General features: G+C 45.5%; 87 protein-coding genes and 1 tRNA gene (2 of these 88 only partly in view). 27 read left to right on the plus strand and 61 right to left on the minus strand.

Going from position 1 to position 115,343, the window contains the following annotated elements; translation table 11 throughout:
- From A8O23_RS03145 to A8O23_RS03160, 4 genes are all read left to right on the plus strand, one after another.
- Positions 1-1,541: the 3' portion of an ATP-dependent helicase gene (locus A8O23_RS03145; RefSeq protein ID WP_066616413.1), read on the plus strand. 697 nt of this gene lie to the left of the window's left edge; only the last 1,541 of its 2,238 coding nucleotides appear in the window; the start codon falls outside the window, past its left edge; it ends in the stop codon at positions 1,539-1,541.
- 186 nt (positions 1,542-1,727) lie between these two features.
- The gene (locus tag A8O23_RS03150; RefSeq protein WP_066616416.1) at positions 1,728-2,381 is read left to right on the plus strand and encodes a DUF4290 domain-containing protein; all 654 of its coding nucleotides are present in this window, start codon (positions 1,728-1,730) and stop codon (positions 2,379-2,381) included.
- Between the two features lie 6 nt (positions 2,382-2,387).
- Entirely contained in the window at positions 2,388-3,692 is a 1,305-nt protein-coding gene (gene murA / locus A8O23_RS03155; RefSeq protein WP_066616420.1) for a UDP-N-acetylglucosamine 1-carboxyvinyltransferase, read from the plus strand.
- Between the two features lie 187 nt (positions 3,693-3,879).
- Positions 3,880-4,704 carry a DUF4349 domain-containing protein gene (locus A8O23_RS03160; RefSeq protein ID WP_082882879.1) on the plus strand — a complete coding sequence of 275 codons (825 nt, stop codon included), beginning with the start codon at positions 3,880-3,882 and terminating at the stop codon, positions 4,702-4,704.
- 60 nt (positions 4,705-4,764) lie between these two features.
- Here A8O23_RS03160 and A8O23_RS03165 read toward each other — a convergent pair whose 3' ends face one another.
- The 3 genes from A8O23_RS03165 to A8O23_RS03175 form a co-directional block, all read right to left on the minus strand.
- Complete coding sequence (locus A8O23_RS03165) at positions 4,765-5,724, minus strand: alpha/beta hydrolase (RefSeq protein WP_204377669.1); 960 nt, start codon at positions 5,722-5,724, stop codon at positions 4,765-4,767.
- A 79-nt stretch (positions 5,725-5,803) separates the two neighbouring features.
- Positions 5,804-6,226 carry a DoxX family protein gene (locus A8O23_RS03170; protein ID WP_066616434.1) on the minus strand — a complete coding sequence of 141 codons (423 nt, stop codon included), beginning with the start codon at positions 6,224-6,226 and terminating at the stop codon, positions 5,804-5,806.
- 73 nt (positions 6,227-6,299) lie between these two features.
- On the minus strand, positions 6,300-7,484 hold the full coding sequence (locus A8O23_RS03175; protein WP_066616436.1) for a THUMP domain-containing class I SAM-dependent RNA methyltransferase: 1,185 nt from the start codon (positions 7,482-7,484) through the stop codon (positions 6,300-6,302).
- Positions 7,485-7,744: 260 nt separating this feature from the next.
- Here A8O23_RS03175 and murB point away from each other — a divergent pair, with 260 nt between their 5' ends.
- Positions 7,745-8,764 carry a UDP-N-acetylmuramate dehydrogenase gene (gene murB / locus A8O23_RS03180; RefSeq protein WP_066616438.1) on the plus strand — a complete coding sequence of 340 codons (1,020 nt, stop codon included), beginning with the start codon at positions 7,745-7,747 and terminating at the stop codon, positions 8,762-8,764.
- A gap of 114 nt (positions 8,765-8,878) precedes the next feature.
- On the opposite strand, the gene A8O23_RS03185 is transcribed toward murB, so the two are convergent.
- The 3 genes from A8O23_RS03185 to A8O23_RS03195 all read right to left on the minus strand — a co-directional run bounded on the left by A8O23_RS03185 (position 8,879) and on the right by A8O23_RS03195 (position 14,162).
- The gene (locus tag A8O23_RS03185; protein ID WP_066616440.1) at positions 8,879-11,284 is read right to left on the minus strand and encodes an endonuclease MutS2; all 2,406 of its coding nucleotides are present in this window, start codon (positions 11,282-11,284) and stop codon (positions 8,879-8,881) included.
- A 358-nt stretch (positions 11,285-11,642) separates the two neighbouring features.
- Positions 11,643-12,329, minus strand: a complete 687-nt coding sequence (locus tag A8O23_RS03190) for a potassium channel family protein (RefSeq protein ID WP_066616444.1) — start codon at positions 12,327-12,329, stop codon at positions 11,643-11,645.
- A gap of 9 nt (positions 12,330-12,338) precedes the next feature.
- Positions 12,339-14,162, minus strand: a complete 1,824-nt coding sequence (locus tag A8O23_RS03195) for a TrkH family potassium uptake protein (RefSeq protein ID WP_082882880.1) — start codon at positions 14,160-14,162, stop codon at positions 12,339-12,341.
- 153 nt (positions 14,163-14,315) lie between these two features.
- Between A8O23_RS03195 and A8O23_RS03200 the strand changes: the two genes are divergently transcribed.
- Positions 14,316-14,597: a sll1863 family stress response protein gene (locus A8O23_RS03200; RefSeq protein ID WP_239693319.1), complete on the plus strand. Its 282-nt coding sequence runs from the start codon at positions 14,316-14,318 to the stop codon at positions 14,595-14,597.
- Between the two features lie 164 nt (positions 14,598-14,761).
- Here the strand turns inward: A8O23_RS03200 and A8O23_RS03205 are convergent, their stop codons facing one another.
- From A8O23_RS03205 to paaN, 3 genes are all read right to left on the minus strand, one after another.
- Positions 14,762-15,172, minus strand: a complete 411-nt coding sequence (locus A8O23_RS03205) for a response regulator (protein ID WP_066616452.1) — start codon at positions 15,170-15,172, stop codon at positions 14,762-14,764.
- Entirely contained in the window at positions 15,169-17,043 is a 1,875-nt protein-coding gene (locus tag A8O23_RS03210) for a PAS domain-containing sensor histidine kinase (protein WP_082882881.1), read from the minus strand. The genes A8O23_RS03205 and A8O23_RS03210 overlap by 4 nt, the downstream gene beginning before the upstream one ends.
- A 287-nt stretch (positions 17,044-17,330) precedes the next feature.
- Positions 17,331-19,034 carry a phenylacetic acid degradation protein PaaN gene (paaN, locus tag A8O23_RS03215; protein WP_066616457.1) on the minus strand — a complete coding sequence of 568 codons (1,704 nt, stop codon included), beginning with the start codon at positions 19,032-19,034 and terminating at the stop codon, positions 17,331-17,333.
- A 161-nt stretch (positions 19,035-19,195) separates the two neighbouring features.
- Between paaN and A8O23_RS22040 the strand changes: the two genes are divergently transcribed.
- A complete protein-coding gene (locus tag A8O23_RS22040; RefSeq protein WP_066616459.1) occupies positions 19,196-22,003 on the plus strand; it encodes a S8/S53 family peptidase in 2,808 nt (935 codons plus the stop codon).
- A 124-nt stretch (positions 22,004-22,127) separates the two neighbouring features.
- Here A8O23_RS22040 and A8O23_RS03225 read toward each other — a convergent pair whose 3' ends face one another.
- Positions 22,128-24,404: an aconitate hydratase gene (locus A8O23_RS03225; protein WP_066616462.1), complete on the minus strand. Its 2,277-nt coding sequence runs from the start codon at positions 24,402-24,404 to the stop codon at positions 22,128-22,130.
- A 156-nt stretch (positions 24,405-24,560) separates the two neighbouring features.
- Between A8O23_RS03225 and A8O23_RS03230 the strand changes: the two genes are divergently transcribed.
- Positions 24,561-25,805 (plus strand): peroxiredoxin family protein, encoded by a 1,245-nt coding sequence (locus A8O23_RS03230; protein WP_239693320.1) that lies wholly within the window; start codon positions 24,561-24,563, stop codon positions 25,803-25,805.
- A 71-nt stretch (positions 25,806-25,876) separates the two neighbouring features.
- On the opposite strand, the gene A8O23_RS03235 is transcribed toward A8O23_RS03230, so the two are convergent.
- The 3 genes from A8O23_RS03235 to A8O23_RS03245 form a co-directional block, all read right to left on the minus strand.
- Positions 25,877-26,326 carry a DinB family protein gene (locus tag A8O23_RS03235; RefSeq protein WP_262506424.1) on the minus strand — a complete coding sequence of 150 codons (450 nt, stop codon included), beginning with the start codon at positions 26,324-26,326 and terminating at the stop codon, positions 25,877-25,879.
- A gap of 356 nt (positions 26,327-26,682) precedes the next feature.
- On the minus strand, positions 26,683-27,969 hold the full coding sequence (locus tag A8O23_RS03240) for an MBL fold metallo-hydrolase (RefSeq protein ID WP_066616465.1): 1,287 nt from the start codon (positions 27,967-27,969) through the stop codon (positions 26,683-26,685).
- A 228-nt stretch (positions 27,970-28,197) separates the two neighbouring features.
- Positions 28,198-29,175, minus strand: coding sequence for a polyprenyl synthetase family protein (locus tag A8O23_RS03245; protein WP_066616467.1), 978 nt, complete (start codon positions 29,173-29,175; stop codon positions 28,198-28,200).
- 106 nt (positions 29,176-29,281) lie between these two features.
- Here A8O23_RS03245 and A8O23_RS03250 point away from each other — a divergent pair, with 106 nt between their 5' ends.
- Positions 29,282-30,142, plus strand: coding sequence for an alpha/beta hydrolase family protein (locus A8O23_RS03250; protein ID WP_066616468.1), 861 nt, complete (start codon positions 29,282-29,284; stop codon positions 30,140-30,142).
- Positions 30,139-30,621, plus strand: coding sequence for a 2-amino-4-hydroxy-6-hydroxymethyldihydropteridine diphosphokinase (gene folK, locus A8O23_RS03255; protein WP_066616469.1), 483 nt, complete (start codon positions 30,139-30,141; stop codon positions 30,619-30,621). The genes A8O23_RS03250 and folK overlap by 4 nt, the downstream gene beginning before the upstream one ends.
- 404 nt (positions 30,622-31,025) lie before the next feature.
- Here the strand turns inward: folK and A8O23_RS03260 are convergent, their stop codons facing one another.
- The 3 genes from A8O23_RS03260 to A8O23_RS03270 form a co-directional block, all read right to left on the minus strand.
- Positions 31,026-32,894 (minus strand): polysaccharide biosynthesis protein, encoded by a 1,869-nt coding sequence (locus tag A8O23_RS03260; protein WP_161486686.1) that lies wholly within the window; start codon positions 32,892-32,894, stop codon positions 31,026-31,028.
- A 59-nt stretch (positions 32,895-32,953) separates the two neighbouring features.
- Entirely contained in the window at positions 32,954-33,829 is an 876-nt protein-coding gene (gene fabD / locus A8O23_RS03265; RefSeq protein ID WP_066616474.1) for an ACP S-malonyltransferase, read from the minus strand.
- A gap of 148 nt (positions 33,830-33,977) precedes the next feature.
- Entirely contained in the window at positions 33,978-36,692 is a 2,715-nt protein-coding gene (locus tag A8O23_RS03270; RefSeq protein WP_066616476.1) for a T9SS type B sorting domain-containing protein, read from the minus strand.
- 346 nt (positions 36,693-37,038) lie between these two features.
- On the opposite strand from A8O23_RS03270, the gene A8O23_RS03275 reads away from it, so the two are divergent.
- The 4 genes from A8O23_RS03275 to A8O23_RS03290 all read left to right on the plus strand — a co-directional run bounded on the left by A8O23_RS03275 (position 37,039) and on the right by A8O23_RS03290 (position 41,415).
- Positions 37,039-37,725 carry a succinate dehydrogenase cytochrome b subunit gene (locus A8O23_RS03275; protein WP_066616477.1) on the plus strand — a complete coding sequence of 229 codons (687 nt, stop codon included), beginning with the start codon at positions 37,039-37,041 and terminating at the stop codon, positions 37,723-37,725.
- A 12-nt stretch (positions 37,726-37,737) separates the two neighbouring features.
- Positions 37,738-39,651 (plus strand): fumarate reductase/succinate dehydrogenase flavoprotein subunit, encoded by a 1,914-nt coding sequence (locus tag A8O23_RS03280; protein ID WP_066616480.1) that lies wholly within the window; start codon positions 37,738-37,740, stop codon positions 39,649-39,651.
- A gap of 140 nt (positions 39,652-39,791) precedes the next feature.
- The gene (locus A8O23_RS03285) at positions 39,792-40,544 is read left to right on the plus strand and encodes a succinate dehydrogenase/fumarate reductase iron-sulfur subunit (RefSeq protein ID WP_066616986.1); all 753 of its coding nucleotides are present in this window, start codon (positions 39,792-39,794) and stop codon (positions 40,542-40,544) included.
- A gap of 346 nt (positions 40,545-40,890) precedes the next feature.
- Positions 40,891-41,415, plus strand: coding sequence for an NADPH-dependent FMN reductase (locus tag A8O23_RS03290; RefSeq protein WP_066616482.1), 525 nt, complete (start codon positions 40,891-40,893; stop codon positions 41,413-41,415).
- Between the two features lie 104 nt (positions 41,416-41,519).
- Here the strand turns inward: A8O23_RS03290 and ftsZ are convergent, their stop codons facing one another.
- The 13 genes from ftsZ to mraZ form a co-directional block, all read right to left on the minus strand.
- Positions 41,520-43,028 (minus strand): cell division protein FtsZ, encoded by a 1,509-nt coding sequence (gene ftsZ / locus A8O23_RS03295; protein WP_066616485.1) that lies wholly within the window; start codon positions 43,026-43,028, stop codon positions 41,520-41,522.
- Between the two features lie 19 nt (positions 43,029-43,047).
- Positions 43,048-44,373 carry a cell division protein FtsA gene (gene ftsA, locus A8O23_RS03300; protein WP_066616488.1) on the minus strand — a complete coding sequence of 442 codons (1,326 nt, stop codon included), beginning with the start codon at positions 44,371-44,373 and terminating at the stop codon, positions 43,048-43,050.
- An 8-nt stretch (positions 44,374-44,381) separates the two neighbouring features.
- Complete coding sequence (locus A8O23_RS03305) at positions 44,382-44,966, minus strand: cell division protein FtsQ/DivIB (RefSeq protein ID WP_239693322.1); 585 nt, start codon at positions 44,964-44,966, stop codon at positions 44,382-44,384.
- Between the two features lie 166 nt (positions 44,967-45,132).
- A complete protein-coding gene (murC, locus tag A8O23_RS03310; protein WP_066616494.1) occupies positions 45,133-46,542 on the minus strand; it encodes a UDP-N-acetylmuramate--L-alanine ligase in 1,410 nt (469 codons plus the stop codon).
- A complete protein-coding gene (gene murG, locus A8O23_RS03315; protein WP_066616497.1) occupies positions 46,539-47,645 on the minus strand; it encodes an undecaprenyldiphospho-muramoylpentapeptide beta-N-acetylglucosaminyltransferase in 1,107 nt (368 codons plus the stop codon). The genes murC and murG overlap by 4 nt, the downstream gene beginning before the upstream one ends.
- Positions 47,638-48,804: an FtsW/RodA/SpoVE family cell cycle protein gene (locus tag A8O23_RS03320; RefSeq protein ID WP_066616499.1), complete on the minus strand. Its 1,167-nt coding sequence runs from the start codon at positions 48,802-48,804 to the stop codon at positions 47,638-47,640. Before A8O23_RS03320 ends, murG begins: the two co-directional genes overlap by 8 nt.
- Entirely contained in the window at positions 48,804-50,150 is a 1,347-nt protein-coding gene (gene murD / locus A8O23_RS03325) for a UDP-N-acetylmuramoyl-L-alanine--D-glutamate ligase (protein WP_066616500.1), read from the minus strand. Before murD ends, A8O23_RS03320 begins: the two co-directional genes overlap by 1 nt.
- Positions 50,151-50,207: 57 nt before the next feature.
- Entirely contained in the window at positions 50,208-51,425 is a 1,218-nt protein-coding gene (mraY, locus tag A8O23_RS03330; protein WP_066616501.1) for a phospho-N-acetylmuramoyl-pentapeptide-transferase, read from the minus strand.
- Between the two features lie 62 nt (positions 51,426-51,487).
- Positions 51,488-52,951, minus strand: a complete 1,464-nt coding sequence (locus tag A8O23_RS03335) for a UDP-N-acetylmuramoyl-L-alanyl-D-glutamate--2,6-diaminopimelate ligase (protein WP_066616504.1) — start codon at positions 52,949-52,951, stop codon at positions 51,488-51,490.
- The gene (locus tag A8O23_RS03340; protein ID WP_066616506.1) at positions 52,890-55,043 is read right to left on the minus strand and encodes a penicillin-binding protein; all 2,154 of its coding nucleotides are present in this window, start codon (positions 55,041-55,043) and stop codon (positions 52,890-52,892) included. The genes A8O23_RS03335 and A8O23_RS03340 overlap by 62 nt, the downstream gene beginning before the upstream one ends.
- Entirely contained in the window at positions 55,033-55,464 is a 432-nt protein-coding gene (locus A8O23_RS03345) for an FtsL-like putative cell division protein (protein WP_066616508.1), read from the minus strand. Before A8O23_RS03345 ends, A8O23_RS03340 begins: the two co-directional genes overlap by 11 nt.
- A gap of 38 nt (positions 55,465-55,502) precedes the next feature.
- Complete coding sequence (gene rsmH, locus A8O23_RS03350; protein WP_066616510.1) at positions 55,503-56,432, minus strand: 16S rRNA (cytosine(1402)-N(4))-methyltransferase RsmH; 930 nt, start codon at positions 56,430-56,432, stop codon at positions 55,503-55,505.
- 5 nt (positions 56,433-56,437) lie between these two features.
- Positions 56,438-56,908 carry a division/cell wall cluster transcriptional repressor MraZ gene (gene mraZ, locus A8O23_RS03355; RefSeq protein WP_066616513.1) on the minus strand — a complete coding sequence of 157 codons (471 nt, stop codon included), beginning with the start codon at positions 56,906-56,908 and terminating at the stop codon, positions 56,438-56,440.
- 330 nt (positions 56,909-57,238) lie between these two features.
- Here mraZ and A8O23_RS03360 point away from each other — a divergent pair, with 330 nt between their 5' ends.
- The 3 genes from A8O23_RS03360 (at position 57,239) to A8O23_RS03370 (ending at position 60,515) form a co-directional block, all read left to right on the plus strand.
- Positions 57,239-57,670 carry an HYC_CC_PP family protein gene (locus A8O23_RS03360; protein ID WP_066616515.1) on the plus strand — a complete coding sequence of 144 codons (432 nt, stop codon included), beginning with the start codon at positions 57,239-57,241 and terminating at the stop codon, positions 57,668-57,670.
- A 126-nt stretch (positions 57,671-57,796) separates the two neighbouring features.
- Entirely contained in the window at positions 57,797-59,971 is a 2,175-nt protein-coding gene (locus A8O23_RS03365) for a TonB-dependent receptor (RefSeq protein ID WP_239693323.1), read from the plus strand.
- A gap of 190 nt (positions 59,972-60,161) precedes the next feature.
- On the plus strand, positions 60,162-60,515 hold the full coding sequence (locus tag A8O23_RS03370) for a heavy-metal-associated domain-containing protein (RefSeq protein ID WP_066616520.1): 354 nt from the start codon (positions 60,162-60,164) through the stop codon (positions 60,513-60,515).
- 96 nt (positions 60,516-60,611) lie between these two features.
- Here the strand turns inward: A8O23_RS03370 and A8O23_RS03375 are convergent, their stop codons facing one another.
- From A8O23_RS03375 to A8O23_RS03430, 12 genes are all read right to left on the minus strand, one after another.
- The gene (locus A8O23_RS03375) at positions 60,612-61,316 is read right to left on the minus strand and encodes a fatty acid desaturase (RefSeq protein ID WP_066616522.1); all 705 of its coding nucleotides are present in this window, start codon (positions 61,314-61,316) and stop codon (positions 60,612-60,614) included.
- Between the two features lie 511 nt (positions 61,317-61,827).
- Positions 61,828-62,673 (minus strand): 4-hydroxy-3-methylbut-2-enyl diphosphate reductase, encoded by an 846-nt coding sequence (locus tag A8O23_RS03380; RefSeq protein WP_066616528.1) that lies wholly within the window; start codon positions 62,671-62,673, stop codon positions 61,828-61,830.
- Between the two features lie 5 nt (positions 62,674-62,678).
- On the minus strand, positions 62,679-63,386 hold the full coding sequence (locus tag A8O23_RS03385; RefSeq protein WP_066616533.1) for a lycopene cyclase domain-containing protein: 708 nt from the start codon (positions 63,384-63,386) through the stop codon (positions 62,679-62,681).
- The gene (locus tag A8O23_RS03390; RefSeq protein ID WP_066616535.1) at positions 63,383-63,913 is read right to left on the minus strand and encodes a hypothetical protein; all 531 of its coding nucleotides are present in this window, start codon (positions 63,911-63,913) and stop codon (positions 63,383-63,385) included. The genes A8O23_RS03385 and A8O23_RS03390 overlap by 4 nt, the downstream gene beginning before the upstream one ends.
- Positions 63,913-64,767, minus strand: a complete 855-nt coding sequence (locus tag A8O23_RS03395; protein ID WP_239693324.1) for a phytoene/squalene synthase family protein — start codon at positions 64,765-64,767, stop codon at positions 63,913-63,915. The genes A8O23_RS03390 and A8O23_RS03395 overlap by 1 nt, the downstream gene beginning before the upstream one ends.
- A complete protein-coding gene (locus tag A8O23_RS03400; protein ID WP_066616537.1) occupies positions 64,768-66,276 on the minus strand; it encodes a phytoene desaturase family protein in 1,509 nt (502 codons plus the stop codon).
- Between the two features lie 142 nt (positions 66,277-66,418).
- On the minus strand, positions 66,419-66,934 hold the full coding sequence (locus A8O23_RS03405) for an RNA polymerase sigma factor (RefSeq protein WP_066616538.1): 516 nt from the start codon (positions 66,932-66,934) through the stop codon (positions 66,419-66,421).
- Between the two features lie 539 nt (positions 66,935-67,473).
- On the minus strand, positions 67,474-68,367 hold the full coding sequence (locus tag A8O23_RS03410) for a MerR family transcriptional regulator (RefSeq protein WP_066616540.1): 894 nt from the start codon (positions 68,365-68,367) through the stop codon (positions 67,474-67,476).
- Between the two features lie 26 nt (positions 68,368-68,393).
- Positions 68,394-68,846: a sterol desaturase family protein gene (locus A8O23_RS03415; RefSeq protein ID WP_066616542.1), complete on the minus strand. Its 453-nt coding sequence runs from the start codon at positions 68,844-68,846 to the stop codon at positions 68,394-68,396.
- Between the two features lie 286 nt (positions 68,847-69,132).
- Entirely contained in the window at positions 69,133-69,945 is an 813-nt protein-coding gene (locus A8O23_RS03420) for an enoyl-CoA hydratase/isomerase family protein (RefSeq protein ID WP_239693325.1), read from the minus strand.
- Positions 69,946-70,088: 143 nt separating this feature from the next.
- The gene (locus A8O23_RS03425; RefSeq protein ID WP_066616545.1) at positions 70,089-72,230 is read right to left on the minus strand and encodes a ComEC/Rec2 family competence protein; all 2,142 of its coding nucleotides are present in this window, start codon (positions 72,228-72,230) and stop codon (positions 70,089-70,091) included.
- A gap of 244 nt (positions 72,231-72,474) precedes the next feature.
- Positions 72,475-73,515 carry a PhoH family protein gene (locus A8O23_RS03430; RefSeq protein WP_066616548.1) on the minus strand — a complete coding sequence of 347 codons (1,041 nt, stop codon included), beginning with the start codon at positions 73,513-73,515 and terminating at the stop codon, positions 72,475-72,477.
- 109 nt (positions 73,516-73,624) lie between these two features.
- Between A8O23_RS03430 and A8O23_RS03435 the strand changes: the two genes are divergently transcribed.
- From A8O23_RS03435 to A8O23_RS03455, 5 genes are all read left to right on the plus strand, one after another.
- Positions 73,625-74,404: an SAM hydrolase/SAM-dependent halogenase family protein gene (locus A8O23_RS03435; RefSeq protein ID WP_066616561.1), complete on the plus strand. Its 780-nt coding sequence runs from the start codon at positions 73,625-73,627 to the stop codon at positions 74,402-74,404.
- 224 nt (positions 74,405-74,628) lie between these two features.
- On the plus strand, positions 74,629-74,922 hold the full coding sequence (locus A8O23_RS03440; protein ID WP_377131481.1) for a putative quinol monooxygenase: 294 nt from the start codon (positions 74,629-74,631) through the stop codon (positions 74,920-74,922).
- A gap of 151 nt (positions 74,923-75,073) precedes the next feature.
- Positions 75,074-76,384 carry a TolC family protein gene (locus tag A8O23_RS03445; protein WP_082882882.1) on the plus strand — a complete coding sequence of 437 codons (1,311 nt, stop codon included), beginning with the start codon at positions 75,074-75,076 and terminating at the stop codon, positions 76,382-76,384.
- Positions 76,385-76,404: 20 nt separating this feature from the next.
- Positions 76,405-77,517 carry an efflux RND transporter periplasmic adaptor subunit gene (locus A8O23_RS03450; protein ID WP_066616568.1) on the plus strand — a complete coding sequence of 371 codons (1,113 nt, stop codon included), beginning with the start codon at positions 76,405-76,407 and terminating at the stop codon, positions 77,515-77,517.
- A gap of 141 nt (positions 77,518-77,658) precedes the next feature.
- On the plus strand, positions 77,659-80,802 hold the full coding sequence (locus A8O23_RS03455) for an efflux RND transporter permease subunit (RefSeq protein ID WP_066616570.1): 3,144 nt from the start codon (positions 77,659-77,661) through the stop codon (positions 80,800-80,802).
- A gap of 224 nt (positions 80,803-81,026) precedes the next feature.
- On the opposite strand, the gene A8O23_RS03460 is transcribed toward A8O23_RS03455, so the two are convergent.
- Both A8O23_RS03460 and A8O23_RS03465 read right to left on the minus strand, forming a co-directional pair.
- Positions 81,027-82,391 (minus strand): HAMP domain-containing sensor histidine kinase, encoded by a 1,365-nt coding sequence (locus A8O23_RS03460; protein WP_066616571.1) that lies wholly within the window; start codon positions 82,389-82,391, stop codon positions 81,027-81,029.
- Positions 82,388-83,071, minus strand: coding sequence for a response regulator transcription factor (locus tag A8O23_RS03465; protein WP_066616574.1), 684 nt, complete (start codon positions 83,069-83,071; stop codon positions 82,388-82,390). Before A8O23_RS03465 ends, A8O23_RS03460 begins: the two co-directional genes overlap by 4 nt.
- A gap of 307 nt (positions 83,072-83,378) precedes the next feature.
- Here A8O23_RS03465 and A8O23_RS03470 point away from each other — a divergent pair, with 307 nt between their 5' ends.
- Together A8O23_RS03470 and A8O23_RS03475 are read left to right on the plus strand one after the other, a co-directional pair.
- Positions 83,379-83,918, plus strand: coding sequence for an iron-sulfur cluster co-chaperone HscB C-terminal domain-containing protein (locus A8O23_RS03470; RefSeq protein WP_066616578.1), 540 nt, complete (start codon positions 83,379-83,381; stop codon positions 83,916-83,918).
- 46 nt (positions 83,919-83,964) lie between these two features.
- A tRNA-Leu gene (locus A8O23_RS03475) sits at positions 83,965-84,048 on the plus strand.
- Between the two features lie 425 nt (positions 84,049-84,473).
- On the opposite strand, the gene A8O23_RS03480 is transcribed toward A8O23_RS03475, so the two are convergent.
- The 7 genes from A8O23_RS03480 to A8O23_RS03515 all read right to left on the minus strand — a co-directional run bounded on the left by A8O23_RS03480 (position 84,474) and on the right by A8O23_RS03515 (position 90,291).
- Positions 84,474-84,962: a GNAT family N-acetyltransferase gene (locus A8O23_RS03480; RefSeq protein ID WP_082882883.1), complete on the minus strand. Its 489-nt coding sequence runs from the start codon at positions 84,960-84,962 to the stop codon at positions 84,474-84,476.
- 31 nt (positions 84,963-84,993) lie between these two features.
- Positions 84,994-85,911: an EamA family transporter gene (locus A8O23_RS03485; protein ID WP_204377670.1), complete on the minus strand. Its 918-nt coding sequence runs from the start codon at positions 85,909-85,911 to the stop codon at positions 84,994-84,996.
- A gap of 422 nt (positions 85,912-86,333) precedes the next feature.
- Entirely contained in the window at positions 86,334-86,612 is a 279-nt protein-coding gene (locus tag A8O23_RS03490; RefSeq protein WP_066616582.1) for a hypothetical protein, read from the minus strand.
- A gap of 4 nt (positions 86,613-86,616) precedes the next feature.
- Entirely contained in the window at positions 86,617-87,459 is an 843-nt protein-coding gene (locus A8O23_RS03495) for a rolling circle replication-associated protein (protein WP_066616585.1), read from the minus strand.
- 282 nt (positions 87,460-87,741) lie between these two features.
- Positions 87,742-88,053: a helix-turn-helix domain-containing protein gene (locus A8O23_RS22080; protein ID WP_082882884.1), complete on the minus strand. Its 312-nt coding sequence runs from the start codon at positions 88,051-88,053 to the stop codon at positions 87,742-87,744.
- A gap of 76 nt (positions 88,054-88,129) precedes the next feature.
- Positions 88,130-89,068: a hypothetical protein gene (locus tag A8O23_RS03510; RefSeq protein WP_066616592.1), complete on the minus strand. Its 939-nt coding sequence runs from the start codon at positions 89,066-89,068 to the stop codon at positions 88,130-88,132.
- On the minus strand, positions 89,068-90,291 hold the full coding sequence (locus tag A8O23_RS03515) for a site-specific integrase (protein WP_066616598.1): 1,224 nt from the start codon (positions 90,289-90,291) through the stop codon (positions 89,068-89,070). Before A8O23_RS03515 ends, A8O23_RS03510 begins: the two co-directional genes overlap by 1 nt.
- Positions 90,292-90,840: 549 nt before the next feature.
- On the opposite strand from A8O23_RS03515, the gene A8O23_RS03520 reads away from it, so the two are divergent.
- Complete coding sequence (locus A8O23_RS03520) at positions 90,841-92,079, plus strand: PQQ-dependent sugar dehydrogenase (protein WP_066616601.1); 1,239 nt, start codon at positions 90,841-90,843, stop codon at positions 92,077-92,079.
- A gap of 376 nt (positions 92,080-92,455) precedes the next feature.
- On the opposite strand, the gene A8O23_RS21545 is transcribed toward A8O23_RS03520, so the two are convergent.
- Complete coding sequence (locus tag A8O23_RS21545) at positions 92,456-92,614, minus strand: hypothetical protein (RefSeq protein ID WP_161486687.1); 159 nt, start codon at positions 92,612-92,614, stop codon at positions 92,456-92,458.
- A gap of 336 nt (positions 92,615-92,950) precedes the next feature.
- Here A8O23_RS21545 and A8O23_RS03525 point away from each other — a divergent pair, with 336 nt between their 5' ends.
- Entirely contained in the window at positions 92,951-94,396 is a 1,446-nt protein-coding gene (locus A8O23_RS03525) for a Gfo/Idh/MocA family protein (protein WP_066616608.1), read from the plus strand.
- 353 nt (positions 94,397-94,749) lie between these two features.
- Positions 94,750-95,664, plus strand: coding sequence for an alpha/beta hydrolase family protein (locus tag A8O23_RS03530; RefSeq protein ID WP_066616611.1), 915 nt, complete (start codon positions 94,750-94,752; stop codon positions 95,662-95,664).
- Positions 95,665-95,880: 216 nt separating this feature from the next.
- Here A8O23_RS03530 and A8O23_RS03535 read toward each other — a convergent pair whose 3' ends face one another.
- From A8O23_RS03535 to A8O23_RS03585, 10 genes are all read right to left on the minus strand, one after another.
- Positions 95,881-96,930, minus strand: a complete 1,050-nt coding sequence (locus A8O23_RS03535) for a substrate-binding domain-containing protein (RefSeq protein WP_066616614.1) — start codon at positions 96,928-96,930, stop codon at positions 95,881-95,883.
- A 228-nt stretch (positions 96,931-97,158) separates the two neighbouring features.
- Positions 97,159-100,620, minus strand: a complete 3,462-nt coding sequence (locus A8O23_RS03540; protein WP_082882885.1) for a ThuA domain-containing protein — start codon at positions 100,618-100,620, stop codon at positions 97,159-97,161.
- A 74-nt stretch (positions 100,621-100,694) separates the two neighbouring features.
- Complete coding sequence (locus A8O23_RS03545; RefSeq protein WP_066616620.1) at positions 100,695-102,413, minus strand: sugar-binding protein; 1,719 nt, start codon at positions 102,411-102,413, stop codon at positions 100,695-100,697.
- Positions 102,414-102,498: 85 nt separating this feature from the next.
- On the minus strand, positions 102,499-104,265 hold the full coding sequence (locus A8O23_RS03550; RefSeq protein WP_066616623.1) for a sugar-binding protein: 1,767 nt from the start codon (positions 104,263-104,265) through the stop codon (positions 102,499-102,501).
- 433 nt (positions 104,266-104,698) lie between these two features.
- Positions 104,699-105,874: a glycoside hydrolase 5 family protein gene (locus A8O23_RS03555; RefSeq protein ID WP_066617005.1), complete on the minus strand. Its 1,176-nt coding sequence runs from the start codon at positions 105,872-105,874 to the stop codon at positions 104,699-104,701.
- Positions 105,875-105,941: 67 nt separating this feature from the next.
- Positions 105,942-107,255 (minus strand): alpha/beta hydrolase, encoded by a 1,314-nt coding sequence (locus A8O23_RS03560; RefSeq protein ID WP_066616626.1) that lies wholly within the window; start codon positions 107,253-107,255, stop codon positions 105,942-105,944.
- A gap of 87 nt (positions 107,256-107,342) precedes the next feature.
- Entirely contained in the window at positions 107,343-109,229 is a 1,887-nt protein-coding gene (locus tag A8O23_RS03565; RefSeq protein ID WP_066616628.1) for a beta-N-acetylhexosaminidase, read from the minus strand.
- Positions 109,230-109,928: 699 nt separating this feature from the next.
- Positions 109,929-111,110 carry a DUF4861 domain-containing protein gene (locus A8O23_RS03575; protein WP_066617007.1) on the minus strand — a complete coding sequence of 394 codons (1,182 nt, stop codon included), beginning with the start codon at positions 111,108-111,110 and terminating at the stop codon, positions 109,929-109,931.
- A gap of 16 nt (positions 111,111-111,126) precedes the next feature.
- Positions 111,127-114,093: a beta-galactosidase gene (locus A8O23_RS03580; RefSeq protein WP_066616632.1), complete on the minus strand. Its 2,967-nt coding sequence runs from the start codon at positions 114,091-114,093 to the stop codon at positions 111,127-111,129.
- Between the two features lie 242 nt (positions 114,094-114,335).
- On the minus strand, positions 114,336-115,343 hold the 3' portion of the coding sequence (locus tag A8O23_RS03585) for a RagB/SusD family nutrient uptake outer membrane protein (RefSeq protein WP_066617009.1). The gene runs 849 nt beyond the window's last position; only the last 1,008 of its 1,857 coding nucleotides appear in the window; the start codon falls outside the window, past its right edge — the gene reads right to left on this strand; its stop codon occupies positions 114,336-114,338.

Consider the following 115,343-nt stretch of genomic DNA (forward strand, 5'->3'; position numbering starts at 1 on the left):
ACCTGATTACCCGCAAACTGGCCGCCAAAGACCGGAACATTTGCGTGGTAGGTGATGACGCCCAAAGTATCTACGCCTTCCGCGGAGCCGATATTCAGAATATCCTCAACTTTGAGCGTGACTACCCTGAGCTGGCGGTTTTCAAACTGGAGCAGAACTATCGCTCCACCCAACACATTGTAGAGGCGGCCAACTCTGTTATAAAAAACAACAAAGCTCAGCTGCGCAAAAACGTTTTCTCTGAAAACGAAGAAGGCCAGCTAATTGACGTGATCAAAGCCAGCTCAGACAATGAGGAAGGCAAGCTGGTGGCACACGCAATCTTTGAGGAGAAGATGAACCAACACCTCTCTTATGAGGACTTTGCGATATTGTACCGCACCAACGCCCAAAGCCGTGCTATGGAAGAGGCGCTGCGTAAAATGAACATTAAGTACCGCATTGTGGGCGGGCTATCGTTCTACCAACGCAAGGAGATAAAGGATCTGATTTCATACCTGCGCCTGGCCATTAACCACAACGATGAGCAGGCGCTGCGCCGTGTCATCAATTACCCCAAGCGCGGTATTGGTGACACCACCGTAGAAAAGCTGATTGTCACGGCCAATGAGTACGATCATTCGCTTTGGGAAATTGTAAGCAACGCCACTCAGGTGGTAGGAGGAAGAGCCGGTGCCGCCATCAATGACTTCGCCACCAAGATCAAGAGTTTTGCTGTGATGGCCGAGCAGAAAGATGCCTTTGAAGCCGCCACGTATATTGCCAAACACTCTGGTCTGGTTGATGACTTGTATGCCGATAAATCAGTGGAGGGGCTAGCGCGTTACGAGAACATTCAGGAGCTATTGAACGCTATCAAAGAATTTGTGGATGACCCGGAAAAAGAAGACCAATCTTTGGCTTCTTTCCTGCAAGACATAGCCCTGCTCACTGATGCTGATACCAAAAAAGAAGAAGAAGGTGAGTTTGTAACCATGATGACCATTCACTCGGCCAAGGGTCTTGAGTTTCGCAACGTATTTATTGTAGGTATGGAGGAAAACCTGTTCCCGAGCCAGATGATGCTGCAAAGCCGTGCCGATCTGGAGGAAGAACGCCGTCTATTCTACGTTGCCATTACCCGTGCAGAGAAGAAGCTGACCCTCTCCTACGCCACCAGCCGTTACCAGTGGGGAAACCTCCGCGCCTGCGAGAAGAGCCGGTTTATTGATGAGATAGATCCTAAATACCTGAACTTCAAATTTGGCGAAGAGCGTCCGGTTTTTGAGAAAGTGTTGCAGCGGAAAACACCAGCGGCGCAGCTCATAACTCCAGCTAAAAAGCCTGCCGCAGCCCCCAATTACACCCCTCCGGCAGACTTCACCCCCAGTGATACTTCTAACCTACAGGCCGGTATGCGCGTAGAGCATCCTAAGTTCGGGTTTGGCAAAGTTACTAAAATGGACACCCAAGGTAACTCAACCAAGGCCATTATAGAGTTTGAAGGTGTTGGTGAGAAAACCCTGCTCCTGAGCTTTGCTAAGCTACGTATACACGTTTAGAAGACACAAGACGTAAGACACAAGATGAAAGAGCACATATTTATGTTTATAGCCTGTTTTTCTGAAATCAGGCTATAAACATAAATATGTGCTTGGGAGTTGGAAAAATCTTGTGTCTTACGTCTTGTGTCTTACGTCTATCCAATATAAATTTCTAATTTTGACACAGCAACACATATCCATAGCATGGTAGCTAGTTCCACTTTCAAACAAGAGCTTTTACTGCGGGAGTACGGCCGTAATGTGCAGAACATTGTACAGTACATTTTAACAGTTGAAGACCGCAACAAGCGCACCCAACTGGCACAGCTGCTGGTGAACCTCATGGGTAGGCTCAACCCAAATGTGAAAGACGTTCAAGATGCCCAGCAAACCCTCTGGAATCACTTATATGTGATGTCAGATAACCAACTGGACGTTGATACTCCGTTTCAACTTAGTGCCATGGAGTACCTGAACGATAAGCCCCAAACGGTGGAGTATCCAAGTCAGAACCCTAAGTATAAACACTACGGCACAAATCTGGAGCGTCTCATAGACAAGGCAAAAGGTATAACTGACCCACAAGAGCGAGAAGCTGCCATTATCTCCATTGGCAAGCTTATGAAGGTTTTGTACCGCACCTACAACAAAGACAGCGTTACTGACAATGTCATTCTGGAAAACATCCGTGATTTGTCTAAAGGTGAACTTGACCTTGATGCAGCTTTGCTAGAGAAAGGGAATTTGTTTGAAAGTGCTGTTAAAACTTCGCAGGGTCCTGGCAACAGCCATGGTTCTAACCAGAAGTACAAAAACAACCAGAACAACAAGAATCAAAACAGAGGTAAGAATAAATAAAAGCAAATGGCTTCTTTTGAAGTAATTGGTGGCCAACCATTAAAAGGCGAAATTATCCCGCAGGGAGCAAAAAACGAGGCGCTGCAAATTCTTTGTGCGGTACTCCTGACCGCTGAGCCGGTTATAATCTCCAACATACCCAACATACGGGACGTGAATAAGCTCATTGAGCTGCTGCGTGACATGGGCGTTGAAATAGAGCAAACTGCTCCGGATACCTACATCTTCAAGGCTGAGAACGTAAACCTTGATTATCTTACCTCTCCAAAATTTGTAGAGCAGGCGCGTGCTATTCGTGGTTCCGTTATGATTCTGGGGCCGTTATTGGCTCGTTTCGGAACGGCTAAACTACCAAAGCCAGGGGGCGATAAAATAGGCCGCCGCCGGTTAGATACCCACTTTGAGGCTTTCGTGAAGTTGGGTGCTACGTTTACTTATGACTCTAACGACAGCTTCTTTCACCTGGAGGGCAAGAACCTGAAAGGAACGTACATGTTGTTAGATGAGGCATCAGTAACCGGTACGGCAAATATTGTCATGGCCGCCGTAATGGCTGAAGGCATCACCACCATCTACAATGCTGCCTGTGAGCCTTACTTACAGCAGCTTTGCAAAATGCTGAACCGCATGGGGGCCAAAATCACCGGTATAGGTTCTAACCTGCTGCGCATTGAAGGCGTGGAGCAGTTAGGAGGCACGGAGCACCGCATGCTACCTGATATGATTGAGATTGGCTCTTTCATTGGTTTGGCGGGTATGACAGGATCAGAGATCACCATCAAAGACGCCCAAATAAGAGAATTGGGGCTGATACCAGACACATTCCGCCGTTTAGGTATAAAGATGGAGTTCCATGGTGACGATATCTTTATTCCGGCACACGACCGCTACGAGGTAGATACCTACATTGACGGCAGTATCTTAACGGTGTCTGACCATACCTGGCCAGGCTTTACCCCAGATTTGCTAAGCATTGCGTTAGTGGTAGCTACACAGGCAAAGGGAACAGTGCTAATACACCAGAAAATGTTTGAGAGCCGCCTGTTCTTCGTAGATAAACTGATTGACATGGGAGCACAGATTATCCTTTGTGATCCTCACCGCGCCACAGTGATTGGTTTGAACAAACAAATGCCACTACGCGGAATTTCCATGACCTCACCGGATATTCGTGCCGGTGTAGCCTTGCTCATGGCAGCTCTCTCTGCCGAAGGCCGCAGCGTGATTCATAACATTGAGCAGATTGACCGTGGCTACCAGAACATTGATGGCCGCTTAAATGCCCTAGGCGCACAGATCAATCGTATATAATCACTAGCATCGTACAAGATTTAAAAGAAGGGCCTCCGTTGGAGGCCCTTCTTTTTTTGCCATTACAGCCTGTTTTTGACCTCTTTTCATGAAAATAGCCCTAAAACAGGAACCGACGCTCACGCATTGATTGGGTTACCTTCTTGTGTTGCAACGCATTAATAAGTACACCAAACTATGAGAGCCTATGAAAACGCCCCTTTCTCTTCGTGTTATATTATCTGTTTTTGTGCTTATCAATTTACTAAGCGCATGCTCGGCCAAGGAGTCTTCTCACACCGTAGAGTCAACCGCACATGCACCTGTTTCTGAAGATATGGTCGCAAAAGCAGCCACTAAAAACAAAGCCACAACTGATCCTCTTCCCCAAGATCATGTCATCAGGCAGGCGAATGTAAAGTTTCAGGTAAAGGATCTTGAAACCAGCACGCAACGGATTGAGGGCATGGTAGAAAAATTAGGGGCTATGCTCACCAGCTCCACACAAACCCAGAATGATTATGCTCAGGAAACAGACTTTGTGATAAGGGTAAAACCTGCTCAGTTCTTGCCCCTACTCCGTCAGCTACAGAAAGAAAGTGTGCAGCTAGATGAGCGGTCTGTCTCTACAGAAGATGTTGGACTGGAGTATGTTGATTTGCAGGCCCGCCTTCAGGCGAAACGTGCGGTGGAACAGCGATATATGGGTTTGCTCAGAGAAGCCAAAAACATGGAGGAAATTATGAAAGTGGAAGAACAGATTCAGGCAATACGAGAGGACATTGAAAGAACCGATGCCCGCCTGCGTTACCTCCAGAACCAAACCGCCTACAGCACTATTCATTTGCACATTTACCAGCCTTTGCCCATCAGTGTGCCTACCGCTCCCAGCTTTTTTTACCGTGTTTTAGATGCTATGAACACAGGTTGGCAATTGATGCTCTCATTAATCGTAGGTTTGTTCTATGTATGGCCAATTTTGATTATTGGGGCAGGGGCGTACTTTCTTATGCGACGAAGGAAGCTTGTTTGATTTTTCTCTGCCCTCTGTTTAGGCCTGCTTTTAGAAAATCAGGCCTAAAACAGAGGGCTTTTAATATTGACTTAAAAACCCTTTGACGTCTGCAGTCCACTCTCCTTCGTACCTGAGTAGATAGTTCTCATGTCCTGCGTCCGGATAGGTCCTTAGGTTTTTGGGGCCTCTTAAATTTCTAAATATTTCCTCGGTCTCCTGGTAAGTTACTTTAGAATCTTTTTCACCATACAGCAATAAGGTAGGCACTTGAATAGACGCGGCATACTCTGATGGCACATGGGAAAAAGCATTGAAGCCGTTCAAGGCACCTCCCCAAAATGTAAGCAAGTAAGCCATAGGAAACATAGGTACCCCCATCATCTTGAACCTGTTCTGCACAGTCTGTAGCACAGACCCGTACGGGCACTCCAGAATAATTCCGTCCACACGTACTGATGGATCTTGTAAAGCGTGCATAATGGCTACCGCTCCCATAGAAGTCCCGAACAGAATCAGCCGTTCTTCTCCCCTGTTCCGGCAATACTCCAAAGCCAACTTCACTTCCTGTGCTTCTTTGTAACCTATGGTGGTTTGGTTTCCGCCAGAATTGCCTGCCCCTCTAAAGTCCATCAGAAAAGTGTTGTATCCCAAACTCCTGAAGATATTGGCTTTGTCAAGCATGGATGACTTCTCACCGCCATAGCCGTGGCAAAGAATGACCGTCCCCCTAGCATTTTCAGTTGGAATAAACCACGCCTCAATGGGCACAGCAGCAGGCAAAGAAACAAGCTCAAAAGGAGCTTCTGGTAAGGTTGAATTCTCAGGTCTAGGATTGCTGACCCCAAATAGAAGAATACCTGCTTTCTGGGCAAGGGTAAAATCTTGGTTGCTGTTCGTTTTAGCGGTTGCTGAAGAAGAGAAATGAGTAAAGGTATAGGCATGAAACGCAGCCAATACATTCATCACCAAAAAAAGGCACACCAGAGCAACGGAAACTAGTTTAATGGGTTTTCGTGGGCGTAAATGAAAGGCAGGCACTTACAGGGCTTTTGCACAAGATAACTTTTTTGACCTGTTTTTAAATCAGCCTTAAAACGTTTTAAGAAATATAAAAAAATCACTTCACCAAGAGTCTATCAGTTGACCAGCGACCGCCGCCTTTAATAAGCAGGAAGATAGAACCTAACAACATAGCCCAGTCTGTTCGGCTGGCATGCAGCATCTCCCAAACTCCTTGGTCAGCCAGAATTTCTACTTTAGTGGCTAAAAAAGCGGATAGCATGATAATTATTAGTGGAGCAGCGGCCAAACGGGTCACCAGCCCCACCAGAATGAGAAAGCCGCAGTTGATCTCTATAAACCCAACCAGATTACCCAGCATTTCGGGTTCAGGCAAACCCAGCTTCTCAAAGCGCCCCACTCCCCTGTCGTCTGGGAACAAAAACTTCTGAACTCCCTCAGACAGAAACACTACCCCTACCATTAATCTGATTAAAATAGTGGCACTGTCGCGGTCTGTGGAGAGTAGTTTTCGGAACATATAATTAGAAAAGGCTATATATAGCTTACTCTAATTAACAGGGCAAAGGTTACAGGAATTTTGATGAACTGTTCTACTGTGAAGATTCCTTCTCTCTACGGCTTCCTCTATACAATTCATACTTAAACAGGCGGCACTCAATAGGACCGTTATAAAGCGGAATCCGGCGCGATGGTTTCAGTCCTATTCTCTTGGCAGCCTCTAAGTTTCCTGTGAAAACATATGCCTCCCAGTTCTGGAAATTAGTTTTGAGCGAGTCACCAATCATTTGGTAAAGCGCCTCCATTTCGGTTTCACGGCCAATTCTCTCCCCGTAAGGCGGATTCATAATCAAAAGGCCTTCTTCCTCAGGCTTGGTGGCGGTTTTAAAATCTTGCACCTGCGGAGGCTGCACATATTGTTCAATCTCAGCATACTCAAGGTTCAGCTGAGTTGCCTCCACAAAGTCTGGGTCTACATCAGAACCGTAAATCTTAACTTCTGAGTCTGTGTTTTCCTGATCTAAGGCATCTTGATATACCCGCTTGTATAGATCAGCATCATAATCGGGCCAACGCATGAAGCCGTAATCACGGCGGTACATGCCGGGGGCAATGTTATGGGCCATGAGGGCCGCTTCAATCAGAAGGGTACCTGAACCGCACATGGGGTCGTAGAGCGGAGTCTTTTTATCCCAACCGCTCAGGTATAATATTCCGGCAGCAAGCACCTCATTTAAAGGCGCCACGTTGGTTTGCTGACGGTACCCCCGGCGGTGCAAAGAATCTCCCGACGCATCTAGCGCCAATGTCACAATATTCTCGTGCATGTGCAGGTTAATACGCACATCAGGAGTGGTGACGTCAACGCTGGGGCGTTGGCCAGTTTTGTCGCGGAACTGATCAACAATGGCATCTTTGGCCAACTGCGAAACAAACAGCGAGTGCTCAAAAGTAGAACGTGACACTACCGCATTTATGGCGAAGGTCATGCTGTTGGTCAGGTACTTGCTCCAGTCCTGCTCGCGCACCTTCAGGTACAGCTCCTTCTCATCACGAGCTTTAAACTGCGCGAAAGGTTTTAAAATACGGATGGCGGTGCGGCACCACAAGTTGGCTTGGTACAACAGATACTGGTTTCCGCTAAAGGTCACCGCCCGCGTGCCCACCTTCACATACTTCGCTCCTAAGTCTTCCAGCTCCTGGGCCAGTACCTCCTCCAGTCCTGCTAAAGTGGTGGCGGTCATGTTAAAGTTGGCAGATGATTTTGGTGCGGCCATGGCAAAATAAGTAAGGTGATAAAAAGCACAAACGGCTCCCGTTTGTTTGAAGCTGCAATTTGGCGAAAAATATGGGCAAGTGCAGTAATCAGTTTAATTCTGCCTCTGCTGATTAGCGTTTTGGAGCTGTTTTATGAAAAATGAGCCCAAAACACCTTCGTCTAGTTTTTCGCATTTATGTAGTACACTCAGTGGCTTCATGCAGACTTAGCTTTCTTTCGTACTTTTACCAAATAAAATTCACGCCCTCAGACCCGCGCATGGAATTACATAAAAATGCCTCTTTAAAAGCCTATAACACCTTCGGGATTGATGCCAAAGCAGCCGTTCTGGCTCAGTTTACATCGGTGGAAGAACTACGGGAACTGCTGCAGCACCCTGAAGTAAAGTTGCTCCCCCTGCTTATTTTAGGCGGCGGTAGCAACGTGTTGTTTACCCAAGATGTAGAGGCTGCTGTTTTACTTAACCGCATAAAGGGCATTGACATAGCACCGGCTACTGATGGCCACGTGTTTGTAAGGGCCGGCAGCGGAGAAACCTGGCACGATTTAGTACTTTTCACCATTGAGCAGAATTTAGGTGGAATTGAAAACCTCTCGTTGATTCCGGGCACCGTTGGCGCCGCTCCCTTACAAAACATTGGAGCATACGGAGTTGAGTTGAAAGACACGTTTCATTCACTAGAAGCATTAGAAATTGCCACTGGAAACCTTGTGACTTTCAACCGGGAGCAATGCGGCTTTGGCTACCGCGAAAGTGTATTTAAACGCGAGGCAAAAGGGAAATACATTGTCACCTCGGTCACACTACAGCTTACCAAAGAGCTGCATCAGTACAACACTTCCTATGGTGCTATTAAAGACACCTTGGCCGAACAGCAGGTAAAAGAACTGAGTTTAAAGTCAATTAGTGAGGCCGTGTGTCATATCCGGAGAAGCAAACTACCTGATCCGTCCAAAATAGGCAACGCTGGCTCTTTTTTCAAGAACCCAGAAATTCCTGTTCATCAGTTTGAGCAACTGAAACAGCAGTATCCGGCCATGCCGGGTTACCCAGTAAGTGAGCAAGCGGTGAAAGTACCGGCTGGCTGGTTAATAGAGCAGTGTGGCTGGAAGGGCAAAGTTTTAGGCCAGCATGGAGTACACAAAGATCAGGCCTTGGTACTGGTGAATTATGGCGGCGCCACCGGAAACGAAGTGAAAGAGCTTGCTTTTGAAGTGATAAGATCTGTGCAGGAGAAGTTTGGTATTGCGCTCACCCCCGAGGTGAATATCATTTAACCTAATTTAAAACTAAGACTTTTTATAAAACAAAAGCACCAGCCCTGGGGCTGGTGCTTTTGTTTTACATCGTGTTTTAGGGCTCTTTTAAAGAAAATAACCCTAAAACAAGTACTACTTTAGCACAATGACTGATGCTCCGTCGCCGCCACGCTCAATGTGCTCATCACTCACGCTGGCTACTTCCCGTAGGGTCCGCACGTAATCTCTAATCATTTGTTTTAAAACACCGCTGCCACGGCCATGGATGATCTTCACCTCCGGTATACCCAGCATTATGGCATCATCCATAAAGTTCATGACTGTAGTTAGTGCATCTTCGGCATATTTCCCGCGCACGTCCAAAGAATGCACAAAATCAGCCATACGCTGGGTAACATCAAGTCCTCTGGAAGGTGCAGCATTAGCAGTTTCTTTGTCTTTCTTCGCTTTCTCTCGCACCATGTTTGGATCTGGACGTTCCAGTTTCTCCAGCTTCACAATGGTTTTCAAGCCTCCAAAACTTACCTCAGCGGTTTTGCCTTTGATAGCCAGCAACTCCCCTACCGAGTCTTGGCCTTCCACCGTTACTTTCTCGCCTACTTGCAGAGGTCCGGTTGGTACCGTTCCGTTGCGCCTGATGACTGGTTTTGGCTCAGGAGTCAATTTTTCTTTGAACTCATCTAACTGCTGGCGAGCCGCCTTGGTTTGTTCCTTATCCGCCTGGCTCCGCTTGATCTGCTCAATGGTGCTCTCAATCTGCTGGTTCGCATCTTTCAACAAAAGCTTAGCCTGACCTTTGGCCGTCCGGATAATGTCTTGCTTGCTGTCTTCCAGGTGCTGCTTCAGGGCGGTGTATTCTTCTACTGCTTTCTGTAGCTTCCGTTCCTGTTTGGCAACGGTGGCATTTCGTCTCTCAAAGTCGGTTTTTTCCTGCTCCAGCTGTTCCAGCAACTTGTCATACCTGATTTTTTCTTTCCCCACCAACGTACCTGCTTTCTCAATGATGTTTTTTGGGAGGCCAATTTTACGGGCAATCTCCAAGGCAAACGAAGAACCCGGTTTGCCTATTTCCAACTGGTACAGCGGCTGCAGTTCTGCAGGATTGTACCGCATGGCCCCGTTCACAATGCCCGAGGTGTGTTCAGCAAAGTTTTTAAGGTTAGTGTAGTGAGTGGTGATCACGCCATACACTCGCTGCTGGTGCAGCTGCCCTAAAACAGATTCTGCTATAGCCCCACCTAGCACAGGCTCCGTTCCGGTTCCAAACTCATCTATCAGCACCAGAGACTTCTTGCCGGAAAACAGCAGAAACTGCTTCATGTTCTGCAAGTGAGAACTATAGGTGCTCAAGTCGTTTTCAATAGATTGCTCATCGCCCATGTCCAGGAAAACGTCTTCGAACAAACCAGCTTCAGAGCCCTCGGCCACCGGAATCAACAGACCGCACTGCAGCATGTACTGCAACAGCCCTACCGTTTTCATAGCCACCGATTTACCTCCGGCGTTAGGCCCAGAAATAAGAAGAATGCGCTGCTCAGGGTTTAGATCTAAGTTCAGAGGAACCGCCTTTTTCCCCTGAGCCTGCAGCGTTAGGTGCAAAATTGGGTGTCTGGCTCCTTTCCATTTGATTAGGGGCTGCTTGTGCAGCGTAGGCATTACTGCTCCCAGTCTGTTCGCTAATACTGCTTTGGCCCTGATAAAATCTAACAAAGCAAGGAACTGGTAGGCTCTTTTCAGTTCGGGCAAGTGGTGCCGCACCTGATTTGTTACCGCCGTCAGTAACCGTATTAGCTCACGGTGGTAAGCGTTTTCCAGATCCTTAATGTCATTGTTCAGTTCAAATACACTTTCCGGCTCCAGATAAACGGTTTGTCCAGTTGCAGATTCGTCGTGAATAAGACCTTTTATGCGGCGCTTGTACTCTGCAATAACGGGTATAACCAAGCGGCCTCCCCGTACGGTTGGTTCCGCATCAGAAGGTGTCCAGCCTTCGTTTTTGGCGTGGCGCATGATACTGCTGATCTGCTTCCGCAATTGGGTTTGCTGCCCAATCAGGTCACGCCTAACCCGCTGTAGCTCAGGCGAGGCATCATCTTTCACATTGCCGCTGTCGTCAACCAATTTCTCCAAAGCAGCCACCAGCTGGCGGTCTACTTCCACGTCTTTCGTCAAGGCTTTTAGTGCCGGGAAGGCTCCTTCCTCAGACTCTACAAAAAAGCCCAGCGCCTGCCGGATAGCCCGCAGCGACATTTTAATTTCATACACGCCCCGCACCTCCAGAAATGCTCCTTCAAGGGCAGCTCGGTTTAGGTGTTCGGTTACATCAAAGTAATAGCTGGAAGGGAAATCTTCGCCGGAGCGCAAAATTTGTGCAAATTCATCGGCTTGTTGCAACAGGCGCTGCACCAGATCAAACCGATCCAGAAACTGTACCCGCTGCACAAACTTCCGCCCCAACGGACTTAAACAGGCATCGGCCAGCATTTCTCTTATCTGACCAAAACCTATTTTCTGTTCAAAATTTACTGGATATATCAATCTTACTTTTTCTTTTCTAGTTGATAAACTACAAGCCACCCCTAAGCTTAATAAAATACTTGTAGAGGATTGTGTAGCATTTTAGAACATCGTGATTCTACTTGTTGTTCCTTCTCTGGAGGATATTTCTACACGGATTTACTATTGCTTAACATAATTTTTAAAATAAAGAAACTCCTTCTTTGATCTTACTTTACCATCAATTAAGATTCACAAATTGCTCACCTTCTGAACACCTCTTTAAGAAAAGACTCATCAAAAATCTTTCAGCAAAAAAAAGAAAAACCCTGATCAAGAGAAGTTAGGCTGGACAATGCAAAAGCACCTTCCTACCCCATAACAGTATCTGCCACCACTTTTATCTTTCGTGCAACAGGCGGTCAATGTCTTGTATTTTCCCGAACACTACTAAAATGTCGCCTTCTTCAAAGATGGTATCGCCACTTACCACCCCAAGTACAGATGGTTTCAGCTGTTTATTCCCGAATATATTGCGGCTTTCTTTGTGACGGAGAATGGTAAGCACGTTCACTTGATATTTTTCCCTGAAGTTAGATTGGGCAATGGTTTTCCCCACATACCGCGCAGGCACGGTGGCTTCAATGATGTTGTAATCTTCAGCCAGGTCAAATGAATCGATTACTCCACGCATTTCCAGCTTTTTGGCCAATCGCTCAGCACTTTCCTGCTCAGGTCTGATAATTTCATGCACCCCAATGGCTTCCAGTACCGTCTGGTGAAGGGGTGAGATGGCCCGGCTCATAAGTCGCTTCGCTCCTAGCTGCTTGAATATTGCCGTAGCCATAACCGAAGCCCCGAAGTCTTCCCCAATCCCCACAATCACAATGTCTGTTTCGGCAATGGGTAATGTAGAAAGGGACTGAATATCGCTAGCGTCGAGACTTACCGTGTGGGTAACCCTGTTTTTGTACTGTTCTACCTTGTGCATATTAAGGTCCACGGCTATTACTTCGTGTCCCATTTCAGTTAATCTAATAGACAGAGATGATCCAAAATACCCCAGACCTACAACTATATAGCGCATAATTTGATGTTAAGTAATGATAATGGTTTCTTTAGGATACCTGTAGCGCAATGAAGCTACCTGCCGGAAAAGCCCAATAATCAAAGTAAGTGTACCAACTCTACCTAAAAACATGGTTATAACCATGACAAACTTACTTGGTGTGCTTAAAGAAGGCGTTATGCCTAATGAAAGGCCTACAGTACTAAACCCAGAGAAACTTTCAAACGCAACAGCCGACAAGTCAAGCTCTGGGTCAAACACGGTGATAAGAAAGACTGAAAGCCCAATAACTAACAAAGAAAGTAAAACTATGGCAAACGCTTTTTGTACCGTCTCCGCCTCAATTTCGCGCCTGAACACCTCCACACGGTCTTTTCCACGTGCCAGACTGAATATATTAAGCATTGCCACGGCGAACGTGGTGGTTTTGATACCACCCCCTACTGAGGCCGGAGAGGCGCCAATCCACATCAGCAACAGGTACAGCAAAACAGTTGGAGCTGAGAGAGAGGCCATATCTACCGTATTGAATCCGGCGGTACGGGGTGTCACTGCCCCAAAGAAAGCTCCCACTATTTTTCCGGTCAGCGAATGCTCTGCCAAGGTGTTGTTATATTCCAGAATAAAATATAAAAACATACCCGCCGCCAATAATATAAAGGTAGTGATACCTACCAGCCTCGTATTTACATTAAATAGTCTGGGCGGGTGTTTTACCATTTTCTTGTTTACAAAACCATAGAAGAATTGCTTTACAGTCTGGCGGCCGCTCCGGTATAATTGAAACACTATAGGAAAGCCTAAACCACCCATAATAATCAAGAAGGCCAACACCAGCTGCATGTTATAGTTAAACCTGATAGCTGGGTCATACAAACCTAAACTTAAAGTAGAAAAGCCGGCGTTGCAGAAGGCAGAGATAGAGTGAAAAACAGAAAAGCTTAGCCGGTCCGGAATAATGTCCGGTGGCAAACTACTTATGGAAAAATAAACTAAAACTGCTCCCAGCATTTCTATGCCTAAGGAGATACTTACTATTTTAAAGAGGGTGCGGGTTATTTGGCTTAGGTTTTCTTCGTTTATCCAGTCTTTCATAAACAAAGAACTTTTGAGCGAAGAACCCTGAAAGAAAATGCCGAAAAAACTGGCAAAGGTCATAATACCCAAAGCTCCAACCTGGATGAGAATAAGAATAATGACTTTACCTGTGGGTGTAAAGACAGTAGCCGTGTCTAAGGTAATAAGGCCCGTTACGCATACGGCACTTGTAGAGGTAAACAAGGCATCAATAAAACTAATTGGAACATACGTTGCCTGTGGCAATAGCAGTAAACCTGTGCCTATGGCAATTAAAACCAAAAAGCTGAGGACAAAAAGCTGCGCCGGGTGGTAACTAGATCTATAAAACAGCAGCGTTTTCTTAGAGAACTCTACAAAAAAGACATAAAAGATAATTCCGTAGATCAACTCATTTGCTTCAAATACACGCAAGAGTGTACTGGCACTGGTTATTTTGTACCGTAGAATAACGCGGGCCACTACCGCTACCAGCATAAATCCCAAGAGCAGTCCTTCAAAAATTAGCGACGGATGCCGGTGTTTATTTTTCAGCATGAGCCAAGTGCGTATACCTAGGCTCAGAAGAACAGCACCAAACAAGAAATTGTAGAAAAAAAGCAGGATTGGAGGCTCATAAGCAGCATGCTCAAAACCTATATCATAAATAAAAACCAGCAGGCCTACCCCACTTAAGTTTAGCAGAAAGTTATCTAACCATTTTGTGACTACTGGTAAGCCAGGGAAATCTTCCTGCCAAAACTTTTTAGAGAAATTGCCCTTCTGTTGTTTCATGCGTGCGTAATACCATGTTCTGACGTAATCTTTCGCTCCTAAGCATTTCCTACTTCAATATTCTGGAGCAGTTAAATTCAGAACATTTTTGGCGCGCCAAAGTACTTAAATATTAATGATAACCCAAAAACGACTACTATGGATACCTATAACATGAAACCAGAAAATATGCGGGCTCCTCAGCACTTAAATGAGAAAGAGATAAGGCAAAGCCTGGAGGAGTTAGATAATAAAATAAAGGTACTGCAAGGTAGAGCCAACGCCACCACTGCTGATTCAAACAATACCTACCATGAGCACATTGCCGCCCTTGAAGCCAAACGTGCTTTGATTGCGGGCAAGCTGAACGATACCTCCAGTGCGAATGAAGGGACATGGAAAGAAATCAAAAACAGCATTGATGATTTAGGCGAGAGTATCAAAAAGATGTTTTAGCACTGGTTTTTCTAAAACAAGGCTAAAATGCACCTGCCAGAGCTTCAACATTAAGCTGGTGTAGTTCTACTGTACAAAAAAACACAACAATTCTGCGAATAAAAAAACGGTACAGGCTGGTGAGTAACCCACAGCCTGTACCGTTTTTATCTATCTACCCTGTATTAAGTGGCGGTATAGTGTTCTGAAATAATGTTCAAAATATCTGTAGTGAGGGGCTTAGAGAAGAAGTCTGACACCTCTGACAAGTTACGGGCATGTGTGATATCATTCTTATCTACCGCCGAGGAAAGCACGAACAACAGACAGTTCTGGGTCAGCTCATTGGGTAGCTTCTTATATTCCTCTATAAACTCCCAACCGTCCATACCCGGCATGTTAATGTCCAGGAAAATAATTTCCGGAAAGCCAGCTGGGTCTTGCTCCGTTATTTTTGTTAATGCCTCTAGAGCCTCTTCTGCCCAAAGAAAGCTAGAAACTGATGAAGCAAACTGATGATTCCTGATGACACTCTCACATAAGAAATTGTGGATCTCATCATCATCTATCAAAAAAACCTTCTGGTACTTACTCATTTCTTTGCCGGTACTTGAAAAAATACTTTGAATGTGGTTCCTACGTTTACGGTACTGTCTACCTCTATTCTTCCGCCAATGCTTTCTATCTGTATTTTGGTCATGTGCAGGCCTAATCCCTTCCCTTCAATGTGAGGATGAAACCGGCGGTACAAACCAAATAACTTCTGGCGTTGCTTTGCTAAATCTATGCCCAAGCCATTGTCTTGGTAATGCAGACATAAAACGTCGTTTGAAAATACGGTATAAATATGAATTTCCAAATTCCTATCTGGTGCACGATACTTTATCGCATTGGAGGTCAAGTTAAAAAAAATACTATTTATATATCCTTTCACTCCAAGAACTGTTGAGCCGCCGCTAAAATTTGCCTTGATGGTTGCTTCGCTCCTGCTTAACTCCGGCCCCAACTCTTCCTGGACCTCCGCCAGCACCGTTTCTAAACTTACTTCCTCCAGGTCTTGGTTTGAAGTGTTTCTGATAGTTAAAATCTCGTTCAGGTCCTTTATTGTTGCATCTAAACGGTGGCTTGTCCGCTCCAACTTGTTTACCAGCATCTGGTTGAGTGGATCAGAGGCATCTTTATAATTGTACAAGCTAAGGAGGCCAACAATATTAGCCACCGGAGCTCTTAAGTTATGTGATACTATATAAGCAAATTGCTGCAGATGCTCATTCTGCCTGATTGTTTCTTCCGTTAAATTTTCTTTTTCACCTTCTACCTTTTTACGATCAGTTATATCTCTTATTGAGCTGAAGCTATAGGCCTCATTATTGAAGGTGAAATAGTTTAATTGAATTTCTACAGGACGAATCTGTCCATCTTTGCTTTTGAGAGAACTTTCGAACACAAGGCTTTTAGCCTCTTCTAAGGCTTGCCAATGTTCTCCCCAATTTTCAGAGAAAAAGTTTGTATTGAAGTCAAAAACTTTAAGTTTCAGAAACTCTTCCTCTGAATACCCCAACATGGTGCAGGCAGCCCTGTTCACCCGCATTACCTGAGCATCAGACCTTACCCATATAAAGGCTTCAGAGGCTCTCTCAATAGAAAAATCGGCAAATTTCAGGCGCTCTTGGGTTTGCTTTTGTTCAGTAATGTCATGTGCGCTGCCATCCATTCTGATCATTTTACCGTTTTCGTCTAGAGTAGCCGTACAACGGGTAATGGCCCATCGCTCTTCTCCGGCAGCAGTCATGACCCGGTACTCTATCTGCATCTGCTCTCCTGTTTTCTTTAATTGGGGCAAGGCAATTTCAAATAGTTTGCGGTCTTCCGGATGAACAATGTTGAACCACAAATACTTGTCTTGGTAAAACTGCTCCGGCCTATAACCTAGGGTAGCGTAGCACTGCGGACTTACATAGGTCATTTCCATTTTCTCATTGAACGAGAAAACTATTTCTACGATATTCTGCAGAATAGAACTGGCCATAGCCTCAGCCTCTTTCAGCTTCGTTTCAGCTATTACTCTGGCGGTGATGTCATGTACCACCACCAGGCGCCTAGCTATACCCTCTACCTCTGGCAATACATGAGAATCAACTTCAACATGCATAAGAGTACCATCTTTCTTCAGGTGGGTCCACTCCCCTGATTGATTAAAATCATCTCGGTCAGAATTGACCATCTCCATCAGGTCTGCGACATCAGAAGAGCGCCTGATGTCTTTGATGGTCATCTGCATAAATTCCTCTCTGCTATAACCGTACAACTTCACCGCAGCCTCGTTCACCATCAAAAACCGGAGGTTGTGAGTAGCAAACACCCACATGGGCAAGGGATTGTTCTCAAATAAAATTCTGTAATATCCCTCGTGGCTATTTCCCTGCACCGACAGTTGGTCTCCAGATCCCTTTTTAGGTATCATCATTACAAATCTTTTAATGATTCTATTTAAATAGCCTTTTAGGGGTATTATAGCTATAAAATTTCATATCAATCTAATATAGAAAAGTTATCTATGACTTCACAAGCTCTCATGCAAATCTTTAGACAAATAGAATTTATACTATAATTATCAATAATAGACATAGAGACAACGGTAAGTTAAATTTTGAAATCATACAGCCCGTTAAAAAACCAGGAGTCGTTTTAAGGCTGTTTTTCAAAAAACAGCCCTAAAACGACTCCTGAACAATTCTAATAAAGTGAATAAACTTAGTCTATGGCAGGTTCTCTGAAGCCAACCCAGGTAAAGCGTTTGATTACAAATTCGGGGTTAGTGAATGAGGCATTTCCAGCGGGGTTACCTCCTGTGACATGGAAATCTGAAAAAGCTGCGTTCTGGTTCAGGTAAATACCTCCCGTCAGGTTAAAGCTAACCGGAGTCCCGGCCAAGCCCATCTGATCCATAATCTGTTCCTTTAACGCGGCATCAGTGGTGTAGGCTCCGCAGGAGATAGCTCCGTGCTCTAGTGCCATTTGCTTAGCCACCTCAATAGATTCTTGGGTATCTCTGGTTTTTATAATCAGAGAAATTGGCCCAAAAAGCTCCTGGCTGTATACATCTTTGTCTGAAGCCTCTACTTCATATAAAACAGGAGTACAAATGCGGGCATTTGCAAAGGCAGGGTTTACAATTTCACAGGTGTCTAACACAGACCTTCCTTTCATATTCTGCAACTGGCTTACCCTTTGCTGGGTGGCCGGATTCTGAATAGAACCTAACACATGTGGACCTGCTTTAGGGTTATTCACCAGCTCTGTAATTGCCTCTGCCAGTTTCTGAACCACCTGCTCGTAAGGCACTATCTCCTCGCCAACTTTTATTCCAGATGAAGGAATAAAGAAGTTTTGTGGGGCAGTACACATTTGGCCAGAGTAAAGGGTCAAAGAGAACGCCAGGTTCTGAGCTACCTTGTCTAAATCTTCAACTGAATCTAAAATAACAGAATTTACCCCTGCTTTTTCAGTGAATACAGTTTTACCCTGCAGGCTTTCTAAATAATTACCGAATGCCGAGCCTCCGGTATAGTCAATTAGTTTTATAGCAGGGTGTTCAGCCAGGTCTTTGGTGATTAATTTATCATCTGGGTCTACAGCCAACTGGCAAATTGCCGGTGGAAGTCCGTTTTCGGTTAGCACCTTCTGCAACTCCGCTATAACAATGGCGATAGGCAATATGGCTTTAGGGTGGGGTTTCACTATCACTGGGTTACCCGTCACCAGACTGGCATACATACCGGGCACTGTGTTCCAGGTAGGGAACGTGGAACAGCCAACTACCAGCCCCAACCCTTTTGGCACTGCTCTCCAAGACTTGTTCAGCTTAATGTTGAACTTACCCATTGGCTTCTCCCACACCTGTGTTTCCGGAAAACGAGTCTGCTCTTCATAACCGGCGGCAACGGCTTCCAAGGCCCTGTCTGCGGCGTGGGGCCCTGACGCCTGAAAAGACATCATAAACGCCTGCCCTGTTGTGTGCATAGTGGCATACGCAATCTCAAAAAAGCGTTCTTTTACCCGCTCTAATGACTCTATCAAGACCGAAGCTCGCTCTAACGGTGAAAGTTTTCTCCAGACATCAAAAGATTCCTGGCCTTGCTGAATTAAGGTATCAACTTCATAAAATGGGTAAGTAATGCTCAGGCTTTCCTGCTCGTAAGGAGATTCCTCCTGCCCTACCCATGTTTGCGGGTATCCTTGCTGCAATTCCTCAAACTTTTTGCCTACTAATTGATTATACTTTTCTAGGCCGGCTTTATCTGCTCCCTCGCCATAAATAGCCGGCGAAGGATGTTCAGGATATTGTGAATAAAACGTACGTTCATGTAAAGCCTGAACAGCACGGTCTAAAAGTGCCTGGTGCTGTTGGGTCAGGCCAGCCAAGTCAGTTCTCTCCTTTGCATTTGATGTGATCATGCGAATACGTTTAAGTGGTGAACGGTCGTTTGTTTTGTGAGAAACCTAAAACTAATAGTAAAGTATGTAAGTACCTATGGTTAAAGATGAATTCAGCATGTAATTACGTTGTTTCATCGTATTTTTGATTAACACCAGAATATTTTCTCTAATTTTTACGGATGAAGCATTTATACCTTATACTAATAAGCATCGGTTTATTAGTACCTTATGTTGCTGGTGCTCAGAGCGCCCCACTAACTGAACCTAATAAACTGGTATTCAAGCTAAAGCCAGCAGCATCTGCTTCTCTGGCTAAAAACAACACCAGCAACTCTGTACAGCAGGTAGTTAAGAAAGTAGCTAAAATACCGGCTAAACAGAAGTTCCCAAACTCAGCACCAGATGCTAGAACCAGAGCACTGCATAAAAATGCTGTAGATCTCTCCCTCATCTACGAACTGAACTACACGCCTGGCCAGTCATATGAACAAATCAAAAAAGAGTTGCTCTCTACAGGCATGGTTGAGTATGTTGAGCCACTCTACCGGTATGAGCCATTATTCATTCCCAATGACCCAAGAGCCCATCCTGCCACTGGCAATCAGGAATACCTAAGTAAAATTGAAGCCTATGCCGCATGGGACGTGACTCAAGGTGACACTAACGTAGTGATTGGTATTTTAGATACGGGTGTGCGCCTACAGCATGAAGATTTGAAAGGAAACATCAAATACAACTACAACGACCCCATTGACGGCATTGACAATGATAACGATGGCTATGTAGATAATTTCTACGGTTGGGATCTGGCAGACAACGACAACAACCCAACTGCAGATGGTAATGGCCACGGCACTCTGGTTGCCGGTGTTGCCGCCGCCGCTACAAATAATGAAGTAGGCATTGCCGGAGTTGGCTTTAAATGTAAATTTCTTCCCATCAAAGTTTTTGCTTCAACGGAAAACGGAGCTTTTAGTGGATATGAAGGCATTGTATATGCCGCAGACCAAGGTTGTAAAATCATCAACCTATCATGGGGAGGAGTTGGCTTTCCTTCAGCCTTTGAGCAAGATGTAGTAAACTACGCCTCTATAAACCGCAATGTAGTTATTGTAGCGGCCGCCGGTAACACAAACCAAGACCTAGACTTTTACCCTGCTTCCTACTCAAATGTATTATCAGTAGGTTCTGTAACCCGAGACGATATAAAATCACCCAACCACACGTACAGTTACGCCATTAAAATAGCAGCACAGGGTTCCGCAGTGTACACTACCGGAAATAACAGTAACAGTCACTATGGCTTAGGCTCAGGGTCATCTTACGCAACTCCCATGGTGTCTGGTGCAGCTGCTCTGGTAAGAAGCCATTTTCCTGAATTAACTGCGCCCCAGGTGGTAGAAAGGTTAAGAGTGACCTCAGATGACATCTATGATTTACCAGAAAATGAACCTTATAAAGAGAAACTGGGAAGAGGCCGACTAAACGTTAATCGAGCATTGACTGAAGTTTCCCCAAAATCCACCAGGCTACAGACTTGGCAAATTGAAGGAGGATTAACAGGTAAACCAGGGGAAGTGCTAGACTTGACGGCCACATTTAAAAACTTTCTGGCTCCAACCTCCGATCTTACTATTACCGTTACCTCTGCCAGCCCTCACCTTGAAATTGTTCAGGGGCAGTTCACTGCCGGAAGCATGGCTACCTTAGAGGTAAAAGGCAATAAAAGCGAACCCTTCAGAATCAGAGTGGCCGAAAACACTCCGGCCAATAGTCAGGGGGTTTTGCGTTTCGGTTTTACTGATGGCACCTACACCGATTTTCAATACATCAAGTTTAACCTGAACCCAGATTTCGTGACAACTGATGTAAACCATATTATCACCTCTATCATGAGCCGCGGGAACATTGCCTACGAGGGCATGAACCTACAGATTGGGAATGGCTTTACTTACCGAGGAAGCAATCCATTACTGGCAGAAGGAGGGTTATTAATTGGCTACTCGCCAACGTTGGTGTCAGATAACATCAGAAATGATAAAGGAAAAACTGATAATGATTTTTACGCTGTCAGTATAATACAGCGAGTGCAGAATTCACCTATGGCAGATTTTGTGGCTACCAATATCATGGAAGACTCGCTTACTGCCACTAAAAATCTGAGTACCCGAATTACTCAAAATGTTTATGCCTGGGCAGATGCTCCCAATCAGGACTTTGTGATTCTGCAATATGTATTAACCAACCGTTCTGAGCAGCCCATAACAGAGGCTTATGCGGGCATGTATGCTGACTGGGATGTGCTTTCTGCCGCTCGCAACGTAACCGAGTGGAACAACAATTTGAAATTAGGTATTATCAGACACACTTCTGACACTTCCGTATGGGTGGGCATTCAAGTATTGTCAAAAGGGACGCCAGGTTTCTACGCCCTTGAAAATTCTATACAGAAGGAGGGCGTTATAAATATTTCAGACGGCTTTACTACCCAAGAGAAATACGAGGCTCTTTCCGGAGGAGTACAGCGCACCAATGCCGGCACCCCAGAAACGGGATCTGATGTTTCGTACATCATCTCCAGCAAAATTGCCCCACTGGCTCCCACAGAACAAGATACTGTGGCCTTTGCTTTAGTTGCCGGTTTAACGCGCCAACAGATCTACCAGCATGCGGCGGCGGCGGCAGCCAAATATGAGCAACTGCGCGGTCGTGTTACCAGTGCACCTGATGAAGTGCTGGCTAAGGCTGTCATATTGTATCCTAACCCAACTTCGGGCGGAGTAAGTATTACCCTTCCCACCGCCCTGCAGAAATCACCTCTTACTATTCAGTTGGTAGACAGTAAAGGAAAAACTGTACACACTACTTCGTTTTCTCAAGCGGAGGTTGCCAATCTGAACACTGCTCATTTACCAAACGGCCTGTATTTTGTCAGAATCAGCTCAAAGGATAAAGTAGTTGTGAAAAAGCTGTTAATTCAGCGGTAGAGGAAGAGATATCAATATCTTTTAACATAATACGGCTGTTTTAGCCCTTTTTTTGCCAAAACAGCTCTAAAACAGAAGAGGCAGCCAATTGGCTGCCTCTTCTGTTTTAGAGCTGAAATTCAGCTTATGCATTTTGCTGTTGCAAACGAATCAAGTTAAGTGCAGATCCTGCTTTAAACCACTCAATCTGTCCTTGGTTATAGGTGTGGTTCGCTTCAAAGGTGTGGGTTGTACCATCTTTGTGGGTAAGTTTCACCTGCAACGGAACACCAGGTGCGAAGCTGGTCAAACCGATCACATCTATCAAATCTGCTTCTTGTACCAGATCATAGTCTGCTTTGTTGGCAAACGTAAGCGCCAGCATGCCTTGCTTTTTCAGGTTGGTTTCGTGAATACGGGCGAAAGATTTCACCAATACCACTTTCACCCCTAAATGACGAGGCTCCATGGCCGCGTGCTCACGAGAAGATCCTTCTCCGTAGTTCTCATCACCGACAACTACGGTTCCGATTCCTGCAGCTTTATAAGTCCGGGCAACCTGAGGAACCTCATCGTACCCTTCGCCTTGCATCAGGAAGTTCTTCACGCTGTTAGCTTCACCGTTAAATGCGTTGATGGCACCAATCAGCATGTTGTTGGAAATGTTATCTAAGTGACCACGGTATTTCAACCACGGACCGGCCATGGAAATATGGTCAGTAGTACACTTACCCTGTGCTTTGATCAACAGACGCAAACCAGTATAGTCTTGTCCGTTCCAAGGCTGGAATGGCTCTAACAACTGCAGACGGTCTGAAGTAGGGTCTACTACCACTTCCACTTTGCTGCTGTCTTCTGCTGGCGCAACATAACCGGCGTCTTCAGCGGCAAAACCTTTTTCTGGGTATTCAATACCGCGCGGCTCATCTAAACGAACAGCCTCACCGTTTTTGTTTATCAACGTATCGGTTAACGGGTTAAACGTTAAGTCACCGGCAATGGCGAAGGCGGTCACTATCTCTGGAGAGGCCACAAACGCGTGGGTGTTAGGGTTACCGTCGTTCCGCTTGGCAAAGTTACGGTTGAACGAAGTGATGATGGAGTTTTTGCGTTTTGGGTCATCAGTATGACGTGCCCACTGGCCAATACAAGGTCCGCAGGCATTTGCCAGCACTACTCCACCAATCTCAGAGAATTTCTCCAAAATACCATCGCGTTCAGCAGTGTAACGCACTACTTCAGAACCTGGAGTAATAGTGTATTCTGCCTTCACGGTGAGTCCTTTCTCTACCGCTTGCTGCGCCAGAGAGGCGGCACGGGTAAGGTCTTCATAGGAAGAGTTGGTGCAGGAACCGATCAAGCCTACTTCCAGCTCCTGTGGCCAGCCATGTTCACGAACGGCAGCGGCAAACTCAGAAATTGGCCAGGCAGCGTCTGGTGTAAACGGTCCGTTCACGTGCGGCTCCAAGGTGCTCAGGTCAATCTCGATCAATTGGTCATAGAAAGCGGCTGGGTCAGCATACACCTCATCATCGGCACGTAAGTGCTCGGCAACCTGGTCAGCTAGATCAGCAATTTCAGCACGCTCAGTGGCGTACAAATACTTGCTCATTTCTTGGTCATAGGCGAAAACAGAGGTAGTAGCCCCAATTTCAGCACCCATGTTACAAATGGTGGCTTTACCAGTACAAGAGATAGTGTTAGCTCCTTCGCCGAAGTATTCAACAATGGCTCCGGTACCACCTTTCACGGTCAAAATACCAGCCACTTTCAAGATTACGTCTTTGGGTGCTGTCCAACCACTCATTTTACCGGTCAGTTTCACGCCAATCACCTTAGGGAATTTCAGCTCCCAGGCCATACCGGCCATAACGTCCACGGCATCGGCACCGCCCACACCAATGGCGATCATACCAACTCCACCGGCGTTAGGCGTGTGAGAGTCGGTACCGATCATCATACCACCCGGAAATGCATAATTCTCTTGCACCACGGTGTGAATGATACCAGCACCTGGCTTCCAGAACCCTATGCCGTATTTATTAGAAACAGAGGCCAGGAAATCATACACCTCTTTGTTTTCAGAATAAGCGTCGGCCAAATCTTGATCGGCACCCACACGGGCCTGAATTAAGTGGTCACAGTGTACGGAAGACGGAACGGCTACTTTAGCTTTACCCGCCTGCATAAACTGCAACAAAGCCATTTGGGCGGTAGCATCTTGCATGGCTACGCGGTCTGGCGCGAAATCCACGTAAGACTTACCACGCTCATAGGCCTCGGTTGCAGCACCGTTGTATAAGTGGGCGTATAGAATTTTCTCGGTTTGGGTTAAAGGTCGGCCTACTGCCTTACGTGCTGCGGCAATCCGGTCGCCCAGTTGCGCATACACTCCTTTGATCATGTCTACATCAAATGCCATAGATCTGCTTAGTATTATTTAAGTTCAGTTGCTTACGTCGCGCACAAATGTCGCAAACAGAACACTTTTACACAAACTTTAAATTGTGACTCTTCTATATAAAGGTTTTCTGGTATTGGTAAAGCAAAATAAACGTCCTTGCCTTACATTTGTAAAATGATGTATCGACACCTTTTCCAAAGATATTACCATTCATTCCTTTTACTTTTTGCTTTAGCGCTCACCTCCTGCTCCCAATCTTCTTCTCAGCTACCTTCTGGCTCATGGCGGGGCGTTATACAGGTAAATGACCAGCCCATGCCCTTCAATTTTGAAGTGTCTGAAAAAGATGGACTTCAGGTGGCTCATTTAATAAACGGAGATGAGCGAATTTTGATTAATGAAATTTCTGAAACCGGCGACAGTGTACGCCTGGAGATGCATATTTTTGACGCTTACCTCATTGCCAAAGTTGAGAAAGGCCATTTAAATGGGCGTTGGGTGCGCCAAGACCAAGCACAACCTTATAGTCTGCCTTTTACTGCCGAGCACGGTAAAACCTACCGTTTTTCTCAGAACGCGGCAAAACCAGCCATGGAGGTAACAGGCAAGTGGGAAGTTCATTTCACCGCCGAGGATGGTACTACAAAACCAGCCATCGGCGAATTCAAACAAGAGGGCAATGCACTAACCGGTACCTTTCTGACTACCACCGGCGATTACCGCTACCTGCAGGGCCAGATAGATGGCAGCACCCTTCGCCTCTCAGTCTTTGACGGAGCCCACGCGTATCTGTTTACAGCCCAGGCACAGGCAGACAATTCCCTTGCCGGCGATTTCTACTATGGCCAAGACGGACATGAGAGTTGGACGGCCAAACGCAATCCTGATTTCAAGCTCGCCTCAGCAGACTCGTTAACTTTTCTTAAGCCCGGTCATGAGCGTCTTTCCTTTACTTTTCCAAATTTGAAAGGCCAGCCTGTCTCTCTATCGGACCCTCAGTTCCAGAACAAAGTGGTAGTGGTGCAGATTTTCGGGTCATGGTGCCCCAACTGTATGGATGAGACTAAGTTCTTAGCTTCTTGGTATGAAAAAAACAAAAGCCGTGGTATTGAGGTGGTAGGGCTTGGCTATGAAGTCAGCCCAGAGTTTGAGAAAGCCAAAACGCGCATAGAAAAAATGCGCGACCGTTTAGGCGTTTCGTACCCGTTATTAGTGGCCGGTACCAAAGACAAAGAAAAAGTGGCGGAGTCATTGCCAGCCCTGAACCATGTACTCTCTTTCCCTACCACCATTTTCATAGACAAACAAGGCAAAGTACGTAAAATACATACTGGCTTCTCTGGCCCTGGCACTGGCAAATACTATGAGGATTTTGTGCAGGAGTTCAATAAGACCATTGACCAACTGGTGGCGGAATAATGATTACTCCATCAGCCTTTTGTGTTTTTGGCTTTGTTTTAAGAAAACAGCTAAAAAACAGAAACAAAAAACTAAAGCATGGCTTTACTTGCAACTGAGCGTTGTAGACGCAACACTTCTTTTGACTGCTCCAAATGCCTTTGTTCATGCGCTATGAGAATATTAAAAGCAGTGGCCAGCCGGTAGACAATCCAGCGGTTGGCTGGTGAGGAAATAACGGTGTCTTTGGCTACTAAATCTGTGCTAGAAACAATAAGCTGTTTCAGATGAGTTTGGTGCTGTACAAACCTCTCTACCACGTCTCCTGGTATATCGCTAACAGTAGGCTCCCATACAGGAAAAGTTTTGGTCTTTTTCCTGTTTTCGGGCTGAACGGCATTAAGTAACATCTTCCCAAAAAGATTGACAAGCACATTTAACTTACCAGTAAACGGCACTTTGAAAGACCCCTCCCTCACTTGCTGAATGATTGGAAAATAGCTTTGGTTCAGCACCATCAGGTGATCTAAGTTCTGGGCAATACTCTATGCTTCATCGCCAGGTTTCCAGTTTAGCTCCTCCTGTGAAAGACCAGAAAAGACTGATTGGAATTCATGGGTTAGTCTATCAATTTCCTGAGGCCATTTTTCTTTTTGCATGTTGCATGTGTTTAGTACCTACAGTAGTTTATTCTAGCCTGGTCATATTGGATATCCATTACAAGCTTATTGCATGGCAAAGGCCTTGACTAACACGGATGAATGGTTCAGAACCGCCATTAAGTATACAAGAGCCAGACACTCTTCCTTCTGTTAGCAACACAGCTGAAGAAACAGTATCATGGCTTCTTGAAGATTATAAATGTCTAGAGGAGTAGATTTGTAGCTAAACCAAGCTATTATCTGTTTGCTACCTTACTTAGTACTTTTTTGAATTTAGCCACCACTCTCGTAGCTAAACCTGGAACTTCATCATGGTGGTTGAGCATATTAGAGAGATTCTCAAATTTCACGAATTTCGAGAAGCCGCTGGTACCCCTGAACTGGATGCGTCCGTTAACATGGGTGGTATTGAAACCCCAGTCAAACTTTGTACAGTACTGAAGCACATCACTGGATACTTCAATGTCAGCGGGTGTCTGGTTTTCTTTTTCCTGCAAACCCTTCCAGGAAAGGCTCACAGTACGGTCATGGTCTGTTAGATATATGTTCAACTCACCAGCCTTTTTTAGCCTGTTGAATAATTTAGGATTAGCAGAGAACTTGCTGGTAAATTTCTCTCCAGTGGCAAGCAACTCGTTTAAAGCAACCGTATTGGTTTTGCAAAGCTTGGGGCTGTTCCTTACAACTTCATAATGTTGGTTCCACGCAGCTATTGACCTTTCTGAATTAGTATAAGCTTGGCTAGGGTCCCAGCTTTCGTTCATGTATAAAACTACCGGCTCTACTGTACCCTTGCTTTTATAGTAATCATATACGTTACCCACCTTATTTATCTCATCGTTCATGTAGTAGTTCTCTTCATGGCAGAAATAAATAAAACTGGCCATTGGCAGCAGATACTTGGGCTTGAACTGGGTTATCTGTGTATCTATCTGCTTAAACTTTTTCTCCACGGCCTGTTTCCTTTTATGCGGCTCATTCTTATTGCCTTCATACTGCCCATAAGAGAATTGGGTGAGTAATACTGAAATATCACCGGTTAGATCATGCACGCTTTTAGCCTCTGCCCTGGTGTCAATGACACAGTCATTTGTATTGAGAACGGTTATGTCTTTGTGCTTCACGCATAGCCATGAATCATGGTCAAACGGATTGCACAAAATCTTAAAATCTTTCCCCAGCTCATACCATTTGTCTTTTTTAAGCTCGATGATTTCCTTAAAATTCAACTTTTTCAGAAAGCCAATTACCTTCTTATCTGTTGTCTCCTGAAAAAGAATTGTAATATTCTTCCGGTACTTTTCATCAATATTCTTGATGTTGGGAGGATAGAAATGATCTGGATGCTCGTGCGAAAACCATATGTAATTTATCTTCTCAAAGTCATCAAACGTGAATTTTGACTCAGCAATCAAATTCCACCCATCATGGAAAACAGGGTCTTTCAGCCAAGGGTCACAAATCATGTGAATATCTTCATGGTGAAAGATTACAGAGGCATGATTCACAAATTCTATTTTCATGTTGCGGAGTAGTAGTTGATACAGAGTAATTCATTGAAGGGTAAAGCGCCAAGCTTTCTAGTAAACTATATAAAGGCAAAGGCATAAACCGAGTATGAAGATAGACACACTTCCCCCAATTTACAACAGGAACTGTACAGTTGACCTTCTACAATATAATTTTAAAGGAATTAATGGAAGGCCTATGCTGGCTGAGCACGGAAAGATTTTAAAGCTTTCAATGATGCTTTACTTCTCCCGCTCAATGGTATAGCGGAGCAACTGCTCTAGAGAATCTCGGGAAGGAGATTGGGGGAAAGTGTGCAGCAACTGAAGAGCCTCAGCGTGCAGGGCGTTCATTTTCTGGATGGAATATTCTAACCCACCCGATTGCTTCACGAAATCAATAACGGCGTTGATACGGTCTGTTTTGCCGTTGTTGTTCTTTACGTTGTAGATGACACGGCGCTTGGTGAGCCAGTCGGCTTGTTGCAAAGCATAGATTAACGGCAGGGTCATCTTCTTCTCTTTGATGTCAATGCCCACCGGTTTTCCTATTTCGGCGGTGCCGTAGTCAAACAAATCGTCTTTAATCTGAAAGGCTAAACCTACTTTCTCGCCAAACAGGCGGGCTCGCTCCACGGTCTCCGCATCTGCCCCCACCGATGATACACCTACGGCGCAGCAGGAGGCTATCAAAGAAGCGGTCTTCTGACGGATGATGTCAAAATATACATCTTCTGTGATGTCCAGTCGGCGGGCTTTCTCCATTTGCAGCAGCTCACCCTCGCTCATTTCGCGCACGGCGTTGCTCACAATTTTCAGGAGCCCGAAATCATCATGGTTCAAAGAGAGCAACAATCCTTTTGAGAGCAGGTAATCGCCCACCAGCACGGCAATCTTGTTTTTCCAGAGAGCATTGACTGAGAAGAAACCGCGGCGGTAATTGGCTTCGTCCACCACGTCATCATGCACCAAGGTAGCGGTGTGCAGCAGTTCAATAAGGGCAGCGCCGCGGTAGGTGGCATCTTCAATTTGTTCCTGAATGAGCTTGGCCATAAAGAAAACGAACATAGGGCGCATTTGCTTTCCCTTCCGTTTCACAATATAGCCCATGATCTTGTCCAGCAGCAACACGTTTGATTGCATAGACTGCCGAAACTTCTTTTCGAAGGCCTGCATCTCCGCCGCAATCGGGGCTTGTATCTGGTCTAATGGGCTGCTCATTTCGGTTTGCAATATTACAAGCCTGCGCCCTGTAAAACAAACCGCCGGTTTGGTTTTACCGTTAATCAGGCGTTACTTCGCTTCTTTTCCATACTTTCTTCTGCTTATGCTGCAACGCGCCGATTTTCTCCTCTCCTCGCCCCATGGCCGTGACTTCGCTGTTGATGCCCGTTGGCTGCAAGACGGCAACGCAAAACCGGTGGTGGTGTTTGTGCATGGCTTCAAAGGTTTTAAAGATTGGGGACATTTTGATCTGCTCGCTGACTTTTTTGCCCAACACGGTTTTGTGTTTCTCAAGCTCAACCTGTCGCACAATGGTGTAGAGCCCGACGGCAAAGACCTCTCTAACATGGAGGCTTTCGGCAACAACAACTTTTGTATTGAGCTGGATGATGTAAAAACCCTGCTGGATTATGTACAGGCAGGCCCAAAGGAGATTCAGGCGGAGGAAATGGAGGTCAACTACCTGTTCCTGGTCGGGCACAGCCGCGGCGGCGGATTGGTCTTACTAAAAGCAGCCGAAGACGAACGGGTGAGCGGTGTAGCCACTTGGTCTGCTATCAGTGATATAGACCAGCGGTGGTCTACGGAGTTTATGGAAAAGTGGAAGCGCGACGGGGTGCAGTACGTGCTGAATGGCCGCACCGGCCGGCAAATGCCGCTGTATTACCAGTTGGTAGAGAATTGCCAAGCTAACAAAAAGCGATTGGACATTGCCAAAGCCACCGAGAGGCTACAGGTTCCGGTACTAATTATTCATGGTGAGCGAGACGAAACCGTTCCTGTTCAAATGGCTCATGACCTGCACGCCTGCAACCCGTATGCGGAACTGTACCTCATTCCGGAGGCAAACCACTCCTTCGGCGGAAGCCATCCTTTTACCGGAACAGCGCTTCCTGCCGCCGCCAGAGAAGCTGCCCAAAAGACCAATACATTTTTCCAGAACGCTGTAGAGCACCACTCATGAAACCACTTTTCTTGCTATTAGGCAGCAACCTGGGTGATAGAGAAGCCTATTTGCGCCAAGCAGAAATGCGTTTATCGGGTGTTTTCGGAAAAATAGCCCAAAAATCGAAGCTCTACGAAACGGCTGCCTGGGGTGTCACGGATCAACCTCCTTTTCTAAACCAAGTGCTGGCGTTTTCCACAAATATTCCTCCGCTGGAGGCATTGAAGCACACCCAGCAAATTGAGCTAGACCTGGGCCGTATCCGGAAAGAACGCTGGGGCGCCAGAGTGTTGGATATAGATTTGTTGTTCTACGGAGATGAAACATTAATTCTGCCCGAGCTGATTCTCCCCCACCCTCAACTACACCTGCGTCGGTTCACGCTGATGCCTCTGGCTGAAATTGCGCCAGACTATGAGCACCCTGTGCTGCACAAAACGGTAGCAGAGCTGCTTCAAGATTGTCCGGATGAGCTGGAAGTGAAGGCTCTTAATTAATTTGCTAATTTTTTAATGTGCTATTACTTTGATTTTAGAAACGTATATGGCAGCAGAAGAATTGGTGGATTCTGTTTTAGGCTCCTTTTCAGAAAAGAAGGTCAAAAACAGCTTAACATGTTGAATTACTTATGCCTGTCTCTTTCCCCATGAGCGGAGCCTGCAAAAAAAGTAGCCAAAACTGAGAGTAGGAAACAGTGAACAGGAACAGGAACAGGGAACAATGAGCAGTCGCCGTTGTTGGTGTTATCACCAACAACTAATATTGCTTTAGGACTATATTACCAGCAGGTGTAAACATCCCCCTCCCCCCTTCAAAGTGGGAATACAAAATAAACTGACTGTAAACTTTCTTACTGACCGAAGTTTATACTCCTCCGGAATCTAAATAGAAGTTTAGCTCATCAAATATCAAACTTCTGGTACACCGAGTTTTGGCTTACATACTCGGGCACCAGTTGCTTCATTTTCCTGATCACGGCTACATTGTTCTGAGAGCTAAAGAGGCTTACCAAATTCTGGATCTCCTGCAGCACCAATGTACTTTTCGGGGCAGGCATAAGAGCTAAGCTGATCAGCGGGTGCTGTGTAGGCTGAAGGGCTTCGTGCTGGTGCACCAGCTCTTCCTCCAGCTTTTCACCCGGGCGAAGACCAGTGTACACCAATTGAATGTCTTTACCCAAAGTAAGTCCTGAGAGCTTGATCATTTTTTTGGCTAAATCCACAATCTTGATGGAATCGCCCATGTTAAAGATGTAGATTTCGCCCCCCTTGCCCATAGCAGAAGCCTCCAGCACCAGTTGACAGGCCTCCTGTATGGTCATGAAATACCTTGAAATGTCTGGATGGGTAACCGTAAGCGGACCACCCTCTAAAATCTGTTTTCTGAAACGTGGAATAACAGACCCGGTGCTGCCCAATACATTTCCGAAACGGGTAGTAACAAACTTAGTCTGCTGATTGCCTGAGTCACGAAGATAATGGTCAAGTGCCTGCACATACATTTCGCAGAGGCGTTTTGAAGCTCCCATTACACTGGTAGGGTTTACGGCCTTGTCCGTTGAGAGCAGTACAAACTTTTGCACCTGGTACTTCACTGCCAGATCTGCCAGAATCTTTGTACCCAAAATATTGGTATTGAGCGACTCAGTCGGGTTTTCCTCCATCACAGGCACGTGCTTGTAGGCAGCACAGTGAAAAACCAGATCTGGCTGAAAAGTCTTGAACACGGCTTCCATGCGAGCTTCATTGCAAATGTCGCCCAAAACCATCTCAAAATTCAGTTTTAAATAAAGCTCCGTTAGCTCCAGTTCAAGATCATACAGGGCAGATTCTGCCTGGTCTAGCAGCACCAGCTGCTTAGGTTTGAACTGAATCAATTGCCGCACCAACTCCGATCCAATGGACCCTGCCGCCCCTGTTATCAGTACAGTCCTGTTTTGTAGTTCTTGGTGCAGCGCTGGGGAATCCAGCTTCACGGCTGGTCTACCTAACACATCTTCAATACGCACCTCCCTGATCTGCCTGAAACTCAATTCCCCGTTAATCCACTTATATACAGGTGGAACCACCAATACCTGAACCCCAGCCCTGAGGCACGACTCCACCAATTGTTTCCGCCTGGCAACGGTCAACTGCTGTACCGCCAGAATAAGCAAATCAGCTTGTAAATTCTTTAACTGCTCCGCTAAAGTCTGTTTAGGAGTTTGTATGGACACCCCGTTTATACCCAATCCCTGCTTCTTCCTATCGTCATCTAAAAAGGAGACAATGTGGTAGTAAGTCCCCATGTCTTGCTGCAGCGTTCTGAGGGTGATACTTCCTACTTCCCCGGCTCCAAAAATGACCACATTCACTTTTTTGGAGAGGCTGTGGTTTTGCTCGTAGTGCACAATTTTTGCCCATACCCGCAGCAAAGACAGCAGCACCAGACTGATGATATAATCTATAAGCAGTATAGAGATGGGAATAAAATTCTGGTAGCCAAATACCTTGTTGTACACCAGCTGAGCCGCAACTAACAGAGCGGAGGTACTAGACAAAGCAAAGAAAAGCTTCCGGAGGTCCTCCAGGCTGGAGTAGCGCAGAATGCCTGTATAGGTTTTAGTATATAAGAAAGCCACCACGCGCACCACCAGCACAATAGGCAGCATCTGGGTGAAAGAAAGCGTAGTATACACCTGCAAATCAAAGTTGAACCGGAGCAGGTAGGCAATAAAAAAAGACAAGGCACATAAACAGACATCCAGCCCGAACACCAGTTGCTTTGGCATTTTCTGACTAAAAAGCTGTTGTATGTACCTCATCTTTATATGTTTCCTCTCTTGAACCCTTAACCTACCTGCGAGGTTTCAGCATTTTTGTCAATTTTTTTCACCAGCCCCTGCAGCACTTTGCCCGGACCACATTCAACAAATAACGTTGCACCATCAGCAATCATTTGCTGTACAGACTGGGTCCAACGTACTGGGGCGGTAAGCTGACGAATAAGATTTTCCTGAATTTCTTTAGGATCAGTGTGTGGTTTAGCGTCTACGTTCTGGTATACTGGGCAGATTCCTTCTTTAAACTCAGTAGCTTTTATTGCCTCTTCTAATTCCGCTTCGGCTGATTTCATTAACGGAGAGTGGAAAGCACCGCCAACAGGCAATACCAAGGCACGCTTAGCACCGGCTGCTTTCATGCGCTCACATGCTTCCTCCACTCCTTTTATGGAGCCAGAAATTACCAATTGACCCGGGCAGTTGTAATTGGCCGCCACCACTACATCTTCTACCTCAGCGCAAATTTGCTCAACTTTTTCATCTTCTAGACCAAGTATAGCGGCCATGGTAGAGGGTTGTTCTTCACAGGCTTTTTGCATGGCCAATGCCCTCTTTGACACCAGGCGCAAGGCATCTTCAAAAGCCAATACTTTATTTGCCACTAACGCTGAAAACTCACCCAAGGAGTGTCCAGCTACCATTTCCGGGGCAAAATCCTGCGCCACTGCTGCTTGAATGACCGAGTGCAGGAAAATAGCCGGTTGGGTAACTTTAGTTTGCTTTAGTTCTTCATCGGTTCCACTAAACATAACATCTGTAATTCGGAAACCTAAAATATCATTGGCTTTTTCAAATAATTCTTTTGCAGTCTGGTGCTGTTCATAAAGGTCTTTGCCCATGCCTACAAATTGGGAGCCCTGACCAGGGAAAACGTATGCTTTCATAGTAGAGGTTGTTTAGTGTGTGTGTTTTGGGCCTTTTTTTATAAAAACAAGCCAAAAACAGTTTTCTGTTAAAGTCAAAGAAGCAAAGATATAAAAATGGCACCCATTCTTTAACAGAACAGGTGCCATTCTCTGGAAAGTAAGGTTTCTAATGAACTATTTCCACCCAACCTTTGAATGTTCTTCGGTCTGGCTCTGGGCTTCTACCATAGAATTCAACTTCCACCTGATAGAAATACGTGCCGTCTGATAAAGCCTTTCCATTATCTGTCACTCCTCTCCAGTTCAGCCCGGGCTCTTCCGTTCCTTCAAACACCTTTACTCCCCAACGGTTGTACACCTGCAACTTAGCTGATTTTATAAATGCGGCTCCTTGTTTTGGGGTGAACACATCATTTATTCCATCATTGTTAGGTGTGAAAATGTTAGGAAGAATAAAGATGATACAGTTGTCTTTACATACAGTGTTGCTTGGCTCGCTTTCGTTCCCGAAGAAATCAGTGGCAGTTACCATGTAGCACCCAGAATAAAAGAGCAGATTCTGGTGGATGTACGACATATCTTCCACCGTGGCGATGGCTCTGAACTCTCCATCATCCGTCTCTCTATAGTAGAGAGTATAGAAGTCTATCAAGGAAGGGTCACAGCCAGCGGTTAATTCCCAAGTCAGAATATTTTGAAATGGAGGGCCAGTAGGTTCAAAGTTTTCATCGCATACCAGCGGGTCTATGCTGAGCACCGGCACACAGGGCCTGGAGAAGCAGTTAATTTGGCTATAGTTTTCTGTTACGCTTGGCAACCTCGGATTAGTAAAAGTGCCTCTGGTTATCACATATGCGCAGTAATTCTCTCCTTCTACCAAAGGTACTTCACGGCTAAAGGTACCGCTTGTAGTAGTAGCCAAAGCACTGTCGTAGCGCACAAATTCATCAGAACCTGGCAATTTAAGATATACTACGTGGTACAGTGGGTTTGCATCAGAAGAGGTACTGGCATTGTTCCAAGGCACATTGTACGTCCACTGCAACTGCATGGTAGACGCATTGGCAACAGCATTTAACCGTACACTTGACGCTGAGGAAGAATCTACTAATACTGTTGGTTCGCCTACGTTGGCCGAATGATACATCTCAATACGGTAAACATAGGCATTTTCTTCAGTATTTAGATTTGTGTCGGTAAAAACAGTATCATTCAGGTCATTGCTGGTAAATACTTCCGTAAACTGAGCGGCTGGCTCACGGCTCTGGCCAACTGTACGTAGTAATCGGTACTGGAAAGGCGGGGTTAGCGTGGTCACTATGGCACCCGGCTTACTCCATTCCACTCTTATTTGACCATTGGTGGTACTGGTTTGTTGTACACTCACCTTAGTCATTGCAATAGACTCTAGTGTGGCGCAAACTTCATTAGAGGCAATACTTTCACCTCTTCCTGGCTCAGGAAAACCAGCATAGATCCGGTAACAGTAGGTACGGTTACGCTCTAAGCCCGCACCATTATTATCATCTAAAAAGGTAACCACTCCTGCATTTACCTGCCCCACCAAGGTATAACCCGCCGAGGCAGGAATACCGGTATCACAGGTAGAAGGGTCAAAGCCAGATGGCCCCTCCTTTCGGTAAATGTACATTGTTTCAGCGTTAGGGCAGGTATAGTTCTCCCAGGTAAGCCTAATGCTGTTACTGCTGGCTGGAACTGCCAGAGTCAAGACTGGCGGCGGGGCTACCACGGTTATACGCCACGGCTGCAAGTCTACTAACCTAATACCCGAAGGAGGTCTGTCTTCTGCCCGAAACACCACCTGGTAAGGCTCACGGCGGATATCAGAACAACTGGTCTGCCAATTAAACACATGGGTAGTGTCATTCACGCTGGGGAAAGTAGCAGGGGGCAACATGCTGCCAACCGCTTCCATTACAATTGGGTGACGGTCAGGATCTGTAGCTCTGATGGTGTCTCTAATAAATGTACCGGCTATGATACAGGTATCTCTGGGGATAATGAGCCTGGGGGGTTGGTTAGGGTCTTCACGCACGAAGATCTGCATGTCACGGATTACCTGACCAATCAGGCGGTTATCGCGCCATTCTTCTACCACAAAGGCTATATTGAATTCACCTATGACACCAGGAGTATTCCAGGTAACCTGACCGGTTCTAGTGTTCAGGGTGAAACCAACGGGAGCGCCCTGCCTGGTTGTACCAAGAAATTGCTCTAAACCTCTATACCCGGGTGCTATTTGGGGAATTGGGTTTCCGCAGGCATTCCAGGTGCCTTCAATGCGGGGTTGCAGCATTTTGAACGACAATGAGTCACCATCTGGGTCATAGGCGCCCGGATTATGGACGAAAACCTGGTTTCGTGCGGCTAAGTCAATAGGTTCATACTGCAGAATAGGGGATCGGTTAATACCCAGAAAAGGATCAATGGTAACAGTTGACTGCAGAAAGAAGGTTTGCTGCACCGAGTTTGAAAGGTTGATAATACCTCCATTCCGATTTTCCCCTATATAAGAAACCGTAAATGTGCCAGCGCCACCATAGGTGTGTTCAAAATAGAACTCGTTGACCTGGGTGTTGTTCTGCCCGTTCTGAAGCTCATATTTTCTGCCCAACTCTACCCTTTGGCTTGTGCAATCACCAAAATGCAGGGTAGCATGTGTATCTTCAAAGCCCCCCAGCACTGTGTAGGTAATAAGGGTGAACCTGAATTTCAAATAGTTGTTCGGGTCACTTTCAGAGTATATGTTACCAGCACGTATGTGTGTAGCCTGGGCATCCGGAGCCATTGAAAGCAGTAACAGGAACAGCCCTCCAAAAAGGGAAAGCCAGGCCTTTTTTGTCCGTAGAGTTAAAGGCATAGAGTATAGGTTAGCATGCAAGAACAAAGATAGAAGAATCTGCAAATGTACCACCGGTTGGTATTTTAGGCAGCCTTAAATTGGTTTTGAGCGTATGGGCACAGGAGTATAACGAAATATGCAAGTCTCTGTTGTAAACTTTGCCAGCAAATATCGTTTTTAAGCTATTTTTAGTTAAAAGAGATATAATTGTCTATTTTTCTGATGGTGCCTTGTGCAACAAAACGTGCAATTTAGATTTGTTCAAAATAATATAAGGCAATTGCTTGTAAAAGCATCGGCATGTACCTTTGGCAAGATTTAACCAATCCTAACACTCCTTTTTTATCAACCTTAACACAACAAAATGAGTTGGTTTACTAAAACGTTTACCAGTACCATCGGCCGCAAGGTTCTGGTGTCTGTGACTGGGCTGTTTCTCTGCTCTTTTTTGGTGGTGCACCTGGTGGGCAACTTGCAGTTATTCAATGAGACAGGTGATGCCTTCAACATCTATTCCCACTTTATGGCTACAAACCCTATTATCCGCACCATGGAAATTGTGCTGGTGCTGGGCTTTGGTTTCCATATTTATGAGGCACTGGTGCTTACCCGCAGAAACCAGAATGTGCGTAAAGTAGATTATGCCTACAACCGTCCGGAGGATAACAGCAATTGGTCATCGCGTAACATGGGCCTTTTGGGTACTGTGATTCTGGTGTTCCTGATCATTCACTTGTACAACTTCTTCTGGCGTGCCCGTTTTGGCGAGCCTAACCTGATCCCGATAGAAGGTACAGAATATGATGACCTATATTCTGTGGTGGTACAGTCTTTCCACTTATGGTGGTACGTACTGATCTATGTGCTGGGCCAGATTGCTTTAGGCTTTCACCTGTACCATGGGTTCCAGAGCGCATTCCAAACTTTGGGACTAAACCATAAGAAATACACCCCGTTCATTCAGAAATTTGGTGCTTTCTTTTCTATAGTGGTGCCTGCTGGCTTTGCCTCCATGCCACTTTATTTTTTCATCAAAGACGTTGTTTTGTAATAAGCGAACGCTATGATTCTAGATTCTAAGATTCCCGAAGGGCCATTGGCCGAAAAATGGGACAAGCATAAATTCAATGTGAAGCTGGTAAACCCAGCCAACAAGCGTAAATACGACATTATTGTAGTAGGAACCGGTCTGGCTGGAGCCTCAGCTGCCGCTACTTTAGCCGAACTTGGTTACAACGTAAAGGCATTCTGTTTTCAGGATAGCCCAAGACGTGCGCACTCTATTGCCGCGCAAGGGGGTATTAATGCCGCTAAAAACTACCAGAACGATGGTGACAGCGTGTACCGCCTGTTCTATGACACCATTAAAGGTGGTGACTACCGTGCCCGCGAGGCAAACGTGTACCGCTTGGCGCAGGTGAGTGTGAACATCATTGACCAGTGTGTGGCACAAGGCGTTCCGTTTGCCCGTGAATATGGCGGATTGCTGGCAAACCGCTCTTTTGGTGGTGCTCAAGTAAGCCGGACGTTCTACGCCCGGGGCCAAACCGGACAGCAGTTGCTTTTAGGTGCTTACTCAGCGCTTAACCGCCAGATTGCTTACGGCAAAGTGAAGATGTACCCTCGCACCGAGATGCTGGATCTGGTAATGGTAGATGGCAAAGCCCGTGGAATTGTGACTCGCCACTTGATTACCGGTGAAATTCAGTCCCACAGTGCTCATGCTGTTATCTTGGCAACTGGCGGATACGGAAACGTGTTCTTCCTTTCTACGAACGCCATGGGCTCTAACGCCACGGCAGCTTGGAGAGCCTACAAAAAAGGAGCTTTGTTCGCGAACCCTTGCTTTACCCAAATTCACCCTACTTGTATTCCGGTATCTGGCGGTTATCAGTCTAAACTGACCCTGATGTCTGAGTCACTGCGGAACGATGGACGGGTGTGGGTACCGAAAGCAGTAGGTGACAACCGTGCCCCTGGCGATATTCCTGAGGCAGAGCGTGATTACTTCTTAGAGCGCAAATATCCATCTTTCGGTAACCTGGTACCACGTGACGTGGCTTCACGTAACGCCAAATTAGCGTGCGACGAAGGACGCGGCGTAGGAACAACCAAACTGGCTGTTTACCTTGATTTTGCCGATGCAATTAAGCGAGACGGACTAGATGCCATCAGCCAAAAGTATGGTAACCTATTCGAGATGTACGCCAAGATTACTGGTGAAAACCCGTATGAGCAGCCAATGCGCATTTACCCGGCGGTACACTATACCATGGGTGGACTTTGGGTTGATTATAACCTCATGACCACTGTGCCAGGTTTATATGCTACCGGTGAGTGCAACTTCTCTGACCACGGTGCTAACCGCTTAGGTGCCTCTGCCCTTATGCAAGGTCTGGCCGATGGTTACTTCGTGATTCCTTACACCATTGGTGATTATTTGGCACAAATGCCAGCTGCTCGTATTGAACCTACTCACCCCGCCTTTAAAGAAGCAGAAGCTGCGGTACGTGCCGACGTGGACCGATTATTAAGCATCAATGGTACCCGTACCGTAGATGAATTCCATAAGGCTTTAGGTCAAATCATGTGGGATTACTGCGGAATGGCACGTAACGCCGAAGGCTTGCAGTTCGCTAAAAAGGAAATTCAGAAACTTCGTGCTGAGTTCTGGAACGATGTGAAAGTAGTTGGTACGAACGAGGAACTAAACATAACCCTTGAGAAAGCTGGTCGTGTTGCTGACTTCCTGGAACTAGGTGAACTGATGGTTGATGATGCCCTGAACCGCAATGAATCTTGCGGTGGTCACTTTCGTGAAGAATACCAGACACCTGAAAACGAAGCTCTCCGTGATGACGAAAACTACACGTATGTAGCCGCCTGGGAGTATACTGGCCCTAACCAACAGCCGGCACTTCATAAAGAGGAGCTGAAGTTTGAAAACGTGAAACTGACGCAGAGAAGCTACAAATAATTAATTAAAAATTAGAAATTAAAAATTAGAAATGGGTTTCAATTAGAAACGGCTTCCATCTCTTTCCTTAATTTCTAATTCATAATTTTTAATTTCTAATTAGAAAGAAAATGGCTGGTAATAATCCTAACAGCAAACCAATGAACCTAACGCTTAAGGTGTGGAGACAGAAAAACACCAAGGCTACTGGTAGGCTGGAAACATATCAAGTTAAAGATATCTCCCCGGAAATGTCTTTCCTGGAGATGCTGGACGTATTAAACGAAGATTTGCTCCGCAGCGGGCAAGACCCCATAGCATTTGACCACGACTGCCGCGAAGGTATTTGCGGTATGTGCAGCCTGTACATTAACGGTAGAGCCCACGGCCCTGAGCGTGGCACTACCACTTGTCAGTTGCACATGCGTAAGTTCGCAGATGGTGACACCATCACCATTGAACCCTGGAGAGCCACTCCATTCCCAATCCTGAAGGACTTGGCCGTTGACCGTTCTGCCCTTGACCGGATTCAACAGGCAGGTGGCTATATCTCTGTAAACACAGGGGGGGTGCCTGATGCCAACGAGATTCCAATTCCAAAATCTATTGCAGATAAAGCATTTGATGCAGCAACCTGTATTCAGTGCGGAGCCTGTGTAGCGGCCTGTAAGAATGGTTCTGCCATGCTCTTTACCTCTGCCAAGGTTTCTCAGTTAGCCATGTTGCCACAGGGCAAGGTAGAGCGTAAAACACGTGTAGAAAACATGGTAGCTCAAATGGACATTGAAGGCTTTGGTTCTTGTACCAATATTGGCTCTTGCGCCGCTGAGTGCCCAGTAGGTATCTCTTTAGAGAATATAGCCATGTTGAACCGTGAGTTCATATCGGCTAAACTCACTTCAGAGAACTTATAAGTATTTTCTTAGCTTAGCTATTTTAGAAAGCGAAGTCCTGCACAAGGGCTTCGCTTTTGTTTTAGCCTTGCTTTTGGCAAAACAGGCCTAAAACACAGCAGCTTATATTAATTTGAGAAGTAAGTGCATAAACCAGTGTTTTTGTCAAACAAGGCTATTCTGGATATGACAAGGCTTTACAAGCAACGCCTTCTAAAAAGCTTGTTGTTTCTACTGGTAGGAGTTGGTTCTTTTAGATGAACAATAGTATTGGTGAAACAATAACGTTATAAACTTTTACTTATCAGAAAGTTTAGAAAACAAGAACAACTTGCCTCTTCAACAGTTAAAGGGTAAATTGCCTCAAATGATACTAATTATATCAGGTACTAATAGACCTAACTCCATCACTTTACAAATTGCCAAACTTTACCAAGGGCTACTGAATAGAAGCGGACAGGATTCAAAGATTCTTGATCTACAGGATCTGCCTCTAGATTTTGCCTCCCCCACCCTTTATACAAAAGATCTGTACTCGCAAGAGTTCCTTGCGTTACGCGCTGCAGTAGCCTCTGCCAATAAAATTGTGTTCATTGTGCCAGAGTATAACTGCTCTTATCCGGGGGTACTGAAGGCGTTTATTGATGGTTTAGAATATCCGGCCGCTTTAAAAAGGAAAAAGGGCGCGTTAGTAGGTCTTTCTACAGGCAGCCAGGGTGGCAACATTGCCTTAAGCCATCTAACTGATGTCTTGCATTACTGCGGTCTGCATGTGCTTGCACAGAAGCCTCGGCTGCCGTTTGTGCATAAACATTTGGCGGATGGGCAGCTTACCAACCCGCTCTACATTCAACTGCTGGAAGAGCAAATAGAAGAGCTCATACATTTTTAGAAGTCCCCCCACCAAGCAAGACTTCACCACCTTTATATAAAAAAAGTAGGCCTAAAACAGAGTTCTGTTTTAGGCCTACTTTTTAAAAACTACGCTAAAAACGCTTAGTCTACATTATCATGTAAAAAGCGGTTGTCGCCTAATAGCTCATTGTCATCGTTCAAATTGAATCGGGAAATTTGCTGCTCAGCCGACGGCGCTACGTTCTCTAACTGCACATTTCTACGCAAGTAAGCAGGTACCTCCAATTTCTCTTTGATAGCAGCATCAGTGTTTGTGTCGTTACTTAAACGGCGCAAACGCTCTCTTCTATCACTCATTCTGCTCTGCAGCTCCCTATTACCTTGTTCAGGAGCCTCTACCAAAGCTTCTTCTTCAAACACAGGCGTGAAGATCTCATTGTTAGAGTCAAGATCAAAAATAATCTTGCTTGTTTCTGAGGCTGGGGCTGGCTTACGCACAGGATCATTTGCCACTAACTGTGAAGATGAAGTAGGAGGCGTAACCGAATGAGTAGTTACCGCTGGGGCAACAGGCTCAGTTACTGGTACTGGTGCATTAACTTCAACATTAGGCACTACGGCTTCATCTGAAGTAGCTGTCTCAACTGTTTTTTTTGGCTGTGGCAGGCTTACAGTATCACGGGCAAAACCAGTGGCAATAACAGTAACTCTAATGCTGGCACCCAAAGAAGAGTCAATACCATGACCAAAGATAACCTCTGAATCATCGCCGGCTTTCTCCTGAATGTAATCAGTGATTTCGGTCAACTCATCCATTTCCAGTTCTGCCTGATCACCAGACATAATGGAAAGAAGGATTTTCTGAGCACCATGAATATCAGTGTTGTTCAGCAATGGAGAAGACAGAGATTCCTCGGCGGCACGAAGAGCGCGGTTCTCACCTTCAGTAATGGCAGATCCCATTACGGCGGCACCAGAGTCTTTCATGACTGTTTTCACGTCTTCAAAGTCCACATTCACCTCAGAGGTTACCGTAATAATTTCGGCAATACTCTTGGCGGCGGTGGTTAAGACGTTATCAGCTTTGGCAAATGCAGCTCTAATAGGCAAATTGCCAAACATCTCGCGCAATTTATCATTCAGGATAACTAGTACGGTATCGCAGTTCTCGCTGAGTTCTTTAATACCATTATCGGCAGCAGTGCGTTTCTTCTTACCTTCAAAAGCAAAAGGAGCAGTTACTATACCCACCGTAAGAATATCCATCTCTTTGGCTACTTTGGCAATAACCGGGGCAGCACCGGTACCGGTACCCCCTCCCATTCCGGCGGTGATGAACACCATTTTAGTATGGGCGCCTAACAGCTCACGGATTTCCTCTTTGCTTTCTAAGGCCGCTTGTTTGCCACGCTCCGGGTTGGCCCCTGCTCCCAGACCTTCGGTCAGGGTAGTACCAATCTGAAGTTTATTGGGCACGCTGCTGCTTTTCAACGCCTGTTCATCGGTATTGCACACCACAAACTCCACATCTTTAATGCCCTGATTGAACATGTGGTTCACGGCATTACTTCCTCCTCCGCCAACACCAATTACTTTGATAATTGACTTGGAGTGTGATGGCACATCAAATTTGTACGATGAAAAACTCATGTTATTCCTGAATTACGCGTTAATAGTTCTGTTGTTTGTCATCAAAATCATCAATCAGCATGCCTTTGGTACGCTCAAAGATTTTCTTGAAGAAGTCGCTTCCGCCGCTTGCTTTGTTCTGAGCAGGCTTGGCTTCGTTTACTGCTTTGGTCTCAGGATTTGTCATCTCGGTGTAACGGTTTACACGTTCATCAATGGCCTGATAGCCTGTCAACACCAATCCAACTGTTGTGGCGTACATTGGGCTCTTCACAGAATCAATCTTGCTCTTACCCAAATGCTCGTTCGGATAACCGATACGGGCATCTAAGCCAGTTAAATATTCTACTAACTGCACCAGATTCTGCAACTGCGCCCCACCGCCCGTTACCACAATACCTGCGGCCAATTGGTTGGCATACCCGCTTCTAACAATTTCTGAGTAAACTAGTTCAACAATTTCCTCCATTCTAGCTTCAATGATAAAAGCAAGATTTTTAAGGGAAATTTCTTTTGGAGTACGGTCGCGAAGGCCTGGAATAGAAACAATCTCGTTCTCAGAAGCCTCATCAGCAATGGCTTTACCAAAGCGCACCTTTAGTTGCTCCGCCTGGTTTTGCATCACCATACATCCTTGCTTAATATCAGAAGTTATGATGTTACCACCAAACGGAAGCACCGCTGTATGACGAATTATATTGTCTTTGAAGATTGCCAGGTCAGTTGTACCGCCCCCAATATCAATCAGAGCCACACCGGCTTCACGCTCTTCATCGCTCAAAACTGACATACAAGATGCCAATGGCTCCAGAATCAGCTGGTCAATTTCTAAACCTGCACGAGTAACGCATTTATTGATGTTGTTGATGGCGTTAGACTGGGCCGTGATGATGTGGAAGTTGCCTTCTAAGCGTACCCCTGACATACCCACTGGGTCCATGATACCATCTTCATAGTCTACTTTGTAGTCTTGCGGCATTACATGGATGATCTCGCTGCCCGGAGGAGTCACCAACCGGTACATGTCATTGGTAAGACGATTCACGTCTTCCACAGTGATCTCGCTGTCTACTGACGTGCGGGTAATGCTGCCGTTATGCTGTAAACTTTTGATATGCTGACCTGCTATACCAACATTCACCACCTTAATGTCAATGCCACTCTGCTCTTCCGCCTGACGGATAGCTTTTTTTATAGCATCAACGGTTTTGTCAATATTGCTTACCATTCCGCGCACTACCCCTTCAGAAACAGCCTTACCTAAGCCTAGGATCTCCAGCTTACCGTACTCGTTCTTTCTTCCTACCAGCGCGCAAATCTTGGTTGTTCCAATGTCTAAGCCTACAACTATTTTGTCGTTCTGCATATCGTTTTCTATTCACAAATAATCTGATCCTTGTACTCTATATTCAGGCGTCCGTATTTTTCCCAGCCTACAACCGGTAATACTTCTTTGTAGAAGATGAACAGTTTCCTGAACTTGTCTTCTATCTGCACAGGCTTCCCAAATTCAATATGTTGGTCTCCTACCTGGGTAAGAAAACTAACCTTTCCTTTGCTGTCTATGTGCATATGGGCCATTTGGGCATTCCAGAAATCATCCTTCTCAACAAATCGCAGTAAAGAAAGATATTTCACCCCTACTGAATCCTGAAAAAATGAATCGGCCTTATTCTTAGTAAGTCCAACCCCAACGGTAACCGGAATAACATTAGCTGTATAATGGTTAGATAAAGGAAGCTGGGCACCTTCTTCATCTATATATACATCTCTATCAGCACTTAACAACCTGGCTATAGGTCGATTTTGCTGCACTTTCACGTTAATGTTACCCGCCAGATCCCTGAAAACCTCCGCTTCTTTCACAAATTTATGCGTTTTAATCCGCATTTCTAGCTGTTTCAGGTCAATCTCCTCTTTTTTCCTGCCAGTAAGAGGCTGGGTACCGTTGCGGGTCATCAGAGACAGTATTTCCGGCTCACTAAGAAAGTAATTGTTGTACTCATTATCAATTTTAATATTGACTTTTTTACATATTTTTTCTGATTGGCGGCTCTTAGAAAATCCTACCAGAAAAACAAAAATGCCCCCGCAAAAAATAGTAAAAAGTAGGGCTTTAACCTTCCTATTCCAATACATGGGCTTTCTCCTCCAACAATTTTTTTATCTCCGGAACTAAAGTATCTATATCACCTGCGCCAACAGTGGCTAACACGCTAAAATCCAAATCTTTTCTTAACGCTTCTATTACCTCATCTTTCCGCAGAAGCTTCTTTTCTTTCACTTCCAAACGGTCAAAGATCAGCTCAGAGGTAACTCCTTCAATGGGCAGCTCTCTGGCTGGGTAAATATCTAGTAACCATACCTCGTCTGCCAGGTTCAGACTCTCAACAAACCCTTCTAAAAAATCCCTAGTTCGGGTAAACAAGTGGGGCTGAAACACAACCCTCAGCTTTTTATCTGGATACAATGCTCTGACAGATGTTAGAAAAGCTTCAATCTCTCGGGGGTGGTGAGCATAGTCATCTAAATATACAGTTTTTTCTATATCCACCACCTTTTCGAACCGTCTTTTTACGCCCGTATATGCCGAAATACCTGATTTTATTTTCTCTACCGGCACATTCACCAATGAAACCGCCTGTGCGGCTGCCAAAGCATTTTCAATGTTGTGGTAGCCGGGTATCTGCAAAGCTGTTTCCGGTAAGTCTAAGTTCCGGCCTTCGGCTGAAAATTTCATGCTTCCGTCGGCTATTTTTATGTCTTTTGCGTGAAGCTCCTCTTGCTCAAGACCATACCTAATTACCGTCACTGAAGGGTGGACAGCCTGAGCAATATTTGGGTCAGCGGTGTGGTTTAGAAGCAAGAAACCGTGTGGTTTAATCTGGCTCGCAAACTGCTGAAACGACTCTACCAGTGCCTCTTTCTGCCCATAAATATCTAAATGATCAGGATCAGTGGAAGTGACCACGGCAATATCTGGGTGCAAGGTCAGAAAGGAGCGGTCGTACTCATCAGCCTCTACCACGCAAATAGCACGATCTTCTTCAGCATGAGGCAGTAGCAGGTTTGAACCAAGATCAGTGGAGATGCCGCCCAGAAACGCTGAGGTGGAAACTCTGGCATGGTGCAGCAAGTGCGCTACCATAGAGGAAGTGGTGGTTTTACCATGGGTACCAGCCACTGCAATCAAAAATTGGTCTGCCGTTAGCAAACCCAACACCTGTGAGCGCTTCAGAATAGTGTAATTTTCGCGCTCCAGATACTGTCTTTGGCTATGCGTTACCGGAATTGCAGGCGTTAAAACAACTAACGTTTCCGCCTTGTTTTTCAAAAAAGAGGCCGGAATCAGGTTTATGTCATCCACAAAATGAATGTCAGCGCCTTCTTCTTTCAATTTCAGGGTCAAGGGAGTGGGCGTACGGTCAAAACCGGCCACGGCAAAGCCCTTGGCCAGAAACCAACGTGCCAGGGCACTCATGCCTATGCCTCCAATTCCTAAGAAATAGATATTTTTAAACTGGTGCAGATTCATTTAATCAGCTTTAAAAGTTCATGCACAATGGTTTCAGCGGCATGTGGTTTGGCCAGTTGACCAATGTTTTGGCTCAGCTCTTTTTGCTTTTCCTTGTCTTTGGCTAAATTAAAAGCGGTGGTCCATAGTTGTTCTGCCGCCTCTGTGTCTTTCACAAACACCGCTGCGTTTCTTTCCACTAATGCCATGGCATTTTTAGTCTGATGGTCCTCCGCCACGTTAGGCGACGGCACCAAAATGGAAGGCTTCTCTGCCAGGCATAACTCAGAAATGGACAGCGCCCCCGCCCTTGATACCACTACATCTGCAGCGGCATAGGCCAAATCCATTCTTTTAATAAAATCAAATGCCTTGATCTGATCGCTTGGGAATGACTTTACTGCTTCTTCAGCGGTAGAGAAAAATACTTTGCCAGTTTGCCAGATCAGGTTATGTCCCGCCTCCTGAATTCTTTGCAGAGCTGCCTCAGTACTTTGGTTTAAAGTTCTTGCGCCAAGGCTTCCTCCAATTACCAGAAACGTAAGTCTTTCAGGACTCAGCCCGAAGAAAGACATAGCCTCTGCCCTCTTACCTAACTGGTGCACAATATCGCTCCGCACGGGGTTGCCGGTTATCACAATTTTTTCCTGCGGAAAATATTTGCTCATACCCTCATGCGCCACACAAACCTTGTCTACTTTGTTGGCCAACAGTTTATTGGTAATACCCGCATGAGAGTTTTGCTCCTGAATGAGCGTTGGTATTCCCTTTTTAGTAGCGGCATACAGCATGGGTCCGCTGGCATATCCCCCCACCCCTACCACGGCATCTGGCTGAAAGTCCTTTATAATTTTATAAGCGTTCCGGATACTGGAAATAACCTTCAGCGGAAAGGACAGATTATCTAATGTTAACCGGCGCTGCAAACCACTGATCCACAGGCCTATTATTTTATAACCTGCCTCTGGCACCCGCGTCATCTCCATTCGGCCTTTCGCCCCAATGAACAGAATATCTGCGGTGGGGTGCAGGCGCTTTATTTCATTGGCAATGGCTATGGCCGGATAAATGTGCCCCCCGGTACCGCCCCCGCTAATGATAAACTTTAATGTTTTCTCATGCATGGCTTAGTACGTTTGCTGGTTTGTTCACTGCCGCCTGCTGCTGCAGTTTGGCTTCATGCTCACTGCGGCTCACGCTCAAAATAATTCCGATGGAAATACCAGTGAAGATCAACGACGTTCCACCCATACTAAGCAGCGGGAGCGGCAAACCAGTAATTGGACCTAAGCCTACCGCCACCCCCATGTTTACCATGGCCTGTATGACCAAACTGAAACTCAGCCCCGCCGAGAGCAATCCGCCGAAGGCGCCCAAACTATTTGTTACCGCCACCATGCCTCGATAGAGGAATGCCAGGTAAAGGAACAGCACAAAGGCACCTCCAATCATGCCGTATTCTTCAATAATAATGGCGTAAATAAAGTCAGAGTAAGGGTGCGGCAGCAAGTTGCGCTGGTCAGATTGTCCCGGACCTTTCCCAACTACCCCTCCGGTGGCAATGGCTATATAAGACTGCTCTAGCTGGAAAACCGTCTCTTTGGGATCCATGAAATTCTCTATCCGGCTGATGGCAGTCTGCATCCGTTGCCCCAAGGTCAAGGCGATGGTTCCGAAAATAGCCCCTACCACTATCATGGTAAAAATTGGTTTCATAGGAACACGACCTATGAACATCAAGAGAATACAGGTCAGGAACAGTAGCAAACCAGTTGAAATGTTACTCATGGCGATGAGTCCGCAAATCAAGCCGCTCCACAAAAACAGCGGAATAAGAGTTTGCTTTGACTCTATGTTCATCTGGCGCTTGCTCAGAATACTAGCTAGGTAAGAGATCAACGCCAATTTAGCCAAATCTGAGGGCTGGAAGGTCTGGTTGATTACTGGAATGGTCAACCAGCGGGAAGCTTCATTGATGTTAGAGCCCTTAAGGTAAGTGTAAATGAGCAACGGCACGGAAAATATAAGCGCCAGTTGACTCAGTTTAGCATAGTACCGGTAGTTGATTTTATGCGCCAGCCACACAAAAGCCAAGCCCACAAATATGAGCGAGGAGTGCTTGAACAGATAATACTCTGTATTGCCACCCATTTTTTTATACGCCAGAGTTCCCGTGGCTGAGTAAACCACGGCAATACTGATCAGGCCAAACATAAGTACAATTCCCCACAAAATTGGGTCTCCTTTGAGGTTTTCCCTCAGCCAGTTTTTCACAAAAGTCATCATACTCCGGTAGTATTTATAGCAGTCACGGCCTCAGCGAAAGCGCGGCCGCGGTGTTCATAATTCTTAAACAAATCGAAACTGGCGCAGGCCGGCGATAGTATCACCACATCTCCGGCCTCGGCAAAGCCTTTTGCCAACCGAACCGCCTCGTTCACGTCTTGCGTTTCTTCTATTTTGGGGCAGATTTCAGAAAAAGAGGCCAAAATCTTACTGTTGTCTACACCCAAGCATACAATTGCCTTTACCTTCTCTTGCACCAGTGGAAACAACGGAGAATAATCGTTGCCTTTGTCTTTGCCGCCTACCACCCAAACAATGGGTTGGTTGATGCCATCTAGCGCGTACCACACCGCCTCCACGTTGGTAGCTTTTGAGTCGTTGATAAACCGTATGCCATCTATTTCCCCCACCGGCTGTAGCCTATGCTCCGCGTTTTGAAAAGTGCCCAAGGCTTTTTCGATCTCAGTTGGCGCAATGCCAACCAATAAAGCCGCACCCACGGCCGCCATAGTATTGTATTGGTTATGCTGCCCAATAAGCGGTGAAGCAGAAGTATCTATTTTAGCCCTGTTTTCAGGAAAAGAGGCCGAAATCAGACTTCCATTATAGTTAAGCGCCAAACCCTTACTCTCCTTCAGACCAAAGGGCAACTGCGTACCTGCAACCGAGTGTGCGGAACGGTATTTTTGAATCTCTGCATCATCCTGGTTGAAGAGGAAGTAATCTGCCGAAGTCATGTTCTGCGCAATCCGGAATTTGGCCGCCGCATATTTGTCCATGCTGTACTGGTAGCGGTCTAAGTGATCTGGTGTGATGTTCAGCAGAATGGCTATGTGCGCCCTGAACTGGTACATGTTGTCCAGCTGAAAACTGCTCAGTTCCACCACATAGTAGTCATAGGCGTCTTCCAAAACTTTGGCCGCAAGGCTTTCGCCCACGTTTCCGCCCAGAGCCACCTTTAAACCAGCACTTTTCAGGAGGTGGTAAGTCAGCAGTGTGGTGGTGGTTTTGCCGTTAGTTCCGGTTATGCAGATAAACTTGCCTGAGGCATAGCGACCCGCAAACTCAATTTCTGAGATAACCGGTATGTTCCGCTCCAGTGCACCCTGAATAACCGGAACTGTGTCAGGAATCCCTGGACTCTTGATGATTTCATTGGCCTCGTATATCTGCTCCAATGAGTGCGTTCCTTCCTCAAAAGGAATTCCTGCGTCCGCTAACTGCATCCGGAATTTTTCAGCTATGACACCGAAATCAGATACAAACACGTCATAGCCCTTGGCCTGCGCCAACAAGGCTGCACCCACGCCGCTCTCCCCTGCTCCTAATATGGCTAATTTCATGTTGGTTTTGGTTTATGATTTTTTTATCCCTTTTCTGAAAAACAGGTCAAAAACAGCTTATCGTAATTTCAGGGTCACCAGCGTCAGAATTGCTAACATCACTCCTACCGTCCAAAAGCGGGAGACAATTTTAGCCTCATGATAACCTAACTTCTGGTAGTGGTGGTGCAGAGGTGACATTTTAAAGATTCTTCGTCCCTCTCCATATTTCTTTTTGGTGTACTTGAAGTAGCTCACCTGCAGCATGACAGACAGGTTCTCAACTAAGAAAATACCGCACAGCATAGGAATGAGCAGCTCCTTGCGCAAAATCAAAGCCAGTACCGCTATGATTCCACCAATGGACAAACTACCAGTATCACCCATGAATACTTGAGCCGGGTAAGAGTTATACCAAAGGAAACCAACACAAGCACCCACAAAAGCGGTACAGAAAATCACCAACTCCCCCGTATTCGGTATGTACATGATGTCAAAATAATCGGCGAAGATAGCGTTACCAGACACCCATGCAAAAGCTGCCAGGGTAGTGCCAATAATAGCCGATGTTCCAGCCGCCAAACCGTCGATGCCGTCAGTAATGTTGGCTCCGTTTGAGACAGCAGTGATGATAAGAATAACCAGCGGGATGTACAGGAATCGAGCATAAGAACCTAATACCGGACTAGCGAAACTGAAGAAGTTGTGGTAATCTAGCTCGTTGTTTTTGGTGAAGGGCACGGTGGTGATCATTTTTCTAACATCGGCAAAAGAGCTGCCAACATCAATCGCAGAGGTACCATGATCAGTGAAATACTGGCGCACTACCACATCTTCTGAAAAGAAAAGAGTAACTCCCACAATCAGACCCAAACCTACCTGGCCTATAATCTTGAACTTGCCGGCCAAACCTTCTTTGTTCTTTTTGAATACCTTAATATAGTCATCCAGAAAACCAATGGCGCCTAACCAAATGGTAGAAACCAGCATGAGAATAATGTAAACATTGCTCAAGCGGGCCAACAAAATGGTAGGCAACAAAATGGCGAGCAAAATGATAAGGCCACCCATGGTAGGAGTTCCCTTCTTTTCCATCTGTCCCTCCAGACCTAAATCTCTGATAGATTCACCTACCTGCTTCCGCTGTAGCAGTTTAATAAGGCGCCCACCAAATATCATAGCAATAAGCAACGACAGCAATGCCGCCAAACCAGCTCTGAACGAGATGTACTGGAACACGCCTGCGCCTAGGACGTCAAACTGTTGGTCTAAGTATCTGAAAAGGTAATAAAGCATCTGTTTTGGGTTTAGGATTAGGAGCATTCATTTATTCCTCCCCTCCATATCAGTCTGTATGTCTATTTCTGAAGAAGGGCAAACGCCTCCAACAGTACTTGTTTATCATCAAAGGGCGACCGCACGCCTTTTACTTCCTGGTAAGTTTCGTGGCCTTTACCAGCCACCAGAATAATATCCTCGGGCTCAGCCAGCAACACCGCTGTTTTAATGGCCTCCCTTCTATCTACCACTGACAAGGCTTTTTTAAGATCTGTCGTCTTTACACCGCTTTGCATTTGGTTCAGTATTTCCTGCGGATCTTCGTTTCGCGGATTATCAGAGGTCATGATCACGCGGTCGCTCAAGCGAGCGGCCAGGTCCGCCATGACCGGACGCTTAGCGGCATCTCGGTTACCGCCACAGCCTACCACTGTTATTACTTTTTGGTCTGGCCTCCGGATCTGCTGAATGGTTTGCAGCACGTTCTCCAGCGCATCTGGCGTATGGGCATAGTCTACAATGCCTGTAATCTGCCCCTCAGACACCACGTAATCAAACCGGCCAGCGGCTGAAGTAAGACTAGACAAACTGGCCAGCACCTCTTGCGGATCTTCACCCAACAAAATGGCAGAGCCATATACCGCCAGCAAATTATAGGCATTGAAGGTACCAATCAGTCGAAACCAAACTTCCTGCCCCTCCAGCTCCAGCTGTAAACCCTGAATGGTGTTATCAACCAGGCGGGCTTTAAAATCTGCTTCTTTGCGTAAGGCGTAAGTATATTTCTCGCCTTTGGTGTTTTGCAGCATGACCATGCCTCGTTTGTCATCTGAATTCACCAGTGCAAACGCTTTTTTAGGCAGCCGGTCGAAGAATAGCTTTTTAGCTTTAATGTACTCGTCAAACGTGCCGTGATAGTCTAGGTGGTCATGGGTGATGTTGGTAAAAACCGCACCTGAAAACTTAGCGCCTGTTACGCGGTGCTGCACCAATGCATGTGAACTCACCTCCATGAATGCATGCGTACACCCGGCTTTTACCATTTGCGCGAATAAGGCCTGCAGCGTAATGGCGTCTGGTGTGGTGTGCGTGGCCGGAATAACGGTTTCGTTGATTTGATTCTGAACCGTAGAAATTAGCCCGGTATTGTAGCCTAGTTCTCTGAAAAGCTTGTGCAGCAGCGTCACACAAGTGGTTTTGCCGTTTGTTCCGGTTACGCCAACCAGCTTCAGTTTTTTAGTTGGGTTGCCATAAAACTCAGCGGCCACCAGCCCCATGGCTTCTGCCACATCCTGCACCTGCACAAAAGCTACATGATCAGGTGTGTTTTGGGGCAGTTTTTCGCAAAACACGGCAGAAACGCCCTGCTCCACCGCCATTGGTATAAAATCATGACCATCGCGCAGCGTTCCGGGTATGGCAAAGAAAGCCACCCCAGGTGCAGCCTGGCGGGAATCCATTGTTAACGCAGAAAGCTCGGGGTTAGCGGGCCCGAGCAATTGCGTTGGCTGGAGTACCTGTAGCAGGTTTTCTAGTTGCGCCATGTTTACTTAGTGTGATGGTGATGATATTTCCTTTTTGTATTGGCTCTCCTGGTGGAATGCTTTGACTCTCTACTCTTCCCAACCCTATGGCTCGCACCTTAAGCCCCCGGTTTCCTAACAAAGCAAGTGCGTCTCGCAGGGTCATGTCGCTGACATCGGGTACCTGTAAGTCATTTATCTTAATGGGCTTCAGGCTTACCGAATGCCGGTTCGTGTCAACTCTCACCCAGTCTTCTGACGGATTTTCAGGATGGGCGCTTACCCCTAGTTTATTACATAATAAGGTTATGTCTTCCTGGCTGCCAGCATGAAGCACTGGAATTTTAGGGTGCACACCCGCCGGACGACGTACCATTGGTTTATGAATAGCCAGATCTTGTGCATAGGCTTTATCAGCTAATTCACGGAATACAGGAGCCGCCACATCGCCACCGTATTGGGCATTTTTGCGTGGACTGTCTATAATCACAATGCAGCTGTACTTTGGCTGATCAGCGGGGAAATACCCCACAAAGGAAGTGGAATAGGTTCTGGTGTACTTCCCGTTGATTACTTTACGGGCAGTACCGGTTTTACCAGCCACCTTATAGTCTTTGCTCCGGACGTTTTTACCGGTACCGTTCTCTACCACCCCTTCCATCATGGCTTTCAGCTGTACCAGTGTCTCTTCAGAGCATATTTTAGGATTCAGCACCTTTGCCTCAAACTGCTCCAGCACATCATCGGCACGCTTAATGCTTTTAACAATAATCGGTTGCACCTTCACCCCGTTGTTTGCCACCGCGTTGTAAAAGGCCAGCGTCTGCAACGGAGAAATCTTTAACTCATAGCCAATAGCCATGGTAGAGAGCGAAGGACGGCTCCAGCTCTTATCTTTTGGTGTTTTGATAAATGGAATAGCCTCTCCATTCATTTGAAAGCCCAGCGGCTGGTGCAGGCCGAACTTGTGAAGATAGTCCACGTACTTCTGCGGATCTTTTTCAAACGTCTCTTGAATCAGCTTGGCCACCCCTACGTTTGAAGACTTCTCAAACACCTCTTGCAGCGTGATCTTGCCATATCCGTGGGTATCGGTTTTCACAGCTCCACCAATACGGGCAGAACCAACACCTGTGTCCACAGAATCTTCTAGAGTCAGGTCTGTTTCTTCCAACAGAGCCATCATAGAGGCAAGCTTAAAAGTAGAACCAGGCTCCGTTCTCCCCTGGTTACCCACCGCATAGTTATAGTCTTCTACATAAACCCCTTCACCCGCACGACCCAAGTTGGCAATAGCTTTGATCCGTCCGGTGCTTACTTCCATCAAAATCACACAACCATGCGCGGCATCATTGATAGTTAACGCACGGCGTAACGCGCTTTCCGCCACGTCTTGCAGGTTTATGTCAATGGTGGTTTGAATATCAAAGCCTGGCATAGGCTTTACCTCGGTACCATCATTGATTGGTTTGTTACCTCCTGCCATGCGCTCAAACAACGCCTCACCGTCTTTGCCGGCTAAATGGCGGTTAAAGCTGTATTCCAGACCCGCTCCATTTTTATCTTCGTTGATAAAACCAATGGTACGTCTGGCCAAAGACCCGAAGGGCAAGAACCGCCGGTCAATTTTCTCGAAAATCACTCCGCCTTTGTTTTTACCCGCTCTAAAGATTGGCCATTGATTCATCAGCTTCTTATCCTGATAATTGATTAATTGACCGTTCAATCTTACGTACCTTCTACCGGCAGCCCTGGCGTTTTTGATTTTCTGACGGTAATAATTTTCCGACCGATCGCCGAAGAACTGGGCTAAATAGATGGCCAAAGAATCAACACCTTTATCAAACACGTCTTCTTTAGCAATGGTCGGGTCAAAGGCAACACGGTAAAATGGCAATGACGTCGCCATAATCCGGTCATCGTCAGAGTAGATGTTCCCGCGCGTGGCCGGAAGGGGCTGGTAATGGAAGCGTTTCTCGTTGGCTATTTCGCGCCAGCGGTCTCCGTCCTTGAACTGGATGTAGCCTACCTTGTAAATAATGGCGAACGCAAAAAGACAGATAGCTAAAAAAGCCAGCCGTACGCGCGTTACGATGGACTTCTTAATATTCATCTTTCTTTATTACTACTTGAATGGGTGGTGAAGAACTTTCAGCTAAACCAGAAGGGGCCACATTACGGGCTACCTCTGATTGTTTACTGGCCTCCATGTAATCTGACTTGAGCGTGGTGTAATCAGCTCGTAAATCTTCTGTATCTCTTTTAGTGCGGTCAATCTGGCGCAGTGTGCGTTCTGCGTAATGGGTGTTGCCAATGTAGAACAGCACCACGGTCATCAGAAACAACACTTTAGGCAGGTAGCGCACCGGCAAACCATCCGCGAAAAACCAATCTACTTTGGTGTAGCGGTCCAGCAACTCAAACAAGCTGGTGCCTTTCTGGCGAGGCGGACGCTCTGGCTCCACCTGTGGCACCTCACGCATGGTGTTCGCCTTTGGCGTGTTTGTTTTCGGACGTAAAGTATTGACTGCCATACTTAATCGTAAAAGTGTATTCTATCCCTGCTTCCTCTCTATTTTTTTAACGACTCTGGGGTCTCTCTTTTCTCTGCCACCCGCAGCTTTGCACTGCGGGACCGATTGTTCTCTTGCAATTCTTGATCACTGGGTACTATGGGCTTTCGCGTCACGGAGTCCAGCGGCTTTATTTCGTTTCCGAAGAAGTCTTTCTCCACTTCCCCAAAGAATTTGCCTTTGCTGATGTAGTTTTTCACCAGGCGGTCTTCCAGTGAATGGTATGAAATCACGGACAATCTACCACCCGGCTTCAAGACCTCCACGGCCTGCTCCAACATCTCCTCCAGGGCTTTCAGTTCATCATTTACCTCAATCCGGAGGGCCTGAAAGACCTGCGCCAGGTATTTATTTTCCTTACCCTTTGGCGTACAGCCTGCTATGGCTTGCTTAAAATCAGCAATGGTGTCAATTTCTTTTATGTTGCGGGCGCTCACCACCTCGCGGGCCAAGGTCTTCGCATTTTTTACCTCCCCGTATAGCCCAAAGATTTTGTGCAGTTGCTCTTCTTCATAGGTATTCACCACCTCTTTGGCCGACAAAGGACTGTCTTTGTCCATGCGCATGTCCAGAGGGCCATCAAAACGGGTGGAGAAACCGCGCTCGGCGGTATTGAACTGGTGCGACGAAACGCCCAAATCGGCCAGAATGCCGTCTACCTGCCGAGCACCGTACAGGCGCAGGTACTTTTTGAGGTAGCGGAAATTGGCTTTCACAAACGTGAAATTGTCAGAGATAAGCTTCTCAGACTGCATCTCGGCATCGGTGTCCTGGTCAAAGGAGTATAGCTGCCCTTTGCCCTGCAGTTGCTGCAGAATAAGCGCAGAATGTCCGCCCCCCCCGAAGGTGACGTCTACATAGATGCCGCCGGGCTTAATGGCCAACGCATCTACCGATTCCTGTAACAAAACGGGCTGGTGATAAGACATGGCCTCTATTCAGTGATAATGGTTGTTGTAGGAGTATCGCCCAGGAATTTCTGCGCCAACTGCGAGAAATTCTGCTGGTCTTTAACTAAGAAATCTTCGTATTTGTCCGGGTTCCAGATCTCCACCCGGTTGCCGAGCCCCACCACTATGGCTTCTTTCTCAATCTCAGCGTAACGTACCATGGTGCGCGGCAAGATGAAGCGACCTGCGTTGTCCAGCTCAACTTCGGTGTTGCCCCTGAAGAAGTTCCGCTGGAAATGGCGGTACTCTTCGTTGAACTCATTCAGGCCCGCAACCTTGTCGTAAATCACCTTCCATTCCGTTTTGGGGTACAGCACCAGGCATGGCTCAAACCCTCTGGTCAAAACCACTTGGTTTCCAGAAGCTTCCGGAAGGTTGGCTTTGATTTTAGAAGGCAGCACCAATCTTCCCTTCGGGTCTAGCTTACACTCATATTCGCCGGAGAGGAAGTTCATGATAAGGTTGGTGGTAACGACAGTTTTAGGTACAAAACAAAAGTATAAAACCAATTTGTAAAGTCAACCACTCTTTCCCACTATTTACCACTTTGTGGATAAAACATGGTTATCCACCCCACATATCCACATTATCCACATATGTTTCCTTCCACTTTGGGATAACTTTTGGATAACATTTGATCCAAAACTAGTAGACTAATGCGTGAAAAAGTGCCAATACGCTGTTTTTCAGCTGTTTTTGCTAAAACATAGCCAAAACGCTATCTACAACAGAGCCTGTGGAAGAGAAGTGGTGGAAAGTGGCGCGATTTTCCGTAACTTTGCAGCATGCGTGGGAAACTCCAACACATAGTGCTTCTGGCCATGGCCTTCAGCATTCTGACCGGTTCGGTGGGGATGGCGGCCACGGAACGCTTCTGCGCCATGCTTGGCATGGCACCATCGGCTATGGCGGTGGAGAAAATGGAGAAAGCCGGCTGCTGTGCAAAAGAAGAAAAGCCCGTTTGCCCTGATGCCCCCGTGTTAGAGAAGAAAGACTGTTGCTCCCTTACCACCACTCACCAAAAGCTGGAGGTGGAATCTACCTTAAAGCTCACCAAGGTGGAGATGCTGGCAATTCCTGCTTTCATCTCTAATCCTTTTCCTTTACCTCCGGTACAAGAGGCTGTTGTACTTAGCACGTGGCCTTTTTACACAGACACCTCGCCTCCGCTGGCGGGCCGTGACCTATTGCACCGGTTGCACATCCTGAACATTTAGTACTCATTTTTCTCACTGCTGGGCTGAGGCTGCCTTTGCCTGTCTTTCAGCCACTGAAAATGTGTTACTAAATGCTTAATTCTAATGTATTTTACTAGATTTTGTGCCTTAAAAAGCACGTTTATATTGCTGGGACTTCTGTTTCCTTTTATAGCCTCGGCACAAACTATTTCTGGCCGGGTACTGGACCAGAACAACTCCACTCCTCTTATTGGCGCTTCTGTGGTATGGCTAGGTACTAGCCAAGCCTCAAGCACCGATGCGAACGGCTTCTTTTCTTTTCCCGCCGCCCCTTCCGGCTCTACTGCTTTGGTGGTCAGTTACATTGGCTACAAAGCGGACACAGTGCAGGTACAGGGCCAGTCAAATCTGGTGGTTCGGCTGAAATCTGAGACTTCTCTGCAGGAAGTTACCGTAACTGGTGAACAAGACCGTTACTCAGCTCTCACCCCCACCAACTCGCAGGTCATTACCTCCAAAGACTTGCTGAAATCTGCGTGCTGCAACTTAGCCGAGAGCTTTGAGACGAATGCCTCCGTAGAAGTGACCACTTCTGATGCGGCATCTGGTGCGCGGCAGATCCAAATGCTTGGCTTGGACGGAGCCTACACCCTCATGACCATTGAAAATGTGCCTGCCTTACGCGGCTTGGCCACTCCGTACCGGTTAAATTACCTTTCTGGCACCTACATTGAAGCCATTGACATTATTAAGGGTACTGGCTCGGTGTTGAACGGTTACGAATCTATTTCGGGACAAGTGAATGTACGGTTGAAGGATCCAGAGAAAACCGACCGCCTGCACGTGAACCTGTACGGCAACAGTATGGCTAAGTGGGATGCCAACGTGAATACTTCGTTCAACCTGACCCCTAAGCTCAGTTCTGTTCTCATGCTGCACACCGACCAGCTCAGCAACCGCGTGGACAATAATGATGATGGTTTTCTGGATATTCCACTGGGCAAACACTACAACGTGTTCAATAAGTGGAAGTACAACCCCGGCAAGCAGGTAATAGCCGAAATAGGCATTCAAGCTCTGCACGAAAGCCGCACCGGCGGACAGGCAAGCTTCCGCGCAGGCATGGAGCAGGTAGAGGGAAATCCTTACGGTATTGAGTCTGAAACCGACCGCTACAGTGCCTACTCCAAGACCTCTTATACGTTCAAAAACAAACCTTACCAGAGCATTGGGCTGATTCTATCAGGTGCACACCATGATTTTGACTCTCATTACGGGCCAAGGGTATACAACGGCTTTCAGAACAGCGGTTTGACCAATCTTATTTTCCAGTCGGCGTTTGGCAATACCTCGCACACCTATAAGACTGGTTTGAGCTACCAACTGGAAGATTACCAAGAAGAGTTGGCTGGGCAGTTGTACACCAGAAAAGAGCGGGTTCCTGGGGCTTTTTTTGAATACATCTATCAAAACAGCACCAACCTTACCTTGGTAGGAGGCATTCGCGCCGACCACCACAACCTGTTTGGCTGGGTGTACACGCCACGCTTTAACCTGAAGTACGATTTCACCCCGAACACCATTCTGCGTCTGGCGGCGGGCAAAGGCTTCAGGGTAGCCAATCCAATTGCCGAAAATGTCGCCTCATTGGTAAGTAACCGTGAATTTGTGTTGCAGAACAATTTACAGCCAGAGAAGGCTTGGAATCTGGGCGGTAGCTTCACCCAATATTTCACGTTAGGCGACCGCCAAGGCGCGTTTATTACCGATTACTACTACACATCCTTCCAGAACCAAGTTGTGCCGGATATGTACAGCAGCCCTTATCAGGTAATATTCACCAACTTAAATGGCCGCTCCTACTCCAAAAGTTTTCAGGCAGAGGTGCAGTACGAGTTGACGGAACTGTTGGATGTAAAAGCCGCCTACAAGTACTTTGATGTGCGTACCACCTACAACGGTCAATTGCTGCAGCGTCCATTCATCCCAAATCACCGGGCGTTTCTTAACCTAGGCTTTGCGACTCCTTTTGACAAATGGCGGGCCGATGTCACCGCCCAATGGTACGGCCCCAGAACTGTTCCTAACATGGGCCAAGCCACAGACGGAATTATCAGAACCCGAACTGTTAGCCCATATGCGGTGTTCAATGGGCAGATCACCCGTGCCTTTAAACTGTGGGAAGTTTATGCCGGCGTAGAGAACATGTTGAACTACAAACAAAAAGACCCTATTATTGCCGCCGACCAGCCCTTCAGCCAAAACTTTGACGCTAGCATGGTATGGGCTCCAATCATGGGTAGGGTGATTTACGCTGGTCTCCGGTTTACTATAAAATGATTGCTTCTTAATTGCTGATTGTTTGTTGTTGATTGTTCGTCTCCTTATTTATTCTTTTAGGTTGACTCATTCATAATAACAATCAACAACTAACAATCAATAAAAATTGGCTTGATTTTGGTAAAACAGCCTGAAAACGAACTTTAGAAAAATTCACAACTCTTAACTTCAAACTCTTAACTTTTAAAAAATGAAAACCTTAAAAGCTTTCACTCTTTCCTTACTTATGGTGTGCCTATCTACTTTTTCTTTCGCCCAGAGTGGCAAGAATGGTGAAGTGGTGAAATTTAAAACTTCTGCCGTTTGCGGCATGTGCAAAGCCACCCTTGAGAAAGGCATGGCCTATGAAAAAGGTGTGAGCAAAGCAACCCTTGATGAAAACACCAAAGTGCTCACCATACAGTACAACGGCACCAAAACCGATGTTGCCAAACTGAGAAAAGCCGTGAATGATTTAGGTTATGACGCTGATGACTCACCAGCCACTAAAAGAGCCTATGACCGTTTGGATGACTGCTGCAAGAAAGAAGCTGGCATTCACTAATAGCCGCTGGTTTATTAGAGCAAGAAGAAGGCTGCCCCATCGGGGCAGCCTTCTTCTTTTGGCCTTTATTCTCTAAAAGTAGCCCCAAAACAGCTTTTACCTCCCCTTCTCTAGCCGGTCTTTCTCCTGATAAAGTTTCCACCAAGGCAAATACGGCTTGTCGTGGTGCTCATAATGATACCCAAAAAAGTAGCAGCTTAGAAAAGCCCACAGGTGGTTACGGCCTTGGGTGCCGGATTTGTGCGGATTGTCTGGGGCATGCTCTCCGCGGTGCGGCAGGTACGTTCCGAAGTAGAACAGCTGAAACGTAGCCAATACGGCTGGCAGCATCCAGAACAGAACAATGTTCTCAACCGGAAACCAAAGTTGCAGCAAATGAAAAGTGCCGGCCATGAGCAGAACCTGCACTACGGTTATGTATTGCCTGGCAAAGCTCAGAAACCAGAGAAAGAAGTTGCCGCCGTGGTAATCTGGATCTTGGTCAGTGGCTACGTGGCGGTGGTGCAAGTGGTGTTTTGGGTAAAGGCGGCCGTAGTAGTTGTAGGCAAATAAGCCAGCAGTAATAGTACCCACTACTGTATTCAGCTTTTTGTTTCCGGGGGCTACCACGCCGTGCATGGCGTCATGGGCGGTAATGAAAAGGCCGGTGTACAAGTGCGTCATCAAGAGCACCGCCAGATAAGTAAAGGGGGATGTAAAATCTATAGGCCAGTGCAGCAAAAACCAAAGGCAACCACTCCAAGCCAGCAAAATGACGAGGGCAATGATGATTCCGGCGTATTTTTGGAAAATCGGCTTCAAAACAGGTTTTACTTATAACGTCTCAATCTCTACACCTCTGCCGCAAGTTTTCAACTTGTGGCTTCCTTGGCGGAAGTTTTCAACTTCCGTGGCTATTGCCTTAGATATACGCAAGTTACAAACTTGCGCCAAAGTAGCTCCAAGTTGAAGCTGGTGCTGCGGTTTGAGTCCTACTCTCTACAAAAGTTGCTGTCCGTTGCTGTTTGGAGTCTTCCGCAGGGTGACTCCAAACTTTATTATAAATGGAAGTCTCCGACTTCCTGGCAGCCACCGAGCAAAAACCATTGCCATTTATTTATTTTCGTTTCAAAGAAACTGAATACCACCTTGGCCGGAACAGAGTTCCTCCTGATTCATCACAAGTTTGGAGTCATCCTTCGGAAGACTCCAAACAGCTGCCCCCCTCAATTCAGTCCACAAATTCCAGCAATCTCATTTTCAGCCTACTTTTATTAAACTAGCCAAAAATAGAAATTCCACATTTCTCCTATCATGTTACATGATACCAAAACTAAAACCCCAGCAAAGCCTCACGCACTTCTTCCATGAGCCACATAGGCGTGGAGGTGGCGCCGCAGATGCCAATAGTCTCCCCTTCCGTAAACCACTCGGGCTGAAGCTCTTCTACTTTAGATACAAAAAAAGTGTTAGGGTTAGTGTCTTTGCATACCTGGTACAGCACCTTACCGTTCGATGATTTGGTGCCTGAAACAAACACCACCTTGTCAAACTTCTGGGCGAACAGGCGGAGCTCTTTGTCACGGTTAGAGACTTGGCGGCAGATAGTGTCATTGGCGTTCACAGCGTGTCCTCTGCTCTCTAATTCGCTTTTTATGCGGTAAAAGTTGTTGGTGCTCTTAGTAGTTTGACTGTAGAGCGTGATGTTCTGGGGAAGTTCGTGCCGGAGCAATTCATCAAGGTTTTCAAAAACCACAGCTTCATTATTCGTCTGGCCCAACAAGCCTAATACCTCGGCATGGCCGTGCTTGCCATATATAAAAATCTGCTCCTGTTTATCAAAAGAAGTTTTAATGCGGTTCTGGAGTTTTAGAACTACGGGGCAAGAAGCATCTACTAAGGTGAGGTTATTTTCTAAGGCCGTTTGATAAGTAGATGGAGGCTCGCCGTGGGCTCTGATTAAAACAGCTTCGTTCTGTAGAGTTTTAAGCGTTTCATAGTTAATGATGCGGAGACCTTTGTTCTGCAAGCGCTCCACCTCTTCGTCGTTGTGTACAATATCTCCAAGGCAATACAAATACCCTTGCTCTTCCAGCAGGTCCTCGGCCATTTGTATGGCGTAAATAACCCCGAAGCAGAAGCCAGAGTTTGAATCGATATGTACCAGCAGTTGACGCATGTTACTTAAACAAAATTTGGCGCAGGTTTGTTTGCCGTAACTCCCGCTATTTGCTTTAAATTTTCATAAAAGAAAATGGTCATCAGCAGCAGAAGGAGCGAATACATGGTGTCTTCGGCCGGAATAGTGCCAATGCGCAGGCCAACATTGTGGTCATTGTTATACCACACCACTGGCAGGGCCGTTAGTACTCCGTTCACTAGCAGAAAGGGCACCAAATGCACCAGGTACGCCAGATAAAAACGGCCGAGGTTCCAATAGCCAAATCGCCAGAGATACAGCAAGAGCAACACCGGCACCAGCAAACAGGTGAGCATGGTGTACCAGCGCCCCCAAAAGACCACGGCCACCGCCAGATTCCCGAGGATGAGCAACCAGGTAATGACTGGGGCAGCAGGCTGAAGCCATTCGCGCTTTACGTACGTATTCAGGCATTCATAAATAAACATGCAGGCATAAGGCACCGTCACGAAAAAAAGAACTTCCTCCAGAGGCATTTCGCCAAGGTAAAAGCCTATCAGATAGTCGGGGTTAAAGCCCCAAATGCCGTAGTGAGTAAAATACTGGTCCCAGATAACAAACAGCAGACCAGTAATGGCCATGGCAGGAAACAAGTAGCGCCAGTTGGTATAAAAGTGGACGCGCCGGTCAAAAGATAAGACCAACGGAAAAAAGATGGTGAACAGGTTCAGGTATAGGTACAAATTGTTCATAGTTTCAGGTTTTCCACCTGTCGGCGCTCCTCTCCGGTCACTAAGTCTTTCCGGAGCAGGAAGTCCTTCATTATTTTCACTGATTCATTGGGTATACCAGACTTGGGGTGTTTCAGCAAAGCGGCCATGAATACTTTTTTGTCCTCTTCCAAATTGCTGCTCATGTTTAGGTACCGTGGAATATAGTTTTCTATTGAAAACCGCAGAAAACGAACTTCAGCGTTATTGGGGTTCAATTGAACCGCTTCATCAAAAATACTGGCGGAGGCGCGCAGGTATTTTATTTTAGAATAAGGGCTCCAGACATGTTTGGCCATAATGGCGTTAGAAACCGCCTTATACCCTACCGTTACCGGGTTCTTGCCCTTGTACTTTTGCATCAGCTCATGAAACTCCTCGGCTATGTCTTCGTCTTTGGCAGCGGTTTGGTAGTAGTTCACCAAAGCAGTATGGGCGTATGGGTCTTTTGCCTGCCCTATTGGGGCAATGAACAAAAATATAGAGAGGAGAAACGAATTCAGGTACATTAAATAGAATTAAGCTGGTACTTTATATACGAGCCTACCAGTAGGGCAAGTTTCGTATTATCAGGCACTCTTACGCGTTCTTCCAAAATATGGGCGGCTGGCAGCTGCTTTATTTTTTTAAAAAGCTTCAGGTAATATATGTACGCCAAGTACACGCCTAGCCGTGCTCCACGTGGCAAATTTAAAATGCCTTGGTAAGCCTTATCGAAGTCCTGCTGAATTTCAGCCTCTATTTCTTCTTTGTCTTGGTTGCAAAAAGAGAGGTAATCTACTTTTGGGAAATACACTCTGCCCCTATCATGGTAATCGCTCCGGATGTCCCTCAGAAAATTCACTTTCTGAAAAGCCGCTCCCAAAGCGCAGGCTCCTTCTTTAAGGCGGTCAAACATAGCACCATCACCTTCGCAAAACACGCGCAGGCACATCAGGCCAACCACTTCGGCTGAGCCATAGATATACTCTTTGTATAGGTCACAGTCATAGAGATGGTCATCTAAATCCATGGCCATGCTGTTCAGGAAGGCATCTATAAAAGAGCGGTCAATCTGGTATTGGTGCACCACCATCTGGAATGCGTGCAACACTGGGTTCAGACTAATTCTCTCCTCCAGAGCCTGATAGGTCTCCTGCCGGAACCGATTTAGCAAACTGGCTTTGTCATGCTCGTGAAAGGTGTCTACAATTTCATCAGCAAATCTTACGAAACCATAGATAGCGTATATAGGGTCATGAAAGCGCGGGTGCAGGGTTTTGATGCCCAAGGTAAAAGAGGTGCTGTAGCGCTGCGTGATAAGCTTGCTACACTCCAGCGTAGTGGCATCAAAAAGGTTCATGTGCGACAGCATCTTCATCATTTAAACGGCTAACGTTTTTTCCTGCGGAGCGAATTCTTTCAGTACTTCCTGGGCCACCACCTGACCAGAAATAAGCGAAGGTGGGACTCCTGGGCCCGGCACAGTCAGCTGACCCGTGTAAAACAGGTTTTTTACTTTTTTACTTTTTAAGCTGGGCTTCAACACCGCCGTCTGCAGCAGGGTATTAGCCAACCCGTAGGCATTGCCCTTGAACGCGTGGTAATCTTTAATAAAGTCTTGGTGCGCGTACGTTCTCTTATAAATTACGTGCGGGCGTATTTGCTGCTTCGTCAACTTCTCTAGCCGCGCCATCACCAACTGGTAATAATGCTCTCTTATGGTTTCAGTGTCTTCTAAATCAGGGGCCACCGGAATAAGGACAAACAAGTTTTCTTTCCCTTCTGGGGCAACGCTTGGGTCAGTCATAGAGGGCACAGAAACATAGAACAGCGGCTTTTTCGGCCAGGCTGGATTGGTATATATCTCCTCAGCGTGCGGCCCGAAATCCTCGTCGAAAAAAAGATTATGGTGCTGCAGCCCGTGTAGTTTTTTATTTATACCCAGATAAAATATAAGCGACGATGGTGCCATCACGCGCTCGTTCCAGTATTTATCTGAATAACTACGGTAAGCAGGCGGCAACAGTTTGGTTTCCAGATGATGGTAGTCGGCTCCGCCAATGACCACATCAGTATCGTATGCCCCTTTGGAAGTAATAACTTTAGAGATGGAGCCACCGCTGAATTCAAGATTTCGCACCTCCTCCCCTAGTTTGAGAACGACCCCTTGCTCCTGTGCCAACTGCACCATGCCCTCCACTATTTTGTGCATGCCGCCCATTGGGTACCAGGTACCCAGAGCCATATCAGCATAGTTCATAAGGCTGTAAAGGGCAGGGGTATTTTCTGCCAGAGCCCCCAGAAACAGCACCGGAAACTCCATGAGCTGAATCAGTTTAGGGTGCTTGAAGAACTTTCGAACGTGCTTGTGCATACTCTGAAACACATCCAGCTTCAGCACGCCCACCAGTAGTTTAAGGTCAATGAATTCAGTGAGGGAGCGGCTGGGTTTATAAACCAATTGGTTGATGCCTACCTCATATTTATAGGCAGCCTGCTTTAGAAACTCCCGCAGCTTTTGCCCTGAACCCGGCTCCAATGATTCAAACATCTCTTCCAAGTCTTTCATCTGAGCAGGCACTTCCATGATATCGCCTTCTCCAAAGAGCACCTGGTAAGAAGGGTCCAGCCGGACCAGCTCATAATAGTCAGAGACGTTTTTGCCGAATTTTTGGAAAAACAGCTCAAAAACGTCTGGCATCCAGTACCAGCTCGGTCCCATGTCAAAAGTAAATCCTTCGGCCTGAAAAACTCTGGCCCTGCCACCTGGCACTTCATTTTTCTCGAGACAAGTAACCGCATATCCAGCTTGGGCTAAACTAGCCGCCGCCGACAAACCCGCAAATCCCGCTCCTATTACTATTACTTTCTTCTTGGGCGAATCTGACATGTGGGCAATGGTTGTGAAATAGTGGGAAATGTTGATAAAGAATCAAGACTTCTGAAATAACTAAAAACCAATATACGTATCTCTACCTTTAAAAGCTGCTGAGATGGCCCCAGTTTCTTAAATAAAAGAGGGTTGCGAAGAATTAATCGCCGTAAGCGTACACGTGTAGTTTCTGCTTCAGCTCTTTGCGAGCCAGGTGTATGCGGTTTTTGACTGTACCAATGGGCAGCTCTAATTTCTCTGAAATCTCTAAATACTTGTAGCCTACGTAGTACATCATGAAAGGCACCCTGAATTCTTCGGGCAGCAATTCAATGGCTTTATATATGTCATTTAAAGCAAATTCACCTGAGGCCCGATTAGAATCTGTCATTTTGGTGTCTAGCGGAGAAAACTGGAAATGCTCTGTAGTGTCTAAGGAGCTGGTGCGCTTTGTTACCTTGTTGTAATGATTGATAAACGTATTGCGCATGATGGTGTAAAGCCAGGCCTTTAGGTTAGTACCTGCTCTGAATTTATCGCGGTTGGCAAACGCCTTCAGCAGGGTCTCCTGCACCAGGTCCTTTGCATCATCAGCATCGCGGGTAAGATTATAAGCAGCTGGCCGAAGTGCCGGTGCAAGCTTCTCAACAACAGAGGTAAATTCTAGTGCAGTCATTTTGTTTAACGTTTTAGGTAAAACATTAAACAACATTACGAAAACTTCTCATCTTTAGGTTAACTTTTATTAAGATATTTTCTATGGTTATTCAATAGAATCTATAAAAACACCTATTCCTACTCCTACACATTGGAATACGCTATATTCTATTCAGGAATTTCGTTTAAGAAATAACAAACAGAGTGCAACAAAAGTCAAAGAACAACACGTGTTGTTCCCTCCCAAGAATGGTCACTAGTATCAATAGTAAAAAGCGCCCTATGCACTGCTCAAACATTCATAAAAAAGACGTTTGATCAATCAAGGGTAAGGAGAGGTGTACCGGAATTACAGGAATTCGAGCTGTTACCCGGCAAAAATTCATCATTAAAGGCAGACTAATATAAACTCCTTAAATGGCTGCTCCAGGAATAAAACAACATTTTACAGCAGAGGCTGTGTGGAGGAACTTATAGTTATAAGTTAGGATAAGCTTAAAAGAAAAAGCACCAATAGTAGAATTGGTGCAGATGGATTATTTTGTAGGTGAATAGATTTTAAGCTGCCTGTTTCTCCTGCAGCCATATTTCTAAGTCTTCAATAGTTTTAATTAGCTTCACTTTTTCGGGCAGGGAAGTTTGGTTGTAATACTGCACCAAAGCTCCGCTGACCAGCACTTGGCGCACTGAAGCTTTTTCCACCAACTCTTCAATAAATTCAGAAACAGAAATTCTCGGGTTCACTGTGGTAAAAACTGAAAAGATGTAGTCTGGCTTAAATTGCTCAGTTGCTTTTAGTAAGTCCGGGAGCGGCAGGTGCTGACCTAAATACAAGGTGGCATAACCAGCTGAACGTAACAAGTAATGGGCAAACAACAACGCCAGTTCATGTAATTCTCCTTCGGGCAGCGCTAGAATGACCTTAGGCGCATGCGGCACCTGCTGAATGGGAAGTCCGTCAATGGCCACCAGCATTTTCTGCCGTATCAACTGGCTCATGAAATGCTCGTGTGCGGGGGTAATGTTGGCAGTTTGCCATAGCAGGCCAATCTTGTGCAGAAAAGGGTACATTACCTGTCTCACGGAAGTAGAAAAGCCCAACTGTAAAATGGCTCGGTTCAGAATCCTCTCAAACAGCACCTCGTCCAATTCCACCATGGCCACAATCAGCTGATTGATGAAATGCTCCTGCCCTAACTCTGCATCTGTCAAGGTTAATACTTCTTTGGCAATTTGCTCAGGTGGCAGTTGGGCAATTTTAGAGATTTTATACCCCTCTTGGTACAGCAACGTTACGTTCAGCAGGTTCTTCAAATCTGCGTCATCGTAGTATCTGATGTTAGTGTCGGTTCGTTTTGGCTGCAGCAGCTGGTACCGCTGCTCCCAAATCCGGAGGGTGTGGGCTTTTATGCCCGAAAGATGTTCTAACTCTTTGATAGAGTAATGCGCCACAGCAGAGAGTGTTTTAAAAGGTAAAGCTAACGTTTACGCCGTGCAATTTTAAAGAATTTTGGGTGCACCCACAGCATTCCAAACGATTCTGAGCCGTCTCGCCCTTTGGTTTTGTGGTGTACTTTATGGGCAATATCCAGAGCGCGGAGGTAGGTGTTCTTTGTTTTCCCAAACAATTTCAGCCGCCGATGGATAAACAGGTCATGCACCAGAAAGTAGGCTGCCCCGTAGAGCGAGATTCCTGTCCCAATCCAGAACCTATAATCCATGGTTTCTGAGCCATAAATAAAGCACAGTGCCGCAATTACCCCGTAAAACGCAAAAGAGACATCGTTCAACTCAAACGGATGGTTGTGTGGCTTGTGGTGCGATTCATGAATGTTCCACAGCGGGCCGTGCAGCACGTATTTGTGCACCGCCCAAGCTACTAACTCCATCACTATAAAAGTCCCTAAAACTATCGCCGCGTTCGTCAGCATATTTTCTTAACCAAGTGGCAATGGTAATGTTTAAAATTTATTTTAGACACAAGATGTAAGACACAAGACTCAAGATTTTAGAATCAGCATTGATGACTCAGAGCTTAAGACTCAGAACTCTTTTATGGCGTGCGCCCTAAAGGGTCGGGCTATCCGCTACAAGTCCTCGCTATCGCTCCGGGCTTTCCACTCCTATCCCTCACGCAAAACTATTTTTGACATGTTTTTCAGAAAGCAGCCCTAAAACACCTACTCAACTCAAGACTCGCGACTCAGGACTCAATTGTTACCACGTCAGCGGTTCCTTGTCTAAGAACGACTGTATTCCGCGTTGGCAGTCTTCCGTGCTTCTGGCCAAGGCATTACGCTCAGCCGCGTATTCCAAGGCGTCTTTTAAAGGGAGTTGCTGTACCCGGGCAATCATTTCTTTCGTTACTTCCATTGACTGACCGGAATTCTGCACACACAGCCTTTGCGCCAGTTCTAGTACCCGTTCTGACAGCTCTTCCTCCGGCACCACTTCATTGATCAGACCAATGGTTTTAGCTCTTTCCGCCGAGATCAAATCACCGGTGAGCAGCAGTTCTTTAGCGCGGGCCTCTCCTATTTTACGCAGCAAGAACACTTTTACAATGGCCGGAAGAAAACCAATCTTTACTTCAGTGTAACCAAATTTGGCAGAAGGCACTGTGAATGAAAAATCGCAGACAGTTGCCAAGCCGCACCCGCCGGCTATGGCATGGCCATGCACTTGCGCAATTACTACCTTTTTGAGGGTGTAAATCTGGTAAAAGAGCTGCATGAGGTGCGTAGAATCCTCCAGGTTTTCCTGAAAGGTGTTGTGCTGCAGCTTTTGCAGATACTCTAAATCCGCCCCGGCGCAAAACACTGGACCAACTGCCTTCAATATGACTACTTTACAGTTTTCATCAAACTCAGCGTGGTCAAAAGCTTTTTTCAGCTCCGTTACCACTTCATCATTCAGGGCGTTTCGTTTTTCGGGTCGGTTTAAAGTTATGTAGGCTACACGGTCAGTACATTCGTAGCTGATGTAGCGCAAAGCAAGTGTTTCTGTTGTTGTCATGGTGTCGTCTGTCATACTGAAGTTTACGCAGCATCTGATTGAAAGATAAGAAAGATGGCTGAAAATGACTACTCCCTGCTGGTAAAGGTGACTTAAAGCCAAAAGGCCTCCTTGCCGATTTTCCAGTGCACATCCGGTTCTTTCATAACAGCTTGCCATCACTTTAGTTTTAGTTTCCATGCTCCTTCCGTTTCCAGCTCATGTACCCTATAGCCAGCAGCACGAAGTTCTGCCGCCTTCTGTTGCGTGTATCTTCTGGAATTCGTTTGATCCAGTATGATAAGGTTTGTTTTAAATGTATTCTGCAGATGGGTTACCGGAGCCCACACATTATGCTGCAACACAAGTACCTCCACTTGAACGGGCACTTTTAGGTCTTTTGGAAGTTTTTCAAGCCACAGTATTCGCTTTTGGCGCCACACCAGAAGCTTGTTATTTGAAGGAAGTTCCTGATAGACTACTTGCTGTTTTAGGTCAGTTTTTAGGAAAATGGCCCCAAAACGAATTTCTTTTTCAACTCCTCTGGCCCACCAGTGCGGCTGCACAGTATAGACGAATTGTTGCGGCTGGGCGTAAAATGCTGAATCAGCTACCAAGAAAGCACTTCTTCCGTTTATGACACTGGCGGCACTACTTCCGTTTATGACACTGGCGGCACTACTTCGGCGAGAGCTGTAGATGACAAGTTCCTGATTCTGACGCTGACGCTTCGCCTCCGCTATTTCAGTACCTGATAGAAAAGCAACGCATAAAGCCATTATCCCCAACCACGAGAGGTGCTTTTGATAGATAAACAGAAATAGCGCACCAATGAGAAGGTACAGAACCAGCACCTGCCCTGGCGTTATCACAAATCCATCAAGCACCGCGTTAGGCCACTGCTCCACCACGCGAAGCCCTTCGTTCAGTAACCAGAGAATCCAGAACAGAGGCTTAACGGCAAGGGTAGCCAAGGCAGGCACCGGAGAAACCACCATAAACAGAATTCCAGCATACAGCGCAAAGGTGGCCAACGGCACCGCAAACAGATTAGAAACACCAAAATAAACCGGAAACTGATGGAAGTAGTACAGGCTAAGCGGCGACGTAGCCAGCTGCGCCGCCACCGACAAGGTAAACAGTTGCCAGACATACCCCAGCCACCTGTTTTTGGGCTCCCATATCTTTGACAGTCTTGGTTGCAGGAGAACGATGCCTGCTACCGCCGCAAATGAAAGTTGAAAACCCACATCTAATAAAAGGTTTGGCTCATACAGCAACAACACAAAAGCTGCCACCGCCAAAGAATTCATCACAGAGGCTCTCCTGCTCAAAATAAAACCCATTTCAACAATGGTAAACATGGTCACAGAACGCAGCACTGATGGGGCCATACCCGTAAGGAAAGCATAAAACCACAGCACTGAAATTAGGAAAGCGCCAACTAAAAGCCTCCCTCCCCTGCGTTGCCTCAGTTGCCTGAATAGAAAAAGAAGCAAGGCGTAAAACGTACCCACATGCAAACCACTTACCGCTAGCACGTGCATGGTACCGGTTCGGGAATACGTATTTCGGAGCACCACATCTACATCATCTTTCACGCCTAACACCAACGCCCGTGCTATGGCCAACTCACGTTTTTCAGGCAGGTACTGCCTGAATGCCTCTTCTAACTTCCTTCTCACTTTATAACTTAAAGCCCTGATAGAGGATGGCGGTTGCTGCCCCAGCAGCAGAAAGCGCTCAGGCGTTAAAAATTCTTGCCACTGAATATGTTTTCGTTGCAGAAACTGCCTATAGTTGAACTGGAAAGGATTATTGGGTGGCGGTGGCTCCTCTAAAGAACCATAAACCAGCAATTGTTCACCATAGCGCAGGGCATCGGCCTCGAAGGAACGAGGGAAAGAAAGCGCTACCTTACCGCTAGCTGCAGACCATTTACCGGCAGAATCTCGCACGGCATAGAGTGCGCCTACTGTTGTCACCGAAGCGGGCTTCACAGAAACTCCTTCTACAAGAGTAACAGCGTAATTCATGATTGCCCCCTGAGACACAGGTAGAGTTTTAGGGGTGTTTTTTAAAAAAGTAGCCCAAAACGATAGTGCTGTAATGGCAGCTAATGCAGTTACCCCTGCCCACCTCCGTCTGCGCCCCAAAGGTCGTTTCTTGACATACCAAAAGGTTACCAGAAACAATAGCACAAAAAAAGCGGCCACCTCTCCGGCCCAGGCGAAATCACGACCTACTAAGTGAGCCAGAAGAATTCCACCTACAAAGCAAACCAACGGTCGCCACAGTCCGGTAACAGCGCGTTTAGGCATTCAACTATATTCAAATCAAAACCACAAAGGCCACTGGCAGCCTTACCCTTATGCTTACGGCTAAGCGTAATTCAGGATATTTGAAAGGAATATCATAGTTATGACAGAAAATGACGTTTTTCTACTCTCCTTGTTTATTCTTTATAGAGAAGCCATTTATAAACACAAAAAAGCGTTTTGGGGCTGCTTTTTACAAAACAACTCCAAAACGCTTCATATTTATTCAATGGTTAACTCTGTAGCCTTAGTCTTCGTGGCGGCGGAAGTTCTGACGACGGCGCGGAGCATCTTGCCCCTGTGTTTCATTTTTCTCACGCTCTTCACGCTCTTTCTGCCGTTGCTCGTCTAGTTTAGAGTAGGCATCTACAATGCGTTTCACCAAAGGGTGACGAATCACGTCTTCAGTTCGCATATCTACAAAACCAATGCCTTTCACGTCTTTCAATATGCTCATGGCCTCTATCAAGCCAGATTTCTGGTTACGCGGCAAGTCAATTTGGGTGCGGTCACCGTTGATCATCACTTTAGAAGTGGGTCCCATACGCGTCATGAACATCTTGATCTGCATAGGTGTGGTATTTTGAGCCTCGTCAAGCAGAACAAAAGCATTGTTAAGCGTACGACCGCGCATGTAAGCCAGTGGAGCAATCTCTATTACTTTGTTCTCATAGTAATATTTAAGCTTCTCTACCGGAATCATTTCTTCCAATGCGTCATAGATGGGGCGCAGATACGGGTCTACTTTGTCTTTCATGTCACCGGGCAAGAAACCAAGGCTTTCCCCTGCCTCCACCACCGGACGTGAAATGATAATCTTCTTTACTTCCTTATTCTTTAGCGCACGCACCGCCATTGCCACCGAAATAAAGGTTTTACCGGTACCGGCTGGCCCTAAGGCAAACACCAGATCGTTTTTGGCAATGGCCTCCACCAGTTTCTGCTGGCTAGGAGTTTTAGCCTTTATCACGCCGCCCTTGCTGCCGTACACAATTACATCTGGGCTGGTAATGACCACGTCATCTTCAAAGTCATTATCGGCGGTTAAGAATTTATGTACGCTCTTATCCGTGATTTTCCCGTATTGGTGATAATGCTCTATCAGCGAAGAAAGAATTTCGTGAATTTTAGTGATTTCAGGCGTTTGCCCCTGAATCTTGATCTCGTTGCCGCGCGAAATAATTTTGCTGCTCGGGAAAGCGGCGGCCAACTGTTTTATGTTTTGGTTATCGAGGCCCAGGAAATCTACTAACGAGATATCCTCCAGGGTTATAGTTTTTTCTACCAAAGGCTATGATGGTTTTAAATTAGGTTTATTCGTCGTTCTACTGAAAATATAGTAGTTTTGTTTTAAGACAAATATAGGAATATTAAAGTTCTTCTGACCGACCGTTCCGATGGGTTTTCTCACCTTTTTATCAGACTTCGGCACAACGGACCATTACGTGGCCTCCGTGAAAGCCAAAATACTGACGCTCAAGCCAGAGCAAGTGATTGTTGACATTTCACACGACGTTGAACCGTTCAACATTGCGCATGGCCTGCACGTCATCAATTCCGTCTTCCAGGACTTTCCGGAGGGCACGGTTCACCTTTTGGCAGTAGACACCCACGGGAGCAAAAGCGGCCGTTACCAGGCGGCTCTCTATAAAGGCCACTATTTTGTCTGCGCCGACAACGGTTTACTTTCCTTGCTTACCGAAGGAGACCCACGCCAGTTAGTAGACTTGCCCCCTATGCATGACACGTCTTCTCCAGCCCGTGATATTTTAGCTCCGGCCGCAGTGGCTTTGGCAAATGGCTCTAACATGGCTGAAATAGGTGAACTAGCCGATGGAATGGTGCAACTCATTAACCGCCAACTCCGCCTAAACGACCACTCTATTATAGGTCATGTGGTGCACGTTGACCACTATGGCAACCTGATCACCGACATTACCCGCGACAGCGTAGATGCCATTGGCCACGGCCGCCACTTTACTATTCACTTTAACCGTGAAGTAATTGACCGCGTGAGCACCCGCTACAACCAACCCGGCGAAGGCGATTGTGTGGCTCTGTTCAACCGCCAAGGCTACTTAACCATTGGAATCAACAAAGGCCACGCTTCTGAACTGTTGGGCATGTTCTTTGACTCTCCGGTGGAAGTACACTTTGTCCCAGACCCGGTGGAGTAATTAAGAATTGAGAATTAGGAATTAAGAATGGGGGATCTATTAATTTTTAATTTTCCGTCAGCACCACTTCCTCGTATGTTTTCGTCTGTTTTTCTAAAAGCAGACCGAAAACATACGAGGAAAGAAGAACAATAGGTGCCTGTTGAATGCCATAGCCATATGATCTTTCTCTTCTTTCCAAGATCAATTTTTAATTATTAATTCCTAATTCTTAATTAATTACAATGTTGTTGATACGAGTGGTGCGCATGACCTTTCAGGAGGATAAAGTGCAGGAGTTCCTGGAGATTTTCAAAGCTTCCAGAGACAAGATTCGCTCCTTCACGGGGGGCCAGCGCGTAGACCTGCTCCAGGATTATAACTTGCCTAACGTGTACAGCACCTACAGCCTCTGGGACTCTGAAGACGCCCTCAACCACTACCGTAAATCTGCCCTGTTTGGCTCCGTCTGGAAACCGACCAAGGCTCTTTTCGCTGAGCCCGCTCAGGCTTTCTCATTTAAACCCACAGAGCTATAACTCCCACTATTTGTAGATAAAGTATTTAAATTATATAGCTTTGAAGGGTGCTAAGGCTATTTTACTTACTTCTAATCATTCTCTAATCTGCCTCTAATCACCCTCTAATACGGTCACTCTACCTTTGGGCATTCTTCAATTAGAATAACCCATGAGAGTACCCATTTATATTTCTGCGCTGGGCTTGCTTAGTCTTCTGCACCAGCCGCTCCAAGCGCAGCCTGCTTCCCCGTCATCTGCTCCCACCATAGCCACCATTGACTCTTTGCGCCTTACCCTAACGCAGGCAGAGCAGTTGTTTCAGGAGCGAAATTTGCCCTTGCTGGCACAGAAGTCAGCTATTGAGGCATCAAGGGCAGCTATCCTGCAGGCCAGGCTATTTGAGAACCCCGTGCTGACGGTAGACCAAGGCGTATACAATCCAGAAAACAGACGGTACTTTGATGTTAGCCGGAACGGGCAAACGCTATTGCAACTAGAGCAGCTGGTGTACTTAGCTGGCAAACGAAACAAGCGGGTGCAGGTAGAATCGCTGGAGAGCCAGCTCACCGAGCAGGATTATTTTGATTTGCTGCGCACGCTCCGATTCACCTTGCGCACCAATATGGTGGAGCTGTTTTACCAACAGCAGGCCCTGAGGGTACTGCGGGAAAGAACACAGACGGTGCAACAGTTGGTCACAGCGTTAGATGAGCAGTACCAGAAAGGAAATATTCCCCTCAAAGAAATTACCCGACTAAAAGCACTTCTGTTCCAGCTGGGAAATCAGCAACTCACCCTGTTACACGAGATAGAAGTAACCCAGACGGAGCTTAGGCTACTGACCCGGACTCCGGCCACCACGGTGCTGGTTCCTGCTCTGGAAGAAGCGACTTTAAACACGGTCACTCCTTTCCAACTCACCTTTTCCCAACTGCTGGAAACGGCGCACGAAAACCGGTTTGATTTAAAAGCCGCCCAGACCATGGTGCAGCTGCAAGACGCTAACCTTAATCTGCAAAAGGCTTTGGCGGTGCCCGACATCACCATCAGCGCCAACTATGACCGTTTGAGTAACTACATCCGAGATTATGTTGGGGTAGGTTTTTCAATACCCCTGCCCCTCTGGAACCGCAACCAAGGGAACATCAACGTGGCGCGGCACCAGATAACCCAAAGCCAGCACCTGTTAGAGCAGCAGCAACTTACCGTGGAGACGGAGGTAATGCAGGCGTTCAAAAAAGCGCAGGAGGCCCAGCAGTTCTACAACTCCTTTGACCCCAATTTCCGCCAGGATTTTGACCGGCTTCTAGACGGAGTTACCTCCAATTTTATGCGCCGCAACATCAGTTTGATTGAATTTCTGGATTACTACGAAACCTATACGGACAGCATGACCCAACTGCTGGAGCTAAGCACCAACCGCCTACGGGCTTTGGAGGAAATCAACTTTGTCGTGGGAAAGCCTGTCATCACCTACTAAAATTCTCTAGTTAAAATATTATGAAAAACAAGATAACCGCACCGCTCCTGCTCTCTTTACTGGCTGGCTGCTCTTTCTTCTTTGCCTGCTCAGAAGATAAAAAATCCATTGCCGTTGACGCACTGGCAGAACAGGAGCTCTGCCTCACCGACACCCTCGCTCAGCTGATCAAGCTAGACTCAGCCCGTCTGCAATCTGTGAACAATCAGTTGCAGTTGGTGGGTAAAATTGCCTTAGACGAAAAGAAGGTTTTTAAGATATTCCCGCTGGTGGGCGGGCACGTGCAAGCTGTGAAAGTAGAACTTGGTGATTATGTTCAGAAAGGCCAAACGTTAGCAGTGATCCGCAGCAGTGAGATAGCTGAATTTGAACAACAGCGCATTGGGGCGCAGTCAGCCCTGCAAGTAGCCCAAAAGAACTTGGACGTAGCCAAAGACATGGCAAAATCTGGACTTGTTTCTGAACAGGAGGTATTAGCGGCGCAACGTGAGAAAGACATGGCCGATGCAGAAGTGCAGCGCATGAAGCAAATCTTCAGCATTTACAGCATTGGCAAAGGATCAGAATATGTGGTGAAAGCGCCCTCTGCTGGGTTTGTGGTGGAGAAGAACGTGAACGTAGACATGCAGATTCGCTCAGACAACGACACCAACCTATTCACCATCTCCAGCATGAATGAAATCTGGGTCATGGCCAACGTGTTTGAGTCTGACATTGCCAAGGTGAAAGAGGGCTACACCGCCCACGTCACCACCCTCAGTTACCCAGATAAAGTCTTACATGGCAAGATTGATAAGATCTTCAACGTGCTGGACCCCGACTCAAGAACCATGAAAGTTCGGGTACGGCTAGACAATCCTGACTTCTCACTCAAGCCTGAAATGTTCGCGAACATCAGAATTGAATACCCCGAAAACAAACAACTCATGGCCATACCAGCCCATGCCCTTGTCTTTGACCAAAGCAAAAACTATGTGATGGTGTTCCGCAAGCGCTGTGATGTGGAGCAGCGCGAGGTGAAACTATACCAAACCGTGGGACAGACAGCCTACATACAAAGCGGCTTAGAAGCAGGTGAGCAGGTGGTGAGCAAATACCCGTTGCTGGTTTACAATGCCTCCAAAGCGAAATAGCCAAATCCGCATTACCAAAGTAGGGCGTTTTGGACCTGTTTTCAGTAAAACGGGTCCAAAACAGAAACAAAAGCAAATACCTTACTGCCTGTTTTAAAGAGGCACTGAGGTTAATCTATATCTGTAGAACAGTATTTCCAGATGAATTCTTTTATCAAAAATATCATTGCATTCTCGCTCAAGAACCGGTTTCTGGTCTTTTTCATGACCTTTGGAATTGTGGTGGCGGGAGTAATCAGTTTTCTGCACACGCCTATTGAGGCCTTCCCAGACGTGACCAATACACGTGTGCAAATTATTACCCAATGGCCCGGCCGAAGCGCCGAGGAAGTAGAAAAGTTTGTGACCATTCCTATTGAGGTGGAAATGAACGTGGTGCCTAAAAAAACCAGCCTGCGCTCTATCTCCCTCTTCGGGCTTTCTGTGGTGACTATGATTTTTGAAGACGAGGTAGATGATTTCCACGCCCGTCAGCTCGTGGCCAACCAATTGGCCACCGTGAATCTACCAGAAGGAATTGATGCCGAAATGCAGCCCTCGGCGGGTCCCACCGGAGAAATTTTCCGCTACACCCTGGAAAGCAAAACCAAAGATGTACGTGAACTAAAAACCATACAAGACTGGGTGATTGACCGCAAGCTGAAGGGCGTACCGGGCATTGCCGATGTGGTGAGCTTTGGGGGCGAGGTAAAAACCTACGAGGTGAGCGTAGACCCCAGCCTGATTGGGAAATATGACATTACCGCCCCAGACGTATATGAAGCCATTGCCAAGAGCAACCTAAATGTGGGCGGTGATGTCATTGAGAAAAACGGACAGGCGTACGTGGTGCGTGGCATTGGCCAGCTCAACAACATTGCCGAGATTGAGAACGTGATGGTGACCGACCGTCAGGGAGTGCCAGTCCTCATTAAGAACGTGGCCACCGTAGAAGAGTCTCATTTGCCTAACCTTGGCTACGTGGGCCGCGACGAGCAAACCAACCTGGTGGAAGGCATTGTAGTGATGCGCAAAAACGAAAACCCCAGTGAGGTACTAGCGGCTCTAAAAAACAAGATAACTGAGCTGAACGACGTGGTGCTGCCGGATGATGTGAAGATTGTGCCTTTCTATGACCGCTCTGAGCTCATTGGCTTCACCACTAAAACTGTAACCCACAACCTTTTGGAAGGAATTGTGCTGGTGACCGTGATTGTGTTCCTCTTCATGGCAGATTGGCGCACCACCCTCACGGTAGCCATTATAATTCCCCTAGCCCTGCTTTTTGCTTTTGTGTGTATGCGCCTGAAGGGTATGTCAGCCAATCTGCTTTCTATGGGCGCCATTGACTTCGGAATTATCATAGACGGGGCGGTGGTGATGGTGGAAGGTTTATTTGTGGTGTTGGATAAGAAAGCGCATGAACTGGGTATGAAACGCTTCAACGCCCTTTCTAAGCGCGGCATCATCAAGAAAACCGCTGTAGACCTGGGTAAATCTATCTTCTTCTCTAAGCTGATCATCATTACTGCATTGCTGCCCATCTTCGCTTTCCAGAAGGTAGAGGGTAAAATGTTCTCGCCACTGGCATACACGCTGGGATTTGCTTTATTAGGGGCGCTGTTCTTCACACTTACTCTGGTGCCGGTAATCAGCAGCATGTTATTGAACAAGAACGTGCGCGAGAAGCACAACCCGTTTGTGAACTTCATCAACAAATATGTCTTCCAAGGCTTCTCGTTCACCTACCGGAATAAGCGGGGTAGTCTTGTAGTGGCCATGGTGGTCATGGCGCTGGGGCTGTACATGTTCAAGTTTCTGGGCTCAGAGTTCTTGCCGCAGTTAAACGAAGGGGCGGTCTACGTACGGGCCAGTATGCCTATGAGCACCTCATTAGAACAGTCTGTGGAGATGACGGAGAAAATACGCCGCACCATAGGTGCTTTTGACGAGGTGAAGCAGGTCATGTCGCAGACCGGACGCCCCAATGACGGCACTGACCCTACCGGTTTCTTTAACATTGAGCTGCACGTAGACCTTAAACCAAAAGATGACTGGCAGCGCAAAATTTCCAAAGAAGAGCTTATTCAGGAGATGCAGACTAAACTGGCCGCCTACCAGGGCATCAGCTTCAACTTCTCCCAACCTATCATGGACAACGTGGAAGAGGCGGTGTCTGGGGTAAAAGGCTCTATGGCCGTGAAAGTCTTCGGGGATAACTTGCAGCGGCTGGAGGTGCTGGGAGACAGCGTGTACAACGTGCTCCATAAGATTGAGGGAATTGATGATCTAGGCGTGATCAACCTCATTGGCCAACCAGAAATGCGCATAGAGCTAGACCAGCAACGCATGGCCTCTTATGGCGTCTCCCCGACTGATGCCCAGGCTGTGATTGAAATGGCTATTGGCGGTAAAGGCGCCAGCAGTCTGTATGAAGGCGAGCGCAAGTTTGACATCAGAATCAGGTATCAGAAGGAGTTTCGTGATAATGAGGCACAACTGGCAAACCTGAGGGTGCCCACGAGTCACGGCGGCAATATTTCGCTCAAAGAGATTGCTGAAATCAGCACCGTTACCGGCCCGGCCTTTGTGTACCGCGAAGACAATGCGCGCTTCATAGCTGTGAAATTTTCGGTAAGAGGCCGTGACCTGGGCAGCACCATTCAGGAAGCGCAGGAAAAAGTAGAGCAGGCCATTCACTTAGACAAAGGAATGCATCTGGAGTGGAAAGGCGAGTTTGAGAACCAGATCAGGGCAACTGATAGGCTGATGCAGGTAGTACCCGTTAGCCTGGTGCTTATCTTCCTGATTCTATTTGCCTTGTTTGGAAACGGTAAAGATGCGGCGCTGGTGATTTTGAACGTGCCGTTTGCCTTGATTGGCGGTATTCTGGCTCTGTGGCTCACCAATACAAACTTCAGTATTTCAGCTGGGGTTGGTTTTATAGCTCTATTTGGTATTTGCGTGCAGAATGGGGTAATTCTGATCACTGTATTCAAGAAAAACCTGGAGGAACAATTGCCTCTGATGCAGGCTATCAAAGAAGGCGTGGCAGAGCGTACGCGTCCGGTGGTGATGACCGCCATGATGGCCGCCATTGGTTTGGTGCCTGCCGCCCTTTCTACTGGTATTGGCTCTGAGACGCAGAAACCGCTGGCCATTGTAGTAATTGGAGGCCTCATTAGCGCCACCATTCTGACCCTGCTTATTTTCCCGCTGCTCTTTGACAGCGTGTACAAGAGAACACTCAAAAATAAACAAACCAAATACCGGGCAGCCCAGCTAGAAGAGGCTGTGCCTGCTTAATTTTTTCATTGGTTTAACAGTTCCTATTGTTTAGTTGTGTTTGTTTTTTTTGAGTGAAAAGAGGTGGCTTCTGGCCACCTCTTTTATTTTACATTCCTTCTGTTTTAAACCTATTTTTCGTAAAACAGGCTAAAAACAGAACATTGTCTTATACCCTATTGCTCTACCAAACCTCTATGACACAGAAGCCCCTCCTACTGGCGCGGAGCAGTACCAGTAAACTTTTAAATTGATGGAAGAACCATGACAACGGTAGTACCCACTTGTAACGTGGACGTCAATTTGATCCTGCCCCCGTGTAGCCTGAAAATCTTTTCTGCCATAGTGAGTCCTATACCGGTACCGTTGTTAAACCTGGCGTTGTTGGCGCGGTAAAAGGGCTCCATGACTCTTTCCATTTCACCCTCTGGAATTCCAATACCCTGGTCCTGCACGGTTACCTCTACCTGCTGCGCCTGCCATTTTACCGCCACGCTCACCCGTTGGTGATCAGAGAATTTAGAGGCATTCTCCAGCACATTCTTGAAGGCTATCTGCAATAAGCTCCTGTTGCCATACACCGTCAGCACGTCTGGATCTTGCGGCAACGAGGAAAGGTCTATTTGAATCTGGTTCTGGGGGAGAGAATACTTTAATTCGGCTTTCACCTCCAGGAGCACTTCATCTATACGAACCCGGTCTTTCTTTACCTCCTGCTCATCAAACCCAGTCTGGGCCAGGAGAATTAAATCGGCGGTTAGTTTCTCCAGCCGTTCGGTTTCTTTCTGTAGCGTTTGGAGAGAAGCTTTGTATTCAGCCGGGGTGCGGTCTTGCATTAACGTCACCTCAAGTTCTCCGCTGATAGCAGTCAGCGGGTTACGGAGCTCGTGAGAAGCGTTGGCGATAAAACTTTTCTGCATGTAGAAAGAAGTATCCAGGCGCTCCAGCATTTGGTTAAAGGTATTCACAAGGTCTGCAATCTCATCACGGGTTGGCCGTTCCTTTACCCGCAGGTGCAGGTTAGAAGCTCTTATTTTATTTACCTCCTGCACAATGGCCACAATGGGTTGCAGTACTTTTCTGGCGAAAAAATGCCCTGCTAACACCATCACCAGGCACCCCAGCAGTACACTGATGATCAGCACTTCCCGCAGGTTCACCAATTTACTTGCTCCGGTTACGTCTTTGGCTGTAACAATAACATAGAAGTCTCCTTCATTGTCTTCATACCAAAGGCCTATTCCCTGCAGGTCTTCAAGCCAAAACTCTACCTCCCGTTCATTCTTTATTTTTTGGAATATTCTTTCCGGAATGGCAATGCCTGCGGTGTCTGTGGCCACATGTAATTTTCTATTATGGTCATAGATGGCAAATTTTTCATCAGAGAGACTCTGAAAAAACTTACGTCTGGTCTTCTGAATGCGCTGTGCACTGAACTCATCTTGCTCCAGGTACATATGTGCCGCAACAATTCCCCTGTCCATTAACCGCTGGAAGTACTGGCGCCGGGTAAACTGCTCCGCTACCAGATAAATAAAGCTCCCCATGATAATGAGCACCACGGTGGTGAGTCCGGCAAACGTGAGGGTTAACTGGTTTCTGAAATTCATGCGTTCTCCGGCTCCTTCAGCATATAGCCCATGCCCACCACTGTGTGCAGCAACTTGGCAGAAAAATCTTTGTCAATTTTGTTACGGAGGTAATTCACGTAAACATCCACCACGTTAGAGCTTAAGTCGAAATTGAGGTCCCACACGTTTTCCAGCAAGTCTACCCGTGACAGAACTTTCCCCTGTTTCTTCAAGAAAAACTCTAGCAAAGCGAATTCTCGGGCCGTGAGGTTTATATCCTTGCCTGCCCTCTTCACCTCTTTGGTATCTAAGTTCATGCTCAAATCTCCGGCGCGCAGCATATTGCTGGCAGTAACCATGCCTGTGCGCCGTGATAGCGCCCGCACCCGAGCCAGTAGCTCTTTAAATTTGAAGGGTTTAGGCAGGTAATCATCTGCTCCGGCCTCTAAGCCATCTACAATGTCTTCGGTGGTGCCTAAGGCCGTCAGCAGTAAAATTGGCGTCCGTAGCTGTTCCTGACGTAACTGGCGGCAAAGGTCAAGACCGCTAAGATTTGGCAAAATGATATCCATGACAATGACAGAGTACTCATTCTGTAAAGCTAGCCTCTTCCCCATGCTACCATCGTAAGCCACTTCTACTTCAAACGTCTGTTCCTGCAAGCCTCGCTTTATAAACGCTGCCACGTTGGGCTCATCTTCAATGACTAATACCTTCATTCTTTTGGGCTAATAACACTACTCTTGTGAACATTTTCTTAGGGAAATATTCAAAGAGAAGAGATGTCTGTAAAACTAAAGAATTAGAAAGGATATGAAAAGTAGCTTTTCATAACAGAACCTGTTATAACATTACCCCTTTTGTTCATCAAGACACAAGGCACTAAACATATAATTCTTCCCTTTGCCCATTAAACCATATCAGTAATAAGCTTCACTTAGAACAATTCATCAGGAAAGGAGTACTTTTACCAAGTCTATGGCACAAGCATTGGCTATTTAAACCAATACCATCATTTTGGACACTATGAATTATTTTGAGTTTTATAACCTACCGGAAAGCTTTCTACCAGATGAGAAGGCTATTCAAACCAAATACTACGCCCTCAGCCGTGAGTTCCACCCCGACTTTTACACCATGGAGCCGCCCGAGAAGCAGCAGGAAATTTTGGAGAAGTCAACGCTTAACACCAACGCCTACCGCACCCTTTCCAATTTTGACCGCCGCATGCAGTATATTCTGGAGCAGCACGGATTATTGGAGGAAGGTGGGCAAAACGACCTGCCCCAGGATTTTCTGGCAGAGGTAATGGAGCTAAACGAGCAGCTGATGGAACTGGAGATGGATCCAGATTCAACCCAATTCAAGATTGTCTCTGACCAAACCGGCGAAATTGAGGGTTACCTGAAGGCGGAAATTTGGCCTGTACTGGAAAACTATGAAAACTTACCGCCTGAGGCTCAGGAAGAAGCCTTGAAACAGGTAAAAAATTATTACCTAAAGCAGCGTTACCTCTTGCGTATTAAGGAATCATTAAATAAGTTTGCACCCTCTTCTGACGAATAAAGCGTTTCTCGCCTAGTTTTTCAGAATCTACCGAAAAGTAGCAATTGCCCAGGTGGCGGAATCGGTAGACGCGTTGGTCTCAAACACCAATATCTTCACGGATGTGCCGGTTCGACTCCGGCCCTGGGTACATTTAACGAATAGAAAGCCTTGTAAATCAATGATTTGCAAGGCTTTCTTGTTTTCAGGGGACACTTTAGGGGACGGTTTTAGCTCTTTTACTTTTTGTAAAAGCCACACTAAGGAGAATCGTGATAAAACGTTAAGGTAGAATACTTAAGAAAAGTGAACTTACTAAATCATATATAGTATATTCGGCAGTGCAGTTACGATTATCTGTCAATTTATACAATAAACCGTATGTTTAGCTCAATACATATTGCAGATAAACCGAACAACTCCGTATATCCTCTAGTTAGCACAAAATTAAAGTAAACTAGACTTATAGAAATATACATAATTGGGCTATATTCAGAGAGTTTTCTGTCTAATGCTCTAATTACATTAAAAATCCCTTCAGATATTACCGAAAGGATTTTTAATGCATTGGAAAACTTAACTATCATTAAGTTTTTTTTCCATATAAGCGGTCCCCGTTAAGACTACTGGTTGATAGGGTGGGATTTCTACAAATCCAAATGAACGATACAGTTCTTTTGCCTTTGTAAGACTGGGAATTACCTCCAGACGTAGAGCATCAAATTTTAATATCTTCGCTTCCTCAATAGCCCTTTTCAATAATTGGGCACCAATCTTAAATTGGCGAAACGCTGGTCGTACATAAAATCTTTTCAATTCCGAGATTGCTGGTTCTGATTCTCGGATTGCAACACAGCCAACGGCTACTTCATTTGAGTAAGCTAGTAGTAAGGCTCCTTTCGGAGGGGTATATTGTTCTGGCAAAGCATTTAATTCAGCCTCAAAGTTTGGAAATCCTGCATTAAAATCTATAGCATTTGCGTACTCTTGAAATAACTGGCGGCCATCATTAAACTCCAGACTAGAATTTGCTACGACCAATTTTATCAAATTTAAATTTTCCATCAGTTTTAGTTTGAAGGTTCTTAGCTCCTGTTTATCGTTCTTTTCTTGAAAAGTAAGTTGCCCCTATGCTGGCTATAATGACACAAATAATCGATAACCATTGGGCAAGGCTCAGGTATTCTTTCAGAAAAAGCAAACCGGAAAGTGCGCCAAATGCGGGATGTAAACTCATCAGGATACCAAAGGTTTTGGAGGGAAGTAGCCGAAGTGCACCCATCTCTAAAGTAAAGGGAATAGCACTAGTTAAAAAGGCAACTGCAACTCCTATCAACAAAAGAGGTACATTTAAGGCAGCTAATCCTCCACTGAAAATTCCAAAAGGTAAAACAAGTGCGGAAGCAAATATCATTCCTACAGCTACAGCATCCCCACTTTTCATGATTTGAGACACCTTTCCCCCTAATACTATATAGCCAGCCCATAAGGCTCCGGCCAATAAAGCCAGAGCAACACCTAGTAAATCAACATTATTGTTTTGCCAGGGAGCAATAAGGGCTATCCCTAAACAAGCTAAAAGCACCCAAAGCAAATCAAGCAGTTTTCTTGACCCTACCAACGCTAAAACCAATGGCCCTGTAAACTCAATAGTAACTCCCAGACCTAATGGTATGCGTTTTATGGCTAAGTAAAATACCAGATTCATAGCACCCAGGCAGGTGCCGTAGGCAAGGCAGTATACCCATTGCTTTTTATTTAATGCAAACAGATTTGTTCTAAAAAAAAAGAGCAACAGGATAGCCGAAAAACCAATCCGCAGAGAAGCAGTACCACTGGCGCCTAAAATTGGAAAAAGATGTTTGGCAATAGAAGCGCCGCCCTGGACACTTACCATTGACAATAAAACTGCCGGTATAGCCGGAATAACAAATTTGTTTTTTGATGTGTTAATCATTTTTGAGGTTGTTTTAAATGCGATAATATTGGGAAAACCCTGAAAATAGAAAGGCATGCAAAACAACCTGAGCCACAGAACTTGGTGGTCAATAGAAAGGAGATAATCTATGAAACTAATAAACCCACTTAGGCCTTTAATTACCAGTTATTTTGCAAGCAAAGTAACGCGTGGTGGCGGGGTATTACAAAAAAGAGATTTCATATAGGATGGTTTTGCCTCAAATTTAAAAGGTAGTTGTTTCATAACCAAAGAAGAAAGTTTCATAACAGGTAAAAAATTGTAAACTTCAAAGTAAAAAATCATGTGCTAACAAGAGCTAAACGCCAGCTGGGGTTTTCCATAAAGCATGGTCGTTGATTCCTACTTCTGCAAATGCTAACTTGCTAAATAACTAAGTAAGGTCCCCGGCCGCCGTTTCCTCTAGCCGTTATAAAGTTTATGAATAAGAAGGGCCAGAGCATTTGCTTTGGCCCTTCTTATTCCTTATAATTTCCTTGCATGTCAATTATAGCAGACAACTCATTGCATTTTAAACAATGAAGAAAACAAAATATCTTATTAACTGGCCCGATTTCTTCCCACAAACTTCTTTCAGTTTCAATAAAATCATCTAAGTCATACTCTGCTCTTTCTCCTCCACAACTAAAGCATATTGCTATTTCATATTCTACCATGTCACAGAATTCGGAGATAGGATTGAAAATGAATGTATCTATGTCTAATCTTTCGCACATGCGTTTTATATATTCTTCCATAGTTTCAATCCAAAACCCTTAAAGTTTTTCTATTTTTATTCTCAAGTCTATCATAGAATCGAATGGTAGTTTTATCAAGTGGAATAAGATGAAGTGTGCAATATTCAAGCGGTATCTCCTTTATCTCATTTCTCTTTAGTCTATGCAGCTCTTCTAAAAAGCTGTAATCAGTGTAGAAGTCGGTATAGAGAGCTGAAATGGATTTAGAGCAGTTCCAGACTTGGCACTTGAACTCTGCCTTGTTCTTAGTCACATACTTGGTCAGGTAGACTCCCACCTGTTTTAGGTTACTAGTGTTTATCTTCTTTACATCAAAAGCAGAGGATGCCTTAAAGTTTTGCTCTCTTGGCAGGATTCCATTCTTCTTCTGGACCTCTAACCAATATCCCCAAGTCTTTTGAATATCCCAGTACTTGTTTGTTATTAAATGAAAGTGGATGTTATCTGAGAAGGTCTTGTTCCCTGTTTGCCGTTCGGCCACCCATAGGTACTGAAAGTCCTTGCTCCTCTTCTTGATGTTGTCTATAAACTTCCTGAGAACAACCACGGCAAGCTCATCAGTTACCTCATTGGAAAAAGTAAGGGTAACAAAAGTCAGGCGTTTATGAAGCTGAGCAAATGCCATAAGCTTCTTCCTGATTTTAGTCTTTGTCCTGCTTGACATTGACCGCTTCTTATTAGCAAGCTTTAGCTCCTCTGCTTCCTCATTTACTTCCTTCTTTTTGGGCTTTGGATTAGATTCCTTCTTTCTATCTAAGGATGAACCAGAATACTTATTGTAAAGCAGCCTTTTGGTTAAGTTGGTGCCTAGCACTGCACTGCAACCGTACGTGTTTTTGACTAACACGGAATCTGAATCGTTGCAGTATTATTAAAACCATTAATAAAGGTTTGAACCTGAAGGTTAAAAATACTGAAGGTTAAAAAAAAACAAAGGAACGGTGGAATGAACTGTGTAGGGTAGAACCGTTTAAGGAACTTGCCAGTCCTTCTCTCATACACATTCATGTAGACCCATGTAGGAAACTCCCTTTTGAGGAACATAGAGAAGCCGTTCAGCTTATGCACATAAGTCCACCGTTTAGGCTTATCTGAGTCAGCCAGAAACACTATGACTGAGTAGTCATTCTTATGCATGGCGCACTCCTTTCCGATTAGGGGAATAGCACCTCTCTTGCAATGCGCTCTCTATGTCAGAGGATTTGTAGCGCACATTAGAGCCAATCCGATAAGATGAAATAATTCCTCTCTTAGTGTAGTCGTTGAGAGTGGGCAAAGAGATTTGAAGAAGCTTGGAAGCCTCTACCCTAGTCAAGTATTGAACTTGATTCTGAGAGCCTAGAGCATTAGACTCTTTTACATTTAGATGCTCTGAAAGCACCTGGACAAGCATCTCCTTGAGTTGCTCTGTCGTTAATCCGTTTAGAATAATTTGGGACATAATCGTTTTGATTTATGTCCCAAAGGAATTGGTCAAAGCCTCGAGGAGTGGGGTTATGGGGGAGGCTCTTTTTTACTTACCTTAACTCATCTAGCTCATTCTTAATCTCTTTGGATTTTTCCTCAAGCCCAGTTTCAGCAAATAGTTTAGATAAGAAAGCAAGGTTTTCTTCATTACGGATACTGTTAGTCTTTCCTTTCTTATGAATCTTGTTAAGCTCCATTCTAATATTTGTCTCACTTCTGTTTAACAAGACAGACAAAAGCTTATTCCTGTCTTTAACAGCTAAGTGGTTAAGGCTATCTAACATTCCAGTTTCAAAGAGAATTAAAAGCTGTTGCTTTCTAGTAGTTTCTTCTTGCGCTATTGAGCTTCTTTTCTGGCTATACTCCCATTCTATTTTATCAATGTATTTGTGATAAAGAGCCAGAGAATAACCATTCATCAATGCTAATAGCTCTTCTCCGCTCCTCCAATAGCAACGCAAATCAGGTTCTTTTCCTCTTACGTAGTAATCTTCATACCCTATATTCCACAATATCGGGTAATTTGGCCCCCAACATTTCAGTCCTATAAAATGACAATCAATTTTCTCTATAGCCTCAAAGAAATTTCGCCCATTTAAATCGTGCTTTTGTATTTCCTGCTCTATCCATTGCCTTTCTTTATTTAGAATAGGTAAAGGATTAATTGCGTTAATCAATTTCCTGTCTAGCTCCTTTTTTTCATAATCAAAATCAATATTGGGTGGGCGTTTGTGGCGTGTCCTCAAAACATCAGAATATATTTTAGCCTCTTCTAAAGTTAGAACATTCAATTTTTCAACCTCATCTTCATTTGTTGTATGTATTAAAAAGTCATTGACATTATTGACGCCTATAGTAACCCCTACCTTAGCATAAGAGAAATTTAACTTAGTAGGCCAGAAACGAAACTTATCTTCTATTGACTGTAGGTTGTCAAACTCACATTTAAGATGAGTTAATTGTTCAGGGCTAAATTTAGAAAGTGGCATCAGTTGAAGAATGGGTGATTAACAAGTTTTTGGGCGTTTTGCTCCTGAGTAAGACGAATGTATTTAAGGAAGGCCTTCTCAGTCTTATGCCCTGTCATTTTCATGATGGTAATGGAGGGCACATCAGCAAGGTAAAGATTTGTAGCAAAACTTCTCCTTGCCGTGTGGGTAGAAATCAATTCATGCTTCTTAAATGATTCCTGAACTTTCTTCCCTCCCTTTGTTATACTTACTAACACACTTTCACAAAGTTCAGCTAGTTCACAAATCTCTTTTAGATAATCATTCATTTTCTGATTGCTGATAGAATTCGGCAATACCCCTTTATACTTGTCTAAAATCTCTTTTACTCTTTTGCCAACTGGAATAATAACAGTCTCTCCGGTTTTCTCAGTTTTAACTTTAATTTGAGAACCGTTACTGATGAAGTTATCACTGTTAATCTGGTTTAGGTCAGAAAACCTAAGACCAGTATTACAGCCCACAATAAACAAATCCCTTACTCTCTCAAGCCGGCTGTTTTCTGAAAGGTCAAGCTCATAAATCTTTGTTATTTCCTCTTGGGTAAGATAGATAGTATCTGAGTGCTCCTCTATTACCCTAAATCGCTTGTTTAAGTATTCAAGGTTCTTATTTAAGCCTCTGTCTGTGGCTTCATTCATAAATACCTTGATGTTCTTTATAAAGCCTCCTATGCTGTTAATTGAGAAGCCTCTTTCCTGTAAGTATTTGGTGAAGTCATTATAGAACTCAAGATTGATGCTTTCAAACTCTAACGGCTTTCTCTTTGCCTCTTTAAACTCCTTAAGCTTGACAAGCGCCTGCTTATAGTTCTTGACAGTATTAGGCTTCTTAGAAGTATTCTTAATTAGCTCATCAGCAAAAGCAATCAGGTCAAGCTTCTTTACCTCAGCTTGAGGCTTTACTTTTTTGGTAAGCTCAGCCCTAAGCTTATCTAAAGTTATCTCCTCTTCATCATTCAGGAGCTTTCGGTAGATAGACTTAATCCATTTCTCTATGTTGTCCAAGCGTGAGTTAAACTCTGGGAACTCTGGAAACTGTTTTGTCTCTTTTGCTTTCTGCTTCTCAGGGTTCCAGAACTTTGGAAGTATCTTTTCACCAGTAGAGAATTTGAGCTTGGAGTTACTGAACCTAAACAGGAGATAGACAAGAGTCTCTTCTTTCGAATTTGGTTCTTTTAGGACAAATGAAACTGAGGCCATAGGTCAAGAGTTAGGCCTGCAATATAGACAATAAAAATTCTCAGGGGACGGATTAGGGGACGGTTTTATTTAATCTGCTTTAATCCGGCTTAATCAATCTTAACCATAAAACCGCTTTTAAAGCATTTTAAAGCCACTTTTTAGAAAAGACAAATTAAACGGAGGAAGTAAAAAGTACTCCGGCCCTGGGTACTTTGAGAGGACAGTTCAGATATTCTGACGCTGTCCTCTTTTTTATTCTCCTGCACCTAATAAACCAAGAGCTACTAATCATAAAACCGCAGATCATCTGGTCGGTATCATATTGCTTGCTGAACAAGAAACTTCTGAAAAAAATAATCTACAATTCTTAAGCGGGTGGCACTATAGAGAGATTTGCTCCTAAATCAAATACTCAAGCTGCTCAAATTTCAAGATTACATAAATTGGCATTTGCACCTTCCCATGAAGCTTTTCCTTATGGGCACCGGAGCAGTGCTCTTTAAACCTATTTATACATTACAAGTTTAAGGTAGTAGACTATATTAGTTTAATCTACCTTGGCTTCATATGAAAACATTACTACGCTCTGCTGCTTATCTACTGGCATGCATATTTTTCCTCTCTTGCAATGACAGTTCTGAAACAGCAGATGAAAAGACCCTAGACAACTGTACTCCACTAGAAAACCGTGAAGCAAACGCACCGCACCAGAAACCTGCTTTTGCCGGGCAAACCCGGGCCTGCGCCATATCTTCCTCTACAAATTTTCAGGTTCAGACATTGGCTAAGGGCTTAGAGCAGCCATGGGCGGTTGAGCCACTTCCTGATGGTTCTTTGCTTGTTACGGAAAAATCTGGGCGGTTACGCATAATTTCCGCCAGCGGAGAAGTGGGAGCGCCCATAGCTGGTCTACCTAACGTGGAAGCTGGTGGACAAGCAGGATTGCTTGATGTAGCCTTAAGCCCCAATTTCAGCACTGACAACACCATTTTCTGGAGTTTTACGGAGCCTTGGGCAGGCGGTAATGGAACGAGTGTGGCTCGAGGCGTGCTTTCTGCAGATAGAACATCATTAGGGCAGGTAAAAACTATATTCCGTGCATTGCCAACATATAACAATAAAATGCACTTTGGTTCTAGACTAGCATTTAGTCCGGACGGCATGCTGTATGTTACCCTTGGTGAACGTTCAGACTTGGCTACGCGCCCACAGGCACAACACCTTGATAGCCATTTAGGGAAAATCATAAAGATAACTCCTCAAGGAGCACCAGCCCCTGACAATCCATTTATAGGACAGGCAGGCGCCTTGCCAGAAATTTGGTCTGTAGGCCATAGAAATGTGGAAGCGGCGGCATTTGACGCTGCCGGGAAACTATGGATAGTGGATATGGGTCCACAGGGTGGTGATGAACTAAACCTGATACAAAAGGGGAAAAACTATGGGTGGCCATTAGTTACGTACGGTGAAGAATACTCAGGCAGTCCGGTACCTAACTCAGTTACCCAGAAAGAAGGCTTTGAGCAACCTGTGTATTATTGGGATCCTGTTATCGCTCCATCAGGCGCACAGTTTTACTCTGGAAATGCATTTCCAGAGTGGCGCGGCGACTTATTTATTGGAGGCCTGAAAGACAAGCGGCTAGTCAGGCTAAAAATAAAAGATGGAAAGGTAACCGGAGAAGAGCACTTGCTCCAAGACCGAAACCAACGTATACGAGATGTACGCCAAGGTCCCGATGGTGCCCTATATATAGTGACCGACCAAACAAATGGCGAGCTTTGGAAGATTTCACCCCGCCAGTAAAAGCGCTTTTATCTTGAAGGTTTACCAGTGTTTTAGCGTTATTTTTTAAAAAATAGCCCTAAAACAGCTGGTATAAAGAAGCAAGAACTAGGGCTAATTTCTTTTATTCAATTCTGTAATTGGCTTCATTTTGAATGTATTATCATTTAAGCATATAAACTTCCATTTTATATATTATCTGTTTTAGAGATTTTTATTTCTAACCTTCCATAAAACCACATAGTAGTTTTATGGAAGGTTAGAAATAAATGTAGTGTGGAATACTTAAGGGTGATTTCCTTGATTTCATCCCCTTTTAGCCTTTGTAGTTCCTCTTAAATGTAAGAGAGTTTGTATGAATTGTTGAGATTGACTTAGATCAGTTCCCTGTTTAGCCTTAAAACTCCACCTTGTTCTTTGTCAGATGTACTCCCATCTGTTTAGGATTACTGTTGCTAATCTTCTTCACATCAAAAGCAGAAGAAGCCTTAAAGCTCTCCTCCCCTGGCAGGATTCCATTCTGCTTCCGGACTTCTAACACTTTAACCCAAGCCATTTAAGTACTTCCTACTTTTTTGGATGCTTGAAGCTATGCTAAGCTGTGCTCGACTAAGACAATTCTAAACACCTGTGTGTTCGAACACGTTTTTACTAATAGTTAGTTGGATAATAGAATCCCTATCTCTATTTTTAAATCAGCTATCACTACTTCACCGCTTTACCAAACCACCAGTTAACATATTTTTACCGTTTTGCCTATTCCGCAATTAGGCTATGTAATGGTAATACCGAGTTATCTGCTTTTGATGTACCAATGCGCTATATGAAAAGAATCTGAAGCATTCTAATTCTTTTCGCTCACCATAAAACCATGCAAAAAGCGTGATTATCTATGAGTAATAACCGTAGAGACTTCCTGAAGCTGGCTGGTCTGGCCGGAGTTGGCCTTGCCAGTACCGGTTTGAGCGGCTGCGCTGCCTCCTCGTCCGCATCTAATCTAAATTACATCCAGCAGCAGGCTCGTAAAGCAGCTGGACGGCAACAATTTAACATGAGCGGCTATGCTGCTCCCAAACTAGACAAGGTGCGGATAGGCTATATTGGGTTGGGTATGCGCGGGCCAGGTTCAGTCGTGCGCATGATTCATATAGAAGGGGTGGAAATTAAGGCGCTGTGTGACCTGAGGCCTGAACGGGTGGCCGCGACTCAGAAGAAAATAGAGAAGTCTGGCCAGCAGCCTATTGCCTACTCTGGCTCTGAGGAAGCCTGGAAAGAAATGTGCGACCGAGATGACCTTGACTTGGTTTACATTGCCACGCCCTGGCACCTACACGTGCCTATGGCTGTGTATGCCATGGAGCAGGGCAAACATGTGGCAGTAGAGGTGCCCGCCGCTACAACTATTGAAGAGTGCTGGCAATTGGTAGAAACGTCAGAGCGCACCAAAAAACATTGCATGATGCTAGAGAACTGCTGCTATGATTTTTTTGAGATGCTTACCTTGAATATGGCCCGGCAGGGGTTCTTTGGCGAAATAATACACGGGGAGGGAGCTTACATACATGACCTCCTGGACCTAAACTTTGCCATAACCAGCGAAACTGAAGCAGCCTACCAGGACAATTGGCGCCTCAGGGAGAACGGCCTCCGCAATGGCAACCTTTACCCTACCCATGGGCTTGGGCCCATCTGCCAGATCATGGATATCAACCGCGGCGACCAAATGGATTATCTTGTCTCCATGGCCTCCAATGACTTCTCCATGGGACCTAAAGCCAAGGAGGCAGCCGCCAAAGACAGCTACTACCAACAGTTTGTTCATATGAATTTCCGGGGCAACATGAACACCACCACCATCCGGACGAAGAAATGCAAATCTATAATGGTGCAGCATGATGTGTCCTCTCCCCGACCATATTCCCGCATTCACTTGGTGAGCGGCACCAAGGGCATAGCCCGAAAGTGGCCTACTCCAGCCAAAATAGCCACTAGCCACCAAAGATGGCTTTCTAAGGAAGAATTCCAAAAGGTGGAGCAACAGTATACGCCCCCGCTTACCAAGAAACTGGGTGAGATGGCAAAGAAAATAGGTGGGCACGGCGGAATGGATTTCCTGATGGAGTGGCGCTTGATAGATTGCCTTCGGAATGGCTTCCCGCTGGACCAGGACGTGTATGACGCTGCCCTTTGGAGCGCCATTGCCCCGTTAAGTGAATGGTCGGTGGCTAACCGATCAAACTCTATAGACGTGCCAGACTTTACAAGGGGTGCCTGGCAGAAGAACAAACCGGTTGATCTAACCTTTGCGGGCGGCGGCACTACCAACGTGAAGGCTTAGCATATTACAACCAGTCTTAGAAGCGTTTGAAATTGTCTTTGAGTACTCCTGTTTTGGGTCTACTTTCTGGAAAACAGGTCCAAAACATAAAGCACGCGAGGTTTCTAAACTCTATAGGTTTGGAAGTGGCAGAATAAAACACCTAATGAAAACATGCCCCTTCAGTCCCTCCACTACTAAACCAGCTTTGCCCAGAGGGTGCGCAGGAGAAGATAGCGGGTAGGGCGGCATTAAAGTACAATCTGATCCCATTGTTGTAGCCTCACATCAGGTGCGGTCATTATTTTCTAACTAAAAATTTATTCTAAACCAAATAAGCAAACACTAATTACTTTTTTACCTCTTACATAGCTATGAAAAAAATACAGCTTATCCTTATGGTGTTATTCACCACAATTGCCTCCATTTCAAATGCACAGAAATTCACCACATTTACTTATTATCAAGATGATACGCTAAAATTAGAGCTAGATCTTTTTCTGCCTGCTCAAAAGAGTAAAGAGCCACTTCCTTTGGTCATTTTTGAACACGGCGGAGGGTTCGCTGCCGGCGACAGATCTGCAGGGCATAACTTCTCCCGTTACCTCGCTAACAGAGGTTATGCCGCTGCAACAATTTCCTATACCCTGTACATGAAAGGCCGAAACTATGGCTGCACCGGTCAGTTGCCTGAGAAAATCAAAACCTGGCAAATTGCTGCCAATCAAATGTGGCTAGCCACCTCTTACTTCCTGCAAAACGCGCAAAAACACGGCATTGACCCCAGCAAAATATTTTTATCAGGCAGTAGCGCCGGTGCCGAGGCTGCGTTGCATGCTGCCTTTTGGGACAGACAAAAAATGAATTTATACCCAAATGTCACTCTGCCGGCCACTTTTAAATATGCTGGGGTAGTGTCCGGTGCCGGTGCCATCATGGATTTGAACCTGATCACTCCAAAAAACTTAATGCCTGTAATGCTATTCCATGGCAGTGAAGACAAAGGGGTTCCGTATGCTACCGGAGCTCATCATAATTGCCCTACTAATGCCTCTAACTGGTTCATGCTGTTTGGCGCCTTACCAATTTACAAGCATGTGGTAGAACTGAACGGGAACACAAGACTGGTAACCTTTTGCGGAGGTGCCCATGAGTACAGCGGTGAACTGTTTAACAAAAAGCAGCACCTGATAATAGATTTTCTTGACAATGTGCTGGCTGGCCAGAAGCAGCAAGAGCATATTATACTAAGCACCGGCAAGAAAAGCAGCTATTCTTTCTGCGACTAACTTCTTCACACAACAAAGCCCTCGTTCCTGTTTTAGCCCTACTTTTATAAAAATAGGGCTAAAACAGGAACGAGGGCTTTTCATTTATAGCTCTAAACTTTACTGATATCAGATAGGCGCTCCTAAAGTTTTTCTCAATAGTGCATTCCTCTATATTTCAAAAAAGCACAGCAAATAGGAGCCTATTCATTGTAATTCTGAAGCCTTACATTGATTTTACACGTTCAGATAAAATCTTAAATTCTCCTGAGTGATGATGTCAAGCGGTAAATATTTAATTGGCTGAATTTCTTTCTTGAAAACTGTCAAGTCAGTTAATTGCTGGATTCCCCAATACCCTTGCCCGAAAGGATTTTGATTGATCAGAAAATCAATAACACCTTTTTCCAGATATTCTAAATTCTGCGGCAACAAATCATAGCCTACCAGTTTCACATCATTCCAAGAAAACTTCTCTATATAATACGCTAGTTCAAACGCTTTTGAGTTAGAAACAAAAACGCCTTTTAAATTGGGATTCTTTTCCTTAAGCTCTAAAATTTGCTGTACAAAAGAAGCATTCTTAGGGTCATCAAAGGTTTGCTGTATCACCTCAAACTGCCCTACCAGGTGGTCTTTTGAAAAGTAATCTCTAAATCCTTTTTCCTTTTCTAACAAGTGGGCCGAATTTGAAATGTCTTCGCCAACGTGCGCCACCAAAACCGTTGCGGGCCCAGTCAAACCATAATGCAATAACTTGGCAGCCAACAAACCGCTCTGGTACGAGTCCTGCCCTATGTAGCTAAGCGCGGAAGAATCAGAAATTTGAGTATTGAACAGAACGTAAGGAATATCCTGCTTTACCCATTCTTCAAAGAAAGCCATTACTTCCTTATGGAAAATTGGGGCTACAATGATTCCATCAGGATTGTGATTGATTACTTCTGTGGCTTTTTTCTGGAAAGATTCAATGTTGTACGGGTCAAAGATCAGTTGCTCTACCACTACACCGTATTGGCTTAACTCCGCTTCAGCTTTTTCAATGCCTGCCTTTGGGTCTTCCCAATACCTGTCTACATCTGGATCTGGAATAAGAGCAATGAAAGTATAGGTTCGGTTTGATTTTAAGGTACGAGCAATAAGGTTGGGCTCGTAATTCATCTCCTCCACAATTTTCAGGACCTGCTGTCTTACGTCTTCTGCTACCCTACCCCGGTTATGTAAAACCCTGTCAACGGTTCCTCTTGAAACTTGTGCCCGCTCCGCTATGTCCTTAATTCGAACTATACTTTTTTTTTCATGCTTTTTAAATGTGAATTATAAGCAGTTCCAAAGTTAAGAAACTTTGCTTATAATGGTAATTATTTGCAATAGAATAAGTCTACTAGAAGCTTTCACAACTGTTTACATCTTTATCAGATAGGGCTTTTCCTATACTAGGCTCTAGATTTTAAAGTTAAATCGTTTTTAAAGCTAATGATTTAATAGCTGCTTCCACTAACAAACTTCTTCAGATTATGGGTTAAAAGAAACTGTCTTTAGCAATGGTTTGCTTCTTCCCTTGCCCGCAGTCTCCTTTACTACAATAAACACATCGGTCACTCCTTTGTTTATAGGCGCCTGAATAGGAATAGAAGAGGTAACAGCCTTACGTTCGGCGTTGAAGGTAACTTTTCCTTCCCCAACCTTTCTTCCGTTTTTCTGCCCAAGTCTCACTTCAACATAGTAGCTGTGCGGTGCGTTACTTCCAAAGCCTGCCAGCTCTATACTTTTAATATTTGTTAGGTCTACTTTTTCTTGCAACCATCCTTCTCCGTCAGGCAGTAGCAGGTACTTATGTCCAGATGAATCTTTTTTAGCGAAACCATGAACCTCCTTAAATTCTGAAACATCAAACTGGTTGCTTCTCAATTGAACAGCGCCAGACCCTACAAGGGGCTTTATACCCGTTCCCCCTTCATTTGTGTAAGTGGCAGATAGTTTAAGCACCGTATTCTCTTTCTTTTGCCCCCCCAGATCAGGTACAATTTGGCCTTTGGCCGGAAGAGAAGCCTTTGCTTTTTTGGGGCTACCTAAAGACATAACCCAAGAGACTATTTTTCTGGCATCTGACTCAGACATAGTGGGGTGGGCTGGCATGGCATTCTCTCCCCACACTCCTGCCCCGCCTTTTATAATTTTGTTTGTAAGGTGTTCTGTGGCTCCTTTTTTATTTCTGTAGAAGTCAGACACCTGCGCGTAAGACGGGCCAATAGATTTCCCATCAAGCTTATGGCAACCCATACAATCTGAGTTTTCCATTAATGCTTTGCCCAATAACTCCTCTGATGCTACCTGGTGCCCTAAAGGAGCGCCAGCCAAGTCTTTTCCTTCTATATAATCAGCAGATACTATAAGATTCTCTGGTTTTACCTCGCCCTTGTTTTTTATGACATGCACCTGATATTTCACCGGCTGACCGGGGAAGTAGAAACTACGGTTACCATGCACGGCTATCACTACATTGGGTTGTTCATTGCCTGCATACACGGTTACTTGATCACTTTTGGCGGAGGCTTTTTCAGGGTCTATGACTTCCACTTGTATAACATGATCTCCTGCCTTGGTGAAAGTGTGCTCTACCTCAGGCACGTCGGTCACTTTTCTGGTGTCACCTAGTTTCCAGATATATTTCAATTTGGCTTTCTCTGAATCGGTTACCACCACCTTGGCAGAAACAGTAAAGGGAATCAAGCCACTTTTGCTGTCTACTTCTAAACTTTCAATTTTAGGAGGAAGGTTTCCGCTTATGTAATCAACTCTTTGAATTGCCGCATCTGGGTTACCGGTGAACCATCCTTTTCCATATTCCAGTAAGTAGATTTTCCCGTCTGGCCCTATTTCCATATCAATGATGTATGAAAAGCTTTCATGCTCCAGGAAGGGCTCAATTTTGTCTAAGTCACCGTTCTGTTTCATAGTGACAACCTTTATCCAGTTCCGAATCCATTCATAGATGAAGAATTTGCCATTATAGTACTCTGGATAACGGGTTTCTTTCGGTTGTAAATCTGTGTAATAAACCGGCCCAGCCATAGACGTTCTACCGCCAGACCCTAATTGGGGGAAATCTGGAGAGGTGTCATAGGGGTACCATATATAGGCTGGTTGTGCCGGTGGTAATTGCACTAAGCCCGTGTTGTTAGGAGATTCATTAACTGGCTTGGCAGGATCAAAGGCGGGCCCAGATTCACCGGTAGCATAACTGTACTTTCTGTAGGCATAGTTATTTCCAATAAAAAGCGGCCAGCCGAAATTGCCTGCCTTACGTGCCTGATTTATCTCATCATAGCCTTTGGGTCCTCTGGTTGCCAGACTGTCTATGTTAGAATCTGGCCCCACATCTCCCCAATACACAAACCCTGTTTTAGGGTCAACTGTAATCCGGTAAGGATTACGGTGCCCCATGGTGTAAATTTCCGGTCTGGTTTTAGGCTGATCTTTGGGGAAAAGGTTTCCTTCCGGAACTTCGTAGCTGCCGTTTTCCTTGACTTTTATTCTGATGATTTTCCCCCGTAAGTCATTGGTGTTTCCGGCAGTTCTTCTGGAGTCATACTGCTCATGCCCCGGACGTCCATCTAAGGGAGCGTACCCTTGATTAGTATATTTTTGCCCCTTTTCACTGAAGGGAGTGCTGTTGTCACCAGTTGAAAGGTACAGCAGCTTATCAGAACCAAAAGCAATGGAACCTCCGGTATGGCAGCAGATTTCCCGCAGGGAAAAGAACTGGAGAATTACTTTCTCGGAGGCCATATCCAGCTTCCCATTCTGAAACATAAAGCGTGAGAGGCGGTTAACTGACGTGTCTGCCGGACTGTAGTACACAAAAACAAAATTGTTTTTCGCAAAGTCAGGATCAGCCGCTATTCCCAGAACCCCCTCCTCAGCGTTGGCATTTGTTTTGGTAGAGTGGTAGACATCCAGAAAACCGGCTTGTGTTACTTCACCGGTTTTTTGGCTGTACAACATGATCTCGCCACGCCGCTGTGCTACCAGAATGTCTAAATTGGGTAAAATAGCCATTTCGGTAGGCTCAAAGAGCGTGCCTTTGGTAAGTTCAGTTTTGACAAACCTATCTTCTTCGGGTACTCTCTGCGCTACAGCTTCATCATAATCTAATTCATTGTTGTCACCAATAGCATACTTGATGCCTCCTAAAAGGTGCTGCAGAAAAAGCTCATCAGAATAGGATTCCTCAGTATGACCTAAGGCCGTGTAAAAAGCACGACCTCCTTCAAAATCATGGTACCAGGCAATAGGATGATTTTCGCCGTTGGTGCCGCCCTTGTAGCTGGTTTCATCCAGGGTTAGAAGAACCTTTACCTCCGGGTTAAGCGATTTGAAGTTATACCATTCGTCTTTTCGTTTCCACTCCTGGGGCAAATGCTTGGTGGCGGCATGGGAATCATCTGCCACGCGAATAGTGGCCTGTTGCACTTCCGGATGCCCGTTAAAATAGCCGCCAACTAACCTACCGTACCATCCCCAGTTAAACTCAGTGTCAGTTGCCGCATGTACGCCCACAAAGCCACCACCTGCTTGTATATACCGCTCAAAATCTGCCTCCTGATAATGATTTAAGACATCACCAGTTGTATTCAGAAAAATGACCGCGGCATACTTCTTCAAAGAGTCTTCGTGAATAAAAGAAGCATTGGAAGTGGTGTCTACAGCAAACCCATTTTTTTCACCTAACTCCAGCAAAGCTTTGTTGCCATGGGCAATGGAGGAATGATGATAACCGCTGGTCTTACTAAAGACGAGAACCCTAGGCTCTCCTTCTCTTTTACTTTTGCAGGAAGAAAAGGAAAACAGGCAGCATGACACGGCCAGAAGTAAACTACAATAGTTGAGAAGTAAAACTTTCACTTTACCGGAAAATATTGTTGTAAACTCCCCCTCGAAAAGAGCCACAGTTCCGGCCGACTTTCTATTCATACTCTTTTTAACTACTCAACAACTTTGTTTATCTCCAACAGTGGTTTACTGCCCTTTAAAATAGAGAATATTCTTTATTTCAGCTTAACCGTTAACCAGGTAAACGGCTGGTCCGGTATGTTGGCAGAAATACTTTCTACATAATCTACAGGACCACGACCTGTGTCTTCCACCAGGCGGGTGTTATACCCAATCCTGGTTCCTAACGCGGGTTTACCACCCAATAGTACCCACGGAATGGCAATCTCTTGCACATAGCCTCCGTCAACGGTCTTGCTAGAAGATTTCACTCCTTCAGTTTTTCCTAAGGCTATCCATTTACCATTGTCTCCTGTTTTTGCCACCAGTTTTCCGTCAGCAGACAGGAAAAAGCTATATACACCCTTCCCAGGGGCTTCATAAGATTTATTGGCCGGATCAAGTTGCACCACCACGCCATCATTTGCTTCCGGATCAGAAGAGTCTGTGATTACTTTTCTGTCGTTCACATGGTTTAACACGTACAGATGCTCATCATCATACGTGAGTTGGCTTGTCAATTGGGTAACGGTTTTATGGCCCACAAACACGGGAAACTTTCCTGACCAGGCTTCTTCGTTTTGCAATCCATCTACAGTTATCGTTTGTTTTTCCACCTGAAGTTCTGGTATCACACGGCCTTTTATCATCCAAACCTCTGTGTTGCCAGATGAGGAGAAACCTCTGGTGCCTGTGAGGGCTACAACGGTATTATCATCTAACACGCTGACGCTGTTCCAGAGGCCGCTGGCGTTGGCTGGTATAGTAAAAGGCACCGTCTTCCGATTGAAAGATTTTGCCTCCTCATTGCCAATCACCACTTTCATTTCTGCATTATTAATGTTGTTGGTCCTGTTTTCTGTCCCTTGGTAAGACATGACTGTTTCACCGTGCTTCAACTGCCTCAAATAAGGGGCACCTGCATAGATTGAGCTATTCAGGGCCTCAGCCAGTGCGTAATGACGGTTTTCACTGGTGCCCCCCACAGGAGTTCTCCAGTTTTCAGATACGGTCGTTCTAACAGTATATGGTTTGAAATCTCCCACTCCGTTGTCTTCAATGGCTACGACTATGTCTCTTCCATTTTGAAGTAACAATGGTGCTGGCATACCGTCTCTTCTGCCAGCTCTAAAGCTCACTGTTACGGGTTGCGGCAACCAGGAAAGACCGTTGTCATGAGAGCGAACCATGGTTATGTTCTGTTCTGAAGAAGCGGTGTAAGGCCCTTCATTGGCAAAGTAAACCTGTAATTCACCTGTGGGTAGTTGAATGGCAGACGGCTCCCAACAACCGTTCTCAAACTGATAGCCGGCCTCATAGAGCAGTCTCTCGTCTTTCCAGGTGAGGCCACCGTCGTAGCTTTTCTTAGTTCTGATGCCAAATCTTTTAGAAGGACCGAGTGGGTTATGGGGTCTTGGGTTATAGCATACCAATATTGATTGGTCATCTAGCTCAATAATATCTGGCACTGTATTGTCGTACCCATTGGGCTTTGCCGCTACAATAGTTGGAGCAGACCACGTTGACCCTAAATCATTGCTCCGGACAGTAGCAATTCTACCGTTCGATTCATAAACACTAATCAATGACTTGTTGTGCAGCTGAATGACACGGGCGTAGGAATTGTACCCTGCATCTTGTGACACTTTGCGCAACGTGCTCACATCCCATGCAATGCGGCTACCAGAAACAAAAGGTTTAGTTTTGGTTTTCTCTTCACCAGATGGTCCAATATCAGGTTCATTGTCATCGCCACAACCTACCCAGGTACACATGCAAAGAAGAAGTATTCCTAGTCTTGAAATTTTTAACATCATAATTCTACTTATAAAATATATCAATAGGACCGTTAATAGCCTCTTACTTTAACCGGAGAGTCAACCAAGTGTAGGGTTTGTCTGCATGATTAGCAGAGATGCTTTCACGGTATTTCACTCTTCCTTGGCCTGTACTCTCCGTCAATTGCACATTCAACCCAATTCGTGCATCGTTTGTCGGTTTTCCCCCTAATAGGGTCCACGGAATGGCTATTTCCTGCACATAGCCAGCGTCAGTTGCTTTGCTGATGGCTTTCACCTGATTAACTTCAGTATCATTTGCTTTGACCCACTGCCCCTCTTGACCTCTTTTCATCACAAGACTGCCATCTACTGACAGAAAAAAGCTATATACCTCACCGTCTGGCCTTGTGTATGATTTATTGGCAGGGTCTAGCTGCACCATTACCCCATCACCTTCTTCTGGATTCTGGGCTGAGTGTACTATGGAAGAGTCTTTGACAAAGTTAAGCACATATAGGTACTTATCGTCATGAACAACTTGGCTTGTAAGCTGAGTGGCGCTTTTATGCCCCACGAATACCGGAAACTGCTCTGACCAAACAGCCTCACTCTGCGCACCGTCTACTGTAATGGTTTGTTTTTGGGCAGCCACCTCTGGGACAACACGTCCTTTGATCATCCAAACTTCGGTGGTACCGTTTTTAGAGAAGCCTCTGGTGGTAGTTAGGGCAACTACGGTATTGTCTTCTAACACGCAAAGGCTGTTCCATAGCCCAGAGGTATTTTCAGGAATAGGAAAAGGTGAAGTTTTTCTGCTGAAGTTACGCGCTTGGTCATTTCCTATCACCACTTTCATTTCTGAAGTATTCATGTGGTTTTTCCTTCCCTCGGTTCCTTGGTAAGATAAAATGGTCTCTCCGTTTTTAAGCTGTCTAATGTAAGGGGCACCGGCATAAATAGAATCGCCTACTCTTTCAGCTAATGCATAGTTACGGCGGGAGCTATTGCCCGTGACGGTATTTTTCCAGTTGTCACTCAGGGTGGTGCGAACTACATAGGGTTTAAACTGTTCCACTCCGTTGTCTTCAATGGCCACCACTATTTCTTTTTTATTTTGCAGCAGCAACGGCGAAGGCATACCGTCACGACTTCCGGCCCTGAAGCTTATGTTTTCTGGTTTCTTTGTCCAGGTAAGGCCATTGTCGCTTGACCGTAGCATGGAGATGTTTTGCTCTTCAGAGAAAGTGTAAGGACCTTCATTGGCGAAAAACAACTGCACCTCCCCGTTGGGCAGCTGAATAGCCGCGGGTTCCCAACAGCCATTTTCAAATTCATGGCCCGCCTGGTACAGCAGTTTCTCCTCTACCCACGTGGCACCGCCATCGTAGCTTTTCTTTGTTCTTATTTCAAATTTTCTGGAGGGGTCAATTTTACCGGGCCTTGGGTTATAACAAACAAGTATAGATTTATCCTGCAGCTCCAATAGATCTGGGTTGGCGTTATTATAATGTTCTGGTTTTGCCGCTACTACCACCGGACTAGACCAGGAATTCCCTAAATCATGGCTTTTTACCGCTACTACAGTTCCGCTGGCCTCATATACACTTAGCAACGATTTGTCTTGCAGTTGTACCACCCGGGCATAGCCATTGTACCTTGCGCCAGTTTCAGAAGAGGAAACTTTGCGCAGGGTGGTATAGTCCCAGGCAATTCTGCTGCCATGAACTGGTTCATTTGTTTTTTGACTTTCTGTTTTAGCCGTACCCTGGGAACTGATTTTCTGGCTACAGCAAACACAGATGAATAAACAAAAAATAAGAGATAGCCTCTCTGTAATCTTCACCATTAAAATAAAACGTAAAAAAATTTCCCCTCCCCTGCCATTACAAGCTTCTTAACGCTCCACAGCTTTAGGTTTGGAAGTAGTATTTTGTTTATGATCTTCCTCTTTTTCTAAGGGTATGGTCTTCCCTCAGAGCTTCTGTTTTTAGCTTGTTTTTAAAAAATGAGCTCTAAAACAAACTAACTGAATGTCGGTTACAATTTGGCTTTCAGTAGATGTATCATGTTAACAAGAGCTCTCCCACTGTAGCATTTAAAGCACCCTTTGAACCCCTTATACCAAAGAGATCACTATGCATTAAAAGAAGCTTGTAAGCAGAAACCTAGAATATTAGATATACCCTCTGAAACCTAGTTTTAGATACTAGCTCCCAGAGGGTACTTTAATACTATCAATCTTTATAAGATCAACTGGCTTTGTACTTTCAATTTCTATGTTACTGATTTGCAGCGGCAGGCTCTGCTGCACCTGTCAACTCAGCTATCAGTTGAGTTTCTTCTTTCCGGTAGGCGGTTCCGTCTTTTCTGAACACATCATGGAACCACTCTTCTGGTTCTGCAGTGTACTGTTTCGTCCAGCTGTCCCAGGCATACTTCGTTTGGCTTTTGCCATCTACCAGACCCCAGTTATACATAGCCACTTTGTGCTGCTTTGCAATTGGCAAAAAGCCTTGGAAAGTGCTTCCGTTCGGACGGGCCATATATTCAGTGCAAAGGATCGGTCTGCCATATCTCTGAAGCCAGGTTACCCGCTTCTGAAACTCCTCCGCTTTGTCATAGTTATGGAAAGAGATCACATCGGACTGCTCTATCTGTAATTTCTCAATTGGCTTCATTACCTCATGTGAAGACCAGTCACCTACCCAAATACCAGAAGTAAGAGGTTGCGAAGGATTGGTTGATCTTGCCCATGTAAAAGTTTTTTCCAGCAGCGGAAGCACATACTCTACCTTGTTCGGCAGTTCCACTTTTTCATATGAAGGACCTGTCATGTTATCTGGCTCATTCCAAACATCCCAAGCCAGAATTCTGTTATCATTGGCAAAGCGTGTCATCACACCTTTTACATAGCGCTCAAGGCGCGGGTACTGCGTTGAGTCTTTCAAGGCGTTCTGACCCGGGCTCTGCACCCAACCAGAGTTGTGAACATGAGGCTTGGGTGCTCTTTGAGTTCCTAATTCAGGGAACGGGTCCCAGCAGGAGTCAAAGAAAACAAACATGGGCTTGATGCCATTGCGCTGCGCAATACCTAAAAACGTATCCATTCTTTTCAGGAAGCCGGTAGAGTCCTGCTCCCATAAAAGGTCATGCAGGTACACACGCGCGGTGTTCATGCCAATAGACTGAGCCATTCCTAACTCTTTATTGATGATGGTGGTGTCAAAGGTTTCAGCCTGCCACATTTCAAGCTGATTGATAGCGTTACTTGGAATAAAGTTGCTGCCTACCAACCACTCATGTTCGGCGTACCAATTGTTGGCTTGCTCCTTTGACCAGATGTCGCGGGGAGCTACCGCTTCCGCTGCAGCATTTTCATTTTCGCCACGGGGAGAGGAACAGCTTTGCAGGAATACATAGCAAAGTGAAAACAAGATTAAACTGAACTTCTTCATATATAATTTATGGTTTGACAATTTCTCTGGACTATAGGTAAAATCAATCTCCTTCTTAACTCATGCTCTACTTTTGCTTTGCAGAGAAGGAAGCAGGTTTTAAATGTTTATCGGCGAAACTCAAATACAAATCCCAATCATAGCGGGTAATGTCATGTGCTCCCTTTCGGTTATGGTACCCGATGACACCTTCCTGAACAGGTTCGCCAACCGCCGGAGGAGCACTACTGCACAGGGCATTTAGCTTGTACAACTTATAAGCGGCGCCAGCATGATACGCTGACAAATATTCTCCTTTTGGGTCAGCCCACAAGTCTTCAGAACTACTGGCCACATACAGCGGCCGGGGAGAGATCAGGGCCAACAGCTGGTGGAAATCTACCGGCAACTCTTCCTCTTTTCGGGCAAATTTTTTAAAATTAGCCCCAAACCAGTGCGGAGCGGCCTGTGTTATTTCTTCTACCGTTTCGCCAAACTTTCTTCTTGCCAAAGCAGCTCCGCCCTCTCCTGAATTATTTGAAACCACCATGGCAAATCTCTCATCTTGGGCACCAGCCCACAGAACTGCTTTCCCAAGTCTTGAATGCCCCACAAGGGCTACTCGGTTGGCATCAACATCCGGGTCCTGCTCTAGATAATCCATCATTCGGCTCAGCCCCCACGCCCACACTCCAATTATGCCCCAATCATTCTCTCCAGGCTGTAGTGACCGGTCTTGGTTATACCAAGTGTAGAAGTTCTGCGGCAGAGTGGCGGCATCTCTTCTGTCAAGCTGCAAATCACCATGATAAGCGGTGGCAAGCCCATACCCTTTTTCTAAAATGGCCTCTAGCTGCCATCTGGATGCATAAGCTCCTCTGCTGCCTTCGTTTGCAGTACCGTCTTGGTTAAAGCCTGGCTTGTTGGCAAACCGTGTCCAGCTCTTGCTCATGCTTATTCCGGGGTCAGCGTGTATGGTCTGGTTCCCGGCAAAATTCAGCCCCATGAACATGGCTACCGGCGAATTTTGGCTGTTAGGCAGGTACACTAACAAGTTGATTCTTCTGGTAGTATCATCCGCAAGAAAAATAACAACCTCCTTTCTTGTAGCTAAACCACCTAAAGCATTTCTGTCAGTTGATGCTACTCTATACCGAAGCTTCTTCGGCACGTGCCTGGTCTGTCCGTACACATGCTCCTGAAACAGAGACAATAGTTCGGGCCGGCGTTTTCTTTCCCAGCTTCTTATTGATTTGATGGGGGTTCCGTCCTGCATTTTCAAGGCATCGGGCAGAGTATACTCTGGCACCAGCTTTTCATAATAGTTAAATTTCTGTGCGTACCCGTGCACCGACTCAAAAGCCAGCCATAAAAGCAAAATGTAAGATTTAGCTTTGCCCATTGTACTTGCACTACAAAATTTAACCCTGCTGCCCCTCATCAAATCTGTTTTAGGCCTCATTTCTTAAAAACAGGTCCAAAACAGGTGTTACTTCTTTAAATCCTTGTCAGAAATATGTCTTACCGTTACTTCACCTACACGCTTGCCTTCTCGGTAGGCAGCTGCTTTTACAACTGATGCATCTTTTATAATGAAGGGCACCGTGTATTTCAATGATTCAAGGGATGGCTCAGAACCGTCTATTGTATAGTAGATGACCGGCTCATGGTAAAAGGTTTCTAAAGTAACGGTGGCTTCTTTCTCTTTTTCATTCACCGACACCTTAGGCAAAACATTGTAGGCGCTTCTTGAGTAATTGATCCCCAAGTCATCATAGCGCTCGTATTGTTTTTCCAACCTCTTCTTGAAGTTGTCCCAGTTCTTGAGTATAGGCTGGGTCCAGGCTACTTCCGCCAAGGCTGCTCCGCGTGGATAGGCCATGTACTCTACTTTCTCAGGTGAGTGAATGTACTCAGCCCAAACATTACCCTGGGTGCCTAAAATATACTTAGCTTCTTCAGGTGTCAATTCGGCGGGAGTAGGTTCATAGCTATACACCTTTTCCACGGTCAAAAGACCACCAATCGCTTTCGGTTCTAAGGCTGGGTAGTTCTGGTAATAGTCTAGGTACAGAAACTCGGTGGGGCTCATCACTACTGGGTGGCCCTGCTTGGCGGCGGCAATACCGCTCTTGATCCCGAGCCAAGACATCACCGCGGCGTTAGGGGCTAATCCGCCCTCCATTATTTCTTCCCAGCCTATGATTCTCTTATTTTTGGTTAGCAGGAAGTTCTCTACGCGTTTGATGAAATAGCTCTGCAGTTCATGCTCATCTTTCAGGTTCTCCTTTTTTATGCGGGCCTGGCATTTAGGGCACTCTTTCCATCTCTTCTTCGGTGCCTCATCGCCCCCAATGTGAATGATAGGGCTTGGAAACAATTCTGCCACTTCTGAAAGAACATCCTCTACAATAGCATATGTTTTTTCGTTACCAGCGCATAAAATATCTTCTTTAATTCCCCATTGCAAAGGCATTTCAATATTACCGGTACAAGAAATCTCTGGGTACGCAGCCAGCATGGCCATAGTATGCCCAGGCATATCCACCTCCGGAACAATATTTACATAGCGTTCAGCGGCATACGCCACCAACTCCTTTATTTGTTCCTGGGTGTAATATCCTCCGTGTGGTCTGTAATCAATGTGCTTAGGCGAGTTTACCTGAGTACCTTTTCTGTACGCCCCTACTTCGGTCAGCTTTGGATGCTTTTTAATTTCAATGCGCCAGCCGTGGTCTTCAGTAAGGTGCCAATGGAAAGTGTTGAGCTTGTGCATAGCCATGTAATCAATAAACTTTTTGATAAAGTCTACTGGGTAGAAATAGCGCCCTACGTCAAGCATCATACCTCTCCAGCCGTAGCGGGGCTTGTCTATAATAGATACTGCAGGTATAGAAACATTTTTGTTTGCCATAGAACCATCAGCCTGCGTAGGCAACAGTTGAAAAATGGATTGTAGGCCATAGAAAATGCCATTGCCCTGTGGGGCCTGCAACACAATATTCTCTGGCCTGACATTTAAAGAATATCCTTCTTTGCCCAGCGAATCAGCTGCCTGCTTTTTGGTAAGCACTATAGCGTTTTTCTTCTTTTGCCCACCAGCTTTCTCCACAACCGGCACTTTGATAGACGTGGTCGTTTGAAGTTGATCAGCCAGCATGCCAGCCAACAGCTTTAGTTCAGCATCTCCGGGATCTACGTAAATGGTAGTTTTAGAATTAAGCTGAAAATTACCTGCTTGCTGTTGAATACTTAACGGCAGAGGTATAATGGAAATCTCGCGTTTCTGGCTATTGTTATCTTTCTGAGCATACCCTTGTGGCATAGCACCAAAAGTGAACATCAAAACCAGCAATAGTGAGCCTATTCTTTTCATTTCTACTAAACGTTTTACTTTCTTATTTAACCTGATGGGCTAGCTCAATTTCAATAAAGAGTTAAATTCCCCATTGGATATTCTTGTATGCTTGCCTCTTGCTCTGCTTTGAAGCTCCAGCTACCTGATGTCAGCAGCTCATTTCCTTTAGGGACGTTTGCCTTTACCCTCTCAAGTTTAGTTGGGTATAAATTCGATTGTGTTATTACGGCACAATGCTTCAGCGTGTACGTGCACAATGATACATATTTATGCTCTAGGAAAAAAGTTTTTATTTGAAAAAATAGCATTTCTACAAAACCTCCTACCCTTTATTATCAAACTTGCAAAAATTGAGAATAGGATTTATAGGTTCTATTAGATGAGGTGCACACGAAGCAGAGGAGAGCACATTGCACGGTGCTTTTTACTAGAAGCAGCTGAACTACTTGCTGTTTTCAGGCTGTTTTTAAAAAATCAGCCTGAAAACAAATTAATAAATTATATCTACCTGTGCGGTTCTACTGATTTTTCTGCTTTTGACTCAACCTAAAGTTACAATGGGTTAAACATAAGCTTGACTGCCATGGACAAAGCAAATTCAACGCCTATTGATAAAAACTTAAGGGAAGTAAATGCTAAAAAACCTGTTTTAGGGCTGTTTTTCTAAAAACAGCCCTAAAGCAGATAATGGAATAAATGCTTATACCGTGAAGGGTGCTACTTGAAGGTAACTTCTAAAGGAGAGGCGATTCGTTTAGCGTAATTTGCCAGATACAGATCCCATTCCTGCACATTTTTGAACTGACCGCTTTTAGTCCACCCAAAGCCAGCATAGTAAACAAGCTTTCCTTCTTTGGGAGAAGCCATTAGGTACAAGTGACTCATATCAGGCCTCTTTACCCTATGGTCATTAAAGGATTGTACCGCCTCTGGCAGTATTACCATACCGGTTCCCAGAAAAGAGTCATCCATAGGCTCCCAGTATCTAAACCACCCTTCTCTTTCATTTGCCTTCACCTGACCTTTTTTATCATGCAAAGTTATACCCACGGTAACGTTTGGCAGCGGAACATCGCTTTTAACATCAACCTCAAATCTTGAAAGGTTGCTGCCCAGATCTAGACTAATCGTTCTCTTCTCTGTTACAGTTCTTCCATTCGCTTGCCAAGGAGCGTAGGTCAACTCAAAGATGGTTCTGATAGGGCCCGCTGCAATTCTCTTATAACTCACAAAGTTTTTAGACACATACAACGAATCCTGTTCCCAAACGCCTATCCCACCAATCCCCCGGCTTGCACCTACATGGTAAGGGTCGTATCCTTCACCGTGGTCAGTATGGTAATAACCAGGTATTTCCAAATTCTTCTGGTACCAGGAATCAATGATAGAATATTCAACCCGCTTAAACCAAGCATCCATACCGCTGGTAAGTGTGCCGCCTGGTTTGCCTTGCTCCACCATTTGCTGGGCCACCGGGCCGTATGTTCTAAAAGCGACACGGTCATTCTCCCAGGCATAATCATCGGTTCGCTCCGGCACAAAACGTGAATAGGCTTTCACCTTGCTCTCTGGTTGAGAGTCATTAGCGTTGGTTCTTCCCTGCACCAAAAACTTCTTTTCTGCTTTGGCTTGTATGTCAGTCTGAAAGAGTATTTCGTCTATGACACCGTCTAAATCTAGATCAACCGGCTGGCTTAGCAAAATATCTCCTGTTTCCGTGTCTTTGATGACAATATTAGCTGCGCCAAACTTTTTCACCAAGGCTTTTACTTCTTTAACCGGAACAGAAATTGTTTCTACCGGCCGATCAATATCTAACCTGTTTCTAACGGTTATTTCATGACTACCCGACACTTGCCGGCAGGAAGTAAAAAAGGTGAAGGCAAGTATTGCCCCCAAACAGGTTAAATTGATATTAGCTTTTGCTTTGCACTGGAATTTGATACTCATAAACAGGAATAAGTTTGATGTTTTCTATTTTAGGATTTTTACCTTCCCAAAACTTAGATTTCACATCATCTTCAAGGTAAAATTTATAATGTGGCTGAACAGAGAATAGCTGGAACAAGGCTGTTTTATCTGAGCCATTGAACATACTTCTTCTAAGCAACCACTTACCGGCATCATTATTAAAATCATCAAAGACTAGCTTGTCTTTCTGATAAACAGCTGCCACATCTCCGCTGTAGTCAACGTTAAACAAAACGTCTTTTAAACCGGGAGCATTGCCTTTAGGAAGACTTACTGAAAACAGCTTCTGATTTGGATGTGGAATAAAGTTTAAGCCATACTGTGGCCCAGGCTGCGTTTCTTTCCATGCAATCTTTCTGAAATTGACATTTCTTACTACCGCTTTTTCCCACTTACTGTCATCTAATTTTTTACTGTTCCAGTTTTTTTCCGGCGCAAGGTTGCTTAACCAGCTTCCGTCGGTTTCTACCGTTTGAATGTTATCTCCCTCAATGGTATAGATTTTAGCGGAGAATCCGGCTCCTCTGTTATGGTTGGTCACTTTGAAGCTAAGAACGTTATCTCCTTTCGTCAGGTATTTATCTAGCTTTAACAGACTTACATTTCTGGAGTCATTGTAGTATTTCAGCTGTTTTCCATTTACCCAAACTTCCGCTTCGTCATCAGCATTGAAAGCCAGCACAACTGTCTTATTTTTCGGATTAGCTATGTTCAAATGCTTTCTGTAGTAAACATTGATAGGGTTCTTGGGCGGATATAGCTGGGCAGCGCCCTGTAACGGAAACTCGTATTTTGCCTGCAGTTTTTTCAGCAAAACTGAATCTGTAAACCAAAAATCCTCTGGTTTGAAAGACAATTCTTTTACTGTGACATCAGATAATTTTACTGGTTCGGCATTCAAGGAATACTTGGTAAATGAAGTGCCCCCTGAATTCTGTTCTGACTTCCATTGCGCTGGCAGGTTAAGGCTCAACGTTGGGTAAGCGTAAATCTCTGTTGACGGATTATCATATTTCTGAATCCGCAGATTTCCTCCGTCTACCATTACCAGTGCATTACTTACCAGCAAGTGTTCTGAGCCGTCAGTAGAATATTTGCTGCTCATTAAAGCCTCTTCCTTGCTAAGCACCAGTACATCAAAGGGTACGCCAGAGGCAGGCACTATGGAGATGATACTTTTCTTCCCGGGTTTGTTCACCTGAATATACCTTTTCCCGTCTCTGTTCTGCATAGCTAAGCCCTCGCCTAGGTTGATGCTTTTTATCCCAGCGGCTTCAAAAACTAATTCTGAAGCACCGTCAGAGAAAAACACATGGGTTTCTTTACCCGGATTTTTAAGACGGAACAACGGTTGAGAAGTAGAGTATACCAGTTTTGCAGAATGAATGTCTAAATTAAAAGGCCAGATAGACATTTTACCTGAAGGAAAAGTTACCGGCTTTTCTGGCACCAGTAATGTCTTGCCCTTGTATTCAATGGCTACCTGAAAATTCTGAGCATCTTTCAGCTTTACATTTCGGTTATAGTTGCTGGCGAAGATAAACCCAGAGTTGTTGTGAGACCTGACAGAGAAACGAACGGTGTCATGAGAGAAAGGAGTTTTCACATCCTTCTCTGGGAAAAAAGCTGACTGAGTAGCTAGTTTGCTTCCGTAGTCTTTTAAGAAAAGGTTCGTCAGTCTGAACTCATAGTAAGAATCCTTCAACTCTCCCATAGCCCCAATGGGAGCGGTAAAGTCATAGTTTAGAATAGTCACATCATTAGGGTAACCGGTAGCTCTGGTTTCATGGAATGGCGTAATTTCACCCACTGGGTTTATGCCACCATGGAACATAAAATAACCTAAACCATTCAATCCGGACGCTAAACGGGTAAAGCCTGGCCCTAGCGCATCTGGTGTGTTAAATATATTTCTACGGTGATACGTTACCTGCATACCGCTACCAATCTCAGCAGAAAGACCTGGGTATTGTGAATATACCTTCGTGTCTCTCATACCAAAAAGGTCTGACCCAATGTCCGGGTCGCTGGCTAAACGTCTGATGTAGTAAGGGTCTTTGAACAGTTTGTCCGTATGCTGCGCCCAGGGTGAATCTCCGTAGCCGCCTATGGTATGCAGAAAGTCGGTTTGGCCTTCTTTGTCTGGGGCAAAAGAAGAGTAATACGGTACATCTATGCCTTGCTTCAGCACCAATTCTTTCAGCTTGAGCATGTGCTTGTAATTCTCCTCTGACCTTCTGTATTCCAATTCATTCTCTATCTGAACAGCTATAACCGCTCCTCCGTTTTTAAAATAGTGAGGAGATGCCTGCTTAGCAATCTGCTCAAACCATCTGTCAGCGTATTTTAAATAAACGGGGTCATTACTTCTTAACCTGTTAGGCAGGTTCTGCAGCCAATCTGGGAAACTACCGTTACGTACTTCAAAGTGGGTCCAGGGGCCAATTCTAAGCCATACGTACATGTCATGCTTTTTGCACAGTTCAAGAAAGGCAGAAAGATCTTTGTTTCCGGACCAATCAAACTTACCCTCAGTCTCTTCATGGTATAGCCACACCACGTAGGTGCCAATTACCTGAATTCCTGCGGCTTTCATTTTCAAAATACCGTCTTCCCACTGCGCCCGAGGCACCTTGGTAAAATTCATTTCACCCTGCACCGGAAACCAAGGCTTACCATTTTTAGTGAGGTATACATTTGTGTAAGAAAGGGTGTCCCCTGAAGGAGACCAGGGAGTACCCATTTTCATGTGGCCGGTATAAGTTTTATACTGGTCTTTGTTAATATTCACTTTGTAGTAGTCAGGCGCTTTCTGCCCTATTGCAGCTAGATGTGCCGCACAAAGAATGACTAAAACAATAAATGATGTTTTGGCCTTGATCAGCTGGATTCTTGGTACTTCTAAAAACATGAATAAGCAGTTTTAACAGTATAAGCTTTTTTAAAAGACAGTTGCGGCATGTAAACTATGAACAAACAATAATGGAAGGCTTAAGAGCCTAAAAATCACTCAGCAGACTTCTCAATGAGCTTGCTACTTACCGGCGGTTATTGTTTGACAGATTTTTCTCTGAGCTCTGGATTCCTGTGTTAGAAAAATGGCTGCAGCCTTCTGACAGCTGCAGCCATTTATGACTTTAAAATTTCAGAGTATTAATACCCTGGGTTCTGGATAATGGCGGGGCTATTCTGCACCTCCCTCATTGGAATTGGGTACAGATACATTCTGCGCTCAAAAACCCTATTCTCCAGCGGGGTACGCACCTGGAACTCCTCTTTTGTATTACCATCTAGATTCATAGCATGGAACAATCCACCTTGGCCGCCTTCACCAGGCTCATTTTCAGCAATCATCCATCTTCTTACATTGAAATACCGCTGCCCTTCTGTGGCCAACTCTACCCGCATTTCACGACGTATAGCCTCTCTCTGTAAGTTTTGGTTTCCTATGATCCCTGGCTTGATATCAGCTAGTTTAGGTATACCTGCTCTTTCTCTTACCTTGTCCACATATTCTATAATACGTGGGTCTGTAGGGTTTACCTCATTCAGAACTTCAGCATATAGCAAATAGAACTCGGCCAAGCGGAAGATAATAGCCGGACGGTAAACACTTCTTGGGTTGGTACCAGAATTGTAAACCCTTCTGTTCAAACGCTTGTAATTAATATAGCCCGTTCTGATATCTATGTTGTTGCCTCTATCACTATTACCTCCATCATGGAACCAGATTTGCTGGTTACCTACGTGCCACCTTCTACCGTTGTAGAAAACACTGTTGTAGAATCTTGGCTCGCGGTTAATGTACATTTTAGAGATTCCCGCACCGTTTTGACCAGTTAAGTCTTCGCCAGGAGCAGAGAAACCTTCTTCTTGGTAAAGTGGAGATTCTTCTATCGGCAAACCATCCATCATGAAGTAATCGTCTACATACTCTTGCACCAAACCTATTACTCCAGTCTGGCTTGTTCCTCCAAGAGTACCTCTAGGTAAGGAACGGGCATCAATACCTACTTTAGCCGAATTAGATACGCTGCCCCAAGTATCTCCAACGTCAGAACGAGCAAAGATGACTTCTTCATTATAACTCTGGAAAACTTCGTACACACTTTTGTCAGGGTCATACTGACCATTGGTATACGCCTTATAAAGCGAGTAATG

The organism is Rufibacter roseus, assembly GCF_001647285.1.
In the GTDB taxonomy this organism is placed as follows: domain Bacteria; phylum Bacteroidota; class Bacteroidia; order Cytophagales; family Hymenobacteraceae; genus Nibribacter; species Nibribacter roseus.

Coding starts and splice junctions, on each gene's coding strand:
- A8O23_RS03150 (WP_066616416.1), top strand. CDS start 1,728: ATGGTAGCTAGTTCCACTTTCAAACAAGAGCTTTTACTGCGGGAGTAC.
- murA (WP_066616420.1), top strand. CDS start 2,388: ATGGCTTCTTTTGAAGTAATTGGTGGCCAACCATTAAAAGGCGAAATT.
- A8O23_RS03160 (WP_082882879.1), top strand. CDS start 3,880: ATGAAAACGCCCCTTTCTCTTCGTGTTATATTATCTGTTTTTGTGCTT.
- A8O23_RS03170 (WP_066616434.1), bottom strand. CDS start 6,226: ATGTTCCGAAAACTACTCTCCACAGACCGCGACAGTGCCACTATTTTA.
- A8O23_RS03175 (WP_066616436.1), bottom strand. CDS start 7,484: ATGGCCGCACCAAAATCATCTGCCAACTTTAACATGACCGCCACCACT.
- murB (WP_066616438.1), top strand. CDS start 7,745: ATGGAATTACATAAAAATGCCTCTTTAAAAGCCTATAACACCTTCGGG.
- A8O23_RS03190 (WP_066616444.1), bottom strand. CDS start 12,329: ATGCGCTATATAGTTGTAGGTCTGGGGTATTTTGGATCATCTCTGTCT.
- A8O23_RS03195 (WP_082882880.1), bottom strand. CDS start 14,162: ATGAAACAACAGAAGGGCAATTTCTCTAAAAAGTTTTGGCAGGAAGAT.
- A8O23_RS03200 (WP_239693319.1), top strand. CDS start 14,316: ATGAAACCAGAAAATATGCGGGCTCCTCAGCACTTAAATGAGAAAGAG.
- A8O23_RS03205 (WP_066616452.1), bottom strand. CDS start 15,172: ATGAGTAAGTACCAGAAGGTTTTTTTGATAGATGATGATGAGATCCAC.
- A8O23_RS03210 (WP_082882881.1), bottom strand. CDS start 17,043: ATGATGATACCTAAAAAGGGATCTGGAGACCAACTGTCGGTGCAGGGA.
- paaN (WP_066616457.1), bottom strand. CDS start 19,034: ATGATCACATCAAATGCAAAGGAGAGAACTGACTTGGCTGGCCTGACC.
- A8O23_RS22040 (WP_066616459.1), top strand. CDS start 19,196: ATGAAGCATTTATACCTTATACTAATAAGCATCGGTTTATTAGTACCT.
- A8O23_RS03225 (WP_066616462.1), bottom strand. CDS start 24,404: ATGGCATTTGATGTAGACATGATCAAAGGAGTGTATGCGCAACTGGGC.
- A8O23_RS03230 (WP_239693320.1), top strand. CDS start 24,561: ATGATGTATCGACACCTTTTCCAAAGATATTACCATTCATTCCTTTTA.
- A8O23_RS03240 (WP_066616465.1), bottom strand. CDS start 27,969: ATGAAAATAGAATTTGTGAATCATGCCTCTGTAATCTTTCACCATGAA.
- A8O23_RS03245 (WP_066616467.1), bottom strand. CDS start 29,175: ATGAGCAGCCCATTAGACCAGATACAAGCCCCGATTGCGGCGGAGATG.
- A8O23_RS03250 (WP_066616468.1), top strand. CDS start 29,282: ATGCTGCAACGCGCCGATTTTCTCCTCTCCTCGCCCCATGGCCGTGAC.
- folK (WP_066616469.1), top strand. CDS start 30,139: ATGAAACCACTTTTCTTGCTATTAGGCAGCAACCTGGGTGATAGAGAA.
- A8O23_RS03260 (WP_161486686.1), bottom strand. CDS start 32,894: ATGCCAAAGCAACTGGTGTTCGGGCTGGATGTCTGTTTATGTGCCTTG.
- fabD (WP_066616474.1), bottom strand. CDS start 33,829: ATGAAAGCATACGTTTTCCCTGGTCAGGGCTCCCAATTTGTAGGCATG.
- A8O23_RS03270 (WP_066616476.1), bottom strand. CDS start 36,692: ATGCCTTTAACTCTACGGACAAAAAAGGCCTGGCTTTCCCTTTTTGGA.
- A8O23_RS03275 (WP_066616477.1), top strand. CDS start 37,039: ATGAGTTGGTTTACTAAAACGTTTACCAGTACCATCGGCCGCAAGGTT.
- A8O23_RS03280 (WP_066616480.1), top strand. CDS start 37,738: ATGATTCTAGATTCTAAGATTCCCGAAGGGCCATTGGCCGAAAAATGG.
- A8O23_RS03285 (WP_066616986.1), top strand. CDS start 39,792: ATGAACCTAACGCTTAAGGTGTGGAGACAGAAAAACACCAAGGCTACT.
- A8O23_RS03290 (WP_066616482.1), top strand. CDS start 40,891: ATGATACTAATTATATCAGGTACTAATAGACCTAACTCCATCACTTTA.
- ftsZ (WP_066616485.1), bottom strand. CDS start 43,028: ATGAGTTTTTCATCGTACAAATTTGATGTGCCATCACACTCCAAGTCA.
- ftsA (WP_066616488.1), bottom strand. CDS start 44,373: ATGCAGAACGACAAAATAGTTGTAGGCTTAGACATTGGAACAACCAAG.
- A8O23_RS03305 (WP_239693322.1), bottom strand. CDS start 44,966: ATGACCCGCAACGGTACCCAGCCTCTTACTGGCAGGAAAAAAGAGGAG.
- murC (WP_066616494.1), bottom strand. CDS start 46,542: ATGAATCTGCACCAGTTTAAAAATATCTATTTCTTAGGAATTGGAGGC.
- murG (WP_066616497.1), bottom strand. CDS start 47,645: ATGCATGAGAAAACATTAAAGTTTATCATTAGCGGGGGCGGTACCGGG.
- A8O23_RS03320 (WP_066616499.1), bottom strand. CDS start 48,804: ATGACTTTTGTGAAAAACTGGCTGAGGGAAAACCTCAAAGGAGACCCA.
- murD (WP_066616500.1), bottom strand. CDS start 50,150: ATGAAATTAGCCATATTAGGAGCAGGGGAGAGCGGCGTGGGTGCAGCC.
- mraY (WP_066616501.1), bottom strand. CDS start 51,425: ATGCTTTATTACCTTTTCAGATACTTAGACCAACAGTTTGACGTCCTA.
- A8O23_RS03335 (WP_066616504.1), bottom strand. CDS start 52,951: ATGGCGCAACTAGAAAACCTGCTACAGGTACTCCAGCCAACGCAATTG.
- A8O23_RS03340 (WP_066616506.1), bottom strand. CDS start 55,043: ATGAATATTAAGAAGTCCATCGTAACGCGCGTACGGCTGGCTTTTTTA.
- A8O23_RS03345 (WP_066616508.1), bottom strand. CDS start 55,464: ATGGCAGTCAATACTTTACGTCCGAAAACAAACACGCCAAAGGCGAAC.
- rsmH (WP_066616510.1), bottom strand. CDS start 56,432: ATGTCTTATCACCAGCCCGTTTTGTTACAGGAATCGGTAGATGCGTTG.
- mraZ (WP_066616513.1), bottom strand. CDS start 56,908: ATGAACTTCCTCTCCGGCGAATATGAGTGTAAGCTAGACCCGAAGGGA.
- A8O23_RS03360 (WP_066616515.1), top strand. CDS start 57,239: ATGCGTGGGAAACTCCAACACATAGTGCTTCTGGCCATGGCCTTCAGC.
- A8O23_RS03370 (WP_066616520.1), top strand. CDS start 60,162: ATGAAAACCTTAAAAGCTTTCACTCTTTCCTTACTTATGGTGTGCCTA.
- A8O23_RS03380 (WP_066616528.1), bottom strand. CDS start 62,673: ATGCGTCAACTGCTGGTACATATCGATTCAAACTCTGGCTTCTGCTTC.
- A8O23_RS03385 (WP_066616533.1), bottom strand. CDS start 63,386: ATGAACAATTTGTACCTATACCTGAACCTGTTCACCATCTTTTTTCCG.
- A8O23_RS03390 (WP_066616535.1), bottom strand. CDS start 63,913: ATGTACCTGAATTCGTTTCTCCTCTCTATATTTTTGTTCATTGCCCCA.
- A8O23_RS03395 (WP_239693324.1), bottom strand. CDS start 64,767: ATGATGAAGATGCTGTCGCACATGAACCTTTTTGATGCCACTACGCTG.
- A8O23_RS03400 (WP_066616537.1), bottom strand. CDS start 66,276: ATGTCAGATTCGCCCAAGAAGAAAGTAATAGTAATAGGAGCGGGATTT.
- A8O23_RS03405 (WP_066616538.1), bottom strand. CDS start 66,934: ATGACTGCACTAGAATTTACCTCTGTTGTTGAGAAGCTTGCACCGGCA.
- A8O23_RS03415 (WP_066616542.1), bottom strand. CDS start 68,846: ATGCTGACGAACGCGGCGATAGTTTTAGGGACTTTTATAGTGATGGAG.
- A8O23_RS03420 (WP_239693325.1), bottom strand. CDS start 69,945: ATGACAGACGACACCATGACAACAACAGAAACACTTGCTTTGCGCTAC.
- A8O23_RS03425 (WP_066616545.1), bottom strand. CDS start 72,230: ATGCCTAAACGCGCTGTTACCGGACTGTGGCGACCGTTGGTTTGCTTT.
- A8O23_RS03435 (WP_066616561.1), top strand. CDS start 73,625: ATGGGTTTTCTCACCTTTTTATCAGACTTCGGCACAACGGACCATTAC.
- A8O23_RS03440 (WP_377131481.1), top strand. CDS start 74,629: ATGTTGTTGATACGAGTGGTGCGCATGACCTTTCAGGAGGATAAAGTG.
- A8O23_RS03445 (WP_082882882.1), top strand. CDS start 75,074: ATGAGAGTACCCATTTATATTTCTGCGCTGGGCTTGCTTAGTCTTCTG.
- A8O23_RS03450 (WP_066616568.1), top strand. CDS start 76,405: ATGAAAAACAAGATAACCGCACCGCTCCTGCTCTCTTTACTGGCTGGC.
- A8O23_RS03455 (WP_066616570.1), top strand. CDS start 77,659: ATGAATTCTTTTATCAAAAATATCATTGCATTCTCGCTCAAGAACCGG.
- A8O23_RS03460 (WP_066616571.1), bottom strand. CDS start 82,391: ATGAATTTCAGAAACCAGTTAACCCTCACGTTTGCCGGACTCACCACC.
- A8O23_RS03465 (WP_066616574.1), bottom strand. CDS start 83,071: ATGAAGGTATTAGTCATTGAAGATGAGCCCAACGTGGCAGCGTTTATA.
- A8O23_RS03470 (WP_066616578.1), top strand. CDS start 83,379: ATGAATTATTTTGAGTTTTATAACCTACCGGAAAGCTTTCTACCAGAT.
- A8O23_RS03480 (WP_082882883.1), bottom strand. CDS start 84,962: ATGGAAAATTTAAATTTGATAAAATTGGTCGTAGCAAATTCTAGTCTG.
- A8O23_RS03485 (WP_204377670.1), bottom strand. CDS start 85,911: ATGCCTTTCTATTTTCAGGGTTTTCCCAATATTATCGCATTTAAAACA.
- A8O23_RS03490 (WP_066616582.1), bottom strand. CDS start 86,612: ATGGAAGAATATATAAAACGCATGTGCGAAAGATTAGACATAGATACA.
- A8O23_RS22080 (WP_082882884.1), bottom strand. CDS start 88,053: ATGTCCCAAATTATTCTAAACGGATTAACGACAGAGCAACTCAAGGAG.
- A8O23_RS03510 (WP_066616592.1), bottom strand. CDS start 89,068: ATGCCACTTTCTAAATTTAGCCCTGAACAATTAACTCATCTTAAATGT.
- A8O23_RS03515 (WP_066616598.1), bottom strand. CDS start 90,291: ATGGCCTCAGTTTCATTTGTCCTAAAAGAACCAAATTCGAAAGAAGAG.
- A8O23_RS03520 (WP_066616601.1), top strand. CDS start 90,841: ATGAAAACATTACTACGCTCTGCTGCTTATCTACTGGCATGCATATTT.
- A8O23_RS21545 (WP_161486687.1), bottom strand. CDS start 92,614: ATGGCTTGGGTTAAAGTGTTAGAAGTCCGGAAGCAGAATGGAATCCTG.
- A8O23_RS03525 (WP_066616608.1), top strand. CDS start 92,951: ATGAGTAATAACCGTAGAGACTTCCTGAAGCTGGCTGGTCTGGCCGGA.
- A8O23_RS03530 (WP_066616611.1), top strand. CDS start 94,750: ATGAAAAAAATACAGCTTATCCTTATGGTGTTATTCACCACAATTGCC.
- A8O23_RS03540 (WP_082882885.1), bottom strand. CDS start 100,620: ATGAATAGAAAGTCGGCCGGAACTGTGGCTCTTTTCGAGGGGGAGTTT.
- A8O23_RS03545 (WP_066616620.1), bottom strand. CDS start 102,413: ATGTGTACCTGGGTAGGTTGTGGCGATGACAATGAACCTGATATTGGA.
- A8O23_RS03550 (WP_066616623.1), bottom strand. CDS start 104,265: ATGGTGAAGATTACAGAGAGGCTATCTCTTATTTTTTGTTTATTCATC.
- A8O23_RS03555 (WP_066617005.1), bottom strand. CDS start 105,874: ATGAAGAAGTTCAGTTTAATCTTGTTTTCACTTTGCTATGTATTCCTG.
- A8O23_RS03560 (WP_066616626.1), bottom strand. CDS start 107,255: ATGGGCAAAGCTAAATCTTACATTTTGCTTTTATGGCTGGCTTTTGAG.
- A8O23_RS03565 (WP_066616628.1), bottom strand. CDS start 109,229: ATGAAAAGAATAGGCTCACTATTGCTGGTTTTGATGTTCACTTTTGGT.
- A8O23_RS03580 (WP_066616632.1), bottom strand. CDS start 114,093: ATGTTTTTAGAAGTACCAAGAATCCAGCTGATCAAGGCCAAAACATCA.